Annotated in this window: 89 protein-coding genes, 3 pseudogenes and 1 riboswitch (1 of these 93 cut by a window edge); of the genes and pseudogenes, 54 read left to right on the top strand and 38 right to left on the bottom strand. The window is 62.8% G+C overall.

From position 1 onward, the window contains the following. Positions 1–232, bottom strand: the 5' portion of a protein-coding gene (locus EYW47_RS27100; protein ID WP_133197925.1) for a LysR family transcriptional regulator. It extends 671 nt beyond the left edge of the window; only the first 232 of its 903 coding nucleotides appear in the window; the start codon lies at positions 230–232; its stop codon lies beyond the left edge, outside the window. Positions 233–369: 137 nt separating this feature from the next. Beyond that, positions 370–1,278, bottom strand: coding sequence for an AraC family transcriptional regulator (locus EYW47_RS27105; RefSeq protein WP_133198023.1), 909 nt, complete (start codon positions 1,276–1,278; stop codon positions 370–372). A 299-nt stretch (positions 1,279–1,577) separates the two neighbouring features. Here EYW47_RS27105 and EYW47_RS27110 point away from each other — a divergent pair, with 299 nt between their 5' ends. The 5 genes from EYW47_RS27110 to EYW47_RS27130 all read left to right on the top strand — a co-directional run bounded on the left by EYW47_RS27110 (position 1,578) and on the right by EYW47_RS27130 (position 6,309). Then, on the top strand, positions 1,578–2,318 hold the full coding sequence (locus EYW47_RS27110; RefSeq protein WP_133198024.1) for an SDR family oxidoreductase: 741 nt from the start codon (positions 1,578–1,580) through the stop codon (positions 2,316–2,318). 28 nt (positions 2,319–2,346) lie between these two features. Further along, on the top strand, positions 2,347–3,108 hold the full coding sequence (locus EYW47_RS27115; protein ID WP_133198025.1) for an SDR family NAD(P)-dependent oxidoreductase: 762 nt from the start codon (positions 2,347–2,349) through the stop codon (positions 3,106–3,108). 71 nt (positions 3,109–3,179) lie between these two features. Continuing rightward, on the top strand, positions 3,180–4,028 hold the full coding sequence (locus EYW47_RS27120) for an SDR family oxidoreductase (RefSeq protein WP_133198026.1): 849 nt from the start codon (positions 3,180–3,182) through the stop codon (positions 4,026–4,028). A gap of 106 nt (positions 4,029–4,134) precedes the next feature. Then, positions 4,135–4,452, top strand: a complete 318-nt coding sequence (locus tag EYW47_RS27125; RefSeq protein WP_133197926.1) for a putative quinol monooxygenase — start codon at positions 4,135–4,137, stop codon at positions 4,450–4,452. A gap of 183 nt (positions 4,453–4,635) precedes the next feature. Further along, complete coding sequence (locus tag EYW47_RS27130) at positions 4,636–6,309, top strand: FAD-dependent oxidoreductase (protein WP_133197927.1); 1,674 nt, start codon at positions 4,636–4,638, stop codon at positions 6,307–6,309. 16 nt (positions 6,310–6,325) lie between these two features. Here EYW47_RS27130 and EYW47_RS27135 read toward each other — a convergent pair whose 3' ends face one another. Further along, positions 6,326–7,117 carry a carboxymuconolactone decarboxylase family protein gene (locus EYW47_RS27135; protein ID WP_133197928.1) on the bottom strand — a complete coding sequence of 264 codons (792 nt, stop codon included), beginning with the start codon at positions 7,115–7,117 and terminating at the stop codon, positions 6,326–6,328. Between the two features lie 130 nt (positions 7,118–7,247). Here EYW47_RS27135 and EYW47_RS27140 point away from each other — a divergent pair, with 130 nt between their 5' ends. Further along, positions 7,248–8,171 carry a LysR family transcriptional regulator gene (locus tag EYW47_RS27140; protein WP_133197929.1) on the top strand — a complete coding sequence of 308 codons (924 nt, stop codon included), beginning with the start codon at positions 7,248–7,250 and terminating at the stop codon, positions 8,169–8,171. Between the two features lie 243 nt (positions 8,172–8,414). Then, positions 8,415–9,074, top strand: a complete 660-nt coding sequence (locus EYW47_RS27145) for a hypothetical protein (protein WP_133197930.1) — start codon at positions 8,415–8,417, stop codon at positions 9,072–9,074. Positions 9,075–9,230: 156 nt separating this feature from the next. On the opposite strand, the gene EYW47_RS27150 is transcribed toward EYW47_RS27145, so the two are convergent. Continuing rightward, complete coding sequence (locus EYW47_RS27150; RefSeq protein ID WP_165976686.1) at positions 9,231–10,085, bottom strand: class I SAM-dependent methyltransferase; 855 nt, start codon at positions 10,083–10,085, stop codon at positions 9,231–9,233. A 137-nt stretch (positions 10,086–10,222) separates the two neighbouring features. Here EYW47_RS27150 and EYW47_RS27155 point away from each other — a divergent pair, with 137 nt between their 5' ends. The 3 genes from EYW47_RS27155 (at position 10,223) to EYW47_RS27165 (ending at position 12,783) form a co-directional block, all read left to right on the top strand. Next, positions 10,223–10,909, top strand: a complete 687-nt coding sequence (locus tag EYW47_RS27155) for a hypothetical protein (protein WP_240763941.1) — start codon at positions 10,223–10,225, stop codon at positions 10,907–10,909. Positions 10,910–11,343: 434 nt separating this feature from the next. Then, complete coding sequence (locus EYW47_RS27160; protein WP_133197932.1) at positions 11,344–11,811, top strand: hypothetical protein; 468 nt, start codon at positions 11,344–11,346, stop codon at positions 11,809–11,811. Between the two features lie 279 nt (positions 11,812–12,090). Then, on the top strand, positions 12,091–12,783 hold the full coding sequence (locus EYW47_RS27165) for a Crp/Fnr family transcriptional regulator (protein ID WP_133198027.1): 693 nt from the start codon (positions 12,091–12,093) through the stop codon (positions 12,781–12,783). Positions 12,784–12,800: 17 nt separating this feature from the next. Here the strand turns inward: EYW47_RS27165 and EYW47_RS27170 are convergent, their stop codons facing one another. Beyond that, positions 12,801–14,456 (bottom strand): AMP-binding protein, encoded by a 1,656-nt coding sequence (locus tag EYW47_RS27170; protein WP_133197933.1) that lies wholly within the window; start codon positions 14,454–14,456, stop codon positions 12,801–12,803. Between the two features lie 298 nt (positions 14,457–14,754). Here EYW47_RS27170 and EYW47_RS27175 point away from each other — a divergent pair, with 298 nt between their 5' ends. From EYW47_RS27175 to EYW47_RS27195, 5 genes are all read left to right on the top strand, one after another. Next, a complete protein-coding gene (locus tag EYW47_RS27175; RefSeq protein ID WP_133197934.1) occupies positions 14,755–15,480 on the top strand; it encodes a nitroreductase in 726 nt (241 codons plus the stop codon). Positions 15,481–15,567: 87 nt separating this feature from the next. Then, positions 15,568–16,332: an SDR family NAD(P)-dependent oxidoreductase gene (locus EYW47_RS27180; RefSeq protein WP_133197935.1), complete on the top strand. Its 765-nt coding sequence runs from the start codon at positions 15,568–15,570 to the stop codon at positions 16,330–16,332. 29 nt (positions 16,333–16,361) lie between these two features. Then, on the top strand, positions 16,362–17,549 hold the full coding sequence (locus EYW47_RS27185; protein ID WP_133197936.1) for an acetyl-CoA C-acyltransferase: 1,188 nt from the start codon (positions 16,362–16,364) through the stop codon (positions 17,547–17,549). 103 nt (positions 17,550–17,652) lie between these two features. Next, positions 17,653–18,591 (top strand): LysR family transcriptional regulator, encoded by a 939-nt coding sequence (locus tag EYW47_RS27190; protein ID WP_133197937.1) that lies wholly within the window; start codon positions 17,653–17,655, stop codon positions 18,589–18,591. 366 nt (positions 18,592–18,957) lie between these two features. Further along, the gene (locus tag EYW47_RS27195) at positions 18,958–19,731 is read left to right on the top strand and encodes an NAD(P)/FAD-dependent oxidoreductase (protein WP_240763942.1); all 774 of its coding nucleotides are present in this window, start codon (positions 18,958–18,960) and stop codon (positions 19,729–19,731) included. 116 nt (positions 19,732–19,847) lie between these two features. Here the strand turns inward: EYW47_RS27195 and EYW47_RS27200 are convergent, their stop codons facing one another. Together EYW47_RS27200 and EYW47_RS27205 are read right to left on the bottom strand one after the other, a co-directional pair. Next, entirely contained in the window at positions 19,848–22,799 is a 2,952-nt protein-coding gene (locus tag EYW47_RS27200; protein WP_133197938.1) for a bifunctional diguanylate cyclase/phosphodiesterase, read from the bottom strand. Further along, complete coding sequence (locus EYW47_RS27205; protein ID WP_133198028.1) at positions 22,796–23,929, bottom strand: extracellular solute-binding protein; 1,134 nt, start codon at positions 23,927–23,929, stop codon at positions 22,796–22,798. Before EYW47_RS27205 ends, EYW47_RS27200 begins: the two co-directional genes overlap by 4 nt. A 556-nt stretch (positions 23,930–24,485) precedes the next feature. On the opposite strand from EYW47_RS27205, the gene EYW47_RS27210 reads away from it, so the two are divergent. After that, positions 24,486–27,959 carry an adenylate/guanylate cyclase domain-containing protein gene (locus tag EYW47_RS27210; RefSeq protein WP_133197939.1) on the top strand — a complete coding sequence of 1,158 codons (3,474 nt, stop codon included), beginning with the start codon at positions 24,486–24,488 and terminating at the stop codon, positions 27,957–27,959. A 57-nt stretch (positions 27,960–28,016) separates the two neighbouring features. Here EYW47_RS27210 and EYW47_RS27215 read toward each other — a convergent pair whose 3' ends face one another. From EYW47_RS27215 to EYW47_RS27235, 5 genes are all read right to left on the bottom strand, one after another. Then, on the bottom strand, positions 28,017–29,348 hold the full coding sequence (locus EYW47_RS27215) for a protein kinase (protein WP_165976687.1): 1,332 nt from the start codon (positions 29,346–29,348) through the stop codon (positions 28,017–28,019). 102 nt (positions 29,349–29,450) lie between these two features. Beyond that, the gene (locus tag EYW47_RS27220; protein ID WP_133197940.1) at positions 29,451–30,575 is read right to left on the bottom strand and encodes a dihydrolipoamide acetyltransferase family protein; all 1,125 of its coding nucleotides are present in this window, start codon (positions 30,573–30,575) and stop codon (positions 29,451–29,453) included. Positions 30,576–30,579: 4 nt separating this feature from the next. Then, complete coding sequence (locus EYW47_RS27225; RefSeq protein WP_133197941.1) at positions 30,580–31,560, bottom strand: alpha-ketoacid dehydrogenase subunit beta; 981 nt, start codon at positions 31,558–31,560, stop codon at positions 30,580–30,582. Next, positions 31,553–32,650, bottom strand: coding sequence for a pyruvate dehydrogenase (acetyl-transferring) E1 component subunit alpha (gene pdhA / locus EYW47_RS27230; protein ID WP_133197942.1), 1,098 nt, complete (start codon positions 32,648–32,650; stop codon positions 31,553–31,555). The genes EYW47_RS27225 and pdhA overlap by 8 nt, the downstream gene beginning before the upstream one ends. A gap of 65 nt (positions 32,651–32,715) precedes the next feature. Next, complete coding sequence (locus tag EYW47_RS27235; protein ID WP_133197943.1) at positions 32,716–33,045, bottom strand: hypothetical protein; 330 nt, start codon at positions 33,043–33,045, stop codon at positions 32,716–32,718. A gap of 209 nt (positions 33,046–33,254) precedes the next feature. Here EYW47_RS27235 and EYW47_RS27240 point away from each other — a divergent pair, with 209 nt between their 5' ends. Next, positions 33,255–33,764 carry a DUF1269 domain-containing protein gene (locus EYW47_RS27240; protein ID WP_133197944.1) on the top strand — a complete coding sequence of 170 codons (510 nt, stop codon included), beginning with the start codon at positions 33,255–33,257 and terminating at the stop codon, positions 33,762–33,764. A 111-nt stretch (positions 33,765–33,875) separates the two neighbouring features. Here the strand turns inward: EYW47_RS27240 and glnA are convergent, their stop codons facing one another. Both glnA and EYW47_RS27250 read right to left on the bottom strand, forming a co-directional pair. Continuing rightward, positions 33,876–35,384 carry a type I glutamate--ammonia ligase gene (gene glnA / locus EYW47_RS27245; RefSeq protein ID WP_133197945.1) on the bottom strand — a complete coding sequence of 503 codons (1,509 nt, stop codon included), beginning with the start codon at positions 35,382–35,384 and terminating at the stop codon, positions 33,876–33,878. Between the two features lie 18 nt (positions 35,385–35,402). Continuing rightward, a complete protein-coding gene (locus tag EYW47_RS27250) occupies positions 35,403–35,606 on the bottom strand; it encodes a hypothetical protein (protein WP_133197946.1) in 204 nt (67 codons plus the stop codon). Between the two features lie 244 nt (positions 35,607–35,850). On the opposite strand from EYW47_RS27250, the gene EYW47_RS27255 reads away from it, so the two are divergent. Continuing rightward, positions 35,851–36,252 carry a hypothetical protein gene (locus tag EYW47_RS27255; RefSeq protein ID WP_133198030.1) on the top strand — a complete coding sequence of 134 codons (402 nt, stop codon included), beginning with the start codon at positions 35,851–35,853 and terminating at the stop codon, positions 36,250–36,252. A 20-nt stretch (positions 36,253–36,272) separates the two neighbouring features. On the opposite strand, the gene EYW47_RS27260 is transcribed toward EYW47_RS27255, so the two are convergent. Further along, on the bottom strand, positions 36,273–36,485 hold the full coding sequence (locus EYW47_RS27260) for a DUF1059 domain-containing protein (RefSeq protein ID WP_133197947.1): 213 nt from the start codon (positions 36,483–36,485) through the stop codon (positions 36,273–36,275). Positions 36,486–36,928: 443 nt separating this feature from the next. Here EYW47_RS27260 and EYW47_RS27265 point away from each other — a divergent pair, with 443 nt between their 5' ends. Beyond that, on the top strand, positions 36,929–38,323 hold the full coding sequence (locus EYW47_RS27265; RefSeq protein ID WP_133197948.1) for an FAD-binding oxidoreductase: 1,395 nt from the start codon (positions 36,929–36,931) through the stop codon (positions 38,321–38,323). Between the two features lie 49 nt (positions 38,324–38,372). After that, positions 38,373–38,666, top strand: coding sequence for a GYD domain-containing protein (locus tag EYW47_RS27270; protein WP_133197949.1), 294 nt, complete (start codon positions 38,373–38,375; stop codon positions 38,664–38,666). A gap of 8 nt (positions 38,667–38,674) precedes the next feature. On the opposite strand, the gene EYW47_RS27275 is transcribed toward EYW47_RS27270, so the two are convergent. The 5 genes from EYW47_RS27275 to EYW47_RS27295 form a co-directional block, all read right to left on the bottom strand. Further along, positions 38,675–39,052: a hypothetical protein gene (locus EYW47_RS27275; RefSeq protein WP_133197950.1), complete on the bottom strand. Its 378-nt coding sequence runs from the start codon at positions 39,050–39,052 to the stop codon at positions 38,675–38,677. A 128-nt stretch (positions 39,053–39,180) separates the two neighbouring features. Beyond that, entirely contained in the window at positions 39,181–39,933 is a 753-nt protein-coding gene (locus EYW47_RS27280) for a carbonic anhydrase family protein (protein WP_133197951.1), read from the bottom strand. A 236-nt stretch (positions 39,934–40,169) separates the two neighbouring features. Further along, entirely contained in the window at positions 40,170–40,784 is a 615-nt protein-coding gene (locus EYW47_RS27285) for a J domain-containing protein (protein WP_133197952.1), read from the bottom strand. Positions 40,785–40,874: 90 nt separating this feature from the next. Next, a complete protein-coding gene (locus tag EYW47_RS27290; protein ID WP_133197953.1) occupies positions 40,875–41,138 on the bottom strand; it encodes a hypothetical protein in 264 nt (87 codons plus the stop codon). Positions 41,139–41,380: 242 nt separating this feature from the next. Continuing rightward, positions 41,381–42,058 (bottom strand): response regulator, encoded by a 678-nt coding sequence (locus EYW47_RS27295; RefSeq protein WP_133197954.1) that lies wholly within the window; start codon positions 42,056–42,058, stop codon positions 41,381–41,383. A gap of 832 nt (positions 42,059–42,890) precedes the next feature. Between EYW47_RS27295 and EYW47_RS27300 the strand changes: the two genes are divergently transcribed. The 5 genes from EYW47_RS27300 to EYW47_RS27320 all read left to right on the top strand — a co-directional run bounded on the left by EYW47_RS27300 (position 42,891) and on the right by EYW47_RS27320 (position 48,117). Next, positions 42,891–44,039, top strand: a complete 1,149-nt coding sequence (locus EYW47_RS27300; protein ID WP_165976688.1) for a porin — start codon at positions 42,891–42,893, stop codon at positions 44,037–44,039. Positions 44,040–44,103: 64 nt separating this feature from the next. Then, entirely contained in the window at positions 44,104–45,096 is a 993-nt protein-coding gene (locus tag EYW47_RS27305) for a YncE family protein (protein ID WP_133197956.1), read from the top strand. Positions 45,097–45,251: 155 nt separating this feature from the next. Continuing rightward, a complete protein-coding gene (gene oxlT / locus EYW47_RS27310) occupies positions 45,252–46,544 on the top strand; it encodes an oxalate/formate MFS antiporter (RefSeq protein WP_133197957.1) in 1,293 nt (430 codons plus the stop codon). A gap of 273 nt (positions 46,545–46,817) precedes the next feature. Continuing rightward, positions 46,818–47,099: a DUF4148 domain-containing protein gene (locus tag EYW47_RS27315; protein ID WP_133197958.1), complete on the top strand. Its 282-nt coding sequence runs from the start codon at positions 46,818–46,820 to the stop codon at positions 47,097–47,099. Between the two features lie 97 nt (positions 47,100–47,196). Further along, positions 47,197–48,117: a 3-hydroxyacyl-CoA dehydrogenase family protein gene (locus EYW47_RS27320; RefSeq protein ID WP_133197959.1), complete on the top strand. Its 921-nt coding sequence runs from the start codon at positions 47,197–47,199 to the stop codon at positions 48,115–48,117. 24 nt (positions 48,118–48,141) lie between these two features. Here the strand turns inward: EYW47_RS27320 and EYW47_RS27325 are convergent, their stop codons facing one another. Both EYW47_RS27325 and EYW47_RS27330 read right to left on the bottom strand, forming a co-directional pair. After that, positions 48,142–48,759, bottom strand: coding sequence for a glutathione S-transferase family protein (locus EYW47_RS27325; protein WP_133197960.1), 618 nt, complete (start codon positions 48,757–48,759; stop codon positions 48,142–48,144). Positions 48,760–48,850: 91 nt separating this feature from the next. Then, on the bottom strand, positions 48,851–49,216 hold the full coding sequence (locus EYW47_RS27330; RefSeq protein ID WP_133197961.1) for a YciI family protein: 366 nt from the start codon (positions 49,214–49,216) through the stop codon (positions 48,851–48,853). A gap of 83 nt (positions 49,217–49,299) precedes the next feature. Between EYW47_RS27330 and EYW47_RS27335 the strand changes: the two genes are divergently transcribed. Together EYW47_RS27335 and EYW47_RS27340 are read left to right on the top strand one after the other, a co-directional pair. Then, a complete protein-coding gene (locus EYW47_RS27335; RefSeq protein WP_133197962.1) occupies positions 49,300–49,746 on the top strand; it encodes a MarR family winged helix-turn-helix transcriptional regulator in 447 nt (148 codons plus the stop codon). Between the two features lie 67 nt (positions 49,747–49,813). Further along, positions 49,814–50,181 (top strand): annotated as a pseudogene (locus tag EYW47_RS27340) (LysE family translocator); the annotation flags it as partial. Positions 50,182–50,208: 27 nt separating this feature from the next. Here the strand turns inward: EYW47_RS27340 and EYW47_RS27345 are convergent. After that, positions 50,209–50,400 carry an FmdB family zinc ribbon protein gene (locus tag EYW47_RS27345; protein ID WP_420819403.1) on the bottom strand — a complete coding sequence of 64 codons (192 nt, stop codon included), beginning with the start codon at positions 50,398–50,400 and terminating at the stop codon, positions 50,209–50,211. Positions 50,401–50,484: 84 nt separating this feature from the next. Next, a riboswitch (Fluoride riboswitch) is annotated at positions 50,485–50,548 on the top strand. A 64-nt stretch (positions 50,549–50,612) separates the two neighbouring features. On the opposite strand from EYW47_RS27345, the gene crcB reads away from it, so the two are divergent. Beyond that, complete coding sequence (gene crcB, locus EYW47_RS27350; RefSeq protein ID WP_133198031.1) at positions 50,613–51,011, top strand: fluoride efflux transporter CrcB; 399 nt, start codon at positions 50,613–50,615, stop codon at positions 51,009–51,011. Positions 51,012–51,060: 49 nt separating this feature from the next. Here crcB and EYW47_RS27355 read toward each other — a convergent pair whose 3' ends face one another. Further along, a complete protein-coding gene (locus EYW47_RS27355; protein WP_133197963.1) occupies positions 51,061–51,429 on the bottom strand; it encodes a DUF190 domain-containing protein in 369 nt (122 codons plus the stop codon). Then, positions 51,426–51,800, bottom strand: coding sequence for a DUF190 domain-containing protein (locus EYW47_RS27360; RefSeq protein WP_133197964.1), 375 nt, complete (start codon positions 51,798–51,800; stop codon positions 51,426–51,428). The genes EYW47_RS27355 and EYW47_RS27360 overlap by 4 nt, the downstream gene beginning before the upstream one ends. Before the next feature lie 306 nt (positions 51,801–52,106). Here EYW47_RS27360 and EYW47_RS27365 point away from each other — a divergent pair, with 306 nt between their 5' ends. The 6 genes from EYW47_RS27365 to EYW47_RS27390 all read left to right on the top strand — a co-directional run bounded on the left by EYW47_RS27365 (position 52,107) and on the right by EYW47_RS27390 (position 57,098). Beyond that, a complete protein-coding gene (locus tag EYW47_RS27365; RefSeq protein ID WP_133197965.1) occupies positions 52,107–53,201 on the top strand; it encodes an SDR family oxidoreductase in 1,095 nt (364 codons plus the stop codon). A gap of 328 nt (positions 53,202–53,529) precedes the next feature. Then, on the top strand, positions 53,530–53,799 hold the full coding sequence (locus EYW47_RS27370; RefSeq protein ID WP_133197966.1) for a hypothetical protein: 270 nt from the start codon (positions 53,530–53,532) through the stop codon (positions 53,797–53,799). A gap of 217 nt (positions 53,800–54,016) precedes the next feature. Next, on the top strand, positions 54,017–55,429 hold the full coding sequence (locus tag EYW47_RS27375) for a discoidin domain-containing protein (RefSeq protein ID WP_133197967.1): 1,413 nt from the start codon (positions 54,017–54,019) through the stop codon (positions 55,427–55,429). 315 nt (positions 55,430–55,744) lie between these two features. Further along, positions 55,745–56,245, top strand: coding sequence for a PRC-barrel domain-containing protein (locus EYW47_RS27380; protein ID WP_133197968.1), 501 nt, complete (start codon positions 55,745–55,747; stop codon positions 56,243–56,245). 55 nt (positions 56,246–56,300) lie between these two features. Continuing rightward, positions 56,301–56,696 (top strand): hypothetical protein, encoded by a 396-nt coding sequence (locus EYW47_RS27385; RefSeq protein ID WP_133197969.1) that lies wholly within the window; start codon positions 56,301–56,303, stop codon positions 56,694–56,696. A 33-nt stretch (positions 56,697–56,729) separates the two neighbouring features. Beyond that, a complete protein-coding gene (locus tag EYW47_RS27390; RefSeq protein ID WP_133197970.1) occupies positions 56,730–57,098 on the top strand; it encodes a DUF2784 domain-containing protein in 369 nt (122 codons plus the stop codon). Between the two features lie 179 nt (positions 57,099–57,277). On the opposite strand, the gene EYW47_RS27395 is transcribed toward EYW47_RS27390, so the two are convergent. Further along, positions 57,278–58,579, bottom strand: a complete 1,302-nt coding sequence (locus EYW47_RS27395; protein ID WP_133197971.1) for an aspartate aminotransferase family protein — start codon at positions 58,577–58,579, stop codon at positions 57,278–57,280. A 655-nt stretch (positions 58,580–59,234) separates the two neighbouring features. Here EYW47_RS27395 and EYW47_RS27400 point away from each other — a divergent pair. From EYW47_RS27400 to EYW47_RS27410, 3 genes are all read left to right on the top strand, one after another. Further along, complete coding sequence (locus tag EYW47_RS27400) at positions 59,235–60,101, top strand: DMT family transporter (RefSeq protein WP_133197972.1); 867 nt, start codon at positions 59,235–59,237, stop codon at positions 60,099–60,101. Positions 60,102–60,170: 69 nt separating this feature from the next. After that, positions 60,171–61,055, top strand: coding sequence for a hypothetical protein (locus tag EYW47_RS27405; protein ID WP_133197973.1), 885 nt, complete (start codon positions 60,171–60,173; stop codon positions 61,053–61,055). 52 nt (positions 61,056–61,107) lie between these two features. Continuing rightward, positions 61,108–61,983 (top strand): LysR family transcriptional regulator, encoded by an 876-nt coding sequence (locus tag EYW47_RS27410; protein ID WP_133197974.1) that lies wholly within the window; start codon positions 61,108–61,110, stop codon positions 61,981–61,983. Between the two features lie 27 nt (positions 61,984–62,010). Here EYW47_RS27410 and pyk read toward each other — a convergent pair whose 3' ends face one another. Continuing rightward, positions 62,011–63,429, bottom strand: coding sequence for a pyruvate kinase (gene pyk / locus EYW47_RS27415; protein WP_133197975.1), 1,419 nt, complete (start codon positions 63,427–63,429; stop codon positions 62,011–62,013). A gap of 643 nt (positions 63,430–64,072) precedes the next feature. Between pyk and EYW47_RS27420 the strand changes: the two genes are divergently transcribed. Beyond that, on the top strand, positions 64,073–64,960 hold the full coding sequence (locus tag EYW47_RS27420) for a pirin family protein (RefSeq protein WP_133197976.1): 888 nt from the start codon (positions 64,073–64,075) through the stop codon (positions 64,958–64,960). Positions 64,961–65,309: 349 nt separating this feature from the next. On the opposite strand, the gene EYW47_RS27425 is transcribed toward EYW47_RS27420, so the two are convergent. From EYW47_RS27425 to EYW47_RS27445, 5 genes are all read right to left on the bottom strand, one after another. Then, on the bottom strand, positions 65,310–66,878 hold the full coding sequence (locus EYW47_RS27425; RefSeq protein WP_133197977.1) for an outer membrane protein assembly factor BamB family protein: 1,569 nt from the start codon (positions 66,876–66,878) through the stop codon (positions 65,310–65,312). Between the two features lie 366 nt (positions 66,879–67,244). Continuing rightward, positions 67,245–68,354: a porin gene (locus EYW47_RS27430; RefSeq protein ID WP_133197978.1), complete on the bottom strand. Its 1,110-nt coding sequence runs from the start codon at positions 68,352–68,354 to the stop codon at positions 67,245–67,247. 115 nt (positions 68,355–68,469) lie between these two features. Continuing rightward, positions 68,470–69,405, bottom strand: coding sequence for a VOC family protein (locus EYW47_RS27435; RefSeq protein WP_133197979.1), 936 nt, complete (start codon positions 69,403–69,405; stop codon positions 68,470–68,472). Positions 69,406–69,417: 12 nt separating this feature from the next. Continuing rightward, entirely contained in the window at positions 69,418–71,217 is a 1,800-nt protein-coding gene (locus EYW47_RS27440; protein ID WP_133197980.1) for an FAD-dependent monooxygenase, read from the bottom strand. 107 nt (positions 71,218–71,324) lie between these two features. Next, the gene (locus EYW47_RS27445) at positions 71,325–72,176 is read right to left on the bottom strand and encodes a fumarylacetoacetate hydrolase family protein (RefSeq protein WP_133197981.1); all 852 of its coding nucleotides are present in this window, start codon (positions 72,174–72,176) and stop codon (positions 71,325–71,327) included. 154 nt (positions 72,177–72,330) lie between these two features. Here EYW47_RS27445 and EYW47_RS27450 point away from each other — a divergent pair, with 154 nt between their 5' ends. From EYW47_RS27450 to EYW47_RS27475, 6 genes are all read left to right on the top strand, one after another. Further along, complete coding sequence (locus tag EYW47_RS27450; RefSeq protein WP_133197982.1) at positions 72,331–73,077, top strand: GntR family transcriptional regulator; 747 nt, start codon at positions 72,331–72,333, stop codon at positions 73,075–73,077. A 376-nt stretch (positions 73,078–73,453) separates the two neighbouring features. Continuing rightward, on the top strand, positions 73,454–75,148 hold the full coding sequence (locus EYW47_RS27455; RefSeq protein WP_133197983.1) for an FAD-dependent oxidoreductase: 1,695 nt from the start codon (positions 73,454–73,456) through the stop codon (positions 75,146–75,148). A gap of 91 nt (positions 75,149–75,239) precedes the next feature. Next, positions 75,240–75,689, top strand: coding sequence for a nuclear transport factor 2 family protein (locus EYW47_RS27460; protein WP_133197984.1), 450 nt, complete (start codon positions 75,240–75,242; stop codon positions 75,687–75,689). 61 nt (positions 75,690–75,750) lie between these two features. After that, positions 75,751–76,485 (top strand): SDR family NAD(P)-dependent oxidoreductase, encoded by a 735-nt coding sequence (locus EYW47_RS27465; protein ID WP_133197985.1) that lies wholly within the window; start codon positions 75,751–75,753, stop codon positions 76,483–76,485. 149 nt (positions 76,486–76,634) lie between these two features. Continuing rightward, the gene (locus tag EYW47_RS27470) at positions 76,635–77,714 is read left to right on the top strand and encodes a porin (RefSeq protein ID WP_133197986.1); all 1,080 of its coding nucleotides are present in this window, start codon (positions 76,635–76,637) and stop codon (positions 77,712–77,714) included. Positions 77,715–77,730: 16 nt separating this feature from the next. Continuing rightward, entirely contained in the window at positions 77,731–78,135 is a 405-nt protein-coding gene (locus EYW47_RS27475; protein WP_165976689.1) for a BON domain-containing protein, read from the top strand. 46 nt (positions 78,136–78,181) lie between these two features. Here EYW47_RS27475 and EYW47_RS27480 read toward each other — a convergent pair whose 3' ends face one another. Further along, a complete protein-coding gene (locus EYW47_RS27480; RefSeq protein WP_133197988.1) occupies positions 78,182–79,087 on the bottom strand; it encodes a LysR family transcriptional regulator in 906 nt (301 codons plus the stop codon). Positions 79,088–79,226: 139 nt separating this feature from the next. On the opposite strand from EYW47_RS27480, the gene EYW47_RS27485 reads away from it, so the two are divergent. From EYW47_RS27485 to EYW47_RS27495, 3 genes are all read left to right on the top strand, one after another. Then, positions 79,227–80,168, top strand: a complete 942-nt coding sequence (locus EYW47_RS27485) for a LysR family transcriptional regulator (protein ID WP_133197989.1) — start codon at positions 79,227–79,229, stop codon at positions 80,166–80,168. Between the two features lie 208 nt (positions 80,169–80,376). Continuing rightward, positions 80,377–80,781: an OsmC family protein gene (locus EYW47_RS27490; RefSeq protein WP_133197990.1), complete on the top strand. Its 405-nt coding sequence runs from the start codon at positions 80,377–80,379 to the stop codon at positions 80,779–80,781. A 458-nt stretch (positions 80,782–81,239) separates the two neighbouring features. After that, positions 81,240–82,493, top strand: coding sequence for a lytic transglycosylase domain-containing protein (locus tag EYW47_RS27495; protein WP_133197991.1), 1,254 nt, complete (start codon positions 81,240–81,242; stop codon positions 82,491–82,493). Positions 82,494–82,566: 73 nt separating this feature from the next. On the opposite strand, the gene EYW47_RS27500 is transcribed toward EYW47_RS27495, so the two are convergent. Together EYW47_RS27500 and EYW47_RS27505 are read right to left on the bottom strand one after the other, a co-directional pair. Continuing rightward, positions 82,567–83,115 carry a DUF488 domain-containing protein gene (locus EYW47_RS27500; RefSeq protein ID WP_133197992.1) on the bottom strand — a complete coding sequence of 183 codons (549 nt, stop codon included), beginning with the start codon at positions 83,113–83,115 and terminating at the stop codon, positions 82,567–82,569. 14 nt (positions 83,116–83,129) lie between these two features. After that, positions 83,130–83,255: pseudogene (locus EYW47_RS27505) on the bottom strand (hypervirulence associated TUDOR domain-containing protein); the annotation flags it as partial. A gap of 187 nt (positions 83,256–83,442) precedes the next feature. Between EYW47_RS27505 and EYW47_RS27510 the strand changes: the two are divergent. Continuing rightward, on the top strand, positions 83,443–84,846 hold the full coding sequence (locus tag EYW47_RS27510; RefSeq protein WP_133197994.1) for a uracil-xanthine permease family protein: 1,404 nt from the start codon (positions 83,443–83,445) through the stop codon (positions 84,844–84,846). 115 nt (positions 84,847–84,961) lie between these two features. Further along, positions 84,962–85,345, top strand: coding sequence for a YybH family protein (locus EYW47_RS27515; RefSeq protein WP_133197995.1), 384 nt, complete (start codon positions 84,962–84,964; stop codon positions 85,343–85,345). Positions 85,346–85,414: 69 nt separating this feature from the next. On the opposite strand, the gene EYW47_RS27520 is transcribed toward EYW47_RS27515, so the two are convergent. Continuing rightward, positions 85,415–85,612, bottom strand: coding sequence for an SRPBCC family protein (locus EYW47_RS27520; RefSeq protein ID WP_133197996.1), 198 nt, complete (start codon positions 85,610–85,612; stop codon positions 85,415–85,417). A 187-nt stretch (positions 85,613–85,799) separates the two neighbouring features. Between EYW47_RS27520 and EYW47_RS27525 the strand changes: the two genes are divergently transcribed. The 4 genes and pseudogenes from EYW47_RS27525 to EYW47_RS27540 all read left to right on the top strand — a co-directional run bounded on the left by EYW47_RS27525 (position 85,800) and on the right by EYW47_RS27540 (position 91,670). Beyond that, positions 85,800–87,200, top strand: coding sequence for an NAD(P)-binding protein (locus tag EYW47_RS27525; RefSeq protein WP_165976690.1), 1,401 nt, complete (start codon positions 85,800–85,802; stop codon positions 87,198–87,200). Between the two features lie 36 nt (positions 87,201–87,236). Next, on the top strand, positions 87,237–89,999 hold the full coding sequence (locus EYW47_RS27530) for a UPF0182 family membrane protein (protein ID WP_133197998.1): 2,763 nt from the start codon (positions 87,237–87,239) through the stop codon (positions 89,997–89,999). Between the two features lie 46 nt (positions 90,000–90,045). After that, a pseudogene (locus EYW47_RS27535) lies at positions 90,046–90,232 on the top strand (ferritin-like domain-containing protein); the annotation flags it as partial. A gap of 562 nt (positions 90,233–90,794) precedes the next feature. Beyond that, positions 90,795–91,670: a lipid A biosynthesis lauroyl acyltransferase gene (locus tag EYW47_RS27540; RefSeq protein ID WP_133197999.1), complete on the top strand. Its 876-nt coding sequence runs from the start codon at positions 90,795–90,797 to the stop codon at positions 91,668–91,670. A gap of 174 nt (positions 91,671–91,844) precedes the next feature. On the opposite strand, the gene EYW47_RS27545 is transcribed toward EYW47_RS27540, so the two are convergent. Then, positions 91,845–94,001, bottom strand: a complete 2,157-nt coding sequence (locus EYW47_RS27545; RefSeq protein WP_240763948.1) for a xanthine dehydrogenase family protein molybdopterin-binding subunit — start codon at positions 93,999–94,001, stop codon at positions 91,845–91,847. 106 nt (positions 94,002–94,107) lie between these two features. Further along, entirely contained in the window at positions 94,108–94,572 is a 465-nt protein-coding gene (locus EYW47_RS27550; RefSeq protein ID WP_133198001.1) for a (2Fe-2S)-binding protein, read from the bottom strand. 450 nt (positions 94,573–95,022) lie between these two features. On the opposite strand from EYW47_RS27550, the gene EYW47_RS42085 reads away from it, so the two are divergent. Continuing rightward, positions 95,023–95,997 (top strand): APC family permease (locus EYW47_RS42085; protein ID WP_240763943.1); only part of this gene is annotated, 975 nt, incomplete at its 3' end.

Raw genomic sequence — 95,997 nt, forward strand, 5'->3', positions numbered from 1 at the left:
CGTTGACGACAAGACGCGCTTGCCAAAGCAACGCGGCACCTTGCTCCGTCAATCGCGGATAGTGACTGCTCCGGTCGAATAACGGCACATTGATCTGGGCTTCAAGGTTGGCGAGCGTCTTGCTCACGACGGACTGCGCCCTGCGAAGCTTGCGCCCTGCCGCAGAGAAACTTCCTTCGTCTGCGGCAGCGATAAAGGTGCGCAGTTGATCCAGGGATACGCCGTCGAGCATATATCGATTTCTCGAATGAGATTCGCCAATAAGTATCGCCTTCCGAACGATAAGTCAAGCGCCAAACCGTCGATCATGCAATCACCGAACTTGGGCGCAAACGACCTTGCCGACTTCAAACCAACGTCGTCAGTCAGTCAGTGAGACCCAACGAAATCGTCGATCTTTACCGCAGGCGAGAGCGCGAACGAGGCCCGCATATCGCGCGCCTCATCGACGGGTGAGCGCCCGAAAAACCGCTTGAACTCGCGACTGAACTGCGACGGACTTTCATAGCCAACGCGCGCCGATGCGGAAGCGGCCGTCAAGCCGTCGCGAATCATCATGAGGCGCGCTTGATGCAGACGTGTCGACTTGATGTATTGGATCGGGGAAGTCAGCGTGACGGCTCGAAAATTGGCATGGAAGGCCGGTACGCTCATTCCGGCCTCATCCGCGAGACGGGTGACATCCAGCGGCTGCGCAAAGTCGGCGTGAATCCGCCGCAGCGCCTTCGCCACCCTGCCGAAACGGCCCTGGTGCGCGAGCGCCGCTCTCATTGCCGCGCCGCGTTCCCCGATCAATACCCGGTAGCAGATTTCCCGCACGATTGCCGGCCCCAGCACCTGGGTATCGAGAGGCGAACTCAGCGCCCGAAGCAGGCGCAAGGTGGCATCGGCCAGATCGCCCTCCAGCGGCGTGGATACGATCCCAAGCGGCGTGCCTTGCTGATGGCAGTCCGACTGATCGATTGCCAGAATCAGGTCGGTCAGTTCCGTGAGATCGAGCCTCAGCGACACGGCCAGCATCGGTTCAGATTCACTTGCCTCGGTTTCGGTCGAAAACGGCAGCGGCACGGACAGGACCAGATAGTGCTGCGCATCATAGACGTACACGTCTTCGCCCAGAAAGCCCAGCTTGCGCCCCTGACACACGATCACGATGCTGGGCTCATACAGCACGGGCGTGCGCCCCAGCGGCCGGTTCGAACGCATGAACCGCACGCCGTCCAGCGCGGACTGGGTGTAGCCCTCATTCGGCGCCAAACGCTGAAGCAGGCTCACCATTTTCGCGGAAACAGCGTTGTGTGCAGCCGTCACGAGCACTCCTCCATCACCGGATCTGGTGCACGAATTCTACTGGATACGATCGGCGCGCGGCATCCAGCTCAATAGGAATAGGCAATACCGCGATTGTCGCGTGTATTCGCGTGGAGGTGCCCGGCTCATAAGATGAGTCATCGGTTGCACGGCGCACCCGAAGCGTCCGAGAGACACCGCTGCGATTGCCTTACCCCTTCATGCGCAGCCTCCGCGGCCTCTCTCCCAGACAAACCTGCACGGATTACCGGAACGGAGAACGTAACATGACAACCCAAACTCACCCACCCAAAGTCATCCTCGTCACTGGGGCGAGCAGCGGTATCGGCGAAGCGGCGGTCCGGCTGCTCGCCGCCCAGGGGCACCAGCTCGTGATCGGCGCGCGGCGCACCGAACGACTCGCGGCACTGGCCGAAGAAGTCCAGGCCAGCGGCGGCTCGGTTCGTTACCAGGCCCTCGACGTCACTTCCGCCTCCGACGTCAACGCTTTCGCCCAGTTCGCCCTGGATGCCTTCGGCCACATCGACGTAATCGTCAACAACGCCGGCGTGATGCCGTTGTCGCCGTTGAGCGCGCTAAAAGTGGACGAATGGAATCGCATGATCGATGTGAACATCCGCGGCGTGCTGCATGGCATCGCTGCGGTTCTACCGATCATGGAGCGCCAGGGTTTCGGCCAGGTCATCAATATTTCCTCGATCGGCGGCCTGCGCGTTACACCGACGGCCGCCGTGTACTGCGCCACCAAGTTCGCCGTGCGCGCCATCTCGGACGGCCTGCGGCAGGAAACCGACAAGATTCGCGTGACGGTGATCTGCCCGGGCGTCGTGGAGTCGGAGTTGGCCGAGTCGATCTCCGACGAAACCGCGCGGGCAGCAATGCGCGACTTCCGCCGCATCGCGCTGACGTCCGATGCGATTGCGCGCGCGCTCGCCTATGCGATCGAGCAGCCTGCGGACGTCGACGTCAGCGAAATCGTCGTGCGCCCAACGGCAAGCCCTTTCTAACCGCCTCATCCTTCTGGAGAAATTCACCATGACTTCACATGCATCTGCAGACCAGCCGTTCTCCGGCAAGGTCGCCATCGTTACCGGTGCGGCAAGCGGCATCGGGCTTGCCACCACCGAGCTGCTCCATGCGCAAGGCGCCAGCGTGATTGCTGTCGGGCGCGGCGCCAACGTCGAAGCACTGACCCGTCCGGGGATCGTCCCGCTCATCGCGGATGTCGCGCATGAAGCAAGCGCGGTGCGCGCCGTCTCTACCGCAATTGAACGCTTCGGCAAGCTGGACATTCTGGTCAACAACGCCGCGATCATCATTAACAAGCCGGTCATCGAGATGACGCTCGACGACTGGAACGGCATTCAGGCGGTCAATTCGACTGGTGCATTCCTGTTCTCGCGCGAGGCGATGCGCGCGATGATGCCGGCAAAGAGCGGCGCCATCGTCAACGTGGGTTCATACGCGTGCTATCAGGCGTTTCCGCTGATCGCGGCCTACGCCGCGTCGAAAGGCGCACTCGCCCAGCTGACACGCGCGATGTCGCTCGAGGCAATCGACCACGGAATTCGCGTCAATGCAGTGGGCTCCGGCGACGCGGTGACGAACATCACGAACCACCTGCACGAGGACGGCCCGGCCTTTCTCGCCGAGCACGGCAAGAACGCGCCAATCAAACGCGCCGCCGATCCGCGGGAGATTGCCGAAGTGATCGCCTTTCTGGCGTCCGAAAAAGCTAGCTACATCGTCGGCGCCGTAGTCATGGCAGATGGCGGCATGAGCGTGGCGCTGAAGTAAAACCACGATCACATTCGATCAAGAAATTCATTCGTTTAAATTTGTACTACTTATCTACTAAGGAAGCTATCATGACCAAGTCTACAAAAACCTGGTTCGTCACCGGTGCATCGAAGGGCGTCGGCCAACGACTCGTGCGGCAACTCCTCGCGCGTGGCGATCGCGTTGCCGCGACCTCGCGAACCTTGGCGTCGCTGACGGAGGCAATGGGTCCCGCCTCCGCGCAGTTTCTGCCTCTGCAGGTGGATCTGACCAACGACCAGAGCGTGCGATCCGCCATCGCACAAACGATCGAGACCTTCGGCAAGATCGATGTGGTCGTCAATAACGCGGGCTACGCGCAACAAGGCACCGTCGAAGCCCTCTCGGACGAGGAGCTTCGGCAGAACTTCGAAGTCAATCTGTTCGCGCCGCTGACAGTGCTGCGACACGCGCTTGCGCATCTGCGCGAGCAACGCGGCGGGCATGTGATCAACATCGCGTCAATCGTCGGGTATCAGGGCGGATATGCGGGCTGGGGCAGCTATGTGGCGAGCAAATTTGCACTCGCCGGCCTGACCGAGTCGCTCGCCGCCGAGGTCGCCGAGTTCTCTATCAAGGCGACGGTGGTCTACCCGGGTCCCGTACGCACGGAATTTCTGTCCAGCGGTGCGCTGGCAGTTGCCAAACGGCAGATCGACGAATACACCGAAGCCAAGGCATCGCTCGATCTGCATCTCGGCACGCTGCACGGTAATCAGGCTGGCGATCCGGACAAGTTGGCCATATTGATCATGCAAGCCGCCGACGTAGCGGAACCACCGCTGCACCTGTTCGCCGGCAAGATCGCCAACGAACTGGCAGCGCAAAAGGCTGCAGCAGTCCAACGCGACCTTGATGCGTGGAAAGGCTCATCCGAAGCGACGGACTTCGCCGAGTAAGTGCGACGCCAGGCAGCGCCCAGCGATGGGCGCTGCCTGGTCAACATAGGGTTTCGGGCGATCCATCCAACTCGCCAGCCCAAGTGAACCTGGAGAATCCAGTATCATGAATCAAGTCACCAATATTGCGTTCATTCGCGCTCGTGTGGGCCATTCGGAGCAGTTCGGCAGCGCGCTCAACGGACTCGTCGAGCCAAGCCGTCGTGAGCCCGGCTGCATTAATTATGACGTACATCGCTCCACGACCGACAAAGACGTCTGGTGCGTTTACGAAAACTGGCGTTCGGCTGCGGATCTGCAAGAACACTTCGGTCTTCCGCACATGCGCGCGTTCGTCGAGATGCTGCCTGATCTCGTCGAAGGTGGACTCGACCTGCACGCGTTCGAGATGACCTCCAGGCAGTTGCCGCCCAAATTCGCCTGAGCACCGTGCTCGCGGTTCACCCTTCGTCACACACTTTACTGTTCGCGGAAGTCAGGCGCACAATCTGTGCTGATACTGCAGCCCGGCGTCTTTCCCAGTCTTTCCGATTGTTCGCGCCGACCTGGTATTCGATAACCGGCTCACCAGGGTCGCAATGTGCACCCTCCCATTCGGAACACCGCTATGAACGACAAATCTTCAGACAGCGTTGAAGAACTGCTGGCAGGCGGCAGCCGTCACCATCAGATTTTCCCGAGGCTGGATGAAAGGCAGGTCGCACTGCTGGAGAGATACGGCGAACGGCGCAAACTGAAAACGGGCGATGTGCTGTTCTCCGAAGGCGATCGGCACATTCCCATGTTCGCCATCCTCGCCGGGACCATTGAGGCGACGCGAGGATCTGGAGACAGCCTCCATATTCTCGGCTCGCACGGCCCCGGCAGCTTCACCGGCGAGGTCGGAACCCTTGCCGGCCGCGCTGCGGTGGCAACAGCGCGCGCCACCAGTGATTGCGAAGTCATCGTTATCGATGAGGAATCGCTACGCGCGCTCGTCATTTCGGAAGCGGAGTTGAGCGAAACGATCATGCGAGCGTTTATCCTGCGGCGCGTCGCGTTCATTCAGGATCAGAATGCGGGTGTTCTGGTCATTGGCAGCTCGGCCTCTGCCGCCACATTCCGCTTGCGGCATTTTCTGAGCCGCAACGCCCAGCCTTCGGCCTACTTCGATCTCGACGAGCATGAGGAAGCTAAAGCACTCCTTGAACGTTATGGCGCGACGGACGCTGACATACCGGTGCTCATCACATCGCAAGGCGTCGCGCTAAAACATCCGACCAACCGCGCCGCGGCGGATGCGATCGGCCTGAGCCCCGACAGGCTGAATGGCGAGCGGTTCGATGTGGTCGTGGTCGGCGCGGGGCCGGCTGGGCTTGCGGCCGCAGTCTATGCGGCTTCCGAAGGATTGAGGGTCGCGGTTCTCGACAGCAAGGCCCCTGGTGGTCAGGCGGGCACCAGCTCGAAGATCGAGAATTACTTCGGATTCCCAACAGGTATCTCTGGACAAGCGCTTGCCGGTCGCGGCTTGTCTCAATGCCGGAAATTCGGCGCCGAAGTTGGTGTACCAGTCCAGGTACTCGGCATCGAATGCCACGAGGCACAGCCCTTTCACATTCGTCTTGATTGCGACGAGCACGTGTATGCGCGCGCTGTCGTCATCGCTACCGGCGCTCGCTATCGACAACCGTCGCTGGCTCGCCTCGAGGATTTTGTGGGACGCGGAGTCTATTACAGCGCAACGTTCATGGAAGCCGCGTTCTGTGCAAATGAAGAGTTGATTATCGTCGGCGGCGGAAATTCAGCCGGCCAGGCAGCGGTTTTCCTCGCCGGATTTGCGCGTCACGTTCACATCGTGATTCGCGGCGACGGACTCAAAGCGAGCATGTCGAACTATTTGATCAGGCGGATTGACGCCGCTGCGAACATCACCGTTCATCTACGGACGCAGATCGTCGAGTTGAAGGGCGAGACCCAACTTGAATCCGTCATATGGGACAGGCAAGGGCATATTGAACCGAAGCCGTTCCGGCACGTCTTCCTGTTTCTTGGCGCACAGCCCAATACGGGTTGGCTCGGCGATTGCGTTGCGCTGGACAGGAACGGCTTTGTGCTCACTGGCCCCGATGCAATCAGCAGGTGGCCATCAGAGCGCCCTCCTCACTCTCTGGAGACGAGCCGACCTGGCATCTTCGCAGTAGGCGACGTTCGCAGCGGCTCGGTGAAGAGGGTTGCGGCCGCCGTCGGAGAAGGCGCTGCCGCCATTCAGTCCCTTCATCAATATCTGGCGCTGGATGAGTGACATCTGATTGCAAACATCAATGCGCTCCCTGATCCCGGTCTCGCAGGACTTCTTTTGCCGCGAGCGCCGCATTGATTGCCCTCGGGAATCCGGCATAAGCGGAAATCTGCGTGATCACCTCCACGAGCTCCTCCCCCGTCCCGCCAACGTTGAGAAAGCCATGCATGTGAACCTTGAGTTGCGGCGTGGCCGAACCCATTGCCGCCAGCGCCGCCACCGTAATCAGTTCTCGCAGGACGAGATCGATACCGGTGCGCGAGTACACATCGCCGAACGCGAATTCGACAATGAAGCGACCAAGATCGGGAGCGATGTCGTTCAACGATTCAATCACCCGTTCACCCACCGCACCATCGATGGCCCTCAACCCCGCCACGCCATCGTCGTAACGCGTCGCGCCCGGTGACACCGACACGGGCGCGGCGTCGACACCCTCCTCGCGGAACACGTCTCTTGCAGCCGACACGCCGTTGAGTGCAGCCGGAAAGCCTGCATAGACGACGAGGTGAATCATCAATTCCACGATTTCTCGCGGCGAACAGCCAACGTTCAACGCACCCGCGATATGGAAGCGAAGTTGCGGCTCGGCGCCCCCCATCGCCGCAAGTGCGGCAACCGTCGCGAATTGCCGCTGCCGCAGATCGAGTGCGGGTCGCGAATAGATTTCTCCATATGCGAAGCTGATCGCCATACGCGCCAAGTCCGGTGCAATGTCCTTCAAGGCCTCGTTGATCGAGGGCTCGTCCGTCTGTTCGATGGCCATCAAGTATTGGCGACCCAGCGTCAGAGTCGATTGAGCATTTTGCATGGTTTCCTCTCCAAGTTGAGTCACGTCGTTGCGGCTCGTTGTGCGAACGATAGCGACATCGGCGGCGGTGCGCTAATTCCTTTGGCGTGATACCTTTTGAGTATCACAAGCGCGAAGCGGAGCTTCACCCATGCAGGTAACCATCGAACTCTGGCAATTGCGGTACTTCGTTGCCGCGGCCGAGGAACTGAGCTTTCGGCGTGCGGCGGAGCGTCTGTTCATTACGCAACCGCCGTTGACGAGACAGATTCAGGCGCTCGAAGAAGTGATCGGCGCGAGACTGTTCGAACGCGATCGCGGCGGCGTAAGACTGACCTCCGAAGGCACCTATTTACTGACCGAAGCCCGCAATCTTCTCGCGGTAGCCGACGCTACCTTCGGGCGAATCGCACAGCGCACCGCGCTGGGCAAGCGCGAGCTCAGGCTCGGTATCACCACGGTGCTGGATCCCGCCTTATTTGCGTGGATCGAACCGGCGCTCAAGGCGCGCGACCCGGCACTACGGTTGATTCAAAAGCGGCAATACTCGAAGGATTCGGCGCGCGACCTCCGTGGCGGTTTACTCGACGCCGCGCTGATCGGTTTGCCGTCCCCAACGGAAGGCCTTCGCGTCGAACGGCTGTTCGACGAACCGCTCGTAGCCGCACTGCCGGAAGGACATGCATTGCGCAAACGCAGGCGCATTTCCCTGCTGGAACTGGCCGGCGACCCGCTGTTCTGGCCGCAACGACGGATCAATCCGAGCTACTACGATCACTTTGAGAGACTCTTCCGGGCACGCGGCTTCAATCCCCGGCGCGTCGCGGAGCCGACTGATCATCACGTGCTCCTCAGCCTGATCGCCGAGGGTCAAGGCGTTGCGCTGATTCCGTCGTCACTGAAATCCATTGTGCGTGACGGTGTGATCTATCGCGAACTCCGTGAGCAGACAGACTTGCGAATCGAAGTGGCGATCGCATACATGCCCGACGCGCACAATGCAGCGCTGCAGCAACTGATCGATGCGCTGCGATCGCACTATCGCATCGGCGTTGATGAAAATTCGAATGTATGAAAATCACGCCGCAACAGGCTGGCAAGCGCCCCCTACGAGAGGCGTGGTGATTTGAATTCGAGATCACGCCGTTAGTTTTCTTCGTTGGACGCGGGCACAACCCCCAACCATACTTCCGATCACTTAACACGGTGCAACGACGACCCTGGTTTCTAACGAGTTGAGGCGCTTGCCCCCACCACACGCGCTGGCACGGGTTCATCGGCCAGCGGCATTCGAACTAGTAACCAATAGGAGCGAGTCATGAATTACGCAACCCTGGCGGCGCCAGGCCGAGAAATGCCCACGACAGATGCGCTGACATTGATGCACGTCCCCGCAAAGTTCGACGTGACCCAATGGCCCCGGGAAGTCGAAGCGTTTCTCCACAAGACTACCAACCCTCATCACCGGGCCATGCTGAAGAACTACTTCCGCCATTTGCTGCTGGAAGTTGCAGGTTACTGGGATCAAATCATCGTCCCCGAACTCACCGTCGACGAACCCATGTACCGCGTCGGCGACCGGCGCCAGATGCACGTTCTGACGGGCAAGGCAGCCGTCGAGGGCTTCTATCGCGAAGCCGCAGAAACGCGCCAGAACGTGATGGGCGCACGGACCATGAACATGGGCGTCGACGACTATGGCATCACCACTGAAGCCGTATGGACCCACGTCGTGCCTGGGGTGTGCCTGAGGGACCATGGCATCAACGCCGACCCCGCGGCGCACTACCTGATGACGCACCACCTCTTCCAGATCTTCACGTACACGAACGAGCCCAAACCCAAGCTCATCGCGGAGCGTATCTACGACGACCCGGAAAGCTACACCTACGAAAAGCTTGCGCCCGCCGACGTCGTGACGCCGGAGATCGCCCGGGAACTCCTCGCCCCCTTCCTGGCTCGAGCCACGCTGGATTGATGGCCGCTCACGCGCAGGTTAAAGGAGTGACGACGTGCATCGGAACATCGTCACTCGATGCGGCCGCTACAGCGCCGGAAGAATCATTTGACCCTGTGCCCGTGCCGATAGAACAAAAAGCCGGAGATAAGCGAGGGGCGCGAAGATGCGACTCGTTCAGGCAGGCGCGCTGCTGATTAACCACATCGCGCCGGGCAAGCACACGCTCGCATCCTTCGCATAGGGCGCAAGCGCCTCGCGAACAGAGGCGGTGGCCGCGGAGACGACCTCGGCAGACTGGTTGCGCAACCAACTGTTCACGGCGCCGATCTGAGTTGACTGAACTACCGCCTCCTCCAGCCCTCGGCCGGCGGCAATATCGAGGTCCATGTCGAGTTTCTCGAAGCGCGGCGGCGCCCAACCGGCCGCAGTGAGAACCTCACTGACGTGATTCCGATCGGCGAAGGCGAACATACCGGGAGCGTTCGGCACCGGCTGCGGCCTCGGCGGCAAGTGCCGCGCGGCCGCGGTCATCGGCACTTCCATCCACGGGTTTTCGGCCAGCGAGCGCCAGCACACGAGCGCCATGCGTGCCTCCTGAGCGGCGGCGCGGCGCATATTGGCGAACGCTGCCACCCGATCGCCGAAGAACATCACTCCGAACGCGGAGATCAGCAAATCGTATTCGTCCAGCGCCGCCGTTGCCGGATCGGTCTGCTGCCAATCGACATTGGCGATGCCAGCTGCGCTCGCGCGCCTTTTGCCCTCGGCAAGCATTGGCCCGGAAATGTCCAAACCCGCCACGCGGCCGGACGGCCCCACGGCACGCGCGAATTCCAGCGTGGGCGCGCCACAGCCACAGCCGATATCCACCACCCGTTCGCCGGCACGCGCAGCGGCAAAGGCAAGCAAGGCGTCTGTCACCGGCGCGAGCGTGATGTCGGTGTGCTCCTGTCGAACCACCCAGATGTTGCCGCCGTTCCCGTTCCAGAAGGCAAGCATGTCGGTGTTGATCTCTTCAGGGGAGGCCATCCGGGTTCTCCTGCCAGGCGGGTGAGCACGTTGTGGCTTCGCCGGGCGATTATCTTGAGAAACTACCATAAACCCCGCGCGCTGGGCGACCGTTGAGCGGGGGTGACGCCGGACGGCGCATCTACGCCGCGCCCCGGATGAGCACGGAACGCCAACGGCGTGCCTCGGTCCGCCTCGGATGTCGAGACGCTCGGCGCGCTGCGCCACGCGCAGGTGGCAACCTGGTCGACCGCAATCCGCGTTTCGTGGTCTATCCGGTGCAGGAATGGTGCGGCCGTTCGACGGCTGGCGGCGACCACAATGTCGTGTTTCCCGGCGACGAACGCCCCGGCTTTCCGTACAACGCGCGCGGCGAACACAATCGCACGCTGGTCTGGAACGAGGGCATGAAGGGCAACGCGGTCGAGCTGGGCCGCTGGCCGGTGGAAGAACTTTGGGACGCCTACGCCGACGCGGACTGCATCGAGATCGACGTCAGCAATCTGGCCGCCGCACACATCGTGATCGAAGGGACCATCGACGGCTTCGTGAAAGTCGGGGATCCGCTCGCAGGCAATCCATTCGCACATGCGCCCACGTTCCGCCTTGAGCTCAGCGGCGCCGAACTGCTCGCGCGCGGCAGCACCACGCATGCGCTGGGCGGCACCGGGCTATTCGTGGCCGTCGAGCGGCTCACTGAGAAGCCCCTTCCCGTCGACCTGAGTGGCAGCATCGAAATTGCGTCCGGGAACGCTCAGTTCGGCTTCCGGCCCGTCTATTTCTTCGGGCGGCAGCGCGACGACAGCAAGGTGTGGTCTTCAGCGCAGTTCATCACATTTCGTTGACGTTGAGGATCACCTGCGGCGTGGACGAATTGATCCGGGTTCGCTCAGAAGCAGTCCGGCGTAGCGTTGCCCCGGATGGACAGCAATCGACTCGACAATCGGATGACAAGGTGTGCACATACCGGCATCGTCGCCAAACGGGTTGTGCCGACGCCCTTTGGCTATGTCGATCGTGCGCACGACAACGGTACGCGCGTGACGGCTGTCGCTGCGGCAGTGAGGTTTGCCACGCAACGATGCCTGGCCGTTCCTGAGCGCGCTCTGCGCGCGAGCGTTCGCCCGGTTGCGGCCAGAAGCGGTCAGTGGGGAAAGTTCCGCTTAGCTGCCGTTCGCGTCTCTTCCCTATCCTGTTCGCCTTATTTACTTCTGCTCCTGGCGTCTGCATGATTGCCAAGCCGCACGTAGGGCGCACTGGCCAAAAGGGGGTAGCGGACATGAGCAGACAGACTATCGGACATCACCGGGCGAAGATCGTCAAGAATGTTCTAGCCCATCTTGTTGCTGCTACTGTCGCCCCACTGATTATTCCGTTCACGAGCGGATGGCTGTTCTTCCTGCTGCATGAGTGGTTTTATCCTGCGGTGTGGGGCCTGCCGCCGCTTCAGTCACTCATCGGCGTCTCGATCAACAGCACGGCCGTTGGTTATTTCTTCACCTGGTTTTACGGGCTGCCGCTGGCAGTCATTCTTCAGCGGGTGAACCGGTACCAAATCAGCTATCTATTGGTTGCGAGTTCACTGCCAGCGCTGACTCTTCCCTTCTGGCAGACGGAATGGACAATTTCCGTTCTCCCCGTATGGATTGCCGGAGCTTCGACCGCGTATGTCTTCTGGCTTTTGACGCGCCGTAAAGCCCGACGAGATCCTCCATCTGACACCCTCACTTCACGGGCTCACGGCTGAGCCGGTCGGCGAAGGTCCGCTCTTGCAAGTAGCAACGGCTGCCATGGGTCGCGTGCTGCCGATCACAGCGTCGCGAGACTCGGGCTGCGTATGCGAATTGCATCAGGCTGTACCCGGCCATCTACGGACGTTGGCCCACGCCATCAAGTGCTCGGTCGAACGTCGGCTGCTGCTCCGGACCGGACCTTCGAGCAGATATCAGCCGATCGGGTCATTAGGCAACATCGGCCGGCAAATGGTTACACTAGAGCCTCTGGCCCCTTCGAACCTAACTTGGCTATGCCCCTGTCAGTTGAGTTGCAGTGCTTCATATCGCGCTCCGCCTGGTCGGCTAATTTGACACAGGAGCAACTCGCTCGCGTCCAGAAAGATGCCTTTCAACGGTCGTATTCTGCCGGCGCCCTGGTCTGTCATCGCGGAGCCCCTGCGGATCATTGGATAGGCGTGATCGAAGGGTTAGTCAAAGTCGATACGGTCTCGAAAGGTGGGCGGGCCACGACCTTTGCCGGCGTGCCGGCGGGTTCCTGGTTTGGCGAGGGAGCCCTATTGAAAGATGAGCCTCGTCCATACTCGGTGGTAGCGCTGCGCGACAGCGAAGTCGCATTTATTCCGCACAGCACATTTGAGTGGCTGCTTGAAAATAGCCATTCGTTCAGTCGATTTGTCATCGATCAACTCAATGCACGGTGTGGATACTACGTCGGTCTGGTTGGAAACCTCCGTTTACAGAAAGCGTCCGCAAGAGTCGCTTTCTGTCTCGCTGAACTGTTCAATCCGCAACTCTTTGGCGTCACCGATCTGACACTGGGTCTTTCGCAAGAGGAAATTGGACGTTTGTCCGGCCTTTCCAGGCAGAACACCAACCGGGCGCTTCGCGAGCTCGCTGATGCGGGGCTTTTAGCGATCGAATATGGCTCCGTCCGAATTCTTGACCTGACTGGGCTTCGAGATTTTGCGCATTCCGAAGATTGATCAGGCCGCTTACGTGACTATGCGTCAGACAGCTTCGTAATGGCTTCCCGGCTGCCAGCCTGCTCTCGAAGTCGAAACTTCTGAATTTTTCCTGCGCCCGTCTTTGGCAGTGTGCCGTACACGATCCTCACAGGACACTTGTAGTGAGCGAGCCGCTCTCGGCAGAACGTGACTAGCTCCCGTTCAGAAGGTGCATCGATACCCTGTCTCAATTCGACAAATGCGCAAGGCACTTCGCCCCACTTGGCATCGGGCTGCGCCACCACTGCTGCGAAGAGGACTGCCGGGTGTTGGTGCAATACGCCCTCAACCTCTACCGATGAAATGTTCTCTCCACCCGAAATAATGACGTCTTTGGAACGATCTGTGATCTGAATGTATCCGTCCGGGTGCACCACGGCAATATCTCCAGTGTGGAACCAGCCACCCTCGAAGGCCTTTCGGGTTGCGTCCTCGTTCTTCAGATAGCCTTTCATCATCACATTGCCGCGCAGCAGTATCTCTCCCTCGGTCTTGCCGTCCGCAGGAACTGACTCGAGCGTGGCGGAGTTCGCTACTCGCATGGCTTCAAGTCCGGAGGCCCGTTGTCCTTGCCGCGCCTTCAGGCGCGCCTGCTCCTCGTTGGCCAGTGCGCGCCAGTTTGCCTGGATGAAGCAACTGACCGGCGTGCCGGAGGCTTCGGTGATGCCGTATACGTGCTCGACCTCGAATCCCAGCTCGCTTACAGATTTCAACACGGTGGCCGGGGGTGGCGAACCCGCCGTGCGCACGCGAACGGCGCGAAGCAATGGGCCGCGCTCGCTGGCAGGCGCGTCGGCCAATGCGGCCAGGACGATGGGCGCCGCACAAAAATGATCGACGCCGTATTCGCGGATGGCTCTAAATATTCCTGCGGCATTGACTTTGCGCAGGCAGACATGGGTGCCGCCCGCTGCTGGGACTGCCCAGGCGAAGCACCACCCGTTGGCATGGAACATTGGGAGGGTCCAGAGATACACCGGCCCGCGCGGCATGCCCCAGTCAATCAACTGGAGCATGCTCATAAGCTGAACCCCACGGTGACTGACCACGACCCCTTTCGGGTCGGAAGTCGTTCCGGACGTATAGTTCAACGCGATGGCGGCCCATTCGTCCACAGGCCACACGCCTTCGAAGTCTGGGTCGCCCTCTTCGAGCAATTGCTCATAGTCCAGCTCACCTATTGCCGGTCCCGGCGGTGCTTCGAGATCGGCAATATCAATCACGAGAGGCCTGGTGGGAACGTGCTCGAGCGCGTGCGCCGCAAGGGCCGCGAATTCACGATCGACAAAAAGAACCTTGCATTCGCCGTGAAGCAGAATGAATCGAATGCCGTCGGCATCCAGTCTGCAATTGATCGTGTTGAGCACAGCGCCACTCAGTGGCACTCCGAAATGCGCCTCCACCAGCGCGGGCGTATTAGGCGCAAGGATCGATACGGTGTCGCCGCGCGTGACACCTCGCCCGACGAGTGCGCTGGCCAGCCGGCGGCAGCGGTTGCGCGTCTGCGCCCAGGTCTGTCGCATCGCGCCATGCACGATAGCGATCCGCTCCGGAAACAATCCGGCGCATCGATCCAGTGAGTGCAGCGGTGTCAGCGGAACATGGTTGGCTTCGTTTCGATCGAGTCCGTGCTCGTAGATTTGGGTGGGCATGCTATGTCTCCTCGTCTGATGTGAAAACTGTCCGGGTACAAGCGGTGCCAGGGACGACCTCTGAATCGGCACGCTCAAACCTTGCTGTACCACACCGAATCTAAACGTTGCGCTGGCCCGAAACTGTCTCGAACAAGACACTCCTTCGGTTCGTAGAGGGAGATTGGTTAGCCGATGTTGATTGTCATGTTCGAGACAACCGGTCCTTTTCTGCCCCGCTAATCTTGCTCATCAGGCAACGCTGCCGTGCAACGGAGTTGCGCGGGTTTGCTGACATTAGAGACAGACGGAGTGGCAGATGAAGAGAAGTGACACACCCCCGGCGATGGATGCCGATGTGCTACGCAAGGCCATCGAATGGGCCATCGTGTCGCGTCGCAGCATCAGGGCGTTTCTGCCCACACCGATTCCTCGAGAGACGGTCGAATCGATACTGGACGTGGCGCGGTTCGCGGCCACGGGCGTCAACATCCAGCCCTGGCGCGTACATGTCGTCACGGGGCACGCCAAAGACCGCATCTGCGCCGCGATCCAGCGGGCTAATGACGATTCGGCATTAGATGAGACATGCACGGACGAGTGGGACTACTACCCGCGCGAGTGGATATCGCCATACCTGGAAAGAAAACGAGCTGTGGGTTGGAAGCTATACGGGTTGCTTGGAATCGAAAAGAGCGACAGGCAACGAATGCAGGGCCAGCACAGCCGCAACTATCAATTCTTTGACGCGCCCGTCGGCCTGTTCTTCACGATCGACCGCGTCATGCAGCAGGGAAGCCTGCTCGACTACGGCATGTTCCTGCAAAACATCATGATCGCCGCTCGCGCCCATGGCTTGAGCACATGCCCTCAAGCGGCATTTATGAAGTACCACAAGGTCATTGCAGATCAACTTCGCCTGGAGACGAGTGAGATGTTTGTCGTCGGCATGAGTCTTGGATTTGCGGATGCCTCACGCATCGAGAACAGCCTCGTCACGGAAAGAGCGGAGGTTGGCTCGTTCACCACGTTTTATTCGGAGTAGCGGCGCGCATCGGAAGCGAATCCAGACGCGAGTCAGCGGCTTGCGTACCGAATGCATCAGCGCAGCGTCACATGAAAGGAAACGGACATGCAGATCAGAGACAACGTATTTGTAGTGACTGGGGCGGGTTCCGGCTTGGGAGCGGCCACGGCGAAGCTGATCGTCGAGCGGAGTGGCAAGGTGGTCCTGGCGGACGTCAACCCCGAAGCGGGTGAGGCCATCGCCGCACAGCTAGGGCCGGATGCCCGATTCGTTGCCACCGATGTCGCTAGTGAGCACAGCGCCCGCGCAGCTTTTGCAGCGGCCATGGAAATGGGGCCGCTCAGGGGACTCGTCAATTGCGCAGGCGTTGCTCCCGCCGAAAAGGTCATCGGCCGTGAAGGAGCGCACAGACTGGATTCGTTCGCGCGGACGATCAATATCAACCTGGTTGGCAGTTTCAACATGATCCGCATTGCCGCGGAGATGATGAGCGCCTGCGCGCCGGAGACCTCCGGCGAGCGCGGCGTCATCATCTGCACAGCCTCGGTGGCCGCGTTTGAAGGACAGGTGGGGCAGGCAGCCTACGCCGCTTCCAAAGGCGGCGTTGTCGCGATGACCTTGCCACTCGCGCGGGAACTCTCGCGCTGCGGCATCCGGGTGATGACAGTGGCTCCAGGCATTATGGAAACGCCGATGCTGCTCGGCATGCCCGCGGAAGTCCAGGAGGCGCTGGGCAAAACGGTGCCGTTTCCAGCCCGGATGGGCAAGCCAGCGGAATATGCCGCTCTGGTGGAGCACATCCTCTTGAACGAATACCTGAACGGCGAGGTCATCCGCCTCGACGGCGCCATCCGCATGGCCGCCAAATAAACCGCAACCCTCTTTTCAGCGAATAGACCATGTCCAAAGATCCGGTAGTTATCGTATCTGTCGCCCGTACCCCTATTGGCAGTTTCCAGGGGGATCTCTCCAGCTGCACAGCGCCGCAGCTCGGCGCCGTTGCCGTAAAGGCCGCTATCCAGCAAGCCAGCGTTAGCGCCGACAAGGTGCAGGAACTCATCTTCGGATGTGTGCTGGCTGCCGGCCTCGGCCAGGCCCCGGCGCGCCAGGTGGCAATCACCGCCGGACTGCCCCTGTCGGTGGGCTGCTCCACTGTCAACAAAGTGTGCGGCTCCGGCATGAAAGCCACCATGCTGGCCCATGATCTACTCATGGCCAACAGCAACGAGGTCATTGTTGCGGGTGGCATGGAGTCCATGACAAACGCGCCCTACTTCATCCCGAAGGCACGAGGGGGCTTCCGCCTCGGTCATGGACAGATCCTCGACCATATGTCCTTCGACGGCCTGGAAGATGCTTATTTCGATCGCGGCCGTCAAATGGGCACCTTCGCTGAAGAGTGCGCCGAGTCTTACGGCTTTTCTCGTGAAGATCAGGATGCCTATGCAATAATGTCAACCACACGAGCTCAGGCCGCTATTCGGTCCGGTGCCTTCGCGTGGGAGGTCACCCCCGTGATGACCTCCAGCAAAAAAGGCGAAGTTCTGGTGGAGCATGATGAGCAGCCGGGCAAAGCCAAACTGGACAAGATCACCAGTCTGAAACCCGCTTTCAAAACCGATGGCACAGTGACGGCGGCTAACTCCAGTTCGATTTCCGATGGTGCCGCCGCGCTGGTGCTGATGCGTCGTTCAAGCGCCGACAGACTTGGAATCAAGCCTCTGGCCGCTATCGTCGGGCACGCCTCCCACGCTCAAGAGCCGAGACTGTTTACCACCGCGCCCGCGGGCGCGATGGTAAAACTGCTGTCCAGGATTGGATGGGCGACGTCCAGCGTAGATTTGTGGGAAATCAACGAGGCATTTGCGGTCGCTGTCATGGCCGCCATGCGAGACATGGCTCTCGATCACGACAAGGTCAACATACACGGCGGCGCCTGCGCCCTCGGTCACCCTATCGGCGCTTCCGGAGCGCGCATTCTGGTCACCTTGCTTGCGGCCCTCAGATTGACGGGCGGACGCCGCGGAATTGCCAGCCTTTGCATCGGCGGTGGCGAAGCCACTGCCATGGCCATCGAGATGATTTAACGTAAGCGCCGGTCGGCCGGCGCACACTGTTGCGCCTGCAAAGGGATGTCGCGAAACGTCATTTGTCGCGCTTCGCCGTTTCGACTCGCATCTGGAGTTCCGCATGGACATACTTCAAAGCATGCGCATCTTTGTGCGCGTCGTCGAAGCCGGGAGCTTCACCGCGGCGGCAAACGGTATGGACCTCGCACCTGGCCAGGTCTCACGCGCCGTTTCGGATCTGGAGGCGCATCTTCGAACCCGGCTGCTCAACAGGACCACACGACGCATCGCGTTGACCGAAGCGGGTGAGGGATATTGCGAGCATTGCATTCAGATCCTCGCGCTGATCGAAGAGGCCGAGGCGGAAGCGGGCGACGCACATGCACGTCCGTTCGGGAAACTGAGGGTCCACACTCCCGTCGGGTTTGGACAGCACTACCTCATCAAGGCGATCGGCGCGTATCAAAAGCTATATCCGGAAGTGAAAGTCCGACTGACGCTCGCCAATGGCATGCCGGATTTCATCGAGGACGGCTGCGACGTTGCAATTGTCGGGGCGTTGGCATTATCGGATTCAGAGCTCATTTCACAGAAAGTCGGTAGTGCATTCAGCATTGCATGCGCATCACGTTCTTACATCGACGCCCATGGCGTCCCACACACGCCAGATGACCTCGAAGCGCATTCGTGCATCCACCTGAACACACCCGAGTTTCCATTGAACGTGTGGACCTTCGATGGGCCAAACGGAAAGGAGTCCATTCGATTCCGGCCAGCCTCGCTGGAAGTCAATACGCCGGAGGCTCTTGCCACTGGAGTACGGGAAGGACTAGGAATCGGCCTGATTCCGATCTACTCGGCGATCAGTGGATTGCGCAACGGTGAACTTGCCTGGGTACTACCCGAATACAGGTCGCAGGAGATGGGGTTGTACGCGATGTATCCATCGCGAAAATACGTTGACGCGAAGATTCGCACCTGGGTGGACTATTTGATGGATACAATGCCCGCCACACTGGCGGCTGATCAGGAAGCCGCTCGCAGATTTGCTCAGCGTTGATTGACTTCACGCATGTTTCTCCTCGGTCTCTCAGGATACCGGTCATTCAGCAGTGATATGGCGGGGGCTAGAGTGGCCGTAAAGGCGCCGATTGCTCGCCGGCCGGCTTGATTGGTCGAATGGCGGTTGCACCTTCGAAGCAGCCATTGCGGTAGCGCGATCTTGAACGGCAGTTCAGGGTCGATCTCGGCCCCCCCGCCTCATGCAGCACAACCTCCTCCTGCACATCCAGACGCCTACGCCCAACTTCTGCCCGTGCCGGCTTCGTCGCACTCAAGCCGTTTCCCGCTTTGTACCGAGGTATATCATCACTTAAGCGCCGTTGACCTTAAAGCTTGAGCGCAGCAACAGTCAGGAGACGCAGCAATGATCGATTCCGCGGATATAGTCATCATTGGCTCCGGCGGCCTCGGAGCTGCAACAGCCTACTACCTCGCAAAGCGCGGCACCCATCGCATCGCACTGCTCGAACGGCTCGAAATCGGCTCACAGACCTCTCCGCGCGCAGCGGGCATGGTCAATTGCCTGCGCAAGAGCGACTTGATGATCGAATTGATCAAGCGGGCGGTTGCCGGGATCAGGCAATTCTCCGCGGACACCGGGCAGCCTCTGGATTGGGTGCAGTCGGGCAGCCTCAAGGTGGCGCGGCGGCGAGCGGATGCCGAGGTGATTCAGGAGGACATCCTGCGCGGACGGCGCCACGGCCTGGACGTGGAGGAACTCTCCCTCGACGCGGCCCACAGGCTCAACCCGTCTCTTCAAACGACGGGAGTCGCTGCCGTAATGCGCATTGGCGACGACATGTATTTCAATCCCGCGCAACTGGCTGTCGGCTTCGCTCGTGCTGCACAGGCAAACGGTGCAGTGCTATTACCGAATACCGCAGTGACATGCATCCTGATCGCAGACGGCGAGGTGAGCGGCGTCGATACCACCGCCGGGCGCATACACGCCCCTATCGTCGTGGATGCAGCCGGTGCCTGGACGCGACAGGTCGCCGAAGCCTGCGGAATTCGTGTTCCTCTGGTTACGACAGCGCAGCAATTGTTCGTCACCGAGCCCGTGCCCGATGCCCGATGCCCGAGCCGACTTGCCGATGATCAGAATCATGGATGCTGCGGTGTACATGAGACCTTGTGACGGAGGACTTCTCTGGGGCGTCTACGAAGAAGATCCGCGTTTCTTCGATATTCTACGGTGCACGGTGACCTGAGCCTAATGAATCTGGTTCTTTGCAATCTGCAACGACAAAAACACTACATGCCCGTTCCCGTCTCGCTCTCCACCTCAGCAACGAGTGGCCACGCCCACCGCTCGAACTGCTCGGGCGGAACCGGCTTCGAATAGAGAAACCCCTGCGCGAAATCGCAGCCCACGGCCTTAAGAAACGCCTGCTGCTCCGCAGTCTCGACGCCCTCAGCAATGACCTGGATTCCAAGCTTGTGCGCCAGCACCACCATCGCCTCGCAGAGCGCCTGGTTATCTTCGTTCACGCTCAAATTCTGCACAAAAGACCGATCGATTTTTAAATAGTCGATTTCGAAGCGCTGAAGATAAGCCAGCGACGAATAACCGGTGCCGAAATCGTCAATCGAAATACCGATGCCGGCACGACGGAACGTCAATAGCTTCTCATCGATATTCGACTCCGACTGCAACAACAGGCCCTCGGTAATCTCCACGGCAACGCTCTCGCCCGCCATGCCTTCCCGGGTGAGGTACTCGGACCATCGCGCGCACTGCATGCTGTCCTGGCGAACCTGCACCGGAGACATGTTGACGCTCACCTGAAAGGCGCCGTCATACCGTTCGCGCCAGCGCCTCGCCTGCTGCACTGCCTGCCTGAATACCCAGTCGCCTATTGGCACGATCAGTCCCGTGTCTTCCGCCAGCGGGATGAATTCGAGCGGGCTGATCATGCCGCGCACGGGGTGGAACCAGCGGATCAGCCCCTCCGCCTTGCAGACCTTGCCGGTCGCCAGTTCGATGATCGGCTGATAGAACACCTGAAACTGTCTGTCCGGCAAGGCGGCGCGCAGGTCGCTCGTCAGCCGCAGACGCCTTTCGGCCTCCACGCGCATGTCGGGCGTGAAATAGCCGAAGCGATTGCGCCCGGCGTTCTTCGAGGCGTACATCGCCTGATCGGCATTCTTGAACAGCACGTCGAGCTCGCCGGCATCGTCGGGGTAAAACGTGATGCCGATGCTCGCGGAAATGAATTCCTCGTCCGCACCGAGCTTGAACGGCAGCGCCAGGCTCGCATTGATCGTCCTCGCGATCCACTCGACGCGTTCGTCGTCTTTCAGTTCCGGAACGATGACCGTGAACTCGTCCCCGCCAAGACGGGCCACGGTATCCATTTCGCGTACGCACGCGCTGATGCGGCTCGCGGCCTCCACCAGCAATATGTCGCCCGTGTCGTGTCCGAGAGAGTCGTTGACTTCCTTGAAGCGGTCGAGATCGATGAGCATCAGGGCCATGCGCCGTCCCGAGCGGCGCGAGCGCCGCGCTTCCTGGTCGAGACGCTCATGAAACATCTGCCGATTCGGCAGGCCCGTGAGCGCGTCGAAGTTGGCCTGTCGCCAGATCGTGGCCTCGAACGCCATGCGGTCGGAGAGATCGCGGCCGACGGCCATCACCGAATTCACCTCTCCGGAGCGGTCGATCTCCGGCGTGATGCGGATATGGGAGCATTGTTCCGTCCCCTCCTTGCCGATCCATCGGAGCTCGAACTGCGCGCTTTTCCCGCTGGCGATGACCTCGCGTATTTTCTCTTCGTAGCGCAGCGCGTTGGGTCCGCCGGGGTATTCCGAAGGCCGCTTGCCGAGCGCCTGGGCCAGAGTGCTCCCCGACGTTGCGCAAAACGCGGGGTTGGCATAAATGCGGCGCAGCTCCCGGTCGTAACGCGTAATGGTATCCGGCGAGTTTTCGATCAATGTGCGCGACTCGCGCTCGCGTGCCACGAGTTCCGCCGTGCGTTCAACGACGGTCTGCTCGAGCGAGGCGTTGATCTCGTTGATCTTCTGTATCTTCTGTCCTATCGCGCCGCGCATGCGCTCGAAGCGCAGCTCGAGCCTCGCCAGTTCGTCCTGGCCGCCCGCCACCGTTCCTGGCGGCACGCCCTCGTCCAGCGGGACGCCGGCATCGTCGCCCGTGTCGTGCATCTTGCGCACCAGCTTGATGAGCGGCTCCGAAATGCTGCGCGAGATGAAATACGCAAGAAAGAGCGAAAGCAGAAAGCCCGAAATGCCCACGAGCACGATCTGGTTGCGCACGGCCCGCGCCTCGATCGTCAGGCTCTTTTCCGCAATCGTGCTAACCACGATCCAGCTCGTATTGGGAATGCGTGCGTACGCGACGAGGTAGCGCTCGCCGTGCGTGCCCGTGACGCTCACAAAGCGGCTCGCGTCATCGGCTGCGCCGTTGTGCTCGATGCGCTCGATCAGGCCGGGCACCGACAACGCTGCCGCACTTGCCCGGCTATCGTCGGCCCGAATGATCGCCTTGTTGGTGCTGGCATCGAGAATGGATATCTCGATGCCGCTTCTGGAAGCGACATTGCTGAAGATCGTGGAAAAGTACTCCGGCCTCACGATCAACACCAGATTGCCAATCTTCTGGTCGTTGCTTTTGTCGAGGATCGCGGTCACCATCCCCAGGTTTTGCTCGCCAGCGCCGTTGTCGTAGCTGCCCCACCAGGTCCGCCCCTGCTGCGCCTCGGCACGCTGAACGAGGCCGGTGATGCCACGCGTCAATTGTGCGAACGCCTGCGTGTCCAGAATCCGGTTGTCCTTGTCGAGCAGATACTTCTGGTCGATGAAATCCACCGACCCATAATGCTCGAGGAGCAGCCGCGCCATGTCTTCGCGCGCCTCGCTGCGGTGCTGGATGCTCGCGCTCGTCGCGCCCGCGAGGGCGCCTTGAAGCGCGTTCGATAACACCAGCAGCTTGCTCTCGGTTTCGATCTGCTCCATGCGCATCCGCACGTTCTTCGAGACCTGCTCGACCACCTCCTTCGAGAAGACTTCCGCATTCTCCTTGATCGCCGCAACCGATTTCACATACGAGAGGCAGCCCGAAATGATCACGGGCAGCAGGCACAGCAGCACGAAAGCCGCCATGAGCCGGTGACGGATCTCGACGCGCCGAAGCAGATCCTGCGACAGGTAGTCGAACGCGACGCGCAGCGGTGCGGGAATCAAGTTCATTTGTAGTGCATCTTCGCTTCGTTCTTCACCGACTGGTCCAGTCGCCTGGCGGCTTCCCCTGGCGTTATTTTGTGGAGCAGCACGTCCTGCATGAGCCCATGCACATATTCGATGGTATTCGAGGGCAGCGACGAATAATACGGGCTCGCCGTAACCGGATAGCGGCGAACCGCGTTGGTGTAATCGACTATCACCGGGTCGCTGACCGCCATGCCCGCATTTTCGCGGAACGGCGAAATGTTATGCCGCTTCTTTTGCAGGATCAGAAAACCTTTGCCCGCCATGAATTCCAGAAAGCGCATCGCCGCAGCTTTTCTCGGCGTCTCGCATACGGCAAAACCCGTTTCGCTGCCGAGCACCGGCACGACCTGCGCGCCGCGCGCATTCCACGGCGGCACGAATACGCCAGTCTGAAAGGCATTGCCGTGCAGCATCGCGCCGGCAGACCAGCTGCCCTCGAAAGCCATTGCCACCTTGCCTTGCTTGAACAGCCGGATCCCGTCGTCGTAGCCCGTCGTCATAAAGGCAGGCTGGACATAGCCGCGTGCGGGAATCAGCGCCATTTTGGCGAAGATGTCGGCGACCGCGGGGGTGTCCAGATTCAATGTGCCGTCGGCCATCTTGTTGCGCCAGTCCGGCGCGTTTGCCACGACGTCGTTGGCGAAGCCCGAAGCAAATGGTCCATTGCCGAGCATATTCGGAAAACCGCCGCTCCACATGATGGGCGTGAAGCCCGCCCGTTTGAGTTGCGCGCAAACCCGCACGAACGCGTCGAAGTCGGTCGGCAATTCGGTAATGCCGGCCTTTTCGAACATTGCCCGGTTGTAATAGATCATTGTGGTCGCCACGCCGCCCGAAATGCCAAACCCTTTGCCGCGACGACTGGTCCAGTCGGCCTTGAGGGGAGCAAGCATGTTATTCCAGGCGGACGTCTGCCGTAAATCGGCAAGGATGCCCTGGTCCGCCAGATCGGCCGCATAGGCATTGGGATTGACGCTCACGAAATCGGGCAGCGTGCCCGCAGCCACGCGCGGCTTGATATTTTCCTCGACCGAGTTGCCGATCATGAATTGAACGTCCACGCGCACGTCCGGATTCGCCCGGGTGAATTCGGCGGCGATCTGCAGCATCTCCTGCGGCCAGTCGGGAGCCCAAACCAATGCGGTGATGGTTGTCCGGGCGGCTGGACGAGCGCTCGTCGAGGCGTCCTTGTGCGCGCGGCAGCCAAACAGTAAAGCCAGCCCAATCAGGCAGTAACACAACCAGAAAAACTTGACTCGTCCCACGCAACGCTCGCTTTCAGTTTAAGGATGGGCCGATACGGCTTCATTAGCGGCTTCATTGGCGCATTCATTAGCGCCTTCATTGGCGCGTTCATTAACGGCTTCATTCGATGCTTCGAAACATCTCAGCCGTCTTGCGGCCACCGTTCGATCCGGGCGACAAGCACAGTTCGCTTGCACGGGCGTGGCCGGCGAACAGGACGAATGCTCACAATGATGCCTCATCCGCATATCGGCTGGAGAATTCAATCCTTTAGGGCCGGTTCGCACGCTGTTGCAGCATGCGCCAACAACGCCACTGCCGTTCCGTTCTCCGTCCGCCGCTACGGGCTGGCACGGTCTTGCCGCAGGCGCACACCGCGCCTAATGTTTAAACGCGGGCACGGGGGAAGGACCAGGTCATATGCGCTGCGCAAACTGCGGATTCGATAACCTCACCGGCGCCAGGTTCTGCGAGGCGTGCGGCGCGATGTTGCTGCGCGCCTGTCCGCGCTGCGCGCACGAGGCGAGCCCGTCCGCCCGATTCTGCAACGCGTGCGGCGCGCCCCTCACCGACGCGCCTGCCGCCTCCTCCGCGCGCGCGCCTGGGGATTTGCGTCCACCGCCCGCGCCTATCCAGTACACGCCGCACCATCTGGTCGAGCGCATCCGCGCCGAGCAGGCGGCCATGGAGGCGCGCGGCGAGACGGCCGGCGAGCGCAAGATGATCACGGCGCTGTTCGCCGACATGGCCGGCTCCACGGCCTTGATTCACAATCTCGATCCGGAAGAGGCCCACCGGCTGATCGAGCCCGTCGTCGCGCTAATGATGGAAGCGGTCCATTACTACGAGGGCTACGTCGCCAAGTCGCTGGGCGACGGCATCCTCGCGCTATTCGGCGCGCCCATCGCCCACGAAGACCATGCACAGCGCGCGCTCTACGCGGCGCTGCGCATGCAGCAGACGATGCGGCGCCACAGCGACAGCATTCGTCTGGAGAAAGGCATTGCGCTGCAAATTCGTGTAGGCGTGCACACCGGCGAGGTGGTCGTGCACTCGATCCGCACGGACGATTTGCACACCCATTACGATCCGGTCGGACACACGATCAACATTGCGTCGCGAATGGAAAACATCGCCACGCCCTCTTCGATCCTCGTGAGCGAATTCACGCACAAGCTGGCCGAGGGCTATTTCGAGTTCAAGGCGCTGGGCGCCACGCAAGTCAAGGGCATTCCCGATCCGCTCGTGGTGTACGAGGTCCAGGGTCTCGGTGCGTTGCGCACGCGCTTGCAGCTCGCGGCGCATCGCGGGCTGGCTCGCTTTGTGGGGCGTCAGGCCGAGCTGGAGCAGTTGCACGAGGCGCTGGAGCAAGTCAAGGCTGGACATGGGCAGGTCGTCGCCGTGGCCGGCGAAGCCGGAGTCGGCAAGTCGCGCTTGTTCCACGAGTTCAAGGAGCGCTCGCGGCGCGGCTGCCTGCTGCTGGAAACGTTTTCGGTCTCGCATGGCAAGGCCTTTGCCTATCTGCCGCTCATCGACTTGTTAAAGAACTATTTCCAGATCGCACCCGAGGACGACGAGCGGCAGTGCCGCGAAAAAGTCACGGGCAAGGTGCTCACGCTCGAACGCAGCTTCGAGGATCTCGTGCCTTACCTGCTGTATCTGCTCGGCATTGGCGAGCGCGGCTCGGCGCTCCCCGACATGGATCCGCAGATCCGGCGCGATCGTACCTTCGAAGCCATCATCAAGCTACTGACGCGCGAGAGCGACGACCAACCCGTCGCACTGGTGTTCGAGGACCTGCAATGGCTGGACCGGGAGACCGAAGCATTCCTGGCCTGCCTGATCGAGCGCTCTACCCACGCGCATCTGCTGCTGTTGCTGAACTATCGGCCCGAGTACGAGCCCGCCTGGGCGGGTCGTTCTGCGCGGCTCAGGCTCGAGCCGCTACGCCCGGCCGAGGTGCAGGGACTGCTCACCGCGCTGCTGGGAGACGATCCTTCGCTTGTCGCGCTCAAGCGCCTCATTCAGGAGAAAACGGAGGGTAATCCGTTTTTCATGGAGGAAGTCGTCCAGACGCTCGCGGAAGAGCAATCGCTGCTCGGCGAGCCCGGCCGCTACCGGATCGGGCACACCCCCGCCTCCCTGCACATTCCCGCCACCGTCCAGGGCGTACTCGCCGCCCGTATCGACCGGCTGCCGGTGGCGGAGAAAGAGCTGTTGCAGACGCTCGCCGTGATCGGCAAGGAATTTCCGTTCAGCCTGCTCCAGTGCATATGCATCGGTCAGGTGGCGCAGACGGACAACGACCTGCGCCAGTTGCTGGCCCACCTCGCGGCGGCGGAGTTCATTTACGAGCGGGCCGCGTATCCGGAGGTCGAATACTCGTTCAAGCACGCGCTGACCCAGGAGGTCGCGGGCCACTCGCTGCTCACGGAGCGGCGCAACGTGCTGCATGAGCGCACGGCGCAGGCCATCGAGACGTTGTTCCCCACCCGGATCACCGACTATTGCAGTGAACTGGCACATCACTACAGTCTGAGCGGCAATATTCCGAAGGCCGTGGAGTACCTGCACCGGGCCGCCCAGCAGGCCGTTCGGCATGCCGCGCATCTGGACGCGATGCGGCATTTGCGGGCGGCGCTGGAACTGCTCAAGCGTCTGCCCGATACGCCCGCGCGCGCACGCCGGGAGCTGTCGCTGCTGCTTTCGCTGGGGCCCGCGCTGATGGACGTGCAAGGCTATGGCGCGCCCGAAGTGGCGGCGACTTACACGCGCGCGCTGCAATTGTGCGAGCAGATCGGCGAAGCGTCGGAGCTCTTTTCCGCGCTTCTAGGCTTAAGGATTCACTATATTTCGCGCGCCGAATACGCAACGGCGCGCGAGCTGAGTGAGCGGATGCTCCGCATGGCAAGCGATGAAAAGGACTCCGGATTGCTTGTCGAGGCGCATAGCGCATTGGGTGTATGCCTGTTCTTCCTGGGCGAATTCGCGGCCAGCCGCGAGCACCATGAGCGCGCCCTTGCGCTCTACGACCCGGCGCAGCATCAGGCCCATGTCTTCGCTCATGGCGTGGATCCGGGCATCCGGGCCCTGAACTACCTCGCAATGACGCTCTGGCATCAGGGATACCCCGATCAGGCGCACCAGCGCAGCCTCGAGGCGCTGGCCCTCGCGCGGCAACTCGCGTACGGGCCGACCCTCGCATTCGCCCTGGCTTACGCAGCCGAATTGCACCAGCTTCGGGGCGAAGTCTCGCTGGCCCTCGAACGCGCCGAAGCCGCCATGGCGGTCACGTCCGATCAAGGGTTGCCCTACTGGCTCGCGTGGGGAATCGCGCTGCGCGGCTGGGCCCTTACCAAGCAGGACCGCCTACAAGAAGGCATTGCGCAGATGCGCGAGGGGCTAGCCGATCAGCGGGCCCACGGTGGCGAGGAGGAGCGCTCGTACTTTCTGGCGCTCCTTGCCGAAGGCCTCGGAATCGCGGGGGACAGGGAAGCCGCTTTACGCGTGCTGGACGAGGCCATGTCGATCGCCGAGACGGCCGGAGAGCATTGCTACGAGGCCGAGTTGCATCGACTCAAGGGGATCCTGCTGCTCGGTGCGCAAAACGACGGCAATGGCCAATCAGGAACCGTCGACGAAGCCGAAGGCTGCTTTCACAAAGCGCTCGATCTGGCGCGCGAACGCAATGCGAAATCGCTGGAATTGCGCGCGGCTTCGAGCCTCGCCCGCCGGTGGCAGCGCGCGGGAAAAATCGCGGAGGCCCGGGAGATGCTGTCCGAAGTCTATGGCTGGTTTACCGAAGGCCACGATACCGCCGACCTGCGGGAAGCGAAGGCGTTGCTTGACACGCTCGCGGCAGTCGAGGAGACCCACAACGTATATCGCGAATAGAACGGACCACGTGCCTGCGCAAGCGGCGCAATGCTCAACCAGGCAGGCAGACTCCGCTCAGTCGCTCAACGCATCCAGCCGCTCGACGATCTCATCGAACGATGGCCGCATCTCGACATGCTCGCTGAGACAATCCGCAATCAGCGCCTCGAGTCCGGCGGCGTGCTCACCCGCTTGCCCGGCCAATCGTTGCGCGAGCTCTTCGAGCAGGCACCCGAACGCGCGCACCTCGATCCGCTCGAGCGCCTGCGCGCGTGCGCAATCGGCTGCATCATGAAACGACGCCGCGCCGAAGTCGCCGAGCAATACGTGGCCCGCGCCGTCATGCAGGATGTTGTGTGCGTACAGATCGCCGTGCATGATCCCCCGCCGGTGCAGATGCCGCGCCGCCGACGCCATCCCTCGCGCGATCCGCAAGGCAATCGGCCGATCGAATCGCACGTCTTCCGCGTAGACGTCGCGCGTGCACGAGTCGAGGCTCGGCGGCCCCGCGAGATTACGGAACGCCGGATCGATCAACGCCATCACGAGGCCATGCTCGTCGAGCGGATGCCCTGTGATCTTGCCGAGCACAGGAATGAGATTCGGGTGCGCCCCGGCTTGCAGACAGGCGGCCATTTCGAGGTCCGGCAAACCATCGCTCGTCACGGCCCCCTTGAACAGCTTGACGGCAACGGCCTCGACCGGATGCCCGTCGCGCAGCAAGCGCGTCGCGCGATGGATCACGCCCGATGCGCCCTCGCCCAGCGCTTGCCCGAGCGCGAGCGTATGCCAGTCGATGTCGGGCACCGGTGCATCGGCCAATGCCGCCCGCTCGCGCGCGGCGTTCAGCGGATTGCCCGCGCAGGCGAGCCACGCAAGCCGCGGCAGGCGCAGCAGCCACTCGGGCAAGGCGTCGAGATGGTTCGCGGAAATGCGCAGCAGTTCCAGGCGGCTCAATCCCGCCATGGTCTCGGGCAGCGCGCGCAGCCGGTTGCCAGCAAGCATCAGCTTCTGCAGATTCGGCCGCTCGCCAATCTCCGCCGGCAACGTTTCGATGGCGTTGTCGGTCAGGATCAGCCAGCGCAATGGCAGCGGTAGCGCACGCGCCGGAACATGCTGGATCCGGTTCGCCTTGAAGCCCACCATGCTCAACGATTCGCAGTCGCCGAGCACGGCCGGCAACTCGGTGAAAGGGTTATTCGAGGCAAACAGAATGCGCAGCTTGCGCAGCCTCGGCAAATCGTCCGGCAGCGCGGTGAGCGCATTGCCGGAGAGGTCGAGCACCTCGAGCGTGTCGGCGAGGTCGAAAATCTCGCGCGGAAATTCGCTCAACCCGCAAGCGAGCTTGAGCTGTCGTGCGCCGGCGAGCTGTCCGTCGCGCAGTTGTTCGAGGGTAGAGGTCTTCACACGTGGATCGATGGGACGATGGCAAAAAAATTCGGCAAGCGCCGGTGCGCAACACGGCGCCAGCCATGGCCATTCTAGCGGCAGACGCCTCGCGCGCCATCGCTATTGCGGCAATTCGAGGTCCTTGATGACGGCGCGAAGAAAACGCGCGGCCTCCCCGCCCGTGACCACCCGATGATCGAATGTGAGGCTCAGCGGCAAGATCCTGTGCACGGCGGGCGCGCCCTCGTGCGCCACCACCTGATCATGGATGCGCCCCGCGCCAAGGATCGCAACCGTGGGCGGCACCACCACGGGCGCCGCATATTTACCGGCGATCATGCCGAAGTTCGATAACGTGATCGTATTGCCGCGCATTTCCTCGGGCGGGATCTTGCGCGCGCGAATGTCGACGCGCATGCGGTCGAGCCCGGCACGCAGGCCGGCCGAATCGCGATGCGCGACGTCGCGCAGCACCGGCACGAACAAGCCGTCCGGCAGATCGACGGCAATGCCGAGATCGATTTTCGCGAGCACGTGGCGCCGCTCCATCTTCGCGTCGAACCATGCGTTCAGCCCCGGCTCCACATGGCACCCGGCCACCAGCGCGCGGACCAGACGGATCGTCACGTCGGTATGGGGCGGCCACGCGTGAATGTCGGCATCGTCGATGACGGTTGCGGCCGCCACTTCGCTCTGGGCGCGCGCCATGTTCTGCGCCATCGCGCGGCGCACGCCGCGCAGCACTTCGGGCGGACCGAGCTCGGCGAGCAGCTTGGCCGCGCGCTGCACGTCGGCGGCCGTGACGACGCCCTCGGGCCCCGAAGGCGTCACCATCGCGAGATCGATGTCGAGCTTGCGCGCGAGCGCCCGCACCGCGGGCATCGCCTTGATGGCGCCATGCCCCGCACCCGTGCCGGCTCCGAGCGCAGCCGGCGCCTCCTGCACCAGTTGCCGGCCCACTTCCATGTGGCCGACCACGGTGCCCGCATCGGCATCCTCGGCGCCCGTGCTGCCGCCTTCGAACGCGACCAGCGGCGCCCCCAGATGCACGATGTCGCCCGGCTTGCCGAACAGCTTCGCAACGCGGCCCGATTGCGGCGATGGAATCTCGACGATCGCCTTGGCCGTCTCGACCGACACGAGCGGCTGGTCCGCGCGAATCTCGTCCCCGCTCTTGACGTGCCATTCGACGATTTCCGCTTCCTGGAGGCCCTCGCCCAGATCGGGCAGCTTGAAGATCTTCATGGTTTCACTGCGCCTCCAGCGCTTGCCTGACCGCGGCGACGATACGCGTAGTGCCCGGCATATAGTGACTTTCGAGTCGATAGAGCGGAACCACCACGTCATAACCCGTCACGCGCTGCACCGGCGCAAGCAGCGAATACAGGCCGCGCTCCGCGATACCGGCAGCAATCTCCGCGCCCACGCCGCCCGTGCGCGAGCCTTCGTGCACTATCACGCAGCGCCCTGTTTTGGCCACCGAGGCAAGAATCGTGTCCATGTCGAGCGGCTTGAGCGTGGCCACGTCGATCACTTCCGCGCTCACGCCTTCCTGAGCGAGCAGATCGGCGGCCGCAAGCGCTTCCTGCAGTGCGCCGCCCCAGCTCACGAGCGTCACGTCCGCGCCATCGCGCAGCACGTAGCAGCAGTCGAGCGGCAGCGCTTCGCCGTTGTCCTCCACGGACTGCCTGAAGAGGCGATAGAGACGCGTGGGCTCGAAGAACATCACCGGGTCCGGGTCGCGGATGGCGGCCAGCAGCAGCCCATAGGCGCGCGCAGGCGACGACGGGGTCACGACGCGCAAGCCCGGTATGTGCGCAAACAAGGCTTCGGGGCTTTCTGAGTGGTGCTCGGGCGCATGGATGCCCGCGCCGCATGGCGACCGGATCACGAGGGGACAGGTGAGCCTGCCGCGCGTCCTGTGCCGCAAACGCGACGCATGGTTCAGCACGTGATCGATGGCCGGATAAATGAAGCCGCTGAACTGAATCTCCGCTACAGGCTTCAGCCCCATGGCGGCCATGCCGACCGCCGCGCCGCCAATCGCCGTTTCCGCGAGCGGCGTATCGATCACGCGCTGCGCGCCAAAGCGCGCCTGCAAGCCCGCCGTCGTGCGAAACACGCCGCCGTTCACGCCAATGTCCTCGCCGAGCAGCACGACGTCGGGGTCGTGCTCGAGCGCCCAGGCGAGCGCGAGATTGATCGCCTCGACCATGTTCAAGTCAGCCATGGCCGTTCTCCGCAACGGGTGCAGCCTGAGCGAAGCGCTGCGCCATCGCCAGTTGCTCGCGCATCGCGAGCGGCAGGACCTCGAAGAGATGGTCGAACATCGACGCCACATCCGGTGGCGCGACCGCGAGATACGCCTCGACCGCCTGCTCGACCTGGGCGTGACACGCCTTGCCGAGCTGCTCGTCCTGGGCCTTGTCCAGCACCTTCATGCGCAACAGGTACGAGCGCAAGCGGCGCAATGGCTCGAATTCCCACTGCTGGCTGAGCACCTCGGCGTCGCGATAGCGCGTGGCGTCGTCGGCCGTCGTGTGATCGCCCAGCCGATAGCTGAGCGCTTCGATCAGTGTGGGACCGTCGCCGCGCCGCGCCTTCGCGAGTGCCGCCCCAACCACATGATGCATGGCAATCACGTCGTTGCCGTCGACCTGCACCCCGTCGATGCCCGCAGCGACCGCTTTTTGTGCGAGCGTGCGCGACGCGCTCTGCAGGCTGCGCGGCAGTGAAATCGCCCACTGGTTATTGTTGATGACGAGCACGAGTGGCGCCTGCCATGCGCCGGCAAAGTTCATCGCCTCGTAGAAATCGCCCTTGGAGGTGGCGCCATCGCCGAAAATCGCCACCGCGACGCGCGGCTCCTTTCGCAGCTGGAACGCATAGGCGGCGCCGGCCGCATGGCAGACCTGCGTACCGATCGGCACGCAGTTCGGAAAGTCGAGGCGCGGCACGCTGAAGTTGCTGCCGCGCTCGTCGCCGCCCCAGTAGAGCAGGCTTTCCGTCATCGTGACGCCGCGCAGCAATTGGGCCGCGTGGTCGCGATAGGAAGGAAACAGCACGTCTTCGGGCCGCATCGCGCTGGCCACGCCCACGCCAATCGCCTCCTGGCCCACCGACGAGGCGAAGGTGCCGAGCTGGCCCGTACGTTGCAGGGCCACCGCCTTGGTGTCGAATGCCCTCGTCAGCACCATGGCGCGATAGAGCGGCAAGAGCGCCTGGGGGTCGCTTGCGAAGGACGGCAGCGGATGAACGGGCTCGCCGTCGGGGCCGAGATACTGCGTGTAGCCGATTTGAAAACTGGCAGCCGTGGTCATGACGGCCTCCTTGGTGTTTTCAAATATCGTAGGTCTTCTCGCGCGGGTGGAGTGGCGGTTTTTCCCTATGCAGCGCTAAAGACCACGGCGCCCTGGTTGGCGACTTGCGTGAACGCCCGCACGAAGCGGTAAGTCTGCCCGCCAATGGTGAGCTCGTTGAACCCGGACTGGGTGACGCCCAGCACGGCGCTCGCCATCGCGTTTCGAATCGCGCCGTGGCGTGTCCAGCCCTCCTCGGGCTCGCTTGCGTCGCCGAGAAATATGTCGCTGCTCTCCGCGTGGCTGCGCACCAGAATCAGGCTCTGCCCCCGGTCCAGCAGCAGCTCGAGATATTCAGCGAGGGTAGCCAGCGCCTCGGCATCGGCATTGTGAAACTCACGAGAGTTTGAGGTCATAGTGGCACCTGTGCTGATTGGCACGACGCTTTCTATCCTACACGTCCGTGATGCAGTTGCGCGCGGATATGTACCGTAGCGTTCTCGCGCGTTGACGCAAATTCACCCGGTGCGCCCCGCTCCGGGCACGCCGCGCCAATTCGCTGCAGCAGGCGTACCATGAAATATTGCCGTGTGGCGCACGCTCGCTTGAGCGAAGGGGGGCCAACATGAGACGTCTTTATTTCCTGGCACCTGACATTCCCACTGCCAGGGCCGTCGTGGACGACCTGCTGCTGGCACGCATCACCTGGCGGCATCTGCATGTGCTCGCGAACCACACGGTCCAGCTCGATGAATTGCCCGGTGCGTCCTTGCTGCAAAGCAGCGACGTCGTGCATGCGCTCGAACGCGGCGTGGCGTTGGGCGGCGCGGCCGGCGCCATTGTGGGCCTCGCGGCGCTGGTCTTTCCGCCGGCGGAGCTCGTCATCGGCGGCGGCGCGGTCGTGGCCCTGACGTTGGCTGGCGCGGGCTTCGGCGCATGGACGGCCGCCATGATCGGCGTGGACGAGCCGAACGCGCGGCTCGAACGCTTTCGCGAGGCCATCCGCAACGGGCAATTCCTGATCATGGCCGACGTGCCCGCCTCGCGCGAGGAGGAAATCGCGCAGACGGTCGCCAGGCATGTTCCAAGGGCCGATCCGGAAGGCGCGGAGCCCACCACGCCGATTTTCCCGTAAGCGCGCGGGTTCGGCTGCACGTTGGGCTGCGTGGAGGTGTCGGTTTCGAGCTATCGGTTTCGACGCGGCGCCGGACCCGCCGCCGCCGAACTTCGATATCTTCGCGCAACATCAGACGTCGAAGTACAGATAGAACTCCCACGGATGCGGCCGGATTCTGATCGCGTCGATCTCGCGCTTGCGCTTGTACTCGAGCCAGGTATCAATCACGTCTTCGGTGAAGACATCACCTCTGCGCAGGAACTCGTTATCGGCCTCGAGCGCCCTGAGCGCTTCGTCGAGCGAACCCGGCACCTGGCGCACGTTCTTCGCTTTCTCGGGCGGCAGATCGTAGATATTGACGTCGAGCGGATCGCCTGGATCCGTCTTGTTTTCGATGCCGTCGAGCCCCGCCATCAGCATCGCCGCGAATGCGAGGTACGCATTGGCCGATGGATCGGGACAACGGAACTCGACACGCCGCGCGCTGGGCGAATCGGAGTACGTAGGAATGCGCGCGGCCGCCGAGCGGTTGCGTTGTGACATCGCCAGATTCACCGGCGCCTCGTAGCCGGGCACGAGGCGCTTATAGGAATTCGTGGTAGGTGCGCACAAGGCCATCAGCGCCGGCGCATGCTTGAGCAGGCCGCCGATGTACCAACGGCACAGCGCCGATGTGAGCGCCCAGCCGTGGGCGTCGTAGAACAGATTTTCGCCATCGTTCCAGAGACTCTGGTGGCAGTGCATGCCGCTCGCGTTGTCGGCAAAGAGCGGCTTGGGCATGAAGGTCGCCACCTTGCCGTGCTGGCGCGCCACGTTCTTGCAAATGTACTTGTAGATCATCACGTTGTCGGCCATGCGCGTGAGCGTGGAAAAGCGCATGTCGATTTCGTTCTGCCCCGCCGTCGCCACCTCGTGGTGATGCACTTCCACCTGCACGCCGGCCTGCAGCAGCAACAGCACGATCTCCGAGCGAATGTCCTGCAGCGTGTCGTGCGGCGGCACCGGGAAGTAGCCCTCCTTGTAGCGCGATTTGTAGCCGAGGTTGCCGCCGCCGTACGCGCCTTCGTCGCTGCCCGTATTCCAGTCCCCTTCGGCTGAGTCGACATAGTAGTAGCCGCTGTGCGCGTCCTGGCCGAAACGGATCGAATCGAAGATGAAGAACTCGAGCTCGGGCCCGAAGTAGCACGTCCTGGCAATGCCGGTCTGCCGCAGGTACGCCTCGGCCTTCTTCGCGATGTAGCGCGGATCGCGCGAATACGGCTGATGCAGCACGGGATCGACCACGTCGCAGATCAGCGAGAGCGTGGGCGTGTCGCTCACGGGGTCGATGAACGCGGTCGTGGGATCGGGCTTCAGCAACATGTCGGATTCCTGAATTTCCTGGAAGCCGCGGATTGACGAGCCGTCAAAGCCTATGCCGTCGGCAAAGAGACCTTCGTGCACCTCGGGCAACGTGATGGAGAAGTGCTGCCAGAGACCGGGCAGATCGGTGAATTTGAGGTCGACGATCTCGATCTTGTGCTTGCGCAACTGGTCGATGACCTGCTGAGGGTTTTCGGGGCGCGTCACGCGATAACTGCCGGCGTCGATGGCCACCTCGGGCGCCGAGGGTCCCGAGGGTCCTTTGGGGCTGGACATGGGGTTCTCCCGGCACGGCTACTGGTCGTGCGCGAGCGCCTCGAGGCGGGCATCGCCCGCGTCTTTCGCCGCACGCTGGTTGGTGTAGGTCTCGTCGGATACGAAGATGCGCCGCACGTCTCGCGCGGCGAAGTCGACCAGCGAGATGACCCAGACCCAGCCGCCCGTCCGCTCGGCCGTATGCACGAATGCGCGCACATCGCCCTTGTTGCTAACGTTCATGTGACCTCCGTTAAAGAATCCATGGGGAGCATGGCGCGTGCCGGCCGGGCCGGCCATCACGCCTCCCCTTTGCGAGTCAACGTTTCCGGACATGCGTGCGGGGTAAGGCGCCGTCCCGGTCCGGACCCGTAGGCCATTTCATTTTAGGCAATGGGATTGGACATACCACGGGTCCATTTTGGTGCAGTCGGGCGCAAGGTAGAATCTCGCCAGAACCCCCATGCCATCCATTGTGGAGCGCGACATGACAAGCGAGTGGCAACGCCGCATCAAGCTGTTTATCCAGCGCTTCTGGCAGCCGACCAGCGCATGCATGACCTGCATGCCGGGGAGCTGGGGCAATTTCATGAGCCTCGCCCACTGGGCCATCGCGTTCAGGACGGGGCTCATCACCGGCGTGCTGGCCGTGCTGCTCACCTTCACGCCGGCGGCGAAGTTGTACGCGAATCGATACGGCAACGCTCTCGTCGTCGGCTGCCTGACTGCGTTAGGCGACGCCTTGTCTCACACGAGCCACTATCGCAATCACGTTCTCGAACACCTCCTTACGGGCGTCATGTCGGGATTGTTCGCGCTCGCGGCATCGTTTCTGCTCGAAGACCGCGCGCGCCGGATTCGCACGGTATGGGGGCGTTTGTTTGGATAATTCGCCGCGTAGCCGACGCCTCATGCCGTACGCGGAGCCTCCGTGGGCGGCGTGCCCTCGTGGAATAGCGTGACGAGCTGTGCGCGCAATTCCGGCGAATCCGCGTGGTGATGGATCGTTACCGCGTGCTGCACGGCGGCCTCAAGCAACTCCTTCTCCGAATCGGCGGAAATCGCCACGGTGCAATTCATTTCGCTGGGAAACTCCCGGCAGTCTATGTACTTTCTAGTCATGACGAGACTCCTCGTTAGCCAGTTACATGCATGTCCACAAGATTACCGAAGCATGCGAACAAATTTTAGGTTCCCTGCATTCGGCTTGCTAAAATATCGAGGAGACGACGCCGCCCAAGCCCCCGCAACACGCGCCGCGCCGGATCAAGCCGGACATTCTTCATAACGAATCAGGATTGCTAATCAATCAGGGTTGTCCGGCAACCTGATACAGCCCCGCCCCCTCCCGAAGCATGCGTCGGCCGGGTTGCGCAGCAACGCCCGCCCCGGCTGGCTGGCTGCCTTCACGAAAGCCCGATTCTTCCCGCTTTCCCAGCGAGATTTGCGTCTCGTGTCCCGCATCGATTGCCCGGCGAATGACTCCGGACAGGTCTGTTGCGCTGCCCGGCGCCACTGGACCACGCCATGCGGTATTCGCGATCTGCCTAAATGAGAGGTGTGCGATGTCCAGCCTGTCGAGCGATTCCATCGAAACATTGAGAGGCGCCCTGCGCGGTCAGGTGCTGCTGCCGGCGGACGCGGGCTACGACGAAGCCCGGCAAATCTGGAACGCAATGATCGACCGCCGTCCCGCGGTGATTGTGCGTTGCCAGGGCTGCGCCGACGTGCGCCATGCCGTGACGTTCGCCCGCGACGCGGGCCTGAAGATCGCCGTGCGCGGCGGCGGCCACAATATCGCGGGCAGCGCGATCTGCGACGGCGGACTCGTGATCGACCTGTCGCCCATGAAATCGGTTCGGGTCGAGCCGTCCACGCAGCGCGCGTATGTCGAACCCGGCGCCAAGCTAGGCGACTTCGATCACGAAGCACAGGCGTTCGGTCTTGCCACGCCGCTTGGCATCAATTCGACCACGGGCGTCGCCGGGCTCACGCTCGGCGGCGGATTCGGCTGGCTCAGCCGGCGCTTTGGCATGACCGTCGATAATCTGCTTGCGGCCGACGTCGTGAGTGCCGACGGCACGTTGTTGCGCGCCAGCGCCGATGAGCACGACGACCTCTTCTGGGCCATTCGAGGCGGCGGCGGCAATTTCGGCGTGGTGACGATGTTCGAGTTCGCGGTTCATCCGCTCGGGCCCGAAGTCTATGGCGGGCTGGTCGTGCTGCCACTGGCAGCCGCCAAAGACGCCTTGGTGAAATACCGCGAAGCCGCGGCCAGCATGCCCGACGAGCTGACCGTGTGGAGCGTGCTGCGTCTCGCGCCGCCGCTGCCTTTCCTCCCCGCCAGCGTGCACGGCACGCCCGTCATCGTCTTCGCGATCTGCTACAACGGGCCGCTGGAAAACGGGCCAGCCGCCGTCGAGCCGGTGCGCGGCTTTGGCCCATCCTGCGGCGAGCATCTCGGCCCGATGCCCTACGCGGCATGGCAAAAGGGCTTCGATCCGCTGCTCACCCCGGGTGAGCGCAACTACTGGAAGTCGCACAATCTCGCCGAGATACCGGACGGCCTGATCGACGCCTTGACCGCCGCGATCGGCACTGTGCCCTCGCCGCAGTGCGAAATTTTCTTCGGCATGATCGGCGGCGCCACCATGCGCGTGGCGCCGGACGCCACGGCCTATCCGAATCGCGACGCCCTTTATGTCATGAACGTGCATGGCCGCTGGACCGAGCCCGCCGACGACGAGCGCTGCATTGGCTGGGCGCGGGACTTCTTCGACGCATCGGCGCCTTATGCGCTTGGCAGCGTGTATGTGAACTTCCTGACCGAAGACGAGCACGCGCGCGTGGCCGCCGCCTACGGTCCGAACATGGAGCGCCTCATTGCGGTCAAGACCCGCTATGACCCGCACAATCTCTTCAACTGCAATCAGAACATCCGGCCCGCCGCCGGTGCGTAGCGGTCATGGAACGTGAGCCGCCTGGGTAACTTTGGTAAGGAGAATCGTCATGCCGACATATGTGGTGCTTGCGGAATTTACGGATCAAGGTATTCGCACGGTCAAAAACAGCGCGCAGCGTGCCACCCAAACCGCTGAAATGGCCAAGGCTTACGGTTGCGAGATGAAGCAGATTTACTGGACGCTGGGGCAATATGACATTGTCACGATCATCGAAGCCGCCGATGAAGCGGGATTCATGGCATTCGGCCTCGCACTCGGCTCCGCAGGCAATATCCGCACGCAAACACTGCGCGCCTTCAACAAGGACGAATTTAGCGCGATGCTCGGCAAGCTCCCTTGACGCGCGCTTCAGGTCGAGCGACGCGTGGACGGCGCGCGGCTTTCCTTTGGCCGCCGCCCACGCTTGCCTTTTCTCCAGCTCATGAGGTTGGCCACGACAGCCGCAATGAACGTGACGAGCGTGGAAGTGGACGAGGTGATGAGTATCCTTTCCTCAGGCTTTAGCGACGGCGTTGCGGGGCGCAATTTGGCAGCGGGTGCGACGGGTTTTGACGGAGCGCCGCTCGCCTCGGTTTGCGGCGCGCTTTTCAACTGCACGGCGGCGACCTGCGCAAGCGGATTCGCCACCTTGTAACGCACGAAAAGCGCGGCTGTGACGCAAAAGAAACCCACGAAGAGCCCGAGGAATAGCCGGCAAAACAGCTCCAGCCTGGTGAAGTTTTCCATGTCCGCCTCCCCGTTGCCTTGCGCGGTTGCCGCACGCCTATATTGCGCCGGAATCGTGCGAAACGCGTAAAGCAGACAGGCAGGCTTTGAAAGACGGAAGGCCGAACCAGGCTCCGATACCGGCATCGTCAGCCGAAGAACTCCACGGCGCCGGTTTCGAGGTTATACATCGCGCCTACGATCTTGATCGTCCCCTGGGTCTCCAGTGCCGCAAGCACCGGACTGTTCTGACGAATATTGGCAATGGTCATCTCGACGTTCTTGCGGGCCACGGCGTTGACGAACGTGTAGTTCGATGCGGAACGATCGCCTTCATAGGTCGTTGCCTGCACCGCCGGTTTGATTCTGTCCAGCAATCCCGTGAGATTGCCGAGATCGACGTTGGCAATGGCACCCTTGATGGCGCCGCAGGCCGTATGCCCCATCACGACGATGACCTTCGCACCGGCGAGTTTGCACGCGAACTCCATGCTGCCAAGGATGTCGTTGTTCTCGACATTGCCGGCCACACGGCAATTGAAAATATCGCCAATGCCGAGATCCATGATGACTTCCGCAGGTGCGCGCGAGTCGATGCAACTGAGCAAAACCGCGGCGGGATACTGACCACTCGCACTCGCCCTTTGCTCTCGCAAATAATTGCGCGCCTTGCGCTCGCCGTGCTGAAAGCGAACGTTTCCCTGTTTCATCACGTCGACGATCTGCTCGGGCGTCATGCGCTCGCGTTGCGCCTTGGTCAATGCATCGGCGCGCGCAGGCGTCGGGCTGAGCGAACCCGTAGCCAGGCCAACGACCGTAGCCGTAGCGGTACCCGCCAGCTTGAGAAACTGCCTGCGCCCCAAACCCCGGTATTGCTTCGGATACCCCAATGTATTGCACATGGCCTGGCCCCCCGCGTTCGAGCGTCGACGTTCACGAATACCGATTCACTATAGGTGATCGCAAGGGGGGTTCAAGACGGCAGCACTGGGGCGCCCGCACGCAAGACTCAATCGGCGCAGAAAAAATAGCGTTCGTGGGTGGTATTGGAACGGATTCAGACTATGGGTGCGTCCTGCGCGCGCTGGCTGCGCATGGACCTCCAGATCCCCGCACTCGTGGCGGCACTCTCGCGGCCTCAAGGGTGCAAGCCGAACATCCCGTGCCAGATTGCGCTGAAGAAGTTCGCTTGAGCGCGCTCGGTGTTCGCATGAGGCTCCTCACTGCGCGCGCGCTCCGGCGCAGTCTGCGGCTTTTCCTCCTGCGGCTCCCCGGCATCGTCCGGCGTGGCGCCCGCCTCTTGCGCGTTCGGTGAGGTCTTCGCCTGACGCGACAAATGCAGCTCGAGCGCACCATCCGCGATGCGCCCAGCAAGTTGCGATTCGCAATCGCGCCCGAGCAACACGCCGAACACGACGTCGCGATTGTGGCCCTGCTCGGCAAAGCGCATCGCGACGGCCACGTGCCGCGCATACTCGGCCTCGCGGGCCGCCTGCGCACGCGCGGCTTCCTCGTGCGCCCGGGAAAGCCGCCCCATCTCCTCGGCATACACCGCGTCATAAACGCGGCGCTGCACCGGGTCGGAAAGGATCGCATACGCCTCCTTGATCGCCTGGAACTGCGCATGCGCGGACGCTTCGCGCCCCACATTGCGGTCTGGATGCGCCCTCATTGCGGAGCGCCGGTAGGCGCGCTTGAGTTCCTCGTCGTTAGCGTCGTCGCTAACGCCCAGCAAGTCGTACAACGTCGCCATGGCTCGCCCGGATAAAAGTGGAGTCTCGGCGATCGTAGCATGGCACGCGCGCGCCCGCGGAGCGCGCCGCCGATTGTGAACGTTGCAATCTCAGTCGTCGAATTTCCCCGCCACCAGCGCCTCGTCGAAATCGGTGATCCACGGGGCAAAGTGGTCGGTGTCGTAGACCTCTGTCTTGCCATTGGTAATCCGTGTCACGGAAATCTGCCGGATGCCCCCTTTCGCGCCGTCGGCCGGCCCCTGGTCCTTGTCCGTGATCCTGAACTCGCCGAGCTCGAAGCCCCGGCTTGTCAGTACCGCCTTGACGTCTGCCTGTTCATCCCAGGAAAACTCGGCAAAGTCGTGGGCAGTCATGTTCATCTCCTCGGCGCGGCGAGCGCAAATATCCTTGCACGGTGACATGTTGAAATGGATCGAACGACACGGATCCCTACCGCTCTGCCGACACATTGCCATTGTTCGGCCAAAGTTGCCATCGCGCGGGACACCGCCCGGCAGTTTTCAAACATCTAACGCCATGCTGACGCACAGCCTTCACACGTCTGATGATTTACCGCACCGCGCTCCGTTGACTTGCCGCCAGCCGGGGAAATCGCTCACAGGCCTGGCAATCGTGCGAGCTTTCCGATGCGATAACCCACTCCGCGCACGTTATCGATGGCGTCTCCTCCGAGCTTGCGGCGCAGATTGTGGACATGCACCTGGATTGCGTTGCTCTCAATCTCCTCGTTCCATCCATACAGGCGCTCTTCGAGCTGCGCGCGCGTGAGGACGATTGCCGGATCGCGCATGAGCTCCTGCAACAGCGCGAACTCACGCGTCGTCACCGCGACTTCCTGATCGCGCAACCATACGCGGTGTTGTGCAGGGTCGAGCCGCAACGCGCCTACTTGCAGCGACGGTTGCACGCGCCCCGTCTGGTGCCGGTTCACCACGCGGATGCGTGCCAGCAGTTCGCCGATTGCAAACGGTTTGACGAGGTAATCGTCGGCGCCGCCGTCGAGGCCCGCGACGCCGTCGGGAACCGCATCGCGCGCGGTAATCACAATCACGGGCGTCGCGTCGTTTCGCTGCCGCAACTTCGCGAGTAACACCAGCCCGTCCGTTCCCAATACGCCGATATCGAGCAGCACCAGGCCATAGGAGGTCGCTCGGAGAGCGAGCATGGCCGATTCTCCATCTTTTGCCCAGTCGACAGCGAAACCCTCCTTGCGCAATCCGCGCCGCAACGGAGCGTCTGTCGATGCGTCATCTCCCACGAGCAATATGCGCATGGCGCTCCCCGTATTTCATTCAATACCCCGCCAATGAATTCGACACGATATGTCACACCAGACGCATTAATCGAGCGTGTTCAGAACAACTACTCACAAAACGAGCGCTACAAGAACGGTGCATCGCATCGATATCGTCACGAACACCAACGCCGGATAGTTAGATCAGCGACATGATGCCCAGCATGGCTGCCGGACACAAAGCGCATCAGGCTAGTACAGCGAACCTTAAGGGATTATTAACGCACTCAACCGCAGCATCCGATTTGCAACAGCTTAGAGTTTGCGTGATTTTCTAGAGCCGAAAAGCGCTCGGTGAATTCCCTTATCCAATGGCGTATTCACGCACCTCGCTCTATCCGCATCTCCCAACTTCTTTACATTTTCCTTTATGACCATCACGTGAAACTCCGATTCGAGTGCCGGCGCAAGCGATCGCGACCAACTTGCGCCAGCCTGACTACACGGTGCTTTGCAGCGCACGATGTAACCATTTCGTCACGCGAAGGCCCGCAGCGCAGCACGCCAGACCATAACCGCCGATCATTTAAACGGCTTTCAGGCATAAGCTTTCTCTTATCGTGCGCATAAAATTATTCGATTGTCCTTAAGCTCGGCGCGCCGTCAAAGTTCGTTCCGGAACAGTTGATACCCGCCTCGAACCTCCAGTCGAGCGCGCTCAACGCGGCGCCAAAGCGGCCTGCCCAACATGGCTGCGGCGTGCGATCTCGAACGCCTCCCCTGTTCCAGAGCATCGATCTTCGGCACCGAATTCCGCATTCCTGCATTCCTGCATTCGAACGACAAACTACTACTAATGAAAGGAGATGTTGTGAGCTATTTCAGGTATCGAGCCATTTGCATCGGAGTACTGACCGTATCCGCGTCAGCCGCAGTGCATGCTCAGAGCAGCGTCACGCTGTACGGCTCGCTCGACGAAGCCGCCGCCTACTTCAACAACACGGGCGGCCATTCTCTGGTGGCGATGCAAAGCGGCGACAACGCATCGACGTATTGGGGTCTCAAAGGCAAGGAAGAACTCGGCGGCGGGCTGAACGCGATCTTCACCCTGGAAAGCTCGTTCGACATCACGCATGGATCGCTATCGAACAATCGCATTTTCGCCCACCAGTCCACCGTCGGTCTCGCCGACGATGCCTATGGAACGCTGACACTGGGACGGCAATTCGATCCAACGGTCGACCTGATCCAGCCGATTACCGGCGACAACTTTGCGGGACCGGTTTTCACCACGCCGGGCGACGCCGACAACAACGACAACTCGGTGTGGATCAATAACTCGATCAAGTACGCAAGCCCGACCTACGCCGGCTTCCAGTACGAATTGATGTACGGCGTGGGCGGGATTGCCGGCAATGCGACCGGCGGCCATTCGTACGGGGCCGCCGCGGCGTACAACAACGGGGGCTTGACGCTGGCCACGGGCTATCTGTTCTCGAAGAACGACGTGAACGGCAACGGCGCGGCCGACCTGACTCAGGATAACTCGGTAACGCCGCTGTCCGGCGCAACGCCGATGTTCGGCTCGCGCCAGATCGTGCAAGTCGCCGCACAGTACGTCATTGGCAGCCTGACCGCCAACATCCGCTACAGCAACGCCCAGTACAAGCCGTACACGAATTACGGCGCATTCAACCGCACAGAGACGTTCAACGTTGGCGGCGCGGCGCTTCAGTATCAGTTCAACCCCGAACTGTCCGGTGCGCTCAACTACGTCTACACGCACTCGAGCGGTGCGTCGTCGGCCACCTACAACAACTTCGGCGCGAACGCCACCTACTCGCTGAGCAAGCGCACGAGCTTCTACGCAGACGTCGCGTACTCCCACGCGAGCGGCACGACATTCAGCGAAGACGGCTCAACGATCGTCGCGGCGGGCGGCACGGTGGGCGATCTGGCGGCGAGTTCGAGCACCCGTTCGCAGGTCGTGGCGATTCTCGGCATCACGCACAAATTCTGACCCCGGATATTCAAGGCAGTCGATAAAACCCATCACAAACGCGGTCAATTCCTTTGGAGGCAACATGGCTTTTTTCAGGCACACAACGTTGACGATCTGTCTCGCCACGATGGGGCTGTGCTCGGTCGCGGCCCACGCGCAAACGTCGCAGTACCAGCTCGTCAAGACGATCGACCTGCCCGGCAGCAAGGGCGGACACGGCGATTGGGTCACCTACGACAAGGACACCCACGCGGTTTGGCTGTCACAGTCGCCCGATCACAATGTCGTGGTGATCGATGCAAAGACCATGACGATCAAGAAGACGCTGCCGAACGTAGACTCCGGCAACGGCATCGATTTCGACGCAAACCACGCCTACGTCACGGACGCGACCACGGGCAAGCTGATCGTCTATGACAAACATTCGTTCGACCGCGTGGCTGCCGTCGACAGCGGCGGAAAAACCCCCGACGGCGTGAATGTCGACACCAGGACCGGCACGATCCTGCTTGCGAACGACGACAGCAACAACGAAGCCGTTTTTGATCCGGCCTCGCCGTACACGCTCAAAGCAACGTTCAAGCTGAAACCCGAAGACGACAAGGACGGACCGGACGTCGCGCTCTATGTCGCCTCCACCGACCGCCTGTATCAGCCGGTTGGCAGCAAGATCGACGTGATCAATCCGAACACGCACGAGATCGAAGCGGTCTGGGATTTCGGCCTGAAAGGCGACGCCAAGGGCGGGGTCTACGACAGCAAGACGAATCACCTGATTTTCGGCACCAGCGACAAGAAGATGCTCGTGGTGGACCCGACAACGGGCAAGCTCGTCACCACGATCAACGTGGCGGGCGCGGTGGACCAGACGGCGATCGACACCGACAAGCGCCGCGCGTTCATCGGCGACAAAACCGGCAGCCTCGAAGTGGTCGATCTGGATTCGAACCAGGTCGTCGACCACATCCACACCGAGCCCAAGGTCCATACCCTGACGGTCGATACGGCAACCCATCGCGTCTACGTCTATCTCAACGAAAGCAACAAGGTTGGGGTGTACGAGCAGAAGTCCTGATATCGCACGCCGGTTTCGGGTGGCGCAGCGGCAAGTCCGCCAGCCCTGCCCGGACGGCGCCTACGCTGCACGAAACAGGGCACGGCACGCTGGCTCGCACGCAATCGCACCCACGCGCGCCGTCACCCGGCCTCCAATCTGTGGGAGAAGTCATCATGTCATCCGCTGCCTCGCCGGCAGGGCAACCCATGCTGGGAAACCGGTGGACGCAATTGTTCATCGGCATTGCCTGCATGGCGCTCGTCGCCAACCTGCAGTATGCGTGGACACTCTTCGTTGTCCCGATGAAAACGCAGAATCTCTGGACCTCCGCCGAGGTTCAGACGGCGTTCTCCATCTTCATTCTGGTCGAAACGTGGCTCGTGCCAGTCGAGGGCTGGCTGGTCGACCGCTTCGGCCCGCGCCCCGTCGTCATGGCGGGAGCCATCTTCGTCGCACTAAGCTGGGTGATCGATTCGTTCGCCACCACGCTGCCCGTGCTCTACGCCGCTTCGGTCGTCGCCGGACTCGGGGCGGGCTGCGTGTATGGCACCTGCGTCGGCAACGCGCTGAAGTGGTTTCCCGACCGGCGCGGCCTTGCCGCCGGCCTGACCGCTGCGGGCTTCGGCGCCGGCGCCGCGCTCACGGTGATCCCGATCGCGAACATGATTCACGATTCAGGCTATCGGCAGACGTTCTTCGTGTTTGGCGTCATTCAGGGCATCGCGATCTTTATTCTAGGCATTGCGTTGATTCGTCCGAAGCCGGGGCCCGGCATCAAACCGGTCGCGCGCGTCGTGACGAGCAAGGTCGACTACACGCCGGGGCAGATGGTCAAAACGCCGCTTTTCTGGATGATCTATTTGCTGTTCGTGCTCGTAGCCGCCGGCGGCCTGATCGCCACAGCGCAGCTCGGCCCGATCGCGAAATCGTTTGGCTTCGCGAAGCTCCCCGTGCAATTCTTTGGCGCAACGCTGCCCTTGCTGACGCTGGCGCTTTCGGTCGACAATCTGCTCAACGGGCTCACGCGTCCCATCTGCGGCCTGCTGTCCGACAAGATCGGCCGCGAGAACACCATGCTGATCGTGTTCGTTGGCGAAGGGCTTGCGTTGCTCGGCATGAATGCCTACGGACACGATCCCTATGCATTCCTTATTTTTGCGCCGCTGATCTTCCTGTGCTGGGGAGAGATTTTCTCGATCTTCCCGGCGATCTGCGCGGATACGTTCGGCAGCCAATACGCGTCGTCGAACGCTGGCACGCTTTATACGGCCAAGGGCACCGCGTCGCTGCTCGTCCCGATCGCTTCGCTGGTGGCCGCGGGCGGCTCGTGGGAGCACGTGCTGATCGGCTCGGCCATCGTGTCGATCGTCGCAGGCGTATCGGCCAAGCTCATTCTCGCGCCCATGCGAAAGCAGTGGTTCGCGGGAATGGGCGACGAGGTTGCACCAGCACTCCAGACTCAATGAGCCGCGCCGCCAGCTTCGCGCTGGCGGTTTAGCGGTGGTGAGCGGGATTTATCGAGCCCCGTTTTATCGAGTTCCGTTTTATCGAGTTCCGTTTTATCGAGCCCCGTTTGGGGGCTCGCCGGGGGCCCGCCGGTAAAGCGTCTTCTGCCGCGATGGCCGGACGCCCCCTTACGTTAACCATTCCTTAAGCCTGTGCCGCCAAGCTAGCCGTGCCAGCTACTGACCCGCCCTGGGTCCGCAGCGCTGACACCTGAATAGCTGGAGGCACAGACTATGAACCGGACACTTAAACTGACCGCCATCGCGGCCGCGTGGCTTGTACCGGCCCTTTCTTTCGCTCAGGCACCCAATGCGTCGCCCACGCGCGCTCAGGTGCGCGAGCAATTGGCCCAGATCGAGAAAGCCGGCTACAAGCCCACTGGGCACGACAACAAATATCCTTCCGACCTGCAGGCGGCCGAAGCGCGCATTGCTGCCGGGGCCGCTGGCTCCGGCCACGCGCCGGCGCCGGGCCAACCCGCGCCCACGACGGCCCCGAACATGCAGCACGATTGAAGCGTATCCGGCCGAATTGCCCGCCACGGACCGTAAGCACGACGCAAGGCGCTATGCTTGCAGTCTCTGCAAGGAACGGGCAAGGAGGCCAGTCGGCATGGACAGTACGGTGACAGTGGTGGGTGTGGTCGGCACGGGTCTGATGGGCGTCGGCATCGCGACACAATGTGCGCTGCATGGCCTGCACACGATCGTGCATGACGTCGATCCCGCAAGGCTCGGGACTGTGGCAGCGAAAGCCGGCGCGGTACTCGACGAGCTTGTCGACGCTGGCCGCATCGACACCGCCACCCGCGCGGCAGCGCTCGCGCGCATCGAAACGGATAGCCGGCTCAACGCCATGGCCCAGGCACAGTTCGTATTCGAAGCCGTGCCCGAGGTGCTCGATCTCAAGCACCGGCTCTATACGCAGCTCGGCGCCGTGCTCGCGCCCGATGCGATTCTCGCGAGCAACACCAGCGGCTTCGAGCCCGATCTGCTCGCGGGCCCTCTGCCCCAGCCCGAGCGTTTCCTGATCGCGCACTTCTGGAACCCGCCTCACATGATCCCGCTCGTCGAGGTGGTGCCGGGCCGCGCGACCGCGCCCGAAGTCACGGCGCGTACCGAGGCGCTCATGGCCGCGATCGGCATGGAGCCGGTCGTGCTCGCCAAGGCGATTCCGGGCTTCGTCGGCAACCGGCTGCAGTTCGCCGTGCTGCGCGAAGCGCTCAATATCGTGCGCTCGGGCGCGGCGAGCCCCGAAGTGGTCGACCGCGTGATGAAGGTATCGCTCGGCCGTCGATGGGGGATCGTCGGACCATTCGAGAGCGCGGACATGGGCGGCCTCGACACGTTCGTCGATATTGCTTCGCACCTCATGCCCACACTCGCGAAAGACGAAGGCGTCATCGATCTGCTGCGCGAGCAGGCGGACGCCGGACGCGTCGGTGTGCGCAGCGGCGCGGGCTTCTACGACTGGGACGAGGCGCATCTCGCCCGCGTGAAGGCGGCGCGCCGCAAGCTGATCGCGGGCGGTTGAGCGGCGCCGCGCACGCCGCCGGTCTCACGCAGCCTTGCGCGCGTCGGCGATACGCTGCGGCGCTTCGGGGCGTGCGTAGAGACGCTCGAGATACGCCTGCAAACGCGGGAACGTATCGATCAGCTGCACTTCGTTGGCCCAGTCCATCAGATAGGCCGTCACACAGTCGGCCACCGTGAGCCTGTCGCCCACAATGAACTCGCGCCCTTCGAGATGCTTGTCGAGAACGGCAGCCATGGTGATGAAATCGGCGCGCGCGAGTTCGATATCGGCCGGCGAACGCTTGTCCGGCGGGTAGAGGAAGCTGTGCCGCGTGATGCGCCAAAGCGGTTGTTCGAGCTCCGTCACCGCGAACAGGGTCCAGCGATACACCTGCGCCCGCTCTTCGAGATCGGTGGGCAGCAGCCCTTTCTCCGGATATTTGTCCGCGAGGTACAGCACGATTGCCGCCGATTCGGGAATGACCCGGTCGCCGTCGACCAGCACGGGCACCTTGCCCGCCGGATTCAGGCGCAGGAATTCCGGCCGCTTGTGCTCGCCCTCGAGCAAGTTGACCGATATGAACTCAAAATCGGCGTCGACTTCCTTCAGCCCCCAGAGCGCGCGTTGCGAACGGGTTCCAGCAAATCCGTAAAGCTTCATCACGATCCTCCAAACTGTCAAAAAACACTTCCATTGCGGGCAGCGGCAACTTGCCGGCTCGCGGCGCCCGCTATCCGGCAGATCACTCCATTCAGCCGCCAGGGATCGGAAGAACGGGCATCACTTCGATCGAATCTCCGGGGAAAATCGTGAAATGCGGATGGCGTTCGAACAATTTGGCCGCCTCTTCGTGCGAAGCGGCGCGCACGACCGTAAAACCCGTGAGCGCATTGGTCGTATCCTCGATGCCCTCCTCGCCGATGCTCTTGGTCTTGCCGAGCGGGCCGCCCAGATCGACGATATCCGCCTTGTGCTCTTCCACCCACGCCTTCCACGCGGCAATGCCCTCCCGCGCGCGCTCGGCCCTCGTGTCTTCAGGAAGCGCCCACCACGCCTGCGAGCGCGGGTTGTCCTTGCTGCCGAGGAAAACGGCGAGAAACAGTTTCTGATCGCTCATGCGACCTCCACCTGATGATGGGAGCAACGGGATGCTGCTCCTCCGGCCTTGACAATATAGGTTGATATCAACATAATTGCAACATGTCAGCCGCAAAGAAACTGCCCTTCGATACGACGCTCATGGTGCGCGATTGCTGCCTGTGTCTGCATATGCAACGGGCGGCGCGCAACCTTGCGCGGATTTTCGACGAAGCCTTGCGTTCGCTGGATCTCACGAACGGCCAGTTCTCGCTGCTGATGTCGCTCAATCGGCCGCAGCCGCCGGCGATGAAAGACGTGTCGACGTTGCTGGCAATGGATCGCACTACCCTGACGGCCGCGCTCAAACCGCTCGAGCGGCGGGGCCTCGTGCGCATCGAGCAAGATCCGGAGGACAAGCGCAGCCGTCTGCTGAGCCTGACGCCCGATGGCCACCGGCTGCTCGCCCAGGCATTCCCGGTGTGGCAACAGACGCATGCCGAAATCGAGCAGCCATTCGCCCCCGGTGAGGTCGACCGGCTGCGCCAGCAGTTGCGCGCGCTTTCATAGCTTCGCGCGGTGCAGCAGTTGCACACGCCACAGTTCCTGCACAAGTCAATTTGTTGCGCGCACAACCTTGTCTGGTGCCCTCGATCTGATCTGGCTGGGCATAAAAATGCCCCGGACCACGCGGCAGCCGTTGCCCGTTGCGAAGCTGGCCGCGACTTCGGGCTGGGCCGCCGCGAAGTAAGGTTATCTCGTCAGCATGACGAATCCGAAAGCCATTGCGTTCTATGGGAGCATTTTCGCGGTGATGGTGCCCGCCTCGATTTCGCCGTGATCGGCCTCTCGATCGGCATCGAGGGCGCCTGGTACTGCGCAATGGCGCTGCTCGCGTCTCACCCCACCATTCGTCAGACGCTGTTTCGACGCAAAGCGGCGCTCGAAACCGCCGCCGGTTTGCTATTGATCGCACTCGGGGGCCGCATGCTGGCCGCCCGCTGACCGGAAATCGCCGCGAGGGCGGCGAGGTCAGCTTTTTCTCGAAGTCTTGGGCACGAATGTTGTAGGCACGTGCTGAACCTGCTCGCTTCCGCAGTGCGGGCAGCGTGGATGGGCCCCCTGATGCTCGGCTAGATGCTCGACACTCTCGAACGTTTCTCCACACTTTTCGCAGCGGTATTGGTAGGTCGGCATGACAGTCCTCCGGGATCGACTCTGCATGTGGATACCAGTATGGCTCGTGAATAGAGGAACTCAATAGACACGCGGAATAAATTCGCCGGCATGGCGCCCTCGCCTGATACACTCCTGCGTGGAGATGGCATTCTCCCTTAACCGCTCATACCGAGCTGATGATGCCTGTGACCAACCCGAACGCATGCGCAGCGAAGCTGCCCGTGTCGCTGCGGGTGCGCACATACAGGGGCATCAACATGTATCAGCCGGTACTTGCCGTCATTGCCGTTGCCATTGGCGGCGCACTGGGTTCGCTGTTTCGCTGGTTTCTCGGCCTGCGTCTGAACGGTGTCTTTCCCGAACTTCCCCTCGGAACGTTTGCAGCCAATGTGATCGCAGGCTACGTGATTGGCGTGGCCGTGGCCTTTTTCGCGCGGCTCCCCGAAGTCCCCGGCGAATGGCGCTTGTTCGTGATCACGGGCCTCATGGGCGGGCTGTCGACGTTCTCCACTTTCTCCGCCGAAGTCGTCGCCCACATTCAGGAGGGCCGCCCCGGCTGGGCCGCCGCGGAGATCGCGATTCACGTGTGCGCGTCGCTGCTCATGACGGTGCTCGGCATTGCCACCGTGAGCGCCGCCATGCCCGTTTCTCCATGAACCGCCAGCGAAGATCGGCAAGCCGCTGCGCGCGCCTTGCCGCACCGGCTCACTGCGGCTTGCGCCTGAATAGCGAAAAATGCTTATGCTCGCTGGGCGGGGCATCGCCACCCAGCACGCCGAATTCAATGGGCGAACGCGTATAGAACACGTGCACCTGCGCGGCTTTGACGGCATCGAGCATGCGCTGTGCCTCGTCTTCCGTGGCGGCGAGGATGATCTGCACGGGCTGGTCGGCAAGCTTGAGCATATGGGCCGCGTGATGCGCACCCGCATGACCCGTGCCTTGCGCACAGTTGATCACGGTGGCGCCGTGGATACCCAGTTGCTTCGCTTCGTGCAGGAGCCACTCGCAAACCGTGCGATGCCCGTGGTGGCGATTCTGCTCGGTATAGAACGTGAGCTGGTAACCGTTCATGTCGCCCTCCGCCGCTCATGCGATTCATCCGTTTCGCCCGCCTTGTCCGTCTCGTCCGCGCCAAGCGTGTCGTATTCGATGGGTGCGCGCGTATAAAAGAGCCGAATGCCGCCCTCGTGAAGTTTGGCGAGCAACTGTTCGATCGCGTCGCCGCCGGCGACGACCGAGACGGCCACCGATTGCTCGGCGAGTTCGAAAAAACGCGCCGCGTGGTATTTGCCATTCACGTCCACGCCTTCGGCAATGTCGACCACCGTCGCGCCCTGGATGCCGGCATGCCTCGCCTCGTCGAGAATCCACTCGACGACCGGCATGTGTCGCACGCGATGACTCTGGTTCGCCACGTAGACGGTGAGTTGACTTCCTCGCATGATCGCCTCCGGCGTCGGTCGGGCAGGCCACGCCATGTCCTCATCCGACTCTACGCTGCGCACGGCGGGCTTACAAGCCGCCGGGGCGCGCCTCGATCCTCCCGCCAGGCGCCTCGAGACGCCATGTCCATGCCTGCGCGGAATAAGCGTGATTCCGCGTCCGCTACTACCGGGCAAGCACCGCCAAAACTACATTTCCGGTGACCGGCATCCAGTCGGCAAGGATCGCTCAGGCAGATGCCGATGTTTTCGAATCGGACTGCAAGGCCTGGGCCGCAATGAAATTCACGGATATGGAGAACAGCAATGAGCACGGCAAACAAAGTTCTGGTAGCAGGAGCAAGCGGACTCATCGGCGTGGCCGCAATTGAAGCCTTTCTCTCTTCGGGCTGGGATGTCGTGGGCATTTCAAGGCGCAAGCCGGAACTGCCGAGCGGCCGCGATTTCGAGTTCATCCCGGTGGATCTGCGCAACGGAAGCGCCGCGCGCGCGGCACTCGCCACACTCGCCGGCATTACGCATGTGGCGTACGCGGCCATCTACGAGAATGCGGGCGACCTGGTAAGCGGCTGGTCGAACGCCGAGCAGATCGAGATCAACAATGCGATGCTGCGCAACGTGATCGAGCCGCTCGTTTCGGGCAAGCCCGCACTCAAGCACGTGTCCATTTTGCAGGGGACGAAAGCGTACGGCGTCCACCTTCACCCTATCGCCGTTCCCGCGCGTGAGAGCGACCCGCGCGACGATCACGCGAACTTCTTCTTTGATCAGCAGGACTACCTGAGCGCCACGGCGGCGCAGCACGGCTTCACCTATACCGTGCTGCGCCCTCAACTCGTCACCGGCAAGACGCCCGGCGCGCTCAACGTGCTCCCCGCCATTGGCGTCTATGCCGCCATCCGCCGCGAGAAAGGCGAGCCGTTCAGCTTCCCCGGCGGCCCGTCGTTCGTCTGGGAAATGGCCGATGCCGATCTCGTCGCGCAGGTCATGGTGTGGGCGGCGCAAGCTCCGCAAGCGGCCAACGAGATCTTCAACGTCACCAACGGCGATGTCTTCGAATGGCGCAGCGTATGGCCCGCCATGGCCAGGACGCTGGGTGTGCAAACGGGCGGCGACGAACCGGTCAGCGTGACGCAGTACATTCGCGAGAACGCCGACGTATGGGCAAAAATCGTCGCCAGGCACGGTCTTGCGAGCGGCGATTTGCGCGCGTTCGTCGGCCAAGGCGATCAACATGCCGACTTTGCGTTTGCCTACGGCGCACCGGCGGGCCCAGTGGCATTCGTTAGTACTATCAAGCTTCGCAAAGCCGGCTTCAACGCCGCGATCGACACCCGCGATGCGTTCTGCGCAGCGCTCCAGTCGTTCATCGACCGCAAGCTCCTGCCACCTTCGCTATAATTCTGGCCGCGGCGGGAGGCAAGCATGATTAATCCTCCGACCCGTATATCCGTGCACCCTCGCGGCGTCGTCAGGCGTCGTACGTGCCCTTAATCGCACCGACCTTCCTGCGAATTCCCGGCCTCAATGAACCGGGAATCGCCGTGGTCGGCGCCTGTGCAGCGCTCGCCATGCCGCCTCTAGCGGCAATATCTACCGCTCGCGGTCAAACAGGCGAGATGCCAGCACGATTTACCTCTAATCTCCAGATTGATGTTCGGACAGATAGCTAGACTTGGTTCGCAATGCTGATGCGGAGTGTTTCCGCCGGCAACGTTGGGGGCGAACCGTGATCGAGATGCGAAAGACCATTACTGCGGAGCGGCGGCGCTCGCTCGCGATCTATGCATGCATCGTTGCCGCCCTCTTCGCCTCGGCCCTCGTGTCCGCCTGGCAGGCAAGCGCGATTGGACCGAGCATCGGCATCGCACCCCCTGAGGCGGCCAGCGAAACGCTTGCCGATCTCGTCGATAGAGCAGACAGGGCCATATACGATGCCAGCCGCTCGGGTGGCGGTTACCGTTTTAGCCCGAGCGGCCGTGAGATTGTCATGACATAGCGCTTGCCTTGCGGCCATCGGTTGCCCGGCAAGCGCTCCCACCAGCAGAAAGTCTGCGAACCCTCGCGGGCTTTTTCCAGGCTCACCGCGCAAGGCCGGCACATGCGGCAGAGATAACCGCGCCCGGCACGCGATGCGTTGCGGAGCGTCGCCCGCGAAGAAAAGTATCAGGATACCTTGCGTATCCACCAGCTCCATTTGATAAGGATAACTGATCATGAAGATGAAGAACCTCGTTGCCGGCATGATGGCCGGCATCGCCCTCAATCTGTGTGCGGGTGTCGCCAGCGCGACTTGCATCAGCAATCCCGCGGCTCAGTCCGACGCCTCGTTTCCCGCCACCCTTACGGGCAAGCTCGTTTACCACAGCTATGTGAGCTACGGAGACGGCACGAGCCAGATCTTTCTCTACGACTTTTCGGCGCACACGCTCACGCAACTGAGCAAGGCCTCGTGGGGCATCAAGGACCCCATGAACGCCGTGTTCAGCCCCGACGGCAAGTGGATCACCTTCATGGGCGTGACCAACAACGCGTGGAACGTGTTCATGTATCAGCTCGGCACCAATAACGCGCCGGTCAACATGACGAACAGCACGGGCGCCACGCGCAACGAAGACCCGAAATTCAGCCCGGACGGCAAGACGATCGTGTTCAAGCAGAACGGCAGCGTCATGCAAGCCACGCTCTCGTACACGAGCGCGGGCCCGGTCTTCACGTCGGTCGTGGGTCTCGCGAGCGCGCCGTCCGGCGGCGAGTACTCGATGCCCTATCTTTCGCCTGACGAAAGCGCCGTCTACTACGCCAGCGGCACGGGCGCGAACATGGGCCTGATGAAGCGCACGATCGCGACTGGCGTCACGGCCGTATTCGATCACCCGGCCTCGCTGGAAACCTACTATCCGATCGTGCGTGCGGACGGCAACGTGTTCTACGCGCGCTGGAAAGACGCGAGCGCGCTCGACCAGATCTATGAAAAGACGGCGGACCCGGCCTCGACGCCGAACCAGTTGTCGCTCAACGACTGCATCAGCAACAACTCCGACCCGGGCCCGGTGAACGGCACGAACTACCTGTTTTTCTCGTCGACGACGGCGGGCGGCTATCAGCTCTACCTGGGCGACGTGACCACGGGCCAGCGCTGGAGCCTGACGCAGTTCGGCGTGAACGCCGACACCACGAAAGCCAAGCTCGGGTCGAGCTACTACGGCGGGCCTGCCGCCAACCAGGTCGGGCTGCTCTCGCAAGGCCATCCCGCCGCCGCTTCGGCGAGCTATAACGCGTCGCTCACGCCCGACAAGGCATTCGACGGCAACACCACCACCACGCGCTGGGACTCACCCGAAGGCGCTGGCGTCGATCCGCAATGGATTTCCGTGGATCTCGGGGCCGTGAAGAACATCAGCAGCATCGATCTGTACTGGGATGCGGGCGCGAGCGTCTATCAAATCCAGACGTCGAACGACAACGTCAACTGGACAACGCTCTACTCGACCAGCAACGGCGTCTCGTATGGCCACGTCACGCTGCCAAATCTCAATGGCAAAGGGCGCTATGTGCGGATGTACGGCACGAAGCGCGCGACGCAGTGGGGCTACTCGCTCGACGAAATGCAGGTGTGGGGATCGTAAGCGGCTAATTTCCCGATGCCGGGAAATCGGTTTCGACGATGGATTGCGTTGCGGTCGTATGCATCGGGTCGGCAGCTGCCAAGTCATTGGCAGTTCTGCCGTGCTAGCGATGCATCGTTAGCATAAGGCATGCCCGCATGGCGGCATCGACGAGAATGCGCTCGCGGGCCAGCGTAGCCGGGGAACGCGCGATGCGGCTACCCACGTGTCTGCGGAGATCGACTACGCTTGAATGGAAAGCAGCCCGCCGACGTTGCCCTGCCACGCCAGCCCGGGCGTTTCATGGCCATTCGTCGTCTCTTTGAGGAGCTCACCATGCCTACGAATCCCGGTTCTCCGCATATCGGCGCACATATCGTCGGCAAAGGCAGCGCGACCGCAGCCGGCCCTGGACCGTACATCATGGGCGCGAGCACGCTCGAGGGCGACAGCGTCTTCAGTTCGGATGACGAAGAAGTCGGCAAAATCAAGGAGATCATGCTGGAAGTCGAGACCGGGCGTATCGTCTATGCCGTCATGTCGTGCGGCGGCTTTCTCGGTATCGGCGACAAGCTGCTGGCGCTGCCCTGGCCCGCACTCACGCTCGATACGACGCACAAATGCTTCGTGCTGAACGTGAGCGCCGAAAAAATCAGGCATGCGCCCGGCTTCGACAAGAGCCACTGGCCCGCCATGGCCGATATCGGCTGGGCCACCACGCTGCACGAGTACTACGGCACGCGCGCGCATTGGGAACAAGACGCGCCCGAGACTGCCGGCAAGGATGCGCCGCCCAACCCGCCTGATCCCCCCGAGGCCGGCGGCGTCAAGCGATGACGCACACGAGGCGTGCGGCGCGCTGGCGGCAACCCCGCACGCCAATGGAGCGACCATGAAGACATTCGATTTCGCGCAACGGCTCGAGGAGATCCAGATTGCACTGGCCCGTCTTTTCGATTCGCCGAAAACGTCCAATGTAAGCCTCCTTGAAGAAGGCGACGCGATCATCGCGCACATGTCCTGGGTGGTGGATTCGCACCGCGACTCCACGCTCGATGCGCGCTGTGCGGCCACGATCCACGCGACACGCGCGCAACTCGAAGGCTATGCGGGTCTCGGCACCGCGCAAAGGCGCACTATCCAGCAGCGCATCCAACAGTGCGTGCGTGCGCGCTTCGAAGAAAGCCGGGATCCCGCCCAGCCCGGCGGCGCCTGCTCGTTCGACGTGGTGCTCGACGAAGCGATATTCCGTGCCGACAAAGACAATTACTTCCCGAGCATCGAATGAGCGCATGACGGCAAGCGATCGGGATAACGGGTCGTGAACTGGCTGGCGAATACGGTTCTCGTGCTGCACGCGCTGCTGGTGCTCTTCATCGTCGGCGGGCTGGTCGCGCTCTGGCTGGGCGCATGGCTCAAGCACGGCTGGGTGCGCAATCGCGTGCTGCGCATCGTCCATCTCGCAGCCATTGGCGCGGTCGCGCTGCTTGCCGTTCTCGACATCCCGTGCCCGCTCACGGTGCTCGAAGACTGGCTGCGTACCGGCAGCGCGAGTCCGCAAGGCTTTATCCAGCGCTGGGTGAGCTATTGGCTCTACTACGACTTGCCGGGCTGGGTGTTCGCGACCGCGTATGTGGTGTTTCTGCTCGTCGTGGCGATCACGTGGTTTCGCATTCCTCCGCGCTTGTGATCGATGTATCACAGACGGCGCGTGCACGCGCTTGCCAGAGATACCTGTCCCGCACCGCCAATGGCTACGGCGCCAGCAATAGACCGACCAATGTCCAACCCGAGCGCTCGGACATCGCCAGCGAATAGCCGGCGTCGAAAGCGCATCCAGCGATAACTGGCCGTACCCGTGCCGCACGATTACAGCGCGCGCTCGATCGCCTGGCCCAGCAGCGAGAGACCCAGTTCGATCTCCTCTTCACTCACGGTCAACGGCGGCGCGATCCGGAACACGCCGCCCATGCCGGGCAACTGCACGATGTTCATGCTGAGCCCGAGGTTCATGCACTCGCGCGTGATCTTCGCGCCCAGCCCATCGGCGGGTTCCTTGGTGCGGCGGTCCTTGACGATCTCCATGCCGAGCAGCAGCCCGCGTCCGCGCACGTCGCCGATGCACTCGAAGCGCTCCATCAGATCCAGCAGGCCACGGCGCAGCCGCTCGCCCATCGCATTCGCGCGCGCCACCAGCCCCTCGCGCTCGACCACATCGAGCACCCGCAGGCCGACGGCGGCCGGCAGCGGATCGGACACGTGCGTCGTGTAGAACAGGTAGCCCAGCTCGTGCGCGCGCTCTTCGATCTCCGCTGATGTCATCATGGCCGCGAGTGGCAGCCCCGCGCCCAGCGTCTTCGAGAGCGTGAGAATGTCTGGCGTCACGCCGTCGCGCTCGCAGGCGAACATCGTGCCGGTGCGCCCCACGCCGGTCTGCGCCTCGTCCAGAATCAGCAGCATGCCGCGCTCTTCGCACTTGCGCTTGAGCGCGGCCATATAGCCTTCGGGCAACTCGATGATGCCGCCGGAGCTCAGGATCGGCTCGGCGATGAAGGCCGCGAGATTGCCGCTCGACTGGCGATCGATGAGGTCAAAGGCGTAGTCCAGCTCCGCAAGGGCGTCGTAATGGCCGTTGCGCTCGAAGCGCGGCCGGTATGCGAATGGCGCCGGTATCGCGAACGAACCGACCGCGGCGGGCCCGACGCCCTTGCGGCCCGCGCTATAGGTCGCGGACGCCGCGCCGCCCGTCATGCCGTGCCACGACTGCGCGAAGCCGACGATTTCATACTTGCCCGTGACCAGCTTCGCCATGCGGATGGCGGCCTCGTTGGACTCCGCACCGGTACTGAGCAAAAGCGCGCGGTCGAGCCCCTCGGGCGTGACTTCGGCCAGACGCGTCGCGAGATCGACCACGGGCCGCGAGAGCATGCCGCTGAAGAGGTGATCGAGCTTGCCGGCGTACTCGTTGATGACCGCGACGATTTCAGGGTGGCTGTGCCCCAGCACCGCGCTCATCTGTCCCGAGGTGAAATCGAGGATCGCGCGGCCATCCGCGTCGTAGACAAAGCTGCCCTTGGCGCGCTCGATGATCATCGGCTCGAACGTGCCGCCGTAACGGATGAGGTGCTGCCTGGCGTTGCGCCAAAACGTTGCGTCGTCGTTGCGGGACACGATGTTTCTCCTCGTGGTTGGTGGGCACATGCGGGGCCCATGCGGGTGCGTGGCGGGAATGCCTTGCAGTGTAGGCGCGCCTCTGGTTTTATAGAATCGAATAGTTTTAATGCGAGCTAGCAGAAGCGCTAATACTTACTGAAAGTATTTTGAAATATTGTTGCCACTACTTCTTATGACTGCTCGAAGACCTACAACTCGCGGCAGCTCGCATTAGAAGTTTCTGCCGCATCAACAGCAACGCACATACCTGAGGAATAGGCAACCAACAAAATATCAAGGAAAAATTAATCCAAATCATGAAATTTAACCAAAACTAACATCGCCGCATTGATTGTATTCAATCTGATTATTAGGCTTTTACGCAGCGATCCCGCTGCAAGCATGGAGAGCCTGCGATGAACCACGAATATTATTCGGCAAAAAATTATCGAAATTACGAATAACGAATAATGAATTCGAAAATACCACCTATAGCACAATGGATACCGTCGGCGGCTCAACGGCGTTGTTGCATCAATCTGTCCGCGGCATGCCAACGTTGACATGCAACGTCCGGGCGTGGCTCCGTTAAAAAAATTCTCTTCCTGCGTAATTTTTCGATATTTCCCAGGAAGATGCGCAACAACACGACCAGCAAGCGAGCACTAAGGCCATGAAATCCGAAAACCTCTGGGCTACTGCCCTCGTTGGGGTAACCGTGCTGTGGGGCTGGTCATTTGTGGCAATACATGAATCACTTGAGGTCCTAAGTGCCTCAGCATTCAATGCGTGCCGTTTCCTGATTGGGGCGACGGTGATGCTCATTGTCTTGCTTCGCCGGCGGCGACAGATTGTTTGGCGAGAGGCACGGCGTGGTCTTCTGCCGGGACTTGTGTTGTTTCTTGCGTTTGCGCTTCAAACGGTGGGTATCGCATTCACCACCGCCTCGAATGCCAGCTTCATCACAGGCCTTGCAGTCATCTTTGCTCCATTGTTTGCGTACTGGATGCTTCAAATCAGACCAAATCGACAACAAATTGCCAGCGCGATCGTTGCCGCAATAGGGCTTGCGCTGCTGACGGTGCAGGACCTGTCGGTGCACATTGGAGACTTGCTCGTCCTCGGTTGTGCGGTCTTTACCGCCCTGCATATCGTCGTATTGTCCAAACAAAGCAAAGGTGCCGACGTCGAGTTGCTGGCGTTCGTTCAAGTTCTCATTGTCGGACTCCTCTCCCTGACGTGGTCAGTCGTGTGCAGGGAGTTTTCGGTTCCCCATACGCCCCAGCCAATATGGACGGTTGTCATCGTCGGCATTGGAGGCACGGCAGTCGGGTACTTTGTGCAGACCAAGGCTCAAGTCGAATCTTCTCCAAGTCGGATCGCGCTAATCCTCGTGCTGGAGCCGGTGTTCGGGGGGCTATTCGGATACTTCATAGGCGGAGACCGACTCAACTCCGTCAACCTCGTAGGCGCAATGTTAATCGTCATTTCGATGATTATTGCCGAGTTTCGCCCGCGCCTTCGAATCGCTCCCCATTGATGGGCGGCCTGTTGAACGACGGCGCGTTTTCCTGTGTGTGTTTCCCTCCTTCAGTAAGTGGAGAATGCTATGCCTGACACTTTCGATGAACTTAATGCATCTAGTGGACTTATCGTGATCGACAACAAGGTCGATAACACCGCGCCGTGGAATTCCTGGGCGAACGAAATCGTAACGCGTGGATACGCAATTGTCTCGATCTCGCCCGGGATGCAAGAAGACTTCCAGTCCCTCCAACAGCTTGCCGGAAGCATTGGATTTCGGGACAAAGAAGAGTTCAGCTTCATTGAACGAACGGACGGTTACTTCCCTATTGGCTACTCACATATTGGGAAGGAAAATCAGGATCGATGCGAGATATTTAATTACTGGCATCGTTTCAGGGCAGAACACGAACGGTATCCGTTCAGCCGTAGCGAATTCTACTCGCGAATCGAGAGCTACGAGGCACAGGTAGCTACGTATGGGCAAAAAATCATCGATGAAATCTGCAGGCGATACGGCTATGCACGCGAAATCCGGACTCGCGATGATTCATATCTCCAATTCAATCACTATCGCGAAGACCTGCGCCTTGGCAACTACCGATATCTGCAAAATAAGCATGAGGACGGGCATCTGATCACGATTATCAAGCCGAACGCCCCAGGCCTTGTCCTTTTCCGGGGCGATAAGGAATGTCTCGTCGATGTAGCAAAAGATCAAGCATTCGTAATCGCAGGCTCGCTGCTGACCCAGCTTTCCGAGGGCGAAATCCAGCCTGTCTACCATGCTGTCCTCAATCTTACGTTGCCGACAGCACGAGCATCAATCGTATATAACGTCAATATCCTCAGCGAGGCCATTCCGAGTTTCAAACAAGGTCGAGAAATCAAGATGTACGACTTCGCGAACGAAAAGCACCTTGAATTTGGTCACGCCCCTTACGTGGTCAATCGCATCCAGGCGAGGTAGTTGCATCAGCGTGAAGCACGCGCTCTGAGGAACAACAACAAAGGCGAATACCTTGAGTCAGTCCCTCGAAATCGATCTGCTGCGCTCGTTTGCGGTCATAGCGGAAGTGCGCTCGCTCAGCCGCGCGGCTAGCCGGATCGGCCGCACGCAGTCCGCGCTGAGCCAGCAGATGAAGCGGCTGGAAGACATCGTCGACCAGCCGCTGTTCCAGCGCACTGGCCGCGGCGTGGTGCTGACGAATCCTGGCGAGCGCCTGTTGATTCACGCCCAGCGCATGCTGCGGCTGCACGACGAGGCCATGGCCGACCTCTGCGGCAAGGGCTTGACGGGGACGATCCGCTTCGGCTGCCCGGACGACTATGCCGCCGTGTTTCTGCCCGCGCTGTTGCGCGAGTTTTCGCGCCAGCACCCGCAGGCGCTCGTGGAGGTGGTTTGCGGGCCCACGCCGCGCCTCATCGAGCAGCTCGAAAACCGCGCCGTGGATCTCGCGATGATTTCGTTGCCGGATGCACGGGCGGAGCTGCGAGACAGCGCGGACGACGACATCATTCGCCACGAGCAACTCGTGTGGATCGGCTATCCGGGGCTGGATCCGTCGCACTTCGATCCGTTGCCGCTCGCGCTCTCCGATCCGGACACGCTCGACCACATCGCCGCGTGCGAAGCGCTGCAACGTGCCGGCCGCGCTTACCGGCTGGCCTATGCGAGCAGCAGCCTCGCCGGCCTGACTGCGCTGGTGCGTTCGGGACAGGCCTTCGCGGTGATGACGCAGACGGCGGTGCCGGCGGATCTCGCGATCCTGCACGGCGATCCCGGCCTGCCGCCCCTGCCCGCCGTGGGAATTACCTTGAGGTTCGAGCGCAAGCGCCCCTCGCATCTCACCGCGGCGTTTGCCGAGCACATCCGGCTCACGCTGCCGCTGCTATGAGGGGCGCTGCGAACTAGCGCGAGACGCTCAGCCCGTGATCTTTGCGATCTGGAGCAGGTTCGTCGTGCCCGACTCGCCGAACGGCAAGCCGGCGGCAATCGCCACGAGGTCGCCTTCACGGCCGAATCCTTCGCTCACCGCCGCGCGGCACGCGAGGCCGATCATCTCGTCGACGTTGGACGCCTCCACGCGCGGCACCGCGTGAACGCCCCAGGTCAACGCGAGGCGGCGTGCAACCGTCTCCGAAGGCGTCAACGCGACGATGCGCGACGAGGCGCGCTCGCGGGCCGCCCGCAAGCTCGTGAAGCCCGAGCTCGTGTAGGTGACGGTGACGGCCGGCTCGATCAGTTGCACGGCCTTCCTGAGCGCGCAGCAGATCGAATCGGCGACCGTCGCATCGGCACGCGTGTGCGAGGCGTCGATCTGCTCGCGGTAAGCCGGGTCGCGCTCCACACGCTCGATGATGCGGTTCATGGTGGTGACCGCTTCGAGCGGGAACTTGCCGCTCGCCGATTCGGCCGAGAGCATCACCGCGTCGGCGCCTTCGTAAATCGCGCCGGCGACGTCCGAAGTTTCCGCACGCGTGGGCACCGGCGAATTCGTCATCGATTCGAGCATTTGCGTCGCCACCACCACCACGCGGCCGACGCGGCGGCATTCGCGAATGATCCGGCGCTGCAGCTCGGGAATCTGCTCGGCCGGCAGCTCCACGCCCAGGTCGCCGCGCGCGACCATCACGCCGTCGCAACGCTGGACGATGCCTTCGAGGTGATCGATCGCCAGCGGCTTCTCGAGCTTCGCCATGATCCATGCGCGATCGCCGATCAGCGCGCGCGCTTCCTCGATATCCTCCACGCATTGCACGAACGAGAGCGCCACCCAGTCGACGCCGAGCTCGAGCCCGAACGCCAGATCCGCGCGGTCCTTCTTCGTGAGCGGGGAGATCGGCAGATGGGAGCCCGGCACGTTCACGCCCTTGCGGTCGGAAATGCGGCCGCCCGCCAGCACGACGGTCTCGGCGAAGCTATCGCCCGACTCTTCCACGCGCAGACGGATCTTGCCGTCGTCGAGCAGCAGTTCCGAACCCGGCTTGATGGCTTGAAAGATCTCGGGATGCGGGAGCGGCGCGCGCGCCTGGCTGCCCGGCGTCGTATCGAGGTCGAGACGGAAGCGAGCGCCGACGGCGAGTTCCGCGGCGCCGTTCTCGAACGTTCCGAGGCGCAGCTTCGGCCCCTGGAGATCGAGCAAAATACCGACCGGGCGGCCGTATTCCTGCTCCAGACGGCGGATTTCCGCATGACGCTGGCTATGATCGTCGTGCGTGCCATGGCTGAAATTCAGCCGGAAGACGTCGACGCCCGCCTCAAAAAGTGCGCGGATGACCTTAGGGTCCGAACTGGCCGGCCCGACCGTGGCTATGATCTTGGCATTACGATTTCGCTTCATTTCCTCTCCGCGGACTACGTTGCGCCGCGCCCCACCGATGCGGGGCGCGCGAAACTCATGAACGTTCGTCAGTGTGGGGCTGCACACATGAGACACTGGGATCTGCTCCGGCGCGCTGGCGCGCCGGGCTGCGGGGCGTGAGGCTCGAATGCGGGTGAGGGTAAAAAAACCCGTCCGGCCCGCATAGCGCTGGAAAACCCCTGGAGCGGGGCGAGAAACGGGCAATGGCTTGTCGATCAACGCTTGCAGAGGCTTATCCCTCGCACGCAATACTGATTTCCCGCGAGGGGCATTCCAGGCGTCCTGACGATCCTCTATGATGACGCCCCATGCCAATTGCCGATCAAAACATCTGCATAACTAAGTGGATATATCGATCGGCAGCAGAGCGCACACGAAGCAGCAGGCGCGCACTTCCGGCCACGCCATTCCACGCAAATAGCACTACCGTTCGCCAGACGCGGCCAGATGCATTTCGAGCGCCATTCTGACCAGGCGGCTTCGCCCACGCGAACGCCCGATCCAGCGTTCCACTGATGAGACGCAGTGGCTTACCGGCACCCTCTACCGGAAACCGGTCCGCGATCCTATCTTCCATCCATGCAAACGAGGCCGTTCAGGCCGGAAGACAAGGATTCGCACCATGAAGAAGATTATCGGCAAGTACAGCAACCCCAGCCAGCACTGGGTCGGCGACGGTTTCCCGGTTCGCACGCTGTTTTCGGACCACACGGTGGGCCGCCATCTGAGCCCGTTCCTGATGCTCGACCACGCGGGCCCCGCGCAATTCGATCCGACCACGCAACAGCGCGGCGTCGGCCAGCATCCGCATCGCGGCTTTGAAACGGTGACGATCGTCTATGAGGGCGAACTCGAACACCGTGACTCGTCGGGCGGCGGCGGCAAGATCGGCCCGGGCGACGTGCAGTGGATGACCGCGGGCGCGGGCATCATTCACGAGGAATTTCACTCGCGCGATTTCGCCAGGTCGGGCGGCACGCTCGAGATGGCGCAGCTTTGGGTCAACCTGCCCGCAAAGGACAAGATGACGCCGCCGCGCTATCAGACGGTGCTCGCGGACACGATTCCGTCTGTGGAATTGCCCGGGAAGGCCGGGACCGTGCGCGTGATCGCCGGCGAATATGCGGGCCATGCCGGGCCGGCCCTCACCTTCACGTCCATGGACGTCTGGGACATGCGCGTGAAGGGTGGACACGACACGCGCCTCGTCTACCCGGCAGGACGCTCGCTTGCGCTCGTCGTGCTGCGCGGGCGCATCGTCGTGAACGGCAGTGAGCAGGTGGGAGACGGCGAGCTGGTGCTGTTCGAGCGCACGGGCACCGACGTGCAGATCGACGCGTCCAGCGACGCGACGATCCTGCTGCTCGGCGGCGAGCCGATCGACGAGCCGGTGGTCGCGTATGGCCCGTTCGTGATGAACACGGCTGAAGAGATCCGCAAGGCGGTGCTGGACTTCAATAGCGGCCGCTTTGGGCAGATCGCGAAGGAAGCGGCACCGGGCGTGCAGTAACAGCGCAATGCGCGCGCGGCGGTTTGGCTGGGCAAGCCGCCGCGCGCGATCTCGTCGTTGCGCGCCACATGCGTGGTGCAAACAGGTATGCAGGTCGAGACGTTTCCTACGGGCAGGATACCTTATCGAGTGGACAGGACAGCATGGCATACGGCGGGCGCAGTGCCATCCTTGAGGCCGGGCTTCGCGAGATCGAACTGGCTCTCGCGAATTCGATGCGTCAGATCGATGCCTGAAATCCTGGCCGCGGCGCTCCTGAACCCGCTCCTGAACCCGCTCCTGAACCGTTTTAAACCGGGCATCACATGCCGGGCAAACCGCTCACGCGCGTAACCGGTTTGTTCGCCGCTTACTGTTTTGCGGTAAGGCCAAACGCGTAGAGCTTGTGACTGGTGCCGTCGTACGGCAGGCCGAGCACCTTGGTGTGGTAGCCAGCGCCCCAGTACACCGAGCCGTCGACAATTGCCGCACCCGACACCACCGCGCCATTATTCGCATAACTCCACTTGATGGCACCGGTAGCCGCATCGAGCGCATACATGCTCGTGCCCGTGCCGGCCAGCGAACCGGCATAGACCACGCCATTGGCAGCCGACATCGCCACCGTGTCCATCTTGCCCTGCGGGTCGGCCGTGCGCCACAGCACCTTTCCGGTAGCAGCATCGACCGCCGCCCAGATGCCGCCGTTAGTGGTCTTCTGGCCATTCGGACCGTTGTCAACGTCGATCGATTTTCCGTCCAGGTTGCCGATCGAGACGTAAATACGCTTGCCGTCCGCAGCCGTACCCCACAGCATACCGCCCAGCAAGCTGCCCGGACCCACCTGGGTATGCCAAATCACCTTACCGGTCTTCGGATCGAGCGCCCAGTACACGCCGCTTTTTGCGCCCGCGCCCACTAGCGTCCTCTCCTTGCCGTCGATGGTGGCCTTGAACAGGTTTGGCCCCGCGCCGAAATCGTAGTCCGGACCATCGTTGTGGTCGTAGTTGGTCGACATGTCGGCCGCCAACGTGCGGCTATGCCAGACCACCTTGCCGGTCTTCAGATCAAGCGCGACGAAGCTGTCGATCATGTTGGCCGGCGTATCGGGTTCACAGTTCTTCTGGGTCGGATAACGGCAGTGGCCGGGCGGCACCGAGAAATTGTTGCCGGTGGTCACGTAGAGCAGGCCGGTTTCATGATCGACCGCAGCCGTGTTGCCCCACACCGAGCCGCCGGTATAGCCCTTCGGTACCGTATAAGTCTTCCACAGCATTTTGCCGGTCTTGGCGTCGAGGGCAACCACGGCGCCGCGGTAAGTCGGCTTGTCCTTGAGCGCTTCCGCACGCGACGAGATGCCGACATAGACCATGCCGCGATCGACAATCGGCGATTGGGTGATGATCGCGGTCGGATCCGAATCCACCTTGGTCCGCCATAGTGGTGCGCCATCCTCGGCCTTGGCAGCCAGTATGAACGCGCCGGTCGGGTTGTTTGCTATCTGTGTGCCCTGACCGAAGATCAGCGTGTCTTCCCAGTACGCCGGACTGGTGCGCGAAGCATCGTTTTCGATTCCGCTGTAATCAGTAATCTTCTTCTTCCACTTCACCTTGCCGCTGGCAGCATCGACGGCCCAGAGCGAGCCGCCGAAGTCCGGCACGTACACAGTGCCGTTGGCTACAGTCGGCGTGGCCGAGACGTTGCCGTCGGTATCCAGTGTCCAGCGCGGCGTGAGCTGTGAAACGTTGTCGACACCGATGGTGTGCTCGTCCGGCGCGGTGCGCGTGTTGTCGACGCCCTGGCCGGCGAAGACCCAGTCCGCGGCCGCAATCGGGCCGCTTGCAAACATGCCGAACAGTGCGAGCGCTCCGACCATGGCTGGCGTGCGCTGGCACCATGAGGTCACGAGCCCAGCGTTTTGTTTGTCGCATTTTTTCATGACATCACCTTTACCGAGAGATCTGTGATTGATGACCGGCCGATCAGCAACGGCCCGCGTTGCAAACGCTCGATCGAAGCGGGGCGGAGGGGAACGACAGCAACATTCAGCGATGCGAGACGTACATCGTGCTTTCAAAAACCGGGACGAAGATCGGTATAGCCGGGACGGATCCACGTGGTGCAGTATCTTTTATGAAATTTAGAATTAATTTGCAAAATACTTAATCCGAATTGGAACGCAAACCCGTCGCGATCAGCATCACGTAATCAGTGTAGGCGACACGGCTCTGATGCGATGGGGGGGCCCCGCGCATCAAGACGTCGCCGTCACATGCGATGCAGGGCGTCTGCCGCGATGCGGCAGCTAAAAGGCGGTATGAATACCGACACGTGCTATTGCCTGGTTCGCACCATCCGATGCACCTTGCGGATCGAGCACGCCATTGATCTGCGCGGCAGCGCCGCTGCTCGCGCGTTGCCAGACCCCACTCACGTACACCATCGTGCGTCTGGAGAGCCAGTACTGGACCGAAGCCGTGAACTGGTGCGCGTGGTTGTTGTCGAGCGTCGCGTTGCCCTTCATGTAGAGGTAGTCGGCGCCGACCAGGACCGGGCCGCCTGTGCGCCACACCACGCCCGCCTCGCCCATCCAAACGGCGCCGCCCGACGCGGAATTGCGTACGGTCGTGAAGAGCGCGTTCGCGGTAAGCGCGCCGAAGCCGTAGTGCGTGCCGATACCCCAATTGCGCACACTCGCCGCCTGCGCGCCGGGCTGCGCCCCGTATTTCACGTTGGTATAGGCGGCGTCGGCACCGGACGGACCGCGCGTGTAATCGATGCCGAGACTCACCGTGTTGTTCGCGCCGAACGATCCCGGCACGCCGCCGAAGCCGTAAAGCGCGCCGGCGCGCAAGCCCCCGAACACCGGGCTCACGTACTTCACCGAGCTCGCCACGCGCTGGCTGCCTGCCAGCCGGTCCCAGTCGAACGCCCCGGTCGGATTGCCCGGCAGCGCGAGCTTCTGGAACGGTCCGTTGCGCATGTTGTAGAGGCCGCCCACGTCGCGCGCCGCGTCATCGCCCGTGAAGAACAGAAAATCGGGCATGAAGTCGTATTGGTTGCCAAGCGTGAGCGTGCCGAGACGCACATTGTCGAGCCCCACGTAAGCCGTCCGCCCGAACAGGCCGTTGCCGATTGTCGCGCCATTGGCCATCGAGAACTGGTCGAGCAGCTCGAACACAGCGTGGGTACCGCCGCCAAGGTCCTCACCGCCGCGCAGGCCGAAGAGGTTCGGCGTGTAGATGCCGTCGTCGAATTTCATGTTGCCGTGTCCGCCCTCGTTGCTCACGTAGCTCACGCCCGCATCCATCATGCCAAACAGTGTCACGCTGCTCTGCGCGTGCGCCGACGTTGCGCACGCCGCCAATACGGCCCCGGTTGCTGCGCGACTCAGCGTGCACTTCGCGGCACGCATTTTCCGGTTCCCCATCGACTGCCCCTGTTAATTTACGTACCTGATCAATAACCGTGGAGCTTCGGCCCGACCTGCCGGACACAGGCGCCGTCAGGCGCCCGCTTCGCCCTGTCCACTAGCGTTCGGTGTTCTCGAAGAAATAGTCGGGCACGTCCGGGCCCCACAGATATAACGAATCCTCGGGCGGATGGTTGCCGCGGGGCCATTCGGTCCCGGCCCCCACGTAGTCGATATCGGCCGAATATTCCCAGTACGATCCCCAGGGGTCGCGCACGTACTGAAAGTAGTTCGACCCGAGCACATGACGCCCGACACCCCAGCCCTGCTTGTATCCAGCGTGCGCCATCTGCATCTTGCCGAGCCCCACCTCGTCGACCGTGGGAACGTCCCACGCGCTGTGGTGCCAGCCCTTCGCGTCGCCCTGTGCAAACGCGACCAGATGATGATCGCTGCCATGCCTTGCATGGAGGAACGCGACGATGCCCTCGGAGCCATCGGAAAGCCGCAGGCCGAGTGCGCGCTCGTAGAAGGCGACGGCACGCGATACGTCCGGCGTGAACATCAGCACGTGCGAGAGACGCGTCGGGCAGGCCTGCCCCGCTTGCGCCCTGAAGCTCGCTCCACGCAGCCTCGGCAGTTTCGCTTCCTGGCGCACGGTGGGTTTGCAGCCGGGCGAGGTCTTTACGCCCGGCCTGACCTGAAGGAGATTGCCGTCCGGATCCTCGAACCAGAAACCGTCCGGGGACGCGAGCGCCGGCGCCGATGCCTGCCGCCCTCCCGCGCCCAAGATCTGTTCGCGCAACGGCTCGAAGTCGTCGGCGAAGCAGTTGAACGACAGCCATGCGAGCCGCTTGCGCGGGCCCTGTCGAACGCTGACCCAGACATGGGCGCTCGCCGAAGCACGCAGCAAAAGCTGCTCATCCTGTGCTTCGATAGCGAAGCCGAACGCGGACAGAAAGCGCCGCGCCTCGGCCAGGTCCGGCACCTCGAGTGCGAAGTGGTCGATGCTATGCACGCCAAACGCAGCGCGATCCGTTGTTGACGATGCCATGAATACCCTCCCTCACACGCCGACCGTCGCGGCGGCGACATGGGCAGCGCCCTGCACGCTCTCACCGGGCGCCTTGCCGAGTATCTGCGAGAACACGCGCCGCAGCTCGCCCACGGGATCGGCGGCCAGCGTCTCGGCACGCCATGCCACGAAGCGGTCGGGCCGAACCAGCAGGCAGCCATGATCCTCGATCTCGCGCTGTCTCGCCCAGTCGCCATAGGCGTCGAATGTCCCGGTTCCATGCGCAATGGACACCGCGTTCACATCGACGCCGAACGCCTCGCCCATCTGCTTCGCCGCGTCGATCCACGCCTCGCCGCCGGCCCCGGTGAGCACCGTGAACGCGCCGTGCCCGACCAGATCGAGCGTCGAGACGAGCTCGCGCTCACGCTGTATCCACGCGTGCGGGATCGAGGCACCCGGCGTGGTCGTGGCGTGATAGTACAACTCCGGATCGCGGCTCGGCACGGGAAACGTCGCGCCGTCGCGTACGATCGCCGGTGACGTATAGCGCTGCCCCAGCTCGACGCCATGGCAATTGAATTGATAGTTCTGCAAATCGATGGCAACGGCCAGCGCCTTGCGGCGCGCGCGGCCAGTTGCGCCATCGGACAGCAGCTCGTCGAGCGACTTCCATCCGTCCGCTGCGCTCTGCCCCTCGGCGAAACCGAGCGCTTGCGCGATCGGCCGCATCTCGCCCACCGACTGGATGGCGCGCTTGACCACGCCCTCGGCAACCGGCTGGCGCTCGTCCGAATAGGTCTGCAGCAGCGCGGGCGAAGCCTGGCCCTTGACGATCATCGCCAACTTCCACGCGAGATTGAAGCCGTCCTGGACCGAGGTGTTCGAGCCGAGCCCGTTGGCCGGCGGGTGGCGGTGCGCCGCATCGCCCGCGATCGCGACGCGCCCCTTGACCATATTGCGCGCGTGCATGCGGTTGATCGTCCACTTCGAGACAGCCTTCACGCGAATAGGCACGTCCGGGTCGCCGATGGTCGCGCGGGCGCGCGCGATCACGGCTTCTTCGCTCAGGTCGGGCTCGCCGTCCTTCGGGTTGTACATGAACAGCAGCACCCACTCGTTCCACGGCCGCACGCAAATCCAGGTGCCGCTACCCACCCAGTAATCGCTGCCGGGCTGGCACATCCAGTACAGCACGCCGGGCCGATGCGCGGTGTACTTCGTGAGGTCGGCCTCGAGCCAGCAATTGACCGCGCAACCGAGGCCCATCTCGCCGTCCAGCTCGAAGCCGAGCTGCTTGACGACGAGGCTCTGCGCGCCGTCCGCGCCCACCGCGTAGTCGGACACGATCTCGAACTCCTCGCCCGTGAGCCGGTCGACCACGCGCGAGTACACAGCTTCGTCGGTCTGCCGGATCGACACCAGCTCCGTGTTGAACAGCATCTTCGCGCCATACTCACGCGCAGCCGTCAGGATGATGGGCTCGAGCAGATGCTGCGGCGCATTGCACATCTGCGAGGGACTCGCGGCCTCGTAATCGGACTTGCGCTTGATCCCCGTGCCCCATGTTTGAAGGCGTGCGAATTCCGTGCCGGCGAAGCTCGTTGCCCACACATTGTTGCTCATCAGCTCGTGCGGGGTCGCCAGCGCGCGCACGCGCTCCTCGATGCCGAGATCGCGAAACACCTCCACGGTGCGCTGATTCGTGATGTGCGCGCGCGGCGAATGCGCGGTGCCCGGATAGCGCGTGATGGCCAGCACCTCAACGCCGTATTTCGCCAGCAACGCGGCGGTCGTCAGCCCGGCGGGACCGGCCCCCACCACGAATACGGGTACGCGAATCTGTCTCATGTCTGCTCCTGTGTCCTCTGTTCTTTCTGGGCCGCTCGTGGCCGCCCGTGCGATCTGGTTCGATCTTTTGCGATCTGGTGCGATACCGTGCCGTTGCGCCCGCGCGCTCAGCGCTGCGGGGCTTCGTCCCGCACGACGTTGCGCAGCACGCCGAGACCTTCGATCTCGACCTCGCACACGTCGCCCGCGCGCATGATGAGCTTGGGCTCGCGGGCCCAGCCGATGCCGGCCGGCGTGCCGCTCACGATCACATCTCCGGCTTCGAGCGTGATCGCTTCGCTGATCACGGCAATCAGGGTGGCCACGTCGAACAGCATGTCGTCGGTGTTGGCCGACTGCACGACCTTGCCGTTCAGGCGCGTTTCCAGCTTGAGCCCCTTGCCGCCCGCCGGCACCTCGTCGGCGGTCACGAGCGACGGTCCGAACGCGCCCGTGCCGTCGAAGTTCTTGCCGACCGTCCATTGCGGCGCCTTGAACTGGTATTCGCGCACGGAGCCGTCGTTGAAAACCGAGTAGCCGGCCACGCAATCGAGCGCTTTCGACAGCGGAATGTGGCGGCCGCCGCGCTTTAGCACCACGGCCATCTCGCCTTCGAAGTCCAGCGAATCGGACACGAGCGGCCGGATCATCGGTGCGTCGTGCGCAATCAGGCTGGTATTGAAGCGTGGAAACAGGGTCGGATATGAGGGCTGTTCGTACGGGCTTTCCTTCGTATGATCCGCGTAGTTCAGACCCACGCAAATGATTTTCCCGGGCCGCGTCAGGGGCGGCAGCAGCGTGACGTCGCTCAGGTTGTACTGCGTGCCGGCCGGCCGCTGGGCATTTGCCCAGTCGACCAGATCCACGCCTTGCGCGAGCAACTGCTCCAGCGTCGCGTCGCCCAGCGACACGATCGCCGAGCCTTCGAGCAAGCCCAGCAGACGGGTCTTTCCATCGGGCGAAAAATTCACGTAATGCATGACGACTCCAGTTCAGGTGAGGGGCGACGACTAGCGCGCCGCCGTTGGATACAAAAGTACAAAATATATATATTTTAGTCTTTGATCGTTAACCCTGAGTTCTGCATACATACGTGTTTCTGAATATAATCAAGCCCACACGCAGGAGAACCTTGTGGACATCACGCTCGAGAACGCAGACACCGGCGCATCGCGCACCATGGCATCGGTGCTGGCGGACGCCATTCTTCAGGACATCGTCACGGGCGCGCTGCCGCCCGGGTCGAAGCTCAAGATCCGCGAGCTGGCGGACCGCTATCAGGCGGGCGTCATTCCGTTGCGCGAGGCCGTTTCGCGGCTCGCGATGAGCGGGTTCGTGGAGGCGGAGGACCAGCGCGGCTTCCGGGTCACGCAGGTTTCGCACGAAGATCTCGAAGATGTGACTTCTGTGCGCCAGTGCATTGAATCCGAGGCGTTGCGCGATGCGATCGAGAGCGGGAATCTCGAATGGGAAGGCGCCGTGCTCTCGGCGTTCCATCAGGTGAACAGTCTGCCGACAGTGACAGGCGACCCGCCGCGCATGAACCCGGCGTGGGAGCGCGCTCACGACCATTTCCACACCACGCTGCTCGCGGGGTGCCGCTCGAAGTGGCTCAAGCATTTCGCGGCCACGCTGCGCACCCAGACGGCGCGCTACCGCCATATGTCGTTGCGCAGCGAGCACGCGGTGGAGCGCAACGTTGCCAAGGAGCACGAAGATATTGTGAAGGCCGTGCTCGCGCGCGACGCGGATCTCGCCTGCGCGCTGCTGAGCCAGCATTTCGCCGTCACGACCCAGCTGGTGCTCGAGCGCACGGCCGAACCCACCACTGCCCGGAAGAACACGGCGGCCACCGCCCGCAAGCGCCGCGCGGCATCCTGAATCCCCGCATGATCGGGCGCTACGGCGCCTGAAGCTGCCGTACCCTGCCCCGTGCCCCCGGCGCTCGCCGGCGGCCGCTCTTTGCGCACGTGCATCCATCGCGCCGGCATGTGCGCGTTCCCTCGCATCCTCTCTCATCGCCCCCGCTCGCCATCGCGACGCGCAAGGCTTCGCTTGCGCGTCGCGATGCGCTGCACCCGCCCTGCGCCTGACATGACCTCTGTGCCGCCTCGATTCCGGCATCTGCATACATCCCTATCACTTCAATAGTTTTTATCTTTTTGTATATTTTTATTTCTAACGTATATTCATCGACAGATCGGAGCCCGCCTTCGGGAGGCTCCATCGGACACCGAACAATATATGGAGGAAGACGATGCATCACAGCTTGAAATGGGCCGGGCGTGAGACGGCCGCGCCCGCGACGCAGCCTGCCGCTTGCGACGGCGAATACGATGTGATCGTGGTAGGCGCGGGCGGTGGCGGCCTGCCTGCCGCGCTCTTTGCGCGCTGGCTCGGGAACTCGGTGGCGCTGGTGGAAAAAGCCGACGTCGTGGGCGGCACGGCGCGCAAGGCCGCGTTCTGGTACTGGGTGCCGAACAACCGGCCGATGCGCGAAGCCGGGCTCGTCGACGACAAGGACGACTGCCTGCGCTACATGGCGCGGCTCGCGCGCCCCGAACGCTACCAGCCCGATGCACCGCTGCTCGGCCTCGAGCCCTGGGAATACGAAGCCTTCGAAGCCATCTACGAAAGCGCCTCGCCGGCGGCGCAGGCGCTTCACGAGCGCGGCGCGCTGCGCTACCGGCATTGCGCCGACGTCACCGACTACTGGGCCGAGATGCCGGAAAACAAGGCGCCGCGCGGCCGCGTGCTGCTGCCCGCGGATGCGTGCGAGTCGATGTCCGATGGCGGGAAGGTCGCGGTCGAATCGATGCAGGCCGCGGCGCTGCGCGACGGCGTGCAGATCATGACCGGCGTGCGCGTGCAGCGGGTCATGCGCAACGGCAAAGGCGAAGTCGCCGGCGTGCAAGCCACGCGTGCGAGCGGCGAGCGGCTCACGCTCGGTGCGCGCAAGGCCGTGATCTTTGCGACCGGCGGCTTCACGCACGATCTCGCGCTGCGGGCGAATTTCCTGCATGCGCCGTTCGTCGGAGGCTGCGCCGCGCGCAGCAACGAAGGCGACTTCGTGCGCATCGCCAGCGCGGCCGGAGCCCAGCTGCGCAACATGAACTACGCATGGATGTGCCCGGTCGCGCTCGAACGCGTGGCGGCTGGCGGCGACGATTTCACCGGCACCTTCTCGGTCGGCGGGGACTCGATGCTGTGGGTGAACAAGACCGGACAGCGCGTCGTCAACGAGAAGCTCGCCTACAACGAAATCGCCCAGACCTTCTTCGAATGGGACCCGCAGCGTGCCGAGTATCCGAACTTCGTCCAGCTCGCCATCTGGGATCAGCGCAGCCAGCAACATTGCGCCAGCACCGAGTATGGCCGGCTGATCCGTCCGTCGGCAGGCAACGAAGCGTTCGAGCTGCGCGGCGAAACGCTCGACGAGCTAACCGACGCGATTCGCGAGCGCCTGGAGAAGTATGCACACCTGACCGGCAACGCCCGGCTCAGCGACGATTTCATCACGAATCTGCATGCGTCGATCGCGCGCTTCAATACGTTTGCGCGCGAAGGCAAGGACCATGATTTCCGGCGCGGCGAGCGTCTGGTCGAACGCATGTTCAACGGCCCGACCGGCGAGCCGCTCGAACACGGCAACCCGACCCTGTACCCGCTCTCCGACACCGGGCCCTACTACGCGGCGCTGGTTGCCGGCGGCACGCTGGACACGAAGGGAGGGCCGATGACCAATGCCAGCGCGCAGGTGCTGGACGATCTTGGCGTGCCGATTCCAGGCCTGTACGGCGTGGGCAACTGCGTCGCCTCCGCCTCCGCGCGCGCCTACTGGGCAGGCGGCGGCACGCTGGGGCCGATCATCGCGTTCGCGTGGCGCGCAGCCCATGCGGCGCACGACGAAGCCATCAAGCACGCCGCGCCTGCCGAAGCCGCCCTCGGCTGAGCGCGCGCCCGCATCACGACATCTTCAAGCCGTTCCTATCACCCCGTCGCAGCGGCATTTGCCATCCGCTGCGCATTTCAAGGAGACACCCATGCAAATCCAGTCGATGACCGATGAGCAACGCAAAGCCGTGGCACTCGAATACTTCAAGCGCATGGATCGCGGCGACGAGATCCTGAGCCTCTTTGACGAGCATGCCCAGGTCTATTTCCCGAAGTGGGGCATCGCCAGCGGCCGCAGCGAGATCGCCAGGCTGTTCGACGACCTGCTCGGCATTCTTGCCGAAATCGGCCATGACGTGACGTATGCCAATTTCATCCAGCAGGGCGATCTCGTGGTGGTCGAAGCGACCTCGCACGGCCGGCTCAAGAGCGGCGAAACGTGGCGCGCGGGCACTTCCCACGCGGGACGCTGGTGCGATGTGTTCGAGATCCGCGACTTCAAGATCCAGCGCTGCCACATCTATCTCGACCCGGACTATGCCGGCGCCGACACGGCGCGCTACCCGTGGCTCGCGAAAGACAGCGCGCGACGCTACTGATGCGCGCGCGGGTCCGGTGTTTTCCCTTTACGCGAAACAACATGGAGCAAGGAGCACGATCATGAATCGATTCGAAGGCAGGACCGTCGTCATTACTGGCGCTGCACGCGGCCAGGGGGCGGCCGAGGCGAAACGCTTTCATCGCGAAGGCGCAAACGTGGTATTGACCGATCTGCTCGTGGAAGACGGCGAGGCCCTCGCGCGCGAGCTTGGCGAACGCGCGGCCTTCGTCGAGCACGACGTCACCGACGAGGCGTCGTGGATACGCGTCTTCGAGCGCACCACGAGTCTGTTCGGGCAATGCGACGTGCTCGTCAACAATGCCGGCATCTACCGGCCGGCGGCGCTCGGCGATACGACGACGCAGCTGGCCGAGCAGCACTTTCGCGTCAACCAGCTCGGCACGCTGCTCGGCATGAAGCACGCGATCAAACCCCTGAGCGCGAGCGGACGGGGGGCGATCGTCAATATTTCGTCCGTTGCCGGGCTGCGCGGCTTCGCCAATGCCATTTCATACGGCAGCACCAAATGGGCCGTACGCGGCATGACCAAGGTCGCGGCGGCCGAACTGGCGCCGCACGGCATCCGCGTGAACTCGGTTCATCCAGGCTTCATCGCCACCGAGATGCTCAAGGAGAACCCGGACGAAACGAACCGGATTGGCGCTGAAGCCGCACCGCTGAAGCGTCACGGCACGCCCGACGAGGTGGCCGCACTGGTGGCCTTCCTGTCGAGCGACGAGAGCGCGTTCATCACGGGGGCCGAGATCGCGATCGACGGCGGCTGGGCAATCTAGACGCTGCGTGCGGACACCTGCGCATCGCGCGCTGGTGTCCGCCACCCCAAACCGCGAGGCCAATCGTCATATTTAATTAGTATTCCAAATATTTTAATCCATTGACTTCTTGCAATTCGCGCAGACGAAGACGTAAGGGGAGACACCTGATGCTGCAAGATAGAAAGCGCGCGCGGCGCCTGGCCGGTTGCGCGGCAGGCATGCTGATCTGCGGATCGGCGCACGCGCAAAGCCAGGTCACGCTGTTCGGCCTGATCGACGGCGGCCTGCTCTACACGAGCAAGACACTCGACGCCACCACGGGCGCCAACGCCGGCAAGCAGTTCTCAATGATCGACGGCGGTTCGTCGTATTCGCAGTTCGGCATACTCGGCAGCGAGGATCTCGGCGGCGGACTGCAAGCCAAATTCAAGCTCGAAAGCGGGATCAGCATTGCCAACGGAGCGATCGCGCACTGCGACGGCAACCTGTTCGGCTGCGAAGCGTGGGTCGCGCTCGAGAGCCGCTACGGCGAAGTGAAGACCGGCCTGCAATTCTCGCCGTTCTTCCTCGCCCTGTACGCGTCCGACCCACGCAACATGTCGTTCTTCGGCAGCGGCGGCGTCAATCTCGTCGACAACCTGCTCGGCACGAGCATTTTCAGTGCAAGCTCGGTCTCGTACACGAGCCCGGCACTCTGGGGCCTGCAGACCAGTCTCCTGTATTCGTTCGGCGGCAAGCCCGGCGATTTCCGGGCGGGCCGGCAATACTCCGCCAGCGTCAAGTATGAGTATGGCGGCCTGATGGTCAATGCAGCGATCTTCGACAGCAACAGCGGCAGCGCGAATCCCACGCCCACACCGACCGACCTTGCCGCCGAGGGCCGCACGCTCGGCGCGGCGTTCAAATTCGGCGCGGTCACGGTGAAGGCGTCGTTCGTCAACTACAAGGTCGCCGGCTCGTTCGACAACAACGTCTATGGTGGCGGCCTGTCGTGGTACGTGACGCCCGCGCTGGACCTCGACGGCGGCGTGTGGGTCACCAGCGACCGCAATCACACGGCCAATCATTCGCTGCTGGCCGCGCTGGGGGCGAGCTATTTCCTGTCGAAGCGGACCACGCTCTACGCGCAAGTCGCCTCCGTGGACAACCACGGAGCGATGAACACGGGCTTGTCGGTCAATGGCGCGCTCTATGGCGTGTCCGGCAACACGGTGGGCGCCACGGTCGGCATCCGCCACTCGTTCTGATCAGGGAGAAAATTCGTTGAAATCCGCTTACCTGGCCATTTACCCGGCCATTTACCCGGTTGCGCTCTGCATGGCCTTTTTCATGGCGGCGAGCGCCATCGACGCACATGCGCAAGCCGCCAACGGCGACTTGCCGATGGCGTCGCAATCCATTGCGGCGAGCGACGCCGTAATCACCAAAGACGCGAAAGCCGCGAAGGCCGCCAACCGGGCGCTGCGCAAAATAGTCATGCGCCAGCTTTCACGCACGCGCGGGCTCGATGTCGACGGCATCAACGTCACGGCTGTCGACGGCGTCGTGACGCTGCTGGGCACCGTGCCCGACACCGGCCAGATCGATCTGGCTGCCGACGTGGCGCGTGACATTGCGGGCGTCCAGGCGGTCCGCAACGGCCTGACGCTGCAGACCAACGCAAAGTGAGGCAAAGCCGGCCCGCAAGGCCGGCCTGCCACGCTCCAGACGAGCTTCACGCCTCGTCGATCTGCCCGAACCGGTGCGCGAGGAAATCGATGAGCTTGCGCACGGAAGGCAGCAGCCCCCGGCGCGAAGGGAACACCGCGTGAACGATACCGCTTTTGGGCAGCCACTCCGGCATGACCTTCACGAGCGCGCCGCTCGCGAGCTCGTCCGTCACCATCATGTCCGGAAGCTGGACAATGCCCACGCCCGCGGCGGCGGCCTGGCGCAACGCGGTCATGTCGTCGGTGATGAAGCGCGGCGTATGGCGCACCGTCGCCGAGGTCCCGTCGGCGCCGTCGAACTGCCACACGTGCTCATATGTTGGCGGCCCCAGATCGAGCGTAGGCACGCGCGCCAGGTCGGCAGGCACGCCCGGCATGCCGAATGCCTTCAGGAACGCCGGCGATGCCACGAGGCACCAGCGGCGCTCGGCCAGCACGCGCATCACGAGGTCGCTGTCCTTCAACGGCGGCGGGCGCACGCGGATCGCCACGTCGACACCCTCGCCGATCACGTCCACCACGCGGTTGGTGGCTTCGAGATGAACCGTGACACGCGGCGTTTCGGCCATGAAGTCCGCAAGCATGGCGCCGATGCGCGCGTGCAGGATCGCCACGGGACACGTCACACGAATCACGCCCTGCGGCTCCGAGCGGTTCAGCTCGATCGAGCGTTGCGCGGCCTCCGCCTCGATCAGCATGGCCCGGCAGTGGCCGTAATAGATCTGCCCAATCTCGGTCACCGTGAAGCGGCGCGTCGAGCGCTGGATGAGGCGCACGCCGAGCTGCTCCTCGAGCAGGCCGACGCGGCGGCTCAGTGTCGACTTCGGGATGCCGAGCGCCCGCCCTGCCGGCGCAAACCCCAGGTGGTCGACCACCTGGGCGAACAGATAGAGATCGTTCAGATCCTGCATGGCACCGTTGTGGATCGTTCCATTTTCGAGACTCAGAGGATAACGCAAGCCGACTACCGCATCCGCGTGCACTGACCTACGCTAGCGGCTATTCACATTCGCATCGTTGCTCGTCTGAATCGCGAGCCGGGCCCACGTCATGAAGCCATTGAGCAGTGAGCAGATCCAGGCGTTCCTGTTGACCGTCGAATGGCGCAGCCTCACAGAGGCGGCGCGGCGGCTGAACCTCTCGAAGTCCGTCGTCAGCAAGCGCGTAACCGACCTCGAGCGCGATCTGGGCGTGCAGTTGCTGCTGCGCTCGCCGCGCAACGTGCAGCCGACCGAAGCCGGCGTCATGTTCTACGAAGCGGCATCCGATTCGATGCGGCGCCTGAACGACATCGTCGAGATCCTCACCGAGCAGTCGAACGGGCTGTGCGGCGACCTGCGCGTCACCGCGCCGGTCAGCCTGACCCAACGCTGGCTGGGCGACGCGATCGGCCGCTTCGCCGCCGCGCACCCGCGCCTGCATGTCTCGCTGGAGCTCGACGACCGGATGCTCAATCTGGAGGCGGAGCGCATCGACATCGCGGTGCGCGTCGCGCGCTTGCCGGACAGCTCGCTGATCGCCCGGCGCCTTGGCGTGAGCGAGCGCGTGGTGGTGGCGAGCCCGGACTATCTGCGCGAGCATGGCGCGCCGCGCTCGCTTGCCGACCTCGGCGCCCATCGTTGCCTGTGCTACAGCAATGTTCCCGCATCGCAGACGTGGAGCTTCCAGCCGCCGTCGCCGCACGGCAAGCCGCGCACGGTCGCGCCGGCCAGCGCCTTCGCGTCGAACAACGGCGACGCGCTGCGCGATGCCGCCGTGAGCGGGGTCGGGCTGGCGGTCCTGCCCACCTTCATTGCGGCACAGGATCTCGCGAACGGCACGCTCATTCGCGTGCTGCCCGACGAGCGCCCCGAGGACGACATCATCTACAGCGTGTATCCGCGCAGCCCCTTCCCTTCGCAGAAGCTGCGCGCATTCACGGAGCATGTGCGTCTCGCGCTCGTCGATTGTCCGTGGGACAACGTGCTGAACGTCGCTACGGAAGCGGGATAAAGCCATGACAGGGGGTGAACGCTGCGCCACGCTTAGCCATGCACGGGTGGGCGATTGCTCCCGACACGGACCACCGCGTCGATGGCACAATCTTCCTGGCCGGCACGCTGCCCGTGCCAGGCTCCCCCGACTCAACCGGCGCCTCTCGCCGCCGCCCGCTTGCGGACGCCCGGCGGCACGAGAAACGCCTCGCACCGAGGATTGAACCATGCCGCTCGCCACCGCCACCGCTCGCCTTGCCGCCGATGCGCCCAACTACGTCGTCGCCCTCGAGGCCGGCCACCACGCGCTGACCGGCGACGAAGGCCCTCACGAAGGCGGCGAGGATCGCGGCCCGGCGCCGTTCGCGTTCGTGCTCTCCGGGCTTGCCGCCTGCACGGCCGCCACGCTGCGCATGTACATGCAGCGCAAGACGTGGCCGAACGCGACGATCGGCGTGGAAGTCAGCCTGCACGCCGAGCACGACGGCACGCAGTACATCCGCCGCGGCGTAACCGTCGAAGGCGTGGACGAGGCGCAACGCGCACGGCTTGCCGAGATCTGCGAGAAGACGCCCGTCACGCTCTTCATCAAGCGCGGCACGCGCATCGACACGACGCTGCACGCGGCGTGAGACAAGCCTGACCATTCGGCATCCTGAATAAATAGACGCGTGATCGACAGGTATTCGAGTGGTGGGTGCCGGAGCGTGGATTCAAAATGCATATAAATCGCTCCGGCATTGGCGCCTGTCCAGGGCATTAAACGGCGTATTTTTTGCCGAAATAGAACTTTCACAATAATTTCAGCAACAAGTACCGATACGCGCTTGCCGCACGCGTCGCCATTTAACAATCTCTATTAACCGGAACGGTTCAGCGATTCAATTATCCGATAAAATCCGTACCCGAGAATCGGATGAGAGAGTCATCCGCACAAGAATTTGAATGAAAAGGGGCGTGATGGACGCGCAAGACCGGGGAGCGGGCCTCTCGGGGGAAAACATTCCCGCAGGCATGAGGCGGCGGTTTTTCGACAAGCCGCACGCGGCGGTTATTGCACGCCACGCGACACGCGCCGGCCATTAAAATCATGCAGTTCCGGAAATCAGCCTCGCTGCGCCATTATCTGCCCATATTGCTGCCCGCCTCGCTGCTGCAGGCCGCCATGCTGTGCGCAGTGCCCACCCCTGCCCGTGCCGATTGCATCGACGATGCGGCATCGTTTCAGCACGTCAATGTGAGCCTGATGCGTGCCATTGCACAGGTGGAATCGGGCACGCAAACCCACGCCATCAACACCAATAGCGACGGCACGGTCGATATCGGCCTCATGCAGATCAACAGCTCCTGGCTGCCGCGCCTCGCTCGCGAAGGCATCTCGGAGCAGAGCCTGTTCGATCCGTGCACGAATGCGTACGTCGGCGCTTGGATACTCGCGGAGAATATCCGCCAGTACGGCCCCACGTGGAGCGCGATTGGCGCCTACAACGCCTCGTCGCCCGACAAGCGTCTCGCGTACGCCCGCAAGGTCTACGCCACCGCGCAATCCATCATCCGCTCGCCGGACTCGCCCATGCCTATCCTTCCGCCGTCGTATGTGCCGCCCGAGACCTATAACCCGTTCGCGACGCTGCAGGTCAATCAGGTCAAGATGAACACGCCGCGCGGCGCGCAAGCCATGCCGGCGTCGGCACCGGCATCGGCACCGGGAACGCCTGCCATTTCGTCGGCCTCGCCGGGCGCCTACAACTTCGGCTGGATCACGAGCGGCGCGGACGCAGCGAAACCCGTGCAGGTATTCGACGACGGCACCAAGGTCTACGTCCAGTTCAGCGACATGAAGCACGTGCCGGCCATCTTTGCGGAAACGCCGCGCGGGCGCGTCGTGCTGCGCTGGGAGGCGCAGCCGCCCTATGCCGTCATTGCATCGCCGGAGCGCAAGCTGGTCTTCCAGATCGGCTCGGCCGAGGCAATCGCGCAGAAGACGAGCGCGGGCGCAGCCGCGGGAACCGCGACGGCGCAAACCCCGGCTGCCAACGCGACCGCCGCGCCGAAGACCGCCGCCGCGCGCGGGGCATCGAGCGTGTCGACGGACGCGCTTTGGTATGTCACGGCGTCGTCGCCGGGCAAAGCGCCTGCGGCGAGCTTGCCCGCGCCACAGGCCAACGTGGGCACGGCACAGACCACGCCAGCGAGCGTGCAGCAGACAGCACAATCGGCACAACCGGCACAACCGGCACAATCGGCACAACCGGTCCAGACGGGCAGCGCCAGCCCGACTCCGGCGCCCAGGCCGCCAACGACCGCTCCCGGAACCAGCGCCCTCTGGTACGTCACGAAGTGACCTTCCCGCACGGCACGCTGCGCTGAGTCGGGCGCGCCAGCGGCGGCCCCGCCCCGCTGCGACACCTTGCCGATCAAGCGTCCGGGTCCGGCTCGCAGGGGTAGACGATCGTTGCGTCGGGCTGAATCACGGCGCCTGCGCTCAGCCGGGCGGGTTCGAGACGGCCAGCGCCCATGATGTGGAAGACCGTCTCGCCGCGCGCGATCAGATAGTCGGCGATGATGCGCCGGTGGCACCGCCACCACACAGCCTCGGAGCACATGACCGCGCAGCGCCGGGCGCGCCCCAGATCGATCACGCGATCGAGGCCCGCGTGGAACTCTGCTGTTAGCGCGTAATCGGCGTAGTGATGAAAGCTCTTGTTGGTCCAGAAGCCGTTGACGTCCGCGGGGACCGTCCGCGTTCTTCCGCGCAGGCCGCCAAGCGCCGCCTCATGCTCGTACCCGATGTCGAATGGTTCGAGCGCCTCCGGAAGCGTTGCTTCGTTGAACTGAGGGTTGGCTCTCGACCCCGGCATTTTTCTCACGTCCGCGACCACGCCTATCTCAGCGCCGGTCAACAGGCCGATGAAGTCGTCGAGGGTGTGGTCGGAGTGGCCGATCGTAAAGAACGGGAGCGTCACGTGTCGCCTTCGGCTCAAAGCAGTTGAAGAACCCGGCCCCGGTGAGCGGCAATATGGTCGGTCTTGTCGCTCTTGATCTCGTACTGGGGATCGTCCGGCGAAGCACGATGCGTATGGCCCTTATAGTCGAAGTCCGGCGCTTCGACTGCCAATCCCTTGCCGCCGCAATCATATGCATCGGCTTATTCGATGCATCGTGCTGCACGAATAGTGTGCTCCTTTCATTATGCCCCTCGTTGCTTTTCGAGGCGCAAGCACGGTCTTGCCGTTAAAATCTCGCCCTTTCGTGCCTTTTCCCTCCTGACCTTCCCCGACCGCCGTCCCCCGATGCAACCCGCCGCCTCCAGCCAATCCGCCGCCCAACCCACTTCCCGCAGCGCCGCCGACGACGCCGAACTCGCCCACGACCTCGTCTACGGCCCCGACGACCGGCCCGCCCCCACACTCGCCTTCGTAGCCGCCCTGCAGCACCTGCTGGCCATCATCGTGCCTATCGTCACGCCGGGCCTCCTGATCTGCCAGGCACTGGGCGTCTCGAGCCGCGACACCACGCTGATCGTCTCGATGTCGCTCGTGATCTCCGGCATCGCCACCTTCCTCCAGTGCAAGCGCTTCGGGCCGCTGGGCGCGGGCCTCCTGATCGTGCAGGGCACGAGCTTCAACTTCGTCGGCCCGCTCATCGCGGGCGGCAGCCTGATGGTCAAGCAGGGCATGCCGGTCGCCACGGTAATGTCGGCGATCTTCGGCGTCGTGATCGCCGGCTCGTTCGTCGAAATGGGCGTCTCGCGCATCCTGCCGTTCATCAAGCGGCTCATCACGCCGCTCGTCACCGGCATCGTGGTCCTGCTGATCGGCCTCACCCTCATCAAGGTCGGCCTCATCAGCATGGGCGGCGGCTACGGCGCCATCGCCAAGGGCACCTTCGCGAACCCCGAGAACCTCACGCTCTCGTGCGTCGTCCTCGGCACCATCATCGTGCTCAACCGCGTGCCCATCGTCTGGGTGCGCAGCACGGCGCTCGTGATCGCGCTCGCGATCGGCTATGTCGTGGCCGGCGCCATGGGCCGGCTCGACTTCACCGGCGCGCGCGAAGCCGCCCTCTTTCAGATTCCGACCCCGCTGCACTTTGGCCTGGGCTTCTCGTGGTCGCTCTTCGTGCCGATGCTGATCATCTACCTCGTCACCTCGCTCGAAGCCATTGGCGACGTCACGGCCACCAGCAAGATCTCGAAAGAGCCCGTCGAAGGCCCCGTGTGGATGCGGCGCATCAAGGGCGGCGTGCTCGTGAACGGCGCCAACTCGCTGCTGGCCGGCATGTTCAACACCTTCCCGAGCTCGGTGTTTGCCCAGAACAACGGCGTGATCCAGATCACCGGCATCGCGAGCCGCCATGTGGGCATCTGGATCGCGGGCATGCTCGTGGTGCTCGGCCTGTTTCCGCCGGTCGCGGGCGCCCTGCAAGCCGTGCCCGAGCCCGTGCTGGGCGGCGCCGCCATGGTGATGTTCGGCGCGGTGGCCGCTTCGGGCATCAACATCCTCGCCGGCATCCGGCTGGACCGCCGCGCGCTGCTGATCATCTCGGTCTCGCTGGCGCTGGGCCTCGGGGTCTCGCAAGTGCCCGAGATCCTGGCGAGCGTGCCGCACGCGCTCAAGAACGTGCTCGAATCGGGCGTGGCCACGGGCGGCATCTGCGCGCTCGTGATGAACTGGTTCCTGCCGGAAAAATCGTAACGGCTCGATGCCTGGCCGCCAGCGCTCCAGCGGCGGCCAGGCGAGCCCGCCCCTCGGGCCGGGCAGCGATGATGTGCGTTAGAGTCGAGCCAAACCCACTGCGAAGGAGCACAACGTGAGCGACGACGAACAAGCCATCCGCGAGGTCGTGCAAACCTGGACGGCCGCCAGCAAGCGCGGCGACACGGCCACCGTCCTCGGCCTGATGACGGACGACGCAATCTTCATGGTCCCGGAGCAGGAGCCGTTTGGCAAGGAAGCGTTTGCCGCCGCCTCGAAGGGCATGGAGGGGATGAAGCTCGACGGCACGAGCGAGATCGTGGAATTGAAGGTCCTGGGCGACTGGGCGTTCATCCGCAATCACATTGATATCAGCGTGACGCCGCCGGGCGGCAGCACGGTGCGCCGCGCGGGCTATACCCTCACGCTGCTGCACAAGGGCACCGATGGGCAGTGGCGCCTGGCGCGCGATGCCAACCTGCTGAGCGTGCGCAGCTAGGGCCTGCTCACGCCAATAACAGGGCCTGGCACGGTTGAGCGGCCCAATCAGGCATGGCGCGGCGACGCCTCAGGCAGCAGCCAGCACGTCCTGAAGCCGCCCGATGACGCCCGGCCAGCCACGGCCCATGCCCTCGTACGCGCTCTTGCCCATCGGCGCATCCAGATCGAATCCCTTGTGCTCCAGCGTCAGGCGCGTGCCCTCGCCCTCCGGGGCGAGGCGCCACGCGATCGTGGTGCATTGCTGTCCAGGGCTGCCGCAGCGCATCAACCGATCTCACTTTATGCACCGTGTCGTTTGACGGCGACACTCGCTCGTTTTACTCCTATCCTCATAGCAGGCCGTAACGAATCGCACGCCGTTTCAGCCTTGCGCAATTCATCGGGACTACCGCGCGACCCTGTCCGTGGTTTCAGCCAGCCTTGCCATGCTGCAATGAATGCAGCAGCAGATAATGTCAGACGAAACGCTCGAAACGGACTATCTCGTGGTCGGTGCTGGAGCCGCCGGGATGGCATTTGCCGACGCGTTACTCGCGCATTCCGATGCAACGCTGACCATTGTCGATCGCCGCCACGCGCCTGGCGGACACTGGATCGACGCTTATCCCTATGTCCGTCTCCACCAGCCGTCCGCATTTTATGGCGTGAGCTCGGTGCCGCTCGGGCAGGACGTCCTCGATCCGGCTGGCACGAATGCCGGCTACTACGAACTCGCCGGTGCCGACGAGATTCGCGCCTACTTCGCTCACGTCATGCGCCACTGCTTTCTGCCGAGCGGACGTGTCCACTACTTCCCCTGCAGTGAGTACCTCGGCGATAACCGTTTCGCCTCGCAGGTCGGGCAAAGGTCATGGAAAGTGCGCGTACGTCGCAAGGTTGTGGACACCACCTATCTCGAAGGCACGGTGCCCGCAACGAGCGCCCCGCCTTTCGAAGTCGCAGACGGCGTTCGTTGCGTGCCCGCAGGTGACATAGCGCGCATCAAGGAGCGGCCGCAGCGTTTCGTCGTCATCGGTGCGGGCAAGACCGCCCTCGACACCTGCGTGTGGCTGCTCGAACAGAACGTGCCCGCGTCGTCCATCCGCTGGATCAAGCCCCGGGAGGCCTGGTGGCTGAACCGCCGGTTCCAGCAGCCGCTCGCGCAGCTTCCGGTCTCGTATCGCGGCATGGCGATTCAGCTCGAGGCAATGGCGCAGGCCGCTTCCATCGAAGATCTCTTCGCCCGGCTCGAAGCGGAAAAATTCTTCTTGCGCGTTGATCCCGGCGTTGCGACCAGCATGTTTCGCGGCGCGGTGATCAGCGAGGCCGAATTGGCGTTGTTGCGCAAGATCCGCGATGTCGTGCGCCTCGGCCACGTTTGCAGAATCGAGCGCGACGAGATCGTCCTCGACGAGGGGCGCGTGCCCACCAGCGAGGCGACGGTGCATATCCATTGCGCGTCGAGAGGGCTGATGCGCCGCCCCCTGCGCCCGATCTTCGAGTCGGGCCGCGTGACAGTCCAGCCTTTCCTGTGGGGGTTCGCATGCTACCAGTTCGCCATGCTTGGCGTGATCGAGGCCCTCGTGGAGAACGACGAGGAGAAGAACCGCCTCTGTCCGCCGATCGCGTATTGGGATGCCAACGTGGACTATCTGAGCGCTTTCCTCTGTACCCTCGCGAACGAGCGCGCCCGCATGGCCTGGCCGGCGCTTGCGGGCTGGGCAAAGGCGACCCGTCTCAACCCGTTCGGCGCCATCGCACAGTATCGCGATGTGCCGGATGTTATTGATGCGCGCGAGCGCATCAAGCAACACGCCGCGGCGGCGGTCGGCAATCTTGCGCAGCTCCTCACGGCGAACGCTGCCCCAACGTAGAGGCGCGCGATGCCGCACGCCAGCACAGGAGGGACTATGCGCTCGGGAGTGAAATCCGGCGGGAGCCTGAGACGGTATGCAATCACGGCGATAGCCATCGTCGCCGGTCTGATCGTCATCGGCCGCATCACCGGCATCCTGGTCGACTGGCTGTGGTTCTCTTCGGTCGGCTATGGCAGCGTTTTCTGGACGCTCTTTGCCGCGAAAGCGCTGCTGTTTGCCGCCGTGTTCGCAGTCTCGGCATGCGCGATCGGGCTGTCGGGGATTCTGGCGCATCGTTGCGCGAGAGGCATCGCCATCTTGCGAGCGCCGGCAGCCCGTCCGTCCGGTGCGGTGGAATTCACCGGCGATCTGGTCGAACTGGCCGAACTGGTCGCGCCGCGCATTCGCTGGCGCTTCAGTATTGCCTGCGCCGCGGTCGTCTTTGGGCTCATGATCGCCGCCAGCGAAATCTCGAACTGGGACATTGCGCTTCGCTTCATTTATCAAGTGCCAGTCGGCGAGCGCGATCCCATCTTCGAGCGGGACATCGGCTTTTATCTCTTCTCGCTGCCCGCGTATCTCGCGCTCAAGAGTTGGCTGCTGTGGCTGATCTTCTGGAGCGCGATCGTGGCCGGTGCTGTCTACGGATTACGCGGCGACATCGCGCTGGAGCGGCCGCCCCGAACGCTCTCGGCCGCCGCCATCACTCATGGCTCGGCACTGCTCGGCTTGTTCTTCGCGGTGAAGGCCTGGTCGTGGTGGCTCGAGCGCTTTCTGCTGCTCTATGGCGACAACGGCGTGGTGGTCGGCGCGAGCTATACCGATGTGCACGTCGAGTTGCCGGTCCTGTGGATGCTGGTGGGCCTGGCGGCGGCGTCATCCGTTGCCCTCTGGATCAACATGCGCCGGCGCAGCTATCTCCAGCCCGCCGTTCTCGCACTGCTCGTATTCGGTAGTTCGTTTGTGCTCGCGGTGATCTATCCCTCGCTGTTTCAGCGCTTCTATGTCAAGCCGAGCGAGCTGAGACTGGAAGCACCCTATATCGCGCACACGATCGCGCTCACGCGAGAGGCTTACGGCCTCGCCAAGATCGAGGTCAAGCCGTTCGAGGCCGAGCAGGGATTGACGCTCGACTCGCTGCAGGCCAATCGGGCGACCATCGACAACATCCGGCTATGGGACGTGCAACCGCTGCTCGATACCTACGCGCAATTGCAGGAGATCAGGACTTATTACAAATTTCTCTCGGTGGACATCGACCGCTATCAGCTCGACTCCGGATACCGGCAAGTGATGCTCTCGGCGCGCGAACTGGACCCGGCGATGCTGCCGCCCAACGCCCAAACCTGGGTGAACCTGCACCTGATCTTCACTCACGGCATTGGCGTCGTGATGTCGCCCGTCACCGAGAAGTCCACCGAAGGCTTACCCTCCTTCTATCTGCGGGATATTCCGCCGGTCTCCAACGGCGGCCCGGCCATTCGCGAGCCGCGTCTCTATTTCAGCGAAGGCGGCCAGGATTACGTCATCGTGAACGGCAATGTCGCCGAATTCGACTTTCCCAAAGGCGCCGACAATGCCTACACGACGTATAGCGGGCGCGATGGCGTCGCGATCGGCAGTGCAGCGCGACGCACGCTCTTCGCCTGGCAACTCGACGATCCCAACATCCTGCTGAGCGGCTATATCACGAAGCAAAGCCGCGTCCTCCTTCACCGCAACATTCAGGACCGCGTGCGTACGATCGCGCCGTTCCTGAGCCTGGACCACGATCCCTATGTCGTCGCAAGCAATGGGCGTCTGTTCTGGATACAAGACGCCTACACGGTCAGCCGGTGGTTTCCTTACTCCCGGCCGGGTTTCGGCAACGGCGGCAATTACATCCGCAACGCGGTCAAGGTCGTGGTCGACGCATACAACGGCACGGTCGACTTCTACGTCAGCGATCCCGCCGATCCGCTCCTGCGCACCTACGAGCGCACTTTCCCGGGCGTGTTCAAGCCGTTGGACGCGATGCCGCCAGCGCTGCGGCAGCATATCCGCTACCCCGAGGATCTGTTCCTGATCCAGGCGCAGCTCTACCGCACATATCACATGGATGTGCCGGAGGTCTTCTATAACCGCGAGGATCTGTGGCAGTTTCCGCGCGAGCTGGTCGGCATGGATGGCGAGGGCGCCGCCACCACGATGCCACCGTACTACACGATCATGCGGCTGCCCGGCGACGCGCGCGCCGAGTTCATCCTCATGCTGCCGATGGTGCCGAGCCAGCGCGAGAACATGATTGCCTGGCTCGCGGCGCGTTGCGATTCCCCAGGGTACGGCAAGCTCGTCGTCTATACGTTTCCCAAGGACAAGCTGGTCTATGGGCCGTTTCAGATCGAAGCGCGCATTCAGCAGAACACCGAGATCTCGCAGCAGATCTCGCTGTGGAATCAGATGGGCTCACGCGTCATTCGCGGTCATCTTGTGGTCGTGCCGATCGAGAACTCGATCCTTTACGTTTCGCCGCTCTATTTGCGCGCGGCATCCGGTCAGCTGCCGGAGTTAAAGCGCGTGATTGCCGCCTATGGCGAGCGCGTGGTGATGGAGGACACCCTCGGTGAAGCCCTGGCGGCGCTCTTCAAGGAGACCGCGCAGGCTGCACCGCCACCGCGAGGCACCGTGGACGCGCGCGCGCGCGAGGCGCTTGCCCACTATGACCGCGCCATCGAGCGATTGAAGGCGGGAGACTGGAGCGGCTTCGGCGCGGAACTGGATGCCCTCCGGCCGCTGCTCGAAGCACTCGGTGCCGGCCAGTCCGATGGGCAGAAATGACCACGGAGAGATTTTAAAGACCGTTTATGCGGCAATGGAGGCGGCCATGCCAGGGATCGGTAAGGAAAAGGTCGTTGAAGTCCTCAACCGGGATTCTGGAGTCTGAGCTGGCTGGGGTCGTTTGCCATACTCACTATTCATTCCTGGTATTCGGCTTTGGCCGCATCCCCATTGTGGCGTGGCTGCGGCAGCAGGCCGACGCATCGCCCGTGCACGCCCAGCAGGCCGGCGAAGTGGACAAGATGCTGCGTCGCCCCGGAGCGACGATAGCGCCGCCGGATCGCGGCGCGGCGCCGAAATGGCTCGACACGAAATTCGCCACGAACGCGACATCCAAAGCCGAATACGCGCCTGTGAAGCTGGGCATCTGCTGGGCTCCCGAGGTCCTGGCGAGCCTGCCGCACGCGCTCGAGAACGTGCTGGAGCCAGTCATCCCAAGCCAGCGCCGCTGCGCTGCTACTTTCACGTCATCGCATGGCTCTGGAATTTGAGCCATTCGTGGCCAATTGTCGATCGTCCGTGCCAGCGTGCGATAATGCGCAGGCTCGCAGTAGCGCGAAAAAGCTTGACACGCCTTTTGCGTCTTCGCGCCAATCTTCGTCACTGCCGCCAGCTGTCGCATGGACAGCACCAGGAAGTCTGGAAGGAGTTTGACTTTCGCCAGATCGATGCAGCGCTTACGTGTGGGATGCCAGAACAGCGGCATCTCCCCGGCAGTTTTACCGGATCAACGATTGTGTTCAGCAAACGGAAGCGTTTCTGTTGGCACAACCGAACGCTGCACAGGAGCTGGTCTTGGAACAACTCGGTCATTTACTCGTCGTCGCTTTATTGCGGGCGCTCTCAATACTTCCCTACCGATGGGTCGCGAGGCTTGGCAGCGGACTCGGCGCGGCGCTGTACAGGCTTCCTGGCCGTCGCAAACATATAGTCCTTGTCAACCTGCATCTCTGCTTTCCGGAAAAGTCCGCAGGCGAGTGCGATAAGCTTGCGAGGGAGCACTTCCGGCACGTCGTGCGCAGCTATCTCGAACGAGGCATTCAATGGTTTGGTAGCGCGCGAAGAATAGGCAATATCGTCCAGATCGAAAGCGCGATTGATCTCGAAGACAAGAATGCGCCGCCCACCATTTTTATGGGCTTTCATTTCGTGGGCATCGAGATCGGGTGCATTCTTTACTCGCTGAAAATGCCCGCCGCTTCTTTGTACACCCACATGTCGAACACGCGTCTTTGCGACCTGGCCAAGCGGCAGCGCGGCCGATTCGGCGCAGAGATGATCGAACGCTCGACAAGCGCCAGAAAGATCGTGAGACGCCTTCACGAGGGCAAGCCGGTCATGCTTGCTGCGGACATGGACCACGGTATCGAAAACTCTGTTTTTGTGCCTTTTTTTGACGTCCCCGCGTGCACGCTGACTTCTGTTTCGCGGCTTGCGAAAATGGGGCACGCACGCGTTGTGCCGTTCGTCACGGAAGTACTGCCGGATTTCAAAGGGTATCGGTTGAACGTTTTTGCACCGCTCAACGATTTCCCATCGGGATCCGACACCGACGATGCGCGTCGCATGAATGCGTTTCTCGAGACCCAGATACTGAAATTCCCTGCCCAGTACTATTGGGTGCATCGACGCTTCAAACATCGTCCAGAGGGCATGCCCGCGGTGTATTGATCGTGCGATGCGCGCCGTACTGTGGGCGAAGACCTCCTTCGTTGTCCCGAGGGATATCATGGTGCAAGCGCCTTTTGCCTGACGGTTCGAGCAGCGCGATAGCAGAGGGAAGCGCCATGATCCAATCCGCCGATGTGATCGTCATGGGTTCTGGTCAGGCGAGGCGCTCGCGCATCAGGCCGGGCGCAGCGTGTCGCCGAGCGGCAGCGCGCGCAAGGTCGCGCCGGTAGCGGCGGCAAGCGCATTCGCGACCGCGGGCGCGGCCGGCGGCACCCCGGGTTCGCCGATGCCGGTGGGCGGCTCTTTCGAGGGCACGATATGCACTTCGACCACCGGCATGCCATTCATGCGCAGCACGGGGTAGTCGTTGAAATTGCCCTGCGTGACGTGTCCCTTGTCGAACGTGATGCCGGCCCGCAGGAACGTGAGACCGAAGCCGATCCCGCCTTCCACCTGCGCGGCGACGATATCCGGGTTGACCACCGTCCCGCAATCGACCGCGCAGACGATGCGGTCAACCGTGAACGAGCCGTCCTGCTGCACCGTCACTTCGGCCACCTGCGCAACATAGGTGCCAAACGCGACCTGCAGCGCGATACCCCGGCCGCGCCGCGTGCCTTGCGGCCCGGCCGCGAGCGGCGTGGACCAGCCCGCCTTTTGCGCCACGAGGTCGAGCACGCCGCGATGCCGCGGCCTGGCCGCGAGCAGCGCGTGACGAAATGCATAGGGATTCTTACCAGCGGCGCGCGCCGCTTCGTCCATCATGGTTTCGCCGACGAACGCAGCATGGGTGTGGCCGACCGAGCGCAGCCACTGCGTCTGGACCGGCAGCTTCGGCGCATGCTGCGTGACCCTGAAGTTCGGGATGTCATAGGGAATGTCGGCCGAGCCCTCGACGAGCACGGGATCGACCGAATCCGGCTTCGGCAACTGCATGAAGCTCTGCCCGACCACATCGTGATTCCACGACACGAGGTTGCCGGCCTTGTCGATGGCGACCCGGACCTTGTGAACCGTGAGCGGGCGGTAGTAGCCCGCGCGCATATCGTCTTCGCGCATCCACACGAGCTTGATGGGCGCATCGATGCCTTGCGCGTGCGCCGCGCGCACGATGCGGCACGTCTCACGCACATAGTCCGAGTGCGGGTTCGCGCGACGGCCGAAGCTGCCGCCGGCATAAAGCTGATGGATGGTGACCTGCTCTGGCTTCAGGCCGAGCTCCTGCGCGGCCATCGCCTGGTCGCCCGTGTGCCATTGCTCGCCGTTCCAGATCTCGCAGCGGCCGCCCTGCAGACGCACGAGGCAATTGAGCGGCTCCATGGCCGCGTGAGAAAGATAGGGCTGCTCATAAACCGCTTCAATATACTTGCCGCCATCGGGCGCCGCGCCAAGCACCGTGCCGCGTTGTTCCGCGATTACGCCGGGCTGGTCGGCAAGCGCGCGAAACTGCTTGTAGATGTCGTCGGAGCTCAGTGCGAATGCATGACTGTCGTCCCACGTGATCTTCAGCGCGTCGCGGCCCTGGCGAGCCACCCAGGTGTTGTGCGCGAGCACGGCCACGCCGCCTTGCACTTCGCCATCGCCGGGCACCTCGACCACCGCAACCACGCCCTTGATCGCCTTCGCCTGGCTCGCGTCCACGTGCAGGACCTTGCCGCCCAGGCGCGGAGGATGCGCAATGACGGCCACCAGCATGCCCGGTACCTTGATGTCCTGCGTATAGATCGCCGAACCGTTCACCTTCTCCGGGATGTCGACGCGGCGGGTCTTGGGACTGCCGATCAGCTTGAACTCGCCGGGCTGCTTGAGCACCACGTTCGTCGGCACGCTCTCGCGCGCGGCGGCGGCAACGAACTGGCCATAACCGGCGCGGCGGCCCGAGGCGGCGTGCACGATCGTGCCGTCTTCAACGCGAAGCGTGGCGGCGTCCACCTGCCACGCCTTCGCGGCGGCGGCCACCAGCATCATGCGCGCCGCCGCCGCGGCCTCGCGCATCTGCTTCCAGGCGCCGGCCATCGCCGTGCTGCCGCCGGTAGCCTGCAGCGTCCAGCCAAACGAAGCGAACATGGGGTTCGCGTACTTCTTGACGTCGGCCGGCGCGGGCACGACCGTTACCTTGTCGAGCGGCACGTCGAGCTCGTCGGCGGCCAGCGTGGCCAGCCCCGTGAAGGTGCCCTGGCCCATCTCCAGATACTCGGAGACCACCGTGACCATGCCATGCGCATCCACGCGGATGAACGCATTCGGCTCGAACGGCAGTTTCGCGGGGTCGAGCGACGCCGCCACCGCGAGGCCACCGCGGAACCCAACGGCAAGCGTCAGCGCCGACATGCCGGCGAGGAACTGGCGCCGCGTGAGCGTCGCGCGCGCTCCATTGCCGGGGATTTGTGCGGTTGATTGAGCCCCGCCCTGTGCCGCGCCTTCGCCACGGATCGTGTCACGCATGCTTGAGCGCCTCCGATGCGTGATGGATCGCCGCGCGAATCCGCTGATAGGTCGCACAGCGGCAGATGTTGCCGCTCATCGCGTCGTTGATGTCGGCGTCGGTGGGACTGGGCTTCGTCGCGAGCAGCGCCACCGCCGACATCACCTGCCCCGACTGGCAGTAGCCGCATTGCGGCGCCTGCGCCTCGATCCAGGCGGCCTGCACGGCGGCCCCGACCTTCTGCTCGTGGATCGCCTCGATCGTCGTCACGCTGCGGCCTTGCAGCGAGCCGACCGGGGTCACGCACGCGCGCGTGGGCTCGCCATCGAGATGCACCGTGCATGCGCCGCACAGCGCCATGCCGCAACCGAACTTCGTGCCCGTGAGCCCGAGCTCGTCGCGCAGATACCAGAGCAAGGGCATCTCGGGATCGCCATCGAATTGATGGCGCTGACCATTCACCACAATCTGTACCATGTTGTTCGGCCTTTTCTGTGCTGTGAGGGTGGCGACGTCCAGCTCAAACGGACGAGCACTCACTCGGCGAGTGTATGCAAGGCGAGTACAACGGGCCATGCCGAATAGTCCGCTTCTTTTGCCTGATCGTCTTGAATGCGCGTACGAAATAAATGAATATGCATGCGTTCGGCACTACTCCATGCGCGCCATGCGCATGCGAATCTCCCCATATATTCCCGCTGTTATGTCCATCATGCAATTTTCGCATGGTGCTATGTGTAATCAGCATTGGACGCACCAGGGCAAGTCGCACGAGTATCCGCGTTCTGCATTTGTAGCCGCCTGGCCGCACTCGGCCTTTCAATGCGCATACATGCATTGAAGGCGCAGCGAAAATGCGTGTGACGAGAACAAGGATCGGGCGAAAGTCGCAGCGATACCTTGCGAGTCTGGAGATAAGGAGACGATATGAGTAGTTCAGTTAAACGACATATCGGCCCGTTCGCGCTGATGTTCACCGGCCTCGGGTCGATCATCGGTTCGGGCTGGCTGTTCGGCGCGTGGAAGGCTGCCAAGATCGCCGGCCCCGCCGCCGTCTGCGCATGGATCATCGGCGCCGTGGTCATTCTCGCGATTGCGCTCACTTACGCCGAGCTTGGCGCGATGTTCCCCGAATCGGGCGGCATGGTCCGCTACGCGCGCTACTCGCACGGCGCACTGGTGGGATTCATCAGCGCCTGGGCCAACTGGATCGCCATCGTTTCGGTGATCCCCATCGAAGCCGAAGCCTCGATCCAGTACATGAGCACCTGGCCCTACCCCTGGGCGCATGCGCTGTTCGTGAACGGCGAGCTCACTCCATCGGGACTATTGCTCTCGGCGCTGCTCGTCATCATTTACTTCATGCTCAACTACTGGGGTGTGAAGCTGTTCGCGCGCGCCAATAGTGTCATCACGATCTTCAAGTTCATCATCCCCGGTCTCACGATCGCGGGCCTGATGGCTACGGGTTTCCATCACGAGAACTTCGGCCAGTCGACCGACTTCGCGCCCTATGGCTGGTCGTCGGTGTTCACGGCCGTTGCCACCAGCGGCATCGTGTTCGCGTTCAACGGCTTCCAGAGCCCGATCAATCTCGCCGGCGAGGCGCGTAACCCGTCGAAGAGCGTGCCGTTCGCGGTGATCGGCTCGATCCTCTGCGCGCTCGTGATCTACGTGCTGTTGCAGGTTGCTTATATCGGCGCAGTCAGCCCGTCGGATGTCATGAAGGGCTGGAACACCTTCAACTTCAAGTCGCCGTTCGCTGAGCTCGCCATTGCGCTGAACCTGAACTGGCTGGCGATTCTGCTCTACGTGGACGCGTTCGTGAGCCCGAGCGGCACGGGCACGACCTACATGGCCACGACCTCGCGCATGATCTACGCGATGGAGCGCAACAACACG

The sequence above is a fragment of the Paraburkholderia silviterrae genome, from assembly GCF_004353915.1.
Lineage (GTDB): Bacteria > Pseudomonadota > Gammaproteobacteria > Burkholderiales > Burkholderiaceae > Paraburkholderia > Paraburkholderia silviterrae.

What these genes read in the sequence shown, in the direction of transcription:
- EYW47_RS27105 (WP_133198023.1), bottom strand. Translation starts at nt 1,278, where the DNA reads ATGGTGAGCCTGCTTCAGCGTTTGGCGCCGAATGAGGGCTACACCCAG.
- EYW47_RS27110 (WP_133198024.1), top strand. Translation starts at nt 1,578, where the DNA reads ATGACAACCCAAACTCACCCACCCAAAGTCATCCTCGTCACTGGGGCG.
- EYW47_RS27115 (WP_133198025.1), top strand. Translation starts at nt 2,347, where the DNA reads ATGACTTCACATGCATCTGCAGACCAGCCGTTCTCCGGCAAGGTCGCC.
- EYW47_RS27120 (WP_133198026.1), top strand. Translation starts at nt 3,180, where the DNA reads ATGACCAAGTCTACAAAAACCTGGTTCGTCACCGGTGCATCGAAGGGC.
- EYW47_RS27125 (WP_133197926.1), top strand. Translation starts at nt 4,135, where the DNA reads ATGAATCAAGTCACCAATATTGCGTTCATTCGCGCTCGTGTGGGCCAT.
- EYW47_RS27130 (WP_133197927.1), top strand. Translation starts at nt 4,636, where the DNA reads ATGAACGACAAATCTTCAGACAGCGTTGAAGAACTGCTGGCAGGCGGC.
- EYW47_RS27135 (WP_133197928.1), bottom strand. Translation starts at nt 7,117, where the DNA reads ATGCAAAATGCTCAATCGACTCTGACGCTGGGTCGCCAATACTTGATG.
- EYW47_RS27140 (WP_133197929.1), top strand. Translation starts at nt 7,248, where the DNA reads ATGCAGGTAACCATCGAACTCTGGCAATTGCGGTACTTCGTTGCCGCG.
- EYW47_RS27145 (WP_133197930.1), top strand. Translation starts at nt 8,415, where the DNA reads ATGAATTACGCAACCCTGGCGGCGCCAGGCCGAGAAATGCCCACGACA.
- EYW47_RS27150 (WP_165976686.1), bottom strand. Translation starts at nt 10,085, where the DNA reads ATGGCCTCCCCTGAAGAGATCAACACCGACATGCTTGCCTTCTGGAAC.
- EYW47_RS27155 (WP_240763941.1), top strand. Translation starts at nt 10,223, where the DNA reads ATGAGCACGGAACGCCAACGGCGTGCCTCGGTCCGCCTCGGATGTCGA.
- EYW47_RS27160 (WP_133197932.1), top strand. Translation starts at nt 11,344, where the DNA reads ATGAGCAGACAGACTATCGGACATCACCGGGCGAAGATCGTCAAGAAT.
- EYW47_RS27165 (WP_133198027.1), top strand. Translation starts at nt 12,091, where the DNA reads ATGCCCCTGTCAGTTGAGTTGCAGTGCTTCATATCGCGCTCCGCCTGG.
- EYW47_RS27170 (WP_133197933.1), bottom strand. Translation starts at nt 14,456, where the DNA reads ATGCCCACCCAAATCTACGAGCACGGACTCGATCGAAACGAAGCCAAC.
- EYW47_RS27175 (WP_133197934.1), top strand. Translation starts at nt 14,755, where the DNA reads ATGAAGAGAAGTGACACACCCCCGGCGATGGATGCCGATGTGCTACGC.
- EYW47_RS27180 (WP_133197935.1), top strand. Translation starts at nt 15,568, where the DNA reads ATGCAGATCAGAGACAACGTATTTGTAGTGACTGGGGCGGGTTCCGGC.
- EYW47_RS27185 (WP_133197936.1), top strand. Translation starts at nt 16,362, where the DNA reads ATGTCCAAAGATCCGGTAGTTATCGTATCTGTCGCCCGTACCCCTATT.
- EYW47_RS27190 (WP_133197937.1), top strand. Translation starts at nt 17,653, where the DNA reads ATGGACATACTTCAAAGCATGCGCATCTTTGTGCGCGTCGTCGAAGCC.
- EYW47_RS27195 (WP_240763942.1), top strand. Translation starts at nt 18,958, where the DNA reads ATGATCGATTCCGCGGATATAGTCATCATTGGCTCCGGCGGCCTCGGA.
- EYW47_RS27200 (WP_133197938.1), bottom strand. Translation starts at nt 22,799, where the DNA reads ATGAACTTGATTCCCGCACCGCTGCGCGTCGCGTTCGACTACCTGTCG.
- EYW47_RS27205 (WP_133198028.1), bottom strand. Translation starts at nt 23,929, where the DNA reads ATGCTGCAGATCGCCGCCGAATTCACCCGGGCGAATCCGGACGTGCGC.
- EYW47_RS27210 (WP_133197939.1), top strand. Translation starts at nt 24,486, where the DNA reads ATGCGCTGCGCAAACTGCGGATTCGATAACCTCACCGGCGCCAGGTTC.
- EYW47_RS27220 (WP_133197940.1), bottom strand. Translation starts at nt 30,575, where the DNA reads ATGAAGATCTTCAAGCTGCCCGATCTGGGCGAGGGCCTCCAGGAAGCG.
- EYW47_RS27225 (WP_133197941.1), bottom strand. Translation starts at nt 31,560, where the DNA reads ATGGCTGACTTGAACATGGTCGAGGCGATCAATCTCGCGCTCGCCTGG.
- pdhA (WP_133197942.1), bottom strand. Translation starts at nt 32,650, where the DNA reads ATGACCACGGCTGCCAGTTTTCAAATCGGCTACACGCAGTATCTCGGC.
- EYW47_RS27235 (WP_133197943.1), bottom strand. Translation starts at nt 33,045, where the DNA reads ATGACCTCAAACTCTCGTGAGTTTCACAATGCCGATGCCGAGGCGCTG.
- EYW47_RS27240 (WP_133197944.1), top strand. Translation starts at nt 33,255, where the DNA reads ATGAGACGTCTTTATTTCCTGGCACCTGACATTCCCACTGCCAGGGCC.
- glnA (WP_133197945.1), bottom strand. Translation starts at nt 35,384, where the DNA reads ATGTCCAGCCCCAAAGGACCCTCGGGACCCTCGGCGCCCGAGGTGGCC.
- EYW47_RS27250 (WP_133197946.1), bottom strand. Translation starts at nt 35,606, where the DNA reads ATGAACGTTAGCAACAAGGGCGATGTGCGCGCATTCGTGCATACGGCC.
- EYW47_RS27255 (WP_133198030.1), top strand. Translation starts at nt 35,851, where the DNA reads ATGACAAGCGAGTGGCAACGCCGCATCAAGCTGTTTATCCAGCGCTTC.
- EYW47_RS27260 (WP_133197947.1), bottom strand. Translation starts at nt 36,485, where the DNA reads ATGACTAGAAAGTACATAGACTGCCGGGAGTTTCCCAGCGAAATGAAT.
- EYW47_RS27265 (WP_133197948.1), top strand. Translation starts at nt 36,929, where the DNA reads ATGTCCAGCCTGTCGAGCGATTCCATCGAAACATTGAGAGGCGCCCTG.
- EYW47_RS27270 (WP_133197949.1), top strand. Translation starts at nt 38,373, where the DNA reads ATGCCGACATATGTGGTGCTTGCGGAATTTACGGATCAAGGTATTCGC.
- EYW47_RS27275 (WP_133197950.1), bottom strand. Translation starts at nt 39,052, where the DNA reads ATGGAAAACTTCACCAGGCTGGAGCTGTTTTGCCGGCTATTCCTCGGG.
- EYW47_RS27280 (WP_133197951.1), bottom strand. Translation starts at nt 39,933, where the DNA reads ATGTGCAATACATTGGGGTATCCGAAGCAATACCGGGGTTTGGGGCGC.
- EYW47_RS27285 (WP_133197952.1), bottom strand. Translation starts at nt 40,784, where the DNA reads ATGGCGACGTTGTACGACTTGCTGGGCGTTAGCGACGACGCTAACGAC.
- EYW47_RS27290 (WP_133197953.1), bottom strand. Translation starts at nt 41,138, where the DNA reads ATGACTGCCCACGACTTTGCCGAGTTTTCCTGGGATGAACAGGCAGAC.
- EYW47_RS27295 (WP_133197954.1), bottom strand. Translation starts at nt 42,058, where the DNA reads ATGCGCATATTGCTCGTGGGAGATGACGCATCGACAGACGCTCCGTTG.
- EYW47_RS27305 (WP_133197956.1), top strand. Translation starts at nt 44,104, where the DNA reads ATGGCTTTTTTCAGGCACACAACGTTGACGATCTGTCTCGCCACGATG.
- oxlT (WP_133197957.1), top strand. Translation starts at nt 45,252, where the DNA reads ATGTCATCCGCTGCCTCGCCGGCAGGGCAACCCATGCTGGGAAACCGG.
- EYW47_RS27315 (WP_133197958.1), top strand. Translation starts at nt 46,818, where the DNA reads ATGAACCGGACACTTAAACTGACCGCCATCGCGGCCGCGTGGCTTGTA.
- EYW47_RS27320 (WP_133197959.1), top strand. Translation starts at nt 47,197, where the DNA reads ATGGACAGTACGGTGACAGTGGTGGGTGTGGTCGGCACGGGTCTGATG.
- EYW47_RS27325 (WP_133197960.1), bottom strand. Translation starts at nt 48,759, where the DNA reads ATGAAGCTTTACGGATTTGCTGGAACCCGTTCGCAACGCGCGCTCTGG.
- EYW47_RS27330 (WP_133197961.1), bottom strand. Translation starts at nt 49,216, where the DNA reads ATGAGCGATCAGAAACTGTTTCTCGCCGTTTTCCTCGGCAGCAAGGAC.
- EYW47_RS27335 (WP_133197962.1), top strand. Translation starts at nt 49,300, where the DNA reads ATGTCAGCCGCAAAGAAACTGCCCTTCGATACGACGCTCATGGTGCGC.
- EYW47_RS27345 (WP_420819403.1), bottom strand. Translation starts at nt 50,400, where the DNA reads ATGCAGAGTCGATCCCGGAGGACTGTCATGCCGACCTACCAATACCGC.
- crcB (WP_133198031.1), top strand. Translation starts at nt 50,613, where the DNA reads ATGTATCAGCCGGTACTTGCCGTCATTGCCGTTGCCATTGGCGGCGCA.
- EYW47_RS27355 (WP_133197963.1), bottom strand. Translation starts at nt 51,429, where the DNA reads ATGAACGGTTACCAGCTCACGTTCTATACCGAGCAGAATCGCCACCAC.
- EYW47_RS27360 (WP_133197964.1), bottom strand. Translation starts at nt 51,800, where the DNA reads ATGCGAGGAAGTCAACTCACCGTCTACGTGGCGAACCAGAGTCATCGC.
- EYW47_RS27365 (WP_133197965.1), top strand. Translation starts at nt 52,107, where the DNA reads ATGAGCACGGCAAACAAAGTTCTGGTAGCAGGAGCAAGCGGACTCATC.
- EYW47_RS27375 (WP_133197967.1), top strand. Translation starts at nt 54,017, where the DNA reads ATGAAGATGAAGAACCTCGTTGCCGGCATGATGGCCGGCATCGCCCTC.
- EYW47_RS27380 (WP_133197968.1), top strand. Translation starts at nt 55,745, where the DNA reads ATGCCTACGAATCCCGGTTCTCCGCATATCGGCGCACATATCGTCGGC.
- EYW47_RS27385 (WP_133197969.1), top strand. Translation starts at nt 56,301, where the DNA reads ATGAAGACATTCGATTTCGCGCAACGGCTCGAGGAGATCCAGATTGCA.
- EYW47_RS27400 (WP_133197972.1), top strand. Translation starts at nt 59,235, where the DNA reads ATGAAATCCGAAAACCTCTGGGCTACTGCCCTCGTTGGGGTAACCGTG.
- EYW47_RS27405 (WP_133197973.1), top strand. Translation starts at nt 60,171, where the DNA reads ATGCCTGACACTTTCGATGAACTTAATGCATCTAGTGGACTTATCGTG.
- pyk (WP_133197975.1), bottom strand. Translation starts at nt 63,429, where the DNA reads ATGAAGCGAAATCGTAATGCCAAGATCATAGCCACGGTCGGGCCGGCC.
- EYW47_RS27420 (WP_133197976.1), top strand. Translation starts at nt 64,073, where the DNA reads ATGAAGAAGATTATCGGCAAGTACAGCAACCCCAGCCAGCACTGGGTC.
- EYW47_RS27425 (WP_133197977.1), bottom strand. Translation starts at nt 66,878, where the DNA reads ATGAAAAAATGCGACAAACAAAACGCTGGGCTCGTGACCTCATGGTGC.
- EYW47_RS27430 (WP_133197978.1), bottom strand. Translation starts at nt 68,354, where the DNA reads ATGCGTGCCGCGAAGTGCACGCTGAGTCGCGCAGCAACCGGGGCCGTA.
- EYW47_RS27435 (WP_133197979.1), bottom strand. Translation starts at nt 69,405, where the DNA reads ATGGCATCGTCAACAACGGATCGCGCTGCGTTTGGCGTGCATAGCATC.
- EYW47_RS27440 (WP_133197980.1), bottom strand. Translation starts at nt 71,217, where the DNA reads ATGAGACAGATTCGCGTACCCGTATTCGTGGTGGGGGCCGGTCCCGCC.
- EYW47_RS27445 (WP_133197981.1), bottom strand. Translation starts at nt 72,176, where the DNA reads ATGCATTACGTGAATTTTTCGCCCGATGGAAAGACCCGTCTGCTGGGC.
- EYW47_RS27455 (WP_133197983.1), top strand. Translation starts at nt 73,454, where the DNA reads ATGCATCACAGCTTGAAATGGGCCGGGCGTGAGACGGCCGCGCCCGCG.
- EYW47_RS27460 (WP_133197984.1), top strand. Translation starts at nt 75,240, where the DNA reads ATGCAAATCCAGTCGATGACCGATGAGCAACGCAAAGCCGTGGCACTC.
- EYW47_RS27465 (WP_133197985.1), top strand. Translation starts at nt 75,751, where the DNA reads ATGAATCGATTCGAAGGCAGGACCGTCGTCATTACTGGCGCTGCACGC.
- EYW47_RS27470 (WP_133197986.1), top strand. Translation starts at nt 76,635, where the DNA reads ATGCTGCAAGATAGAAAGCGCGCGCGGCGCCTGGCCGGTTGCGCGGCA.
- EYW47_RS27480 (WP_133197988.1), bottom strand. Translation starts at nt 79,087, where the DNA reads ATGCAGGATCTGAACGATCTCTATCTGTTCGCCCAGGTGGTCGACCAC.
- EYW47_RS27485 (WP_133197989.1), top strand. Translation starts at nt 79,227, where the DNA reads ATGAAGCCATTGAGCAGTGAGCAGATCCAGGCGTTCCTGTTGACCGTC.
- EYW47_RS27490 (WP_133197990.1), top strand. Translation starts at nt 80,377, where the DNA reads ATGCCGCTCGCCACCGCCACCGCTCGCCTTGCCGCCGATGCGCCCAAC.
- EYW47_RS27495 (WP_133197991.1), top strand. Translation starts at nt 81,240, where the DNA reads ATGCAGTTCCGGAAATCAGCCTCGCTGCGCCATTATCTGCCCATATTG.
- EYW47_RS27510 (WP_133197994.1), top strand. Translation starts at nt 83,443, where the DNA reads ATGCAACCCGCCGCCTCCAGCCAATCCGCCGCCCAACCCACTTCCCGC.
- EYW47_RS27520 (WP_133197996.1), bottom strand. Translation starts at nt 85,612, where the DNA reads ATGCGCTGCGGCAGCCCTGGACAGCAATGCACCACGATCGCGTGGCGC.
- EYW47_RS27525 (WP_165976690.1), top strand. Translation starts at nt 85,800, where the DNA reads ATGTCAGACGAAACGCTCGAAACGGACTATCTCGTGGTCGGTGCTGGA.
- EYW47_RS27530 (WP_133197998.1), top strand. Translation starts at nt 87,237, where the DNA reads ATGCGCTCGGGAGTGAAATCCGGCGGGAGCCTGAGACGGTATGCAATC.
- EYW47_RS27545 (WP_240763948.1), bottom strand. Translation starts at nt 94,001, where the DNA reads ATGTCGGCGCTGACGCTTGCCGTTGGGTTCCGCGGTGGCCTCGCGGTG.
- EYW47_RS27550 (WP_133198001.1), bottom strand. Translation starts at nt 94,572, where the DNA reads ATGGTACAGATTGTGGTGAATGGTCAGCGCCATCAATTCGATGGCGAT.